General features: G+C 65.0%; 97 protein-coding genes and 1 pseudogene (1 of these 98 cut by a window edge). 55 read left to right on the forward strand and 43 right to left on the reverse strand.

Going from position 1 to position 100,652, the window contains the following annotated elements; translation table 11 throughout:
- The 3 genes from BMW75_RS08270 to BMW75_RS08280 form a co-directional block, all read right to left on the reverse strand.
- A protein-coding gene (locus tag BMW75_RS08270) for a DEAD/DEAH box helicase (protein ID WP_092578452.1) crosses the window boundary here: on the reverse strand, window positions 1-2,888 show its 5' portion. Its footprint begins 610 nt before the window's first position; 2,888 of the gene's 3,498 nt are visible here — the first part of the coding sequence; the start codon lies at window positions 2,886-2,888; its stop codon lies beyond the left edge, outside the window.
- Window positions 2,889-2,949: 61 nt separating this feature from the next.
- Complete coding sequence (locus tag BMW75_RS08275) at window positions 2,950-3,846, reverse strand: methylenetetrahydrofolate reductase (RefSeq protein ID WP_092578453.1); 897 nt, start codon at window positions 3,844-3,846, stop codon at window positions 2,950-2,952.
- Window positions 3,847-3,900: 54 nt separating this feature from the next.
- Window positions 3,901-4,818 carry a LysR family transcriptional regulator gene (locus tag BMW75_RS08280; RefSeq protein WP_076520538.1) on the reverse strand — a complete coding sequence of 306 codons (918 nt, stop codon included), beginning with the start codon at window positions 4,816-4,818 and terminating at the stop codon, window positions 3,901-3,903.
- 216 nt (window positions 4,819-5,034) lie between these two features.
- On the opposite strand from BMW75_RS08280, the gene msuE reads away from it, so the two are divergent.
- From msuE to BMW75_RS08300, 4 genes are all read left to right on the forward strand, one after another.
- Window positions 5,035-5,616, forward strand: a complete 582-nt coding sequence (gene msuE / locus BMW75_RS08285) for an FMN reductase (protein ID WP_092578455.1) — start codon at window positions 5,035-5,037, stop codon at window positions 5,614-5,616.
- Window positions 5,617-5,782: 166 nt separating this feature from the next.
- A complete protein-coding gene (locus BMW75_RS08290; RefSeq protein ID WP_092578457.1) occupies window positions 5,783-6,766 on the forward strand; it encodes a DUF1852 domain-containing protein in 984 nt (327 codons plus the stop codon).
- Between the two features lie 27 nt (window positions 6,767-6,793).
- Window positions 6,794-7,822, forward strand: a complete 1,029-nt coding sequence (locus tag BMW75_RS08295; RefSeq protein ID WP_092578459.1) for a methionine synthase — start codon at window positions 6,794-6,796, stop codon at window positions 7,820-7,822.
- A gap of 268 nt (window positions 7,823-8,090) precedes the next feature.
- Window positions 8,091-8,852 carry a class I SAM-dependent methyltransferase gene (locus BMW75_RS08300; protein ID WP_092578461.1) on the forward strand — a complete coding sequence of 254 codons (762 nt, stop codon included), beginning with the start codon at window positions 8,091-8,093 and terminating at the stop codon, window positions 8,850-8,852.
- Between the two features lie 101 nt (window positions 8,853-8,953).
- Here BMW75_RS08300 and BMW75_RS08305 read toward each other — a convergent pair whose 3' ends face one another.
- From BMW75_RS08305 to guaB, 3 genes are all read right to left on the reverse strand, one after another.
- Entirely contained in the window at window positions 8,954-9,946 is a 993-nt protein-coding gene (locus BMW75_RS08305) for a restriction endonuclease (protein WP_175493126.1), read from the reverse strand.
- A gap of 207 nt (window positions 9,947-10,153) precedes the next feature.
- Window positions 10,154-11,746, reverse strand: a complete 1,593-nt coding sequence (guaA, locus tag BMW75_RS08310; RefSeq protein ID WP_062841038.1) for a glutamine-hydrolyzing GMP synthase — start codon at window positions 11,744-11,746, stop codon at window positions 10,154-10,156.
- Between the two features lie 100 nt (window positions 11,747-11,846).
- A complete protein-coding gene (guaB, locus tag BMW75_RS08315) occupies window positions 11,847-13,307 on the reverse strand; it encodes an IMP dehydrogenase (RefSeq protein ID WP_076520532.1) in 1,461 nt (486 codons plus the stop codon).
- 131 nt (window positions 13,308-13,438) lie between these two features.
- Here guaB and BMW75_RS08320 point away from each other — a divergent pair.
- The 5 genes and pseudogenes from BMW75_RS08320 to BMW75_RS08340 all read left to right on the forward strand — a co-directional run.
- Window positions 13,439-13,621 (forward strand): annotated as a pseudogene (locus BMW75_RS08320) (DUF2239 family protein); the annotation flags it as partial.
- 64 nt (window positions 13,622-13,685) lie between these two features.
- Window positions 13,686-15,059, forward strand: coding sequence for an HdeD family acid-resistance protein (locus BMW75_RS08325; protein WP_092578465.1), 1,374 nt, complete (start codon window positions 13,686-13,688; stop codon window positions 15,057-15,059).
- A gap of 101 nt (window positions 15,060-15,160) precedes the next feature.
- Window positions 15,161-15,370 (forward strand): hypothetical protein, encoded by a 210-nt coding sequence (locus tag BMW75_RS08330; protein ID WP_092578467.1) that lies wholly within the window; start codon window positions 15,161-15,163, stop codon window positions 15,368-15,370.
- A gap of 217 nt (window positions 15,371-15,587) precedes the next feature.
- A complete protein-coding gene (locus tag BMW75_RS08335; RefSeq protein ID WP_092578637.1) occupies window positions 15,588-15,965 on the forward strand; it encodes a DCC1-like thiol-disulfide oxidoreductase family protein in 378 nt (125 codons plus the stop codon).
- Between the two features lie 72 nt (window positions 15,966-16,037).
- Window positions 16,038-16,538, forward strand: a complete 501-nt coding sequence (locus BMW75_RS08340) for a hypothetical protein (RefSeq protein WP_092578469.1) — start codon at window positions 16,038-16,040, stop codon at window positions 16,536-16,538.
- 63 nt (window positions 16,539-16,601) lie between these two features.
- Here BMW75_RS08340 and BMW75_RS08345 read toward each other — a convergent pair whose 3' ends face one another.
- Complete coding sequence (locus tag BMW75_RS08345; protein WP_092578470.1) at window positions 16,602-17,717, reverse strand: extracellular catalytic domain type 1 short-chain-length polyhydroxyalkanoate depolymerase; 1,116 nt, start codon at window positions 17,715-17,717, stop codon at window positions 16,602-16,604.
- Window positions 17,718-17,744: 27 nt separating this feature from the next.
- Window positions 17,745-18,167, reverse strand: coding sequence for a CopG family transcriptional regulator (locus BMW75_RS08350; protein ID WP_076520527.1), 423 nt, complete (start codon window positions 18,165-18,167; stop codon window positions 17,745-17,747).
- Window positions 18,168-18,354: 187 nt separating this feature from the next.
- Between BMW75_RS08350 and BMW75_RS08355 the strand changes: the two genes are divergently transcribed.
- A complete protein-coding gene (locus tag BMW75_RS08355) occupies window positions 18,355-18,738 on the forward strand; it encodes a hypothetical protein (protein ID WP_076520526.1) in 384 nt (127 codons plus the stop codon).
- A 13-nt stretch (window positions 18,739-18,751) separates the two neighbouring features.
- Here BMW75_RS08355 and BMW75_RS08360 read toward each other — a convergent pair whose 3' ends face one another.
- Window positions 18,752-19,663 (reverse strand): LysR family transcriptional regulator, encoded by a 912-nt coding sequence (locus tag BMW75_RS08360; protein WP_076520525.1) that lies wholly within the window; start codon window positions 19,661-19,663, stop codon window positions 18,752-18,754.
- Between the two features lie 173 nt (window positions 19,664-19,836).
- Between BMW75_RS08360 and BMW75_RS08365 the strand changes: the two genes are divergently transcribed.
- Together BMW75_RS08365 and BMW75_RS08370 are read left to right on the forward strand one after the other, a co-directional pair.
- Entirely contained in the window at window positions 19,837-20,832 is a 996-nt protein-coding gene (locus BMW75_RS08365) for a Bug family tripartite tricarboxylate transporter substrate binding protein (RefSeq protein WP_092578472.1), read from the forward strand.
- 55 nt (window positions 20,833-20,887) lie between these two features.
- Window positions 20,888-21,853 carry a 2-hydroxyacid dehydrogenase gene (locus BMW75_RS08370; RefSeq protein WP_092578475.1) on the forward strand — a complete coding sequence of 322 codons (966 nt, stop codon included), beginning with the start codon at window positions 20,888-20,890 and terminating at the stop codon, window positions 21,851-21,853.
- 42 nt (window positions 21,854-21,895) lie between these two features.
- Here the strand turns inward: BMW75_RS08370 and BMW75_RS08375 are convergent, their stop codons facing one another.
- From BMW75_RS08375 to BMW75_RS29680, 5 genes are all read right to left on the reverse strand, one after another.
- On the reverse strand, window positions 21,896-22,387 hold the full coding sequence (locus BMW75_RS08375) for a DoxX family protein (protein WP_092578477.1): 492 nt from the start codon (window positions 22,385-22,387) through the stop codon (window positions 21,896-21,898).
- On the reverse strand, window positions 22,380-23,168 hold the full coding sequence (locus tag BMW75_RS08380) for an HvfC/BufC N-terminal domain-containing protein (protein ID WP_092578481.1): 789 nt from the start codon (window positions 23,166-23,168) through the stop codon (window positions 22,380-22,382). Before BMW75_RS08380 ends, BMW75_RS08375 begins: the two co-directional genes overlap by 8 nt.
- The gene (locus tag BMW75_RS08385) at window positions 23,152-24,045 is read right to left on the reverse strand and encodes an MNIO family bufferin maturase (protein ID WP_092578483.1); all 894 of its coding nucleotides are present in this window, start codon (window positions 24,043-24,045) and stop codon (window positions 23,152-23,154) included. Before BMW75_RS08385 ends, BMW75_RS08380 begins: the two co-directional genes overlap by 17 nt.
- 75 nt (window positions 24,046-24,120) lie before the next feature.
- Window positions 24,121-24,351, reverse strand: coding sequence for a BufA1 family periplasmic bufferin-type metallophore (locus tag BMW75_RS08390; protein ID WP_254791969.1), 231 nt, complete (start codon window positions 24,349-24,351; stop codon window positions 24,121-24,123).
- 341 nt (window positions 24,352-24,692) lie between these two features.
- A complete protein-coding gene (locus tag BMW75_RS29680) occupies window positions 24,693-24,980 on the reverse strand; it encodes a hypothetical protein (protein WP_254791962.1) in 288 nt (95 codons plus the stop codon).
- A gap of 169 nt (window positions 24,981-25,149) precedes the next feature.
- Here BMW75_RS29680 and BMW75_RS08400 point away from each other — a divergent pair, with 169 nt between their 5' ends.
- The 17 genes from BMW75_RS08400 (at window position 25,150) to BMW75_RS08480 (ending at window position 39,780) form a co-directional block, all read left to right on the forward strand.
- The gene (locus BMW75_RS08400; protein WP_092578487.1) at window positions 25,150-25,443 is read left to right on the forward strand and encodes a hypothetical protein; all 294 of its coding nucleotides are present in this window, start codon (window positions 25,150-25,152) and stop codon (window positions 25,441-25,443) included.
- Window positions 25,444-25,668: 225 nt separating this feature from the next.
- The gene (locus BMW75_RS08405; protein WP_092578489.1) at window positions 25,669-25,887 is read left to right on the forward strand and encodes a hypothetical protein; all 219 of its coding nucleotides are present in this window, start codon (window positions 25,669-25,671) and stop codon (window positions 25,885-25,887) included.
- Window positions 25,888-25,968: 81 nt separating this feature from the next.
- Entirely contained in the window at window positions 25,969-26,649 is a 681-nt protein-coding gene (locus BMW75_RS08410; RefSeq protein ID WP_092578491.1) for a class I SAM-dependent methyltransferase, read from the forward strand.
- 168 nt (window positions 26,650-26,817) lie between these two features.
- Complete coding sequence (locus BMW75_RS08415) at window positions 26,818-27,795, forward strand: LysR family transcriptional regulator (protein WP_076520519.1); 978 nt, start codon at window positions 26,818-26,820, stop codon at window positions 27,793-27,795.
- On the forward strand, window positions 27,792-29,261 hold the full coding sequence (locus BMW75_RS08420; RefSeq protein ID WP_092578493.1) for a flavin-containing monooxygenase: 1,470 nt from the start codon (window positions 27,792-27,794) through the stop codon (window positions 29,259-29,261). Before BMW75_RS08415 ends, BMW75_RS08420 begins: the two co-directional genes overlap by 4 nt.
- Window positions 29,258-30,232 (forward strand): ABC transporter permease, encoded by a 975-nt coding sequence (locus BMW75_RS08425; RefSeq protein ID WP_092578495.1) that lies wholly within the window; start codon window positions 29,258-29,260, stop codon window positions 30,230-30,232. Before BMW75_RS08420 ends, BMW75_RS08425 begins: the two co-directional genes overlap by 4 nt.
- On the forward strand, window positions 30,229-31,146 hold the full coding sequence (locus BMW75_RS08430) for an ABC transporter permease (RefSeq protein ID WP_076520516.1): 918 nt from the start codon (window positions 30,229-30,231) through the stop codon (window positions 31,144-31,146). The genes BMW75_RS08425 and BMW75_RS08430 overlap by 4 nt, the downstream gene beginning before the upstream one ends.
- Complete coding sequence (locus BMW75_RS08435; RefSeq protein ID WP_092578497.1) at window positions 31,143-32,156, forward strand: ABC transporter ATP-binding protein; 1,014 nt, start codon at window positions 31,143-31,145, stop codon at window positions 32,154-32,156. The genes BMW75_RS08430 and BMW75_RS08435 overlap by 4 nt, the downstream gene beginning before the upstream one ends.
- On the forward strand, window positions 32,153-33,172 hold the full coding sequence (locus BMW75_RS08440; protein ID WP_092578499.1) for an ABC transporter ATP-binding protein: 1,020 nt from the start codon (window positions 32,153-32,155) through the stop codon (window positions 33,170-33,172). Before BMW75_RS08435 ends, BMW75_RS08440 begins: the two co-directional genes overlap by 4 nt.
- A 75-nt stretch (window positions 33,173-33,247) precedes the next feature.
- Window positions 33,248-34,819: an ABC transporter substrate-binding protein gene (locus BMW75_RS08445; RefSeq protein ID WP_092578501.1), complete on the forward strand. Its 1,572-nt coding sequence runs from the start codon at window positions 33,248-33,250 to the stop codon at window positions 34,817-34,819.
- Window positions 34,820-34,822: 3 nt separating this feature from the next.
- On the forward strand, window positions 34,823-36,139 hold the full coding sequence (locus BMW75_RS08450) for an acyl-CoA thioester hydrolase/BAAT C-terminal domain-containing protein (RefSeq protein WP_092578503.1): 1,317 nt from the start codon (window positions 34,823-34,825) through the stop codon (window positions 36,137-36,139).
- A gap of 20 nt (window positions 36,140-36,159) precedes the next feature.
- Window positions 36,160-37,329: a CMD domain protein gene (locus BMW75_RS08455; protein WP_092578505.1), complete on the forward strand. Its 1,170-nt coding sequence runs from the start codon at window positions 36,160-36,162 to the stop codon at window positions 37,327-37,329.
- An 89-nt stretch (window positions 37,330-37,418) separates the two neighbouring features.
- Window positions 37,419-38,267, forward strand: coding sequence for a class I SAM-dependent methyltransferase (locus BMW75_RS08460; protein WP_076520510.1), 849 nt, complete (start codon window positions 37,419-37,421; stop codon window positions 38,265-38,267).
- A gap of 26 nt (window positions 38,268-38,293) precedes the next feature.
- Window positions 38,294-38,848 (forward strand): SMI1/KNR4 family protein, encoded by a 555-nt coding sequence (locus BMW75_RS08465; protein ID WP_092578507.1) that lies wholly within the window; start codon window positions 38,294-38,296, stop codon window positions 38,846-38,848.
- Between the two features lie 16 nt (window positions 38,849-38,864).
- Window positions 38,865-39,059, forward strand: a complete 195-nt coding sequence (locus BMW75_RS08470) for an RNase A-like domain-containing protein (RefSeq protein WP_092578509.1) — start codon at window positions 38,865-38,867, stop codon at window positions 39,057-39,059.
- Window positions 39,059-39,349 carry a contact-dependent growth inhibition system immunity protein gene (locus tag BMW75_RS08475; protein WP_092578511.1) on the forward strand — a complete coding sequence of 97 codons (291 nt, stop codon included), beginning with the start codon at window positions 39,059-39,061 and terminating at the stop codon, window positions 39,347-39,349. Before BMW75_RS08470 ends, BMW75_RS08475 begins: the two co-directional genes overlap by 1 nt.
- Window positions 39,350-39,456: 107 nt before the next feature.
- Window positions 39,457-39,780, forward strand: a complete 324-nt coding sequence (locus BMW75_RS08480; protein ID WP_092578513.1) for a hypothetical protein — start codon at window positions 39,457-39,459, stop codon at window positions 39,778-39,780.
- Between the two features lie 2 nt (window positions 39,781-39,782).
- On the opposite strand, the gene BMW75_RS08485 is transcribed toward BMW75_RS08480, so the two are convergent.
- Entirely contained in the window at window positions 39,783-40,568 is a 786-nt protein-coding gene (locus BMW75_RS08485) for an IclR family transcriptional regulator (protein ID WP_092578515.1), read from the reverse strand.
- Window positions 40,565-41,197: a flavin reductase family protein gene (locus BMW75_RS08490; protein ID WP_092578517.1), complete on the reverse strand. Its 633-nt coding sequence runs from the start codon at window positions 41,195-41,197 to the stop codon at window positions 40,565-40,567. Before BMW75_RS08490 ends, BMW75_RS08485 begins: the two co-directional genes overlap by 4 nt.
- A gap of 242 nt (window positions 41,198-41,439) precedes the next feature.
- On the opposite strand from BMW75_RS08490, the gene BMW75_RS08495 reads away from it, so the two are divergent.
- The 6 genes from BMW75_RS08495 to BMW75_RS08520 all read left to right on the forward strand — a co-directional run bounded on the left by BMW75_RS08495 (window position 41,440) and on the right by BMW75_RS08520 (window position 46,217).
- On the forward strand, window positions 41,440-42,408 hold the full coding sequence (locus BMW75_RS08495) for a Bug family tripartite tricarboxylate transporter substrate binding protein (RefSeq protein ID WP_076520503.1): 969 nt from the start codon (window positions 41,440-41,442) through the stop codon (window positions 42,406-42,408).
- Between the two features lie 102 nt (window positions 42,409-42,510).
- Window positions 42,511-42,891, forward strand: coding sequence for a RidA family protein (locus BMW75_RS08500; protein ID WP_092578519.1), 381 nt, complete (start codon window positions 42,511-42,513; stop codon window positions 42,889-42,891).
- A gap of 12 nt (window positions 42,892-42,903) precedes the next feature.
- Complete coding sequence (locus tag BMW75_RS08505; protein ID WP_092578521.1) at window positions 42,904-43,776, forward strand: amidohydrolase family protein; 873 nt, start codon at window positions 42,904-42,906, stop codon at window positions 43,774-43,776.
- The gene (locus BMW75_RS08510; RefSeq protein ID WP_092578523.1) at window positions 43,773-44,660 is read left to right on the forward strand and encodes a fumarylacetoacetate hydrolase family protein; all 888 of its coding nucleotides are present in this window, start codon (window positions 43,773-43,775) and stop codon (window positions 44,658-44,660) included. The genes BMW75_RS08505 and BMW75_RS08510 overlap by 4 nt, the downstream gene beginning before the upstream one ends.
- A complete protein-coding gene (gene hpaH, locus BMW75_RS08515; RefSeq protein ID WP_076520499.1) occupies window positions 44,650-45,432 on the forward strand; it encodes a 2-oxo-hept-4-ene-1,7-dioate hydratase in 783 nt (260 codons plus the stop codon). Before BMW75_RS08510 ends, hpaH begins: the two co-directional genes overlap by 11 nt.
- A gap of 8 nt (window positions 45,433-45,440) precedes the next feature.
- Window positions 45,441-46,217 (forward strand): HpcH/HpaI aldolase family protein, encoded by a 777-nt coding sequence (locus tag BMW75_RS08520; protein ID WP_092578525.1) that lies wholly within the window; start codon window positions 45,441-45,443, stop codon window positions 46,215-46,217.
- A 402-nt stretch (window positions 46,218-46,619) separates the two neighbouring features.
- Here the strand turns inward: BMW75_RS08520 and BMW75_RS08530 are convergent, their stop codons facing one another.
- Together BMW75_RS08530 and BMW75_RS08535 are read right to left on the reverse strand one after the other, a co-directional pair.
- Window positions 46,620-47,228: a hypothetical protein gene (locus BMW75_RS08530; RefSeq protein ID WP_092578527.1), complete on the reverse strand. Its 609-nt coding sequence runs from the start codon at window positions 47,226-47,228 to the stop codon at window positions 46,620-46,622.
- 103 nt (window positions 47,229-47,331) lie between these two features.
- Complete coding sequence (locus tag BMW75_RS08535; RefSeq protein ID WP_092578529.1) at window positions 47,332-48,081, reverse strand: SDR family oxidoreductase; 750 nt, start codon at window positions 48,079-48,081, stop codon at window positions 47,332-47,334.
- Between the two features lie 569 nt (window positions 48,082-48,650).
- Between BMW75_RS08535 and BMW75_RS08540 the strand changes: the two genes are divergently transcribed.
- On the forward strand, window positions 48,651-50,219 hold the full coding sequence (locus BMW75_RS08540) for an eCIS core domain-containing protein (RefSeq protein WP_256381717.1): 1,569 nt from the start codon (window positions 48,651-48,653) through the stop codon (window positions 50,217-50,219).
- A gap of 42 nt (window positions 50,220-50,261) precedes the next feature.
- Complete coding sequence (locus BMW75_RS08545) at window positions 50,262-50,684, forward strand: hypothetical protein (RefSeq protein WP_092578533.1); 423 nt, start codon at window positions 50,262-50,264, stop codon at window positions 50,682-50,684.
- Window positions 50,685-50,697: 13 nt separating this feature from the next.
- On the opposite strand, the gene BMW75_RS08550 is transcribed toward BMW75_RS08545, so the two are convergent.
- A complete protein-coding gene (locus tag BMW75_RS08550) occupies window positions 50,698-51,726 on the reverse strand; it encodes an NADP-dependent oxidoreductase (RefSeq protein ID WP_092578535.1) in 1,029 nt (342 codons plus the stop codon).
- Between the two features lie 111 nt (window positions 51,727-51,837).
- Here BMW75_RS08550 and BMW75_RS08555 point away from each other — a divergent pair, with 111 nt between their 5' ends.
- The 3 genes from BMW75_RS08555 (at window position 51,838) to BMW75_RS08565 (ending at window position 54,367) form a co-directional block, all read left to right on the forward strand.
- Window positions 51,838-52,737 (forward strand): LysR family transcriptional regulator, encoded by a 900-nt coding sequence (locus tag BMW75_RS08555; protein WP_092578537.1) that lies wholly within the window; start codon window positions 51,838-51,840, stop codon window positions 52,735-52,737.
- 190 nt (window positions 52,738-52,927) lie between these two features.
- Complete coding sequence (locus BMW75_RS08560; protein WP_092578639.1) at window positions 52,928-53,671, forward strand: DUF899 domain-containing protein; 744 nt, start codon at window positions 52,928-52,930, stop codon at window positions 53,669-53,671.
- 117 nt (window positions 53,672-53,788) lie between these two features.
- Window positions 53,789-54,367 carry a hypothetical protein gene (locus BMW75_RS08565; protein ID WP_139208507.1) on the forward strand — a complete coding sequence of 193 codons (579 nt, stop codon included), beginning with the start codon at window positions 53,789-53,791 and terminating at the stop codon, window positions 54,365-54,367.
- A gap of 3 nt (window positions 54,368-54,370) precedes the next feature.
- On the opposite strand, the gene BMW75_RS08570 is transcribed toward BMW75_RS08565, so the two are convergent.
- Window positions 54,371-55,423 carry a C1 domain-containing protein gene (locus BMW75_RS08570; RefSeq protein WP_254791963.1) on the reverse strand — a complete coding sequence of 351 codons (1,053 nt, stop codon included), beginning with the start codon at window positions 55,421-55,423 and terminating at the stop codon, window positions 54,371-54,373.
- Between the two features lie 171 nt (window positions 55,424-55,594).
- Between BMW75_RS08570 and BMW75_RS08575 the strand changes: the two genes are divergently transcribed.
- From BMW75_RS08575 to BMW75_RS08585, 3 genes are all read left to right on the forward strand, one after another.
- Window positions 55,595-56,098: a nucleoside deaminase gene (locus BMW75_RS08575; protein ID WP_092578541.1), complete on the forward strand. Its 504-nt coding sequence runs from the start codon at window positions 55,595-55,597 to the stop codon at window positions 56,096-56,098.
- A 175-nt stretch (window positions 56,099-56,273) separates the two neighbouring features.
- Window positions 56,274-56,915 (forward strand): hypothetical protein, encoded by a 642-nt coding sequence (locus BMW75_RS08580; protein ID WP_092578543.1) that lies wholly within the window; start codon window positions 56,274-56,276, stop codon window positions 56,913-56,915.
- A 13-nt stretch (window positions 56,916-56,928) separates the two neighbouring features.
- The gene (locus BMW75_RS08585) at window positions 56,929-57,411 is read left to right on the forward strand and encodes a hypothetical protein (RefSeq protein WP_092578545.1); all 483 of its coding nucleotides are present in this window, start codon (window positions 56,929-56,931) and stop codon (window positions 57,409-57,411) included.
- Here the strand turns inward: BMW75_RS08585 and BMW75_RS08590 are convergent.
- A complete protein-coding gene (locus BMW75_RS08590; protein ID WP_254791964.1) occupies window positions 57,362-58,396 on the reverse strand; it encodes a GlxA family transcriptional regulator in 1,035 nt (344 codons plus the stop codon). The genes BMW75_RS08585 and BMW75_RS08590 overlap by 50 nt on opposite strands.
- A gap of 105 nt (window positions 58,397-58,501) precedes the next feature.
- On the opposite strand from BMW75_RS08590, the gene BMW75_RS08595 reads away from it, so the two are divergent.
- A complete protein-coding gene (locus tag BMW75_RS08595) occupies window positions 58,502-59,197 on the forward strand; it encodes a GNAT family N-acetyltransferase (protein ID WP_092578547.1) in 696 nt (231 codons plus the stop codon).
- Window positions 59,198-59,283: 86 nt separating this feature from the next.
- A complete protein-coding gene (locus BMW75_RS08600) occupies window positions 59,284-60,117 on the forward strand; it encodes a TetR/AcrR family transcriptional regulator (RefSeq protein WP_092578549.1) in 834 nt (277 codons plus the stop codon).
- Here the strand turns inward: BMW75_RS08600 and BMW75_RS08605 are convergent.
- From BMW75_RS08605 to BMW75_RS08620, 4 genes are all read right to left on the reverse strand, one after another.
- Window positions 60,061-60,906, reverse strand: a complete 846-nt coding sequence (locus BMW75_RS08605; RefSeq protein ID WP_092578551.1) for an enoyl-CoA hydratase/isomerase family protein — start codon at window positions 60,904-60,906, stop codon at window positions 60,061-60,063. The genes BMW75_RS08600 and BMW75_RS08605 overlap by 57 nt on opposite strands.
- An 88-nt stretch (window positions 60,907-60,994) precedes the next feature.
- Window positions 60,995-61,732 carry an SDR family NAD(P)-dependent oxidoreductase gene (locus BMW75_RS08610; protein ID WP_254791965.1) on the reverse strand — a complete coding sequence of 246 codons (738 nt, stop codon included), beginning with the start codon at window positions 61,730-61,732 and terminating at the stop codon, window positions 60,995-60,997.
- Window positions 61,733-61,755: 23 nt separating this feature from the next.
- Complete coding sequence (locus BMW75_RS08615) at window positions 61,756-63,402, reverse strand: AMP-binding protein (protein WP_092578555.1); 1,647 nt, start codon at window positions 63,400-63,402, stop codon at window positions 61,756-61,758.
- Window positions 63,403-63,465: 63 nt separating this feature from the next.
- On the reverse strand, window positions 63,466-65,124 hold the full coding sequence (locus BMW75_RS08620) for an MFS transporter (RefSeq protein WP_092578556.1): 1,659 nt from the start codon (window positions 65,122-65,124) through the stop codon (window positions 63,466-63,468).
- A gap of 353 nt (window positions 65,125-65,477) precedes the next feature.
- Between BMW75_RS08620 and BMW75_RS08625 the strand changes: the two genes are divergently transcribed.
- Window positions 65,478-66,779, forward strand: a complete 1,302-nt coding sequence (locus tag BMW75_RS08625) for a UDP-N-acetylglucosamine 1-carboxyvinyltransferase (RefSeq protein WP_092578558.1) — start codon at window positions 65,478-65,480, stop codon at window positions 66,777-66,779.
- A gap of 173 nt (window positions 66,780-66,952) precedes the next feature.
- Entirely contained in the window at window positions 66,953-67,546 is a 594-nt protein-coding gene (locus tag BMW75_RS08630) for a YceI family protein (RefSeq protein WP_092578560.1), read from the forward strand.
- A 24-nt stretch (window positions 67,547-67,570) separates the two neighbouring features.
- Here BMW75_RS08630 and BMW75_RS08635 read toward each other — a convergent pair whose 3' ends face one another.
- The 8 genes from BMW75_RS08635 to BMW75_RS08670 all read right to left on the reverse strand — a co-directional run bounded on the left by BMW75_RS08635 (window position 67,571) and on the right by BMW75_RS08670 (window position 77,077).
- Window positions 67,571-68,875 (reverse strand): acyl-CoA thioesterase/bile acid-CoA:amino acid N-acyltransferase family protein, encoded by a 1,305-nt coding sequence (locus BMW75_RS08635; protein ID WP_092578562.1) that lies wholly within the window; start codon window positions 68,873-68,875, stop codon window positions 67,571-67,573.
- Window positions 68,876-68,900: 25 nt separating this feature from the next.
- Window positions 68,901-69,890 carry a Bug family tripartite tricarboxylate transporter substrate binding protein gene (locus BMW75_RS08640; protein WP_076520475.1) on the reverse strand — a complete coding sequence of 330 codons (990 nt, stop codon included), beginning with the start codon at window positions 69,888-69,890 and terminating at the stop codon, window positions 68,901-68,903.
- 230 nt (window positions 69,891-70,120) lie between these two features.
- A complete protein-coding gene (locus BMW75_RS08645; RefSeq protein WP_092578564.1) occupies window positions 70,121-71,782 on the reverse strand; it encodes a TRAP transporter large permease in 1,662 nt (553 codons plus the stop codon).
- A gap of 2 nt (window positions 71,783-71,784) precedes the next feature.
- Complete coding sequence (locus BMW75_RS08650; RefSeq protein ID WP_076522063.1) at window positions 71,785-72,447, reverse strand: TRAP transporter small permease subunit; 663 nt, start codon at window positions 72,445-72,447, stop codon at window positions 71,785-71,787.
- Between the two features lie 121 nt (window positions 72,448-72,568).
- Window positions 72,569-73,663, reverse strand: coding sequence for a TRAP transporter substrate-binding protein (locus tag BMW75_RS08655; RefSeq protein WP_092578566.1), 1,095 nt, complete (start codon window positions 73,661-73,663; stop codon window positions 72,569-72,571).
- Between the two features lie 359 nt (window positions 73,664-74,022).
- Window positions 74,023-74,580, reverse strand: coding sequence for a DUF1415 domain-containing protein (locus tag BMW75_RS08660; RefSeq protein ID WP_076520472.1), 558 nt, complete (start codon window positions 74,578-74,580; stop codon window positions 74,023-74,025).
- Window positions 74,577-76,046: a M20 family metallopeptidase gene (locus tag BMW75_RS08665; protein ID WP_092578568.1), complete on the reverse strand. Its 1,470-nt coding sequence runs from the start codon at window positions 76,044-76,046 to the stop codon at window positions 74,577-74,579. The genes BMW75_RS08660 and BMW75_RS08665 overlap by 4 nt, the downstream gene beginning before the upstream one ends.
- 113 nt (window positions 76,047-76,159) lie before the next feature.
- Complete coding sequence (locus tag BMW75_RS08670; RefSeq protein WP_092578570.1) at window positions 76,160-77,077, reverse strand: LysR family transcriptional regulator; 918 nt, start codon at window positions 77,075-77,077, stop codon at window positions 76,160-76,162.
- Window positions 77,078-77,238: 161 nt separating this feature from the next.
- Here BMW75_RS08670 and BMW75_RS08675 point away from each other — a divergent pair, with 161 nt between their 5' ends.
- On the forward strand, window positions 77,239-78,195 hold the full coding sequence (locus BMW75_RS08675; protein WP_092578572.1) for an alpha/beta hydrolase: 957 nt from the start codon (window positions 77,239-77,241) through the stop codon (window positions 78,193-78,195).
- Between the two features lie 19 nt (window positions 78,196-78,214).
- On the forward strand, window positions 78,215-79,198 hold the full coding sequence (locus tag BMW75_RS08680; RefSeq protein WP_092578574.1) for a Bug family tripartite tricarboxylate transporter substrate binding protein: 984 nt from the start codon (window positions 78,215-78,217) through the stop codon (window positions 79,196-79,198).
- A gap of 117 nt (window positions 79,199-79,315) precedes the next feature.
- Here BMW75_RS08680 and BMW75_RS08685 read toward each other — a convergent pair whose 3' ends face one another.
- From BMW75_RS08685 to BMW75_RS08710, 6 genes are all read right to left on the reverse strand, one after another.
- Entirely contained in the window at window positions 79,316-80,947 is a 1,632-nt protein-coding gene (locus BMW75_RS08685; protein ID WP_092578576.1) for a methyl-accepting chemotaxis protein, read from the reverse strand.
- A 160-nt stretch (window positions 80,948-81,107) separates the two neighbouring features.
- Entirely contained in the window at window positions 81,108-82,058 is a 951-nt protein-coding gene (locus BMW75_RS08690) for an NAD(P)-dependent oxidoreductase (RefSeq protein ID WP_092578578.1), read from the reverse strand.
- A gap of 15 nt (window positions 82,059-82,073) precedes the next feature.
- Complete coding sequence (locus tag BMW75_RS08695; protein ID WP_092578580.1) at window positions 82,074-83,501, reverse strand: aldehyde dehydrogenase family protein; 1,428 nt, start codon at window positions 83,499-83,501, stop codon at window positions 82,074-82,076.
- Window positions 83,502-83,535: 34 nt separating this feature from the next.
- Entirely contained in the window at window positions 83,536-84,132 is a 597-nt protein-coding gene (locus BMW75_RS08700) for a thiamine pyrophosphate-dependent enzyme (RefSeq protein ID WP_076520464.1), read from the reverse strand.
- 15 nt (window positions 84,133-84,147) lie between these two features.
- Window positions 84,148-84,663: a thiamine pyrophosphate-binding protein gene (locus BMW75_RS08705; protein ID WP_092578582.1), complete on the reverse strand. Its 516-nt coding sequence runs from the start codon at window positions 84,661-84,663 to the stop codon at window positions 84,148-84,150.
- A 76-nt stretch (window positions 84,664-84,739) separates the two neighbouring features.
- Complete coding sequence (locus BMW75_RS08710) at window positions 84,740-85,951, reverse strand: ABC transporter substrate-binding protein (RefSeq protein ID WP_371466827.1); 1,212 nt, start codon at window positions 85,949-85,951, stop codon at window positions 84,740-84,742.
- Window positions 85,952-86,122: 171 nt separating this feature from the next.
- Between BMW75_RS08710 and BMW75_RS08715 the strand changes: the two genes are divergently transcribed.
- Window positions 86,123-87,046 (forward strand): LysR family transcriptional regulator, encoded by a 924-nt coding sequence (locus tag BMW75_RS08715; protein WP_092578584.1) that lies wholly within the window; start codon window positions 86,123-86,125, stop codon window positions 87,044-87,046.
- 112 nt (window positions 87,047-87,158) lie between these two features.
- On the opposite strand, the gene purL is transcribed toward BMW75_RS08715, so the two are convergent.
- On the reverse strand, window positions 87,159-91,208 hold the full coding sequence (gene purL, locus BMW75_RS08720; protein ID WP_092578586.1) for a phosphoribosylformylglycinamidine synthase: 4,050 nt from the start codon (window positions 91,206-91,208) through the stop codon (window positions 87,159-87,161).
- 359 nt (window positions 91,209-91,567) lie between these two features.
- Here purL and BMW75_RS08725 point away from each other — a divergent pair, with 359 nt between their 5' ends.
- The 3 genes from BMW75_RS08725 (at window position 91,568) to BMW75_RS08735 (ending at window position 94,514) form a co-directional block, all read left to right on the forward strand.
- Window positions 91,568-92,110 (forward strand): TRAP transporter small permease, encoded by a 543-nt coding sequence (locus tag BMW75_RS08725; RefSeq protein WP_092578588.1) that lies wholly within the window; start codon window positions 91,568-91,570, stop codon window positions 92,108-92,110.
- Window positions 92,107-93,405 carry a TRAP transporter large permease gene (locus BMW75_RS08730; protein ID WP_092578590.1) on the forward strand — a complete coding sequence of 433 codons (1,299 nt, stop codon included), beginning with the start codon at window positions 92,107-92,109 and terminating at the stop codon, window positions 93,403-93,405. Before BMW75_RS08725 ends, BMW75_RS08730 begins: the two co-directional genes overlap by 4 nt.
- An 80-nt stretch (window positions 93,406-93,485) precedes the next feature.
- Window positions 93,486-94,514, forward strand: coding sequence for a DctP family TRAP transporter solute-binding subunit (locus tag BMW75_RS08735; protein ID WP_076520458.1), 1,029 nt, complete (start codon window positions 93,486-93,488; stop codon window positions 94,512-94,514).
- A gap of 129 nt (window positions 94,515-94,643) precedes the next feature.
- On the opposite strand, the gene greB is transcribed toward BMW75_RS08735, so the two are convergent.
- The 3 genes from greB to BMW75_RS08750 form a co-directional block, all read right to left on the reverse strand.
- Window positions 94,644-95,195, reverse strand: coding sequence for a transcription elongation factor GreB (greB, locus tag BMW75_RS08740; RefSeq protein WP_092578592.1), 552 nt, complete (start codon window positions 95,193-95,195; stop codon window positions 94,644-94,646).
- A gap of 68 nt (window positions 95,196-95,263) precedes the next feature.
- Window positions 95,264-96,109 (reverse strand): 3',5'-nucleoside bisphosphate phosphatase, encoded by an 846-nt coding sequence (locus BMW75_RS08745; protein WP_076520456.1) that lies wholly within the window; start codon window positions 96,107-96,109, stop codon window positions 95,264-95,266.
- Between the two features lie 68 nt (window positions 96,110-96,177).
- Window positions 96,178-97,044, reverse strand: a complete 867-nt coding sequence (locus BMW75_RS08750) for an alpha/beta fold hydrolase (protein ID WP_254791971.1) — start codon at window positions 97,042-97,044, stop codon at window positions 96,178-96,180.
- 335 nt (window positions 97,045-97,379) lie between these two features.
- Between BMW75_RS08750 and cfa the strand changes: the two genes are divergently transcribed.
- Together cfa and BMW75_RS08760 are read left to right on the forward strand one after the other, a co-directional pair.
- A complete protein-coding gene (cfa, locus tag BMW75_RS08755; protein WP_083714301.1) occupies window positions 97,380-98,570 on the forward strand; it encodes a cyclopropane fatty acyl phospholipid synthase in 1,191 nt (396 codons plus the stop codon).
- Between the two features lie 390 nt (window positions 98,571-98,960).
- Window positions 98,961-100,652 (forward strand): type VI secretion system Vgr family protein (locus BMW75_RS08760; protein WP_139208508.1); only part of this gene is annotated, 1,692 nt, incomplete at its 3' end.

The following is a 100,652-nucleotide window of genomic DNA, read 5'->3' on the forward strand; positions in this document are numbered from 1 at the left end:
GCGATTTTGAACATGGGATCGGCGCACCGACGATGCACCCGCAACGGGCTACCCACCCACTCGGGTTCCTCTCCAATTCCGGCAATCGAGGCGCCACATGCATTGGCGGCATCAGCCAGTTTCTGCACCGATGCGTTATGGGGCATGATCCGCCTGCCATCCGGCAACGACGACGACTGGGCCAGCGCTTCAATGAGCTTCAGCGGAACGGTGAATACAGGCTCTATTTGCAGTGGGTCGCCAACGACAACGGCACGCCTTGCGCGCCACAATGCGCCAACAGCCGCCTGAGGAACCGCCTGTCCGGCCTCGTCAATAAACAGCCAGCCGAGTGTCCCAGCGCCAAGCTCCTTGAATTGCGAAGCGAAGGACGCAAAAGTGCTGGATACGACAGGCACGATCATGAAAAGGCTCTGCCAAAGCGCCAAGGCATGTTCGGGCTTCGTCAGAGGCATTCCGCTGAGAAGATCACGAATCGCATAGAGATTGGGAGCGAAGCCTACGCCCTTGGCCGTGGCTTCAACCAGCCATGCCTCATGCAAGGTCAAAGCTGCGGCAAACAGCCTCGAGCGCAGGCCGTTCAGTTCATCGTCATGCCAAATTCCCCCTATCTGCCAATGCGGATCTTCGAGCTCGCTTGCTCCGCTTGGCATTGCCGCTTTTGGGAAACGCTGTTGGAGATCAAGGCGTTCTGCCGATTTCAAGCGCCATTCTTCAGTGCGCTCATCGAGCCTTCGCCGAGCGACGTCCACTGCCGCGCGCGCCTGTGCAGCTTCCGTGTCCGCTGCCGCCTTGCGCGAATCGAGGGCAAGTTTCTCCATGAAGCATTCACGCTGCCCCTCATGGTTTGCATATGTGGCGTCGAGATACGCACGATGCTTTTCGCGAAACGGATTTCTCCAGAAAGGCGATGAAGGAATTTTTCCCAACAGCACCGCCCAGCCGGGTGGAGCCGGGGTAAGCCGTTCGACCTCCCGAAGAGTGGCGATCCTTTCCAGACATATGCCCAAGGCCCGGTCCACATCCGCAACGTCCGCCCGCGCCCTTGTCAACGCTGCCTCTGCAGTGGCCAGCGTCTGGGCTTGCTCGAACACATACGTGCTCTCAGTCTGGTCGGCCAGTTCAACGGTTAGCGTGGATAAGCGCGCCAATCGGCTTTGCCTTTGCCGGGCTGCTTCGTCGCAGTTGACGAAAGCGGCTTTCGCCTCGGCAAAGCTGGGGCCGTCATAACCTTCGCGCCATTCCCAGAATGAATGGTGGCGCTGCGAGTCATACCCCTTGGGCTTCGGCGCATCCTTCGCCTGGTCCTTTTTGATGACAGGGTGAAAAAACCGCTGCGCGAACTTGCGCCGATTGCCACGCTTGCCAAGTGCGCAGGAAATCAGGCCCCATGGTGTATCGTCCGGCCCCAGGTCTGTGAAGTCTCCGCGGCCGGTCTGCGCCGCCATCCGGATGGCCACCGATTGGAGATAAGTCTGCCGGGGCTTGCCATCCTTTTCGCGCCACGCACTCCCTGCGGGAGCATCCTGGTCTATCCGCCCCAGAGATTTCGCCTTGGGAAGATCCTCCGAAATATTGTTGACCGCAGCATTGTTCGACGATGCGACGACCATCTCGAATCCGGTCAGTTCCGGCCTCAGCGAAGCAATCAACCAGGACGCGGAGCTTCCCTCGAACTCCACCCGCTGCTTGCGGCCGGTTTGAAACGCCTCTCCCGCCGAGCCGAAACTGGCCAGAATGCGTGCGCGCCTTGTAATGTTTTCGGCAAAAATATCGCGCAGCAGCGTCGTCTTTCCGGTTCCGGGGGGGCCGTTCACAGAAAACACCCCACCGTCCGACAAATTGGAAAAGATATTGTTGATCGCAAACTGCTGCATCAAGCTCATCGCATGCTGCGGCTCGTCAAGCCAGCGCGCCTGCGGCGTATCACTGGGATGCAGGTCGGCAACGATACGCCGATGGCCTTGCGCCGTATACAAATCGGTTTTCTTTTCCAGCGCCAGCGGCGTCAGATACGCGTCAAGCGCCCAGATATTCTGGCCTTGGCGCAACGAAGCGACCGCTCGCTCGATGTCCTTCACATAAAAGCTGTTGAGGATGTCGATGCCGATTTCGTCTGGAGCGCTCCCTTCATCCTCGTCGTTGTCCAACCCCTCGGACGCCTCGGTCTGCACAGCCGCGGTATCGGCGGCTGTCTTTTTGCCGACGACGGCACGAACGACCGCCAATGTCGAATTACTTTCGCCCGTGTCAAACCCAGCCCAGTCACGCAAGATTTCCAGCAATGCCTCGATGTCGGCGCGGCATAAGGGCAGGACCTCTTTGGAAGAATCTGACGCCGAGCCTGTGCCTTTTCTCCGTGCCTGGAAATTTCGCAAATCATCGTTAAGCCGCTTGAGGCTGGCCTGGAATGCATCAAAACTCAAACCATCCATGCCTGCGCGCGAGATGGCGCCCAGCGCCCACGGAACCGTCGACACCGATATCTGATCGAATTGCGGTTCACCCAACGCGTTCAGCCAGATCTTGGCAAAACAGGTTTCCCCTTCGAGTTCCCCCCGTTCTTCCTGGTCGATCTCGAGCGCTTCGCTACTCACCCTGCCGACGAGGCTTTCGGTAACCGTGGTCAGAACGCCTTTATCGAATACACCAAGATAAAGCTCGAAACCGCGTACCGCTTTATCTTCTGGAACCCTGCTCACCCGCCAGAAATCACCGCAGGAATCCGGAGAAATCGCCTGGATTTCGGCCCCGGTGATGTATTTCACGCTCCACTCCGAGCCCTGGGCTTGAAGCACTTGCCTGCGCAAATCAAATGGAATGAAAAACTCGACCTTGTGCCAGAACTCCAGGATCTGGACATGCCGGTTATCGGGTGAAGCATTCAATCTGGTTATCCTCCAATCTGCCGGGGAGAATACCACTCCAAATATGGGAACTTCGCCCCTGTCATAACAGGGCTGCGCTGACGGGGCGCAGCTTCTCGGCGCGAGAGCGGTACTGCTCTATCCATTTCACGGACTGCGCAATGCCGCCGAATGGAAAGAAATGCAGGCTCACGTTTCCATGTGCTTGCGTCAGCCCTGCGGCCAGGCGATCCACAAACACATCGGGCCCCGCCGTGCCAAACAGCTTGCCCAAAGAGATTCCGTACTTAGACCACATCGACGCGCAGGCGCTGACGCCGCACAAGGCCGCATAGCGAGCAAGCACCGCGATCCCTGCGGGGCCGGGCACGCCCACCCGAACGGGATGTTCAATGCCACGCTCGCGCAGGGTTTTCATCCACGTCAGCACGATGTCGGCATCGAAACCAAACTGCGTGACGATCAGGGGCGTCATGCCGCGCATGCCGATGCCATGGCACTTGCGTTCGAGCACGTTCCATCGATCGGTCGCGCTCATGACCGGATGGCCTTCCGGATGTCCGCCTACGCCCACAACCTGGATGCCCGCGCGCTCGAAAACGCCGGTTTCGATCAGCGAGGTGCTGTCTGGAAACGGCCCCAGCGGCGTCGGTGGATCTCCTGCGATCACGAAGCAGCGCTCAACGCCAGCCTCAGCGACCGCGCGCTTGACGAAGGAATCAAGCTCGGCAAGCGACGCGATACGGCGCGCGGAAAGGTGCGGCATCGGCTCCAAGCCCAGCGCCCGCACGGCTCGCGCTGCGGCCAGTCGCGCGTCATTGTCCTGGCCTGGCAGGTAAGGAATGGAAATGGTCGACCCTGGCGGTATCCGCGACGCCGTTGCGGCCAGCGCGGAAATGTCCCTCGCGCTGACTTCCAACGAATAGGCGTCGGTGATGTTGCCGGGGGACTGGTATGTGCTGGGATGAATCAAGGACATGACTGAAGGGCACGCCGAACGGCTCGGCAGGCGGTGGACGTTTGACGGTGGGCCTCATCCATTGGCTTTTTGCGCAATGGCAGGGGCAATTGCCGGCTGGCGAGCCAATTCAATGAAGGCCCGCACATAGTCAATGCCAGTCTCCGCCTCCCGCGCGCCCAGGAAGATCTGCTTGGCAATGCCGCGCACCCCCAGCCTCACGGGCACCACGTCCATCCTGGCCGCGTATTCCTCGACCAGCCACCGCGGCAGCGCTGCCACGCCGCGTCCGCTGGCCACCATCTGCACCATGATGTCGGTGGTCTCGATGGCCTTGTGACGCTTGGGCGTAACGCCGGCCGGCAACAGGAACTGGTTGTAGATGTCCAGGCGCTCGATGTCGACGGGGTAGCTGATGAGCACTTCCTGGGTCAACTGCTGCGGCCTCACGTACGCCACAGACGCCAGCGGATGGCCCTTCGGCACGACCAGCACCTGCTCGTAGTCGAACACGGGCTCGAACTTGAGGCCCGGTTTGAACAGCGGATCGGGCGTGACCAGGAGGTCGATCTCAAAACCGAAGAGCGCGCCGATCCCGCCGAACTGGAACTTCTGCTTGACGTCCACATCCACGTCGGGCCATGCGGCCAGATAAGGGGAAACCACCTTGAGCAGCCACTGGTAGCAAGGGTGGCACTCCATGCCGATGCGCAGCGCGCCGCGCTCGCCCTGCGCGAACTGCCCCAGGCGCTCTTCGGCCAGATCCAGTTGCGGCAGCACGCGATTCGCCACCGCCAATAGATATTGGCCGGCCTGCGTCAGGCGCAGGCTTCGCCCTTCGCGCAGCCAGATGTCGGTGCCCAGCTGCTGTTCCAGCTTCTTCATGCTGTGGCTCAGGGCCGACTGGGTCAGGCTCAGCACGCCAGCGGCGGCCGTCAACGACCCCTGCTTTTCGACCTGCTGAACGATGCTGAGATGGATGCGCTCAAGCATTCAGATGAATTCCGCTCATGGATTTGTGAAATAAAACCATTTTACTTCATCACTCCCGTCCCCTAGTATCCGTTCCCATTGATCGTTCGCATGTTTGCAAGCGGACCTTGCCATTAATCAAGACTTGAATTCACGAGCACCCGCGCCGCTTCCGGCGGCGCACACGCATACGGCATTGCCGCAGCGGCGCGTGGATCCATCTTCATGAAGCCCAGAATGACACGTCCCCTCCGTCTAGTCGCAGTTTCCGGCGGACTACAACGCCCCTCCAAATCCGCAGCCCTGGCGGATCACCTGCTGGACCTGATCGCTGACGAACTCCCGTGCGAACAACGCCTGGTGGAACTGGGCCAGCTTGCGCCGCAACTTGCTGGCGCGGTCTGGCGCTCCCACCTGCCCGAGACCGTGGAGCGGGAGCTTGCGGCGGTCGAGCAGGCCGACGTCCTGGTGGTGACCACCCCGGTTTTTCGCGGCTCTTACACCGGCCTGTTCAAGCACTTCTTCGACTTCATTCATCAGGACGCCTTGGTCGACAAGCCGATCCTGCTGGCTGCCACCGGCGGCAGCGAACGCCATGCCCTGGTGATCGACCACCAACTGCGGCCGCTGTTCAGCTTCTTCCAGGCCCGCACCTTGCCGCTGGGCGTCTACGCGACGGACAAGGATTTCGCCGATTACCGCCTGCAGGACGCAGCCCTGATCGAGCGGGCCAGACTCGCAGTCCACCGCGCAATGCCTTTGATCGAATTGGCGCGCCAATCGGCAACGGCCGACGCCGAGGAAGCGGTCGCAGCCTGAAGCCATCCCGGCCCACGCAGCCCCGCCGGCGGCGGTTGCAGGGTCTTCCAATCCGACTTATGCCCCTGAGCACCCACCGCAGGCGCGCGTCCCGCGTGTCGCGTCCGTTCAGAAAACGGCCTTAACTCTCCGCACACTTTTCGCAAAATCAGCGCAGCAGACCACCATGAGCAACGCGTTCACATTCAATATCAAGAGCATCCGTTTCGACGAGAACTATCAGCCGTCGGACAGCACGCGCATCACGACCAACTTCGCCAATCTGGCCAGGGGAGCAAGTCGCCAAGAGAATCTGCGCAACACCTTGCGGATGATCGACAGGCGCTTCAACAACCTGGCGCATTGGGACAACCCGACCGGGGACCGTTACGCGGTCGAACTCGAGATCATTTCCGTTGAAATGAACATGGGCGCCGAAGGCGGCAACGACGCCTTTCCGCTGATCGAAATACTGCAAACCCATATCGTCGACAAAAAGCACAACGAACGCATCGAGGGCATCGTGGGGAACAATTTCTCCTCTTACGTGCGCGACTACGATTTCAGCGTGCTTCTGCCGGAGCATAACAACGACAAATCCACGTTCAGCACCCCGGACGATTTCGGGGTGTTGCATGGCAAGCTGTTCAAGCATTTTGTGAACTCAAGCGCCTATAAAGAGCGCTTCAGCAAGCCGCCTGTCATCTGCATCAGCGCGTCGAGCAGCAAGACCTACCATCGCACCGAAAACCACCACCCCATCCTGGGCGTCGAGTACCGGCAGGATGAGTTCTCATCGACGGATCAGTACTTCGAAAAAATGGGGTTGCAGGTCCGCTACTTCATGCCCCCGGGCAGCGCCGCCCCCCTCGCCTTTTATTTCCAAGGCGATCTGCTTGGCAGCTACACCAATCTGGAGCTGATCAGCCTGATCAGCACGATGGAAACGTTCCAGAAGATCTACCGCCCCGAAATCTACAACGCCAATTCCGCGGCAGGCAGGCTCTATCGACCGAGCCTGAAGAACCCCGACTACTCCTTGACGCAGATTGTCTATGACCGCGAAGAGCGCAGCCAGCTCGCCGTCAAGCAAGGGAAATTCACGGAAGCGCACTTCATCAAGCCCTACAAGAAAGTGCTCGACAACTGGGCAGCCAACTCCGCTCTCTAAACATTCGACATACACGGAACACTGATCATGAAAAAACTCCTGCCCACTTCGACCGCCGGCAGCTTGCCGAAACCTTCCTGGCTGGCCCAGCCCGAAAAACTCTGGTCGCCCTGGAAACTGCAGGACGAGGAACTGGTCGAGGGCAAACAGGACGCCCTGCGCCTGGCGCTGCAAGAACAGCAACATGCAGGCATCGATATCGTCAGCGACGGCGAACAGACCCGTCAGCACTTCGTCACCACGTTCATCGAGCATTTGAGCGGCGTCGATTTCGAAAAGCGTGAAACCGTCCGGATCCGCGATCGCTATGACGCAAGCGTCCCGACCGTCGTCGGCGCCGTCAGCCGCCAAAAGCCGGTTTTCGTCGAAGACGCCAAGTTCCTGCGCCAGCAGACCAAGCAGCCCATCAAATGGGCGCTGCCCGGCCCCATGACGATGATCGACACGCTGTACGACGCCCACTACAAGAGCCGTGAAAAGCTGGCCTGGGAATTCGCCAAGATCCTGAACCAGGAAGCCCGCGAACTGGAGGCTGCCGGCGTCGACATCATCCAATTCGACGAGCCGGCATTCAATGTCTTCTTCGACGAAGTGAACGACTGGGGCATCGCCACCCTGGAACGCGCAATCGAAGGGCTCAAGTGCGAAACCGCCGTGCATATTTGCTATGGCTACGGTATCAAGGCCAACACCGACTGGAAGAAGACGCTGGGTTCCGAATGGCGCCAGTATGAGGAATCTTTCCCCAAGCTGCAGCAATCCAGCATCGACATCATCTCGCTGGAATGCCACAACTCGCATGTGCCCATTGATCTGATCGAACTGATTCGTGGCAAGAAGGTGATGGTGGGCGCGATTGACGTGGCGACCGATACCATCGAAACGCCGGAGGAAGTGGCCAATACCTTGCGCAAGGCGCTTAAGTTTGTGGATGCCGACAAGCTGTATCCGTGCACGAATTGCGGCATGGCGCCGCTGTCGCGTCGGGTGGCGAATGGGAAGCTGAGCGCATTGAGCGCGGGAGCGGAGATCGTCCGGAAAGAGCTTGCGGGCTGATGCCGATCTGAAAATCTGAAAAGGAAAAGGCGCTGATGCGCCTTTTCTTTTTTTACACAGCGGGCAGGATTGGGCGCAGCCACTACGACGAATCAGGACCACCTCCCGATAATCGCCTGCTCGATCCTTTACGCAGTGACGATCAATAAGTCTGCCTTATTCCATTCCCTCTTTCCCGACCACACCAGCCCCATCGTTGATCGCGGCAGATGCGCGGTATGCCCAAGGCATTTGCGGTAGCATCCCCGACTTGGCATGGAGCGTAAGAATGCAAAACAGGTACGGAAAACTCGCCTCGTGGATCTATCACCTGGATAAGCCCATTGGCCACTCCTTTGGCGATCTCGAGTACTACCAGCAGCGTCTGACCGGTTGTGAAGGTCCCACATTGGAGCCGGCGGTCGGCAATGGCCGCATTTTCATACCCTTGCTTGAAATGGGCTTCGCCATCGAAGGCTTCGACGGCTCACAAGACATGCTTGAATATTGTCAGCAGGAATGCCGGAACCGGGGGCTTCTCAATACCCCTACACTTCAGACATTCGAGCAGTTCAGCTACGACCAACGTTTCGCGGCCATCATCATGCCTGCTGGATCGTTTCAGTTGATCACGGAAACCGCCTCGGCGATGACCGTACTCAGGCGGTTCTGGGATCACCTGCTCCCCGGCGGAAGGCTCATCATGGACATCGACCCCGTCGAAAGCATCATCGCAGAGGCAAATGCTGCACGCAGTTGGAAGGAGGACGGCGACAGTCTGCTCACGTTGACCAGTCACCGAGCCGAGATCGATTACGTCAAACAAACGACGCTCTCCCATCTGCACTATCAACACTGGCAAGGCGGCATTTTGCAGTCCGCAGAGATTGATCTGTTTCGCTTGCGCTGGTGGGGTGTCGATGAGTTGGCATTCGCAATGCGCGAAGCGGGTTTTGTGGATGTGGTGGTATCAGGTGATTATCAGCACGGCCGCCAACCCTGCAAGGGCGACCGGATCATCAGTTTCGAGGCGAGTCGACCAAGCCGGTGAGTTTTGAAGCAACGCTTACGCGACAGGCTGGTCAACTAGGCGATGAATTCATGCGTTGCTGGGCGTCATCCCTAATAGTTGTTGAACAGGCCTCTTTTTAATCAGGCTGGCCAGTACAGCCGTTTCAGGGGCACGATTCGCTTGGTTTCGGCGTCAGTGGAGTCGTAATGTTCGATCAGCGCGCGCACTACATGGTCCAGCGTCCACAACGTCAACGGAATGGAGGCGCGGTCAGCTTCGTACTGAGCATCCTTGGTGAAACCGCCGGTACTGACATACAGCCCACGATCATCTTTGTGACGGCCGCCAAGAAAGCTGCGAATTTCCTGGCTGCCCATCTGGCCCTTGCGATGCTTGACCTCGACGACAATGCGCGGGTGCTCGAAACCAAAGCCGTCAGGCGAAGCAACGATGTCCTTCCCCCGGTCTGAACCAGGTGGAGATACTTGAGTTTTATAGCCCATGGCACGCAAGATGCCGGCGACCAGTTGCTGCATCTCGTCCCAGTCCAATTCGTTGACTCGGTCCTTGATGCGTTCCAATGCCTGCGATTCAATCTCCGCGAGTGGATCGGCGATGACCTCCTCGGCTTCGTCCTCCACTGCGGGCCCCGGTTTCCCCTTCAGCGCTGCCAGCACGTCGGCTGCCGCATTGGATGGCACCTCGAACAACGTGAGCGTCGAACCCAAGCTGTTTTTAGTACTCGTGGCCAAGCTATCGCGTGGGAGTTCCTGCGATTGCCACTGCACCTTGCGCACCAGCGGCATGCCGTGTTCGGCCCATTCCGGGTGATGCTCAGCCGGACCGGTGACCTTGCCGATCGAGTACAAGCGATTGGCGGGCGAATAGGTGATGATCCAATCGCCTTCGTGAATATCGTTGACGAAGCGCCAGACTTGGGATGCGCCCGAGACCAGCGTTCCTTGCTTTATTTGCGGCTCGGCGGACTGGTACACAGCGATCAACTGCTTACGTCCCACGCCGGGCTTGGCATGCGCGGCCAACTGATTCCAGCCCACGGCGGCCACGCCACGCTCACGAAAAGCGTCGTACAAGCTTCCACCGTCGCCACGTACCATCCACATCCGAGCCATTGGGTTCCCTTTTGTGTTCATCGTCGCCAATCCAACTCGACCATGCATTCGGCCACCAATATGGTCGGCCGGAGGTCTCCGTCGGTCATCCATTTTAGGCATGAACCGTATCCCGTCATTTGAGTTCGGGTAAGCGCAGATATCTTTTCGCCGTAAAAAAAGGCGCCGAAGCGCCTTTTCATTACCGCGAACTCAACTGCCGCAGGATCACTCCCACTCAATCGTCGCAGGCGGCTTGCTCGACACGTCGTACACCACCCGGTTAATCCCACGAACCTCATTAATAATCCGCGAAGAAACCCGAGCCAGCAACGGATGCGGCAACGGCGCCCAATCGGCCGTCATGAAGTCAAACGTCTGCACTGCGCGCAGCGCCACGACATACTCATACGTCCGCCCATCACCCATCACCCCCACCGACTTCACCGGCAGGAACACCGCAAATGCCTGCGACGTCAGCTCATACCACGTCAGGCCGCTGGCCTCGTCCTTGGTGTTGCGCAGTTCTTCGATGAAGATCGCATCGGCGCGGCGCAGCAGCTCCGCGTACTCGTGCTTGACTTCACCCAGGATGCGCACGCCCAGACCCGGACCGGGGAACGGGTGGCGGTAGACCATCTGCGGCGGCAGGCCCAGGGCCACGCCCAGTTCGCGGACTTCGTCCTTGAAGAGTTCGCGCAGGGGTTCCAGCAACTGCAGGTTCAGCGTGTCCGGCAGGCCGCCCACGTTGTGGTGCGACTTGATGGACGTAGCCTTGCCCGTCTTGGCGCCGGCGGATTCGATGACGTCGGGGTAGATGGTGCCCTGGGCCAGCCATTTGGCGCTCTTTTGCTTGCCGGCCTGTTCCTGGAACACTTCGACGAATTCGCGGCCGATGATCTTGCGCTTGGCTTCGGGGTCGGCCACGCCGGCCAGCTTGCCCATGAATTGGGCGGTGGCGTCGACGTGAATGATCTTCACGCCCATGTTTTCGGCGAAGGTCTGCATGACCTGCTTGCCTTCGTCCAGGCGCAGGAGGCCGTGGTCGACGAAGACGCAGGTGAGCTGGTCGCCGATGGCCTTGTGGATCAGCGCGGCGGCAACAGACGAGTCCACGCCGCCGGACAGGCCGAGGATGACTTCGTCGGTGCCGACCTGCTCGCGGATGCGGGCGACGGCTTCGGACACGTAGTCGGGCATGTTCCAGTCGCCCGAGCATTCGCAGATTTCGTTCACGAAGCGGGCCAGCATGGCCTTGCCCTGGACGGTGTGCGTGACTTCGGGGTGGAACTGGACGGCGTAGAAGCGGCGGTCTTCGTCGGCCATGCCGGCGATGGGGCAGGACGGCGTGGACGCCATCAGCTTGAAGCCGGGCGGCAGCTCGGTGACCTTGTCGCCGTGGCTCATCCAGACCTTGAGCATGCCGTGGCCTTCGGGCGTGCTGAAGTCTTCCAGGCCTTCGAGCAGCTTGGTGTGGCCGTGGGCGCGGACTTCGGCGTAGCCGAATTCGCGGTGGTCGGAGAAGCTGACCACGCCGCCTAGCTGTTGAGCCATGGACTGCATGCCGTAGCAGATGCCCAGGACGGGGACGCCCAGTTCAAACACGGCGTGCGGCACGCGCATCGAGCCCTCTTCGTAGGCTGAAGCGTGGCTGCCGGACAGGATGATGCCCTTCAGGCCCTGCGCCATCTGTTCGCGCACGAAGGCGTCGTCGACGTCGCCAGGGTGGACTTCAGAATAGACGCCGGCCTCGCGGACGCGGCGGGCGATCAGCTGCGTGACTTGCGAACCGTAGTCGAGGATAAGAATGCGCTGGTGCATGGAAACTCTACCCGTTGGAAATAAAACCGCACCGGCAGACCCGCTGTTCGTTGCGGTTCTGCCGGTGCGCGATGCATGACATTGTAGTTGACTGTGCGGATCAGTCGGCGCGGTAGTTGGGCGCTTCCTTGGTGATCTGCACGTCGTGCACGTGGGACTCGCGCACGCCCGCGGAGGTGATCTCCACGAATTCGGCCTTGGTGCGCATGTCGTCAATGGTGGCGGCGCCGCAGTACCCCATGGAGGCGCGGATGCCGCCGACCAGTTGGTAAATGATGGCGAGTACGCTGCCCTTGTAGGGGACGCGGCCTTCGATGCCTTCGGGCACGAGCTTGTCGGCGTTGTTGGACGGATCCTGGAAGTAGCGGTCGGCCGAGCCGTCCGTCATGGCGCCCAGGCTGCCCATACCACGGTAGGACTTGTACGAGCGGCCCTGGAACAGCACGACTTCACCCGGGGCTTCTTCAGTGCCGGCGAACATGCCGCCCATCATGCACGCGAATGCGCCGGCGGCCAGCGCCTTGGCGACGTCGCCCGAGTAACGGATGCCGCCGTCGGCGATCAGCGGAACGCCCGTGCCTTCCAGCGCCTTGGCGACTTCGGAGATGGCGTGGATCTGCGGCACGCCGACGCCGGCCACGATACGCGTGGTGCAGATGGAGCCGGGGCCGATACCGACCTTGACGCCGTCGGCGCCGTACTCGACAAGCGCGCGCGCGGCAGCCGCGGTGGCGATGTTGCCGCCGATGACTTCAACCTTGGGGTAGTTCTGCTTGACCCAGCGCACGCCTTCCAGCACGCCCTTGGAGTGGCCGTGCGCGGTGTCGACGATGAGGACGTCGACGCCAGCGGCGACCAGCTTTTCCACGCGCTCTTCGGTGTTGCCGCCCACGCCCACCGCCGCGCCAACGCGCAACTGGCCTTGGGCGTCCTTGCTGGCCATCGGGTGTTCGGTGTTCTTGACGATGTCCTTGACGGTGGCCAGGCCACGCAGTTCAAAGCCGTCGTTGACGATCAGCACGCGCTCCAGGCGGTGCTTGTGCATCAGGGCCTGCGCTTCGTCGAGCGTGGCGCCTTCCTTCATGGTGACCAGGCGTTCCTGCGGCGTCATGATGTTGCGCAGGGGCTGATCCAGGTTTTCTTCGAAACGCAGGTCGCGGTTGGTGACGATGCCGACCAGCTTGCGGCCTTCGACGACCGGCAGGCCCGAGATGCCATGCTGGCGCTGCAACGCAATGGCGTCGCGCACTTTCATCTGGGGGGTGACGGTGACCGGATCGATCACGATGCCGAACTCGTGGCGCTTGACGCGAGCCACTTCACGCGCTTGGGCGTCGGCGGAGAGATTCTTGTGGATGATCCCGATGCCACCCTCTTGCGCCATGGCGATGGCCAAACGCGATTCGGTGACGGTGTCCATGGCGGCGGACACGAGGGGGATGTTCAGGCTGATATTGCGGGTAAGGCGCGTGGCCAGGGAGGTGTCGCGCGGCAACACCTCGGAATACGCAGGCACCAACAACACATCGTCGAAGGTGAGCGCTTTTTGAACGAGACGCATGGGTAACTCCGGGCGCAAAGCAAGATTATACGCCGTCAGCCTGATTTGCCTAGGTGTTGACCCTAGGTTTCGGGCTGAAATTTATCGCCCGGGCAGCACCATAATCTGTCCCTAATTAAGCCGGCAAGCGCCCCCCCCCCCCCCGCGGCCGAGGCCGGCCCAAGCTGGGTGTGGTGCTGCGCAAACTGGTGGACCAGGCGCGGCGCGACAACGAGGCGCAGGATGCGAAGCGCCAGCGCCAGGAAGCCGCCTATCGGTTCATGTCCAGCATGGCCGGCGATCTGCCCGGATTCGAAGAAGCCTCGCGCGCATTGACGCATTCCCCCGGCAGCTTTTATTTTTCATGTACACGTTATCGACTTTTGCCGGGGCCGCGCCATGCCGCAATTGGTTCTGCTGTTGTTGGGAGTGACGTACCTGCGCCAGCGCTGGCGCGCACTGGCCATCGCCGGCGCGGTCTTCCTGCTGGCGGGGATCGTCGTGTTCATCGACGCGCTGGACGGCGCGGCCTATTTCCCCCTGAACGCCTTCGCCATCCTTTTCATCATCGAAGGCCTGGGCACGCTGCTGATCGCCTCCAGCGGCGTGGGCGGGCAGCGCGTCCTGCGCTACGCCAAGGGCCTGTTCGTCCTGCTGGCGGGCGGCCTGATCCTGGCCGGTCATCACCACGGCCACTTCGTGCTGTCGATGATCTTCGGCGCGCTGTTCCTGGTGGACGGGCTGCTGCAGTGTATCGCCGGCTACGTGGTGCGCTATGAGCGCTGGCGCTATGCGTTTGCCGGCGGCGTGGCGGAAATCCTGCTGGCCATCTTCTTTTTCCAGCCCTATCCCACCAATTACCTGGGCACCGTGCCGTATTGCCTGGGCCTCTTCCTGGGGATCGCGGGCATGAAGCTCCTGTGGCTGGCGCGCCGCGTGCGGCACCTTTCCTCCAATCCCGCCTTCGCCGCCACGCAGTCGATGGGTTTTGCCCCGACCGCGCCGGAGCAAGCCGCGCCGCGGGTCTGGGACGGCCCGCCGGCCGATTCCGAACGGGCGCTGACGGTGCACGTCTGGACGCCGTCCGGTTCGGCCAAGACGCAGACCCGCAGCTATCCGGTAGTGGACCGCTACATCGCCGCGGTGGACGTCAATGGCGTCATTTCCACGGGCCACGCAGCGCTGGAGTCGCCCGAGGGCATCTACATCAGCCTGTATCCGCAAGAAGAGATCGACCGGTCGCCCGACGATTTCAGCGCCCTGCTTCGCGCCACCGCCGAAAACGACATTCCGGGCGTTTACCAGCCCGACTACGCCACCGAATCCAAAGCCTGGTGCCCGTCGACCGTCCGCGTGCGGATCCGGAACTACGACGCGGAAAAGCTGGCGGCGTTCTGGGAGGAATACCGCAAGAATTCGACCTACAACCTGACGCACCGCAACTGCTCCAGCACGGTGTCGGGCGCGCTGGACGCCGCGCTGGACGGCGTCGTGGGCCGCCTACATGGCGGCGAGGCCGGCTGGCGGGTGCTGATCCGGCTGCTGCTGACGCCGGAGCTGTGGGTGGCCTCCCAGATCCGCAAGCGCGCCCTGACCATGGCCTGGACGCCGGGCCTGACCCTGGACTACGCCCGCGCCATGAGCATGCTGGCCGACCCGCGGCCGTTCGGCTGGTGGAAGATGTCGCAGAGCGCGCTGCGCCGAATCGCAGAACTGCGCGAAAGCTGGCGGGCGCAGGACAAGGAAGCGCCGGCGCGCCGGCCGCGGACCTGAACCGCCCGTCCGGCTGTTGCAATTGATCCCTGGAGAATCCCCAGGACCGGGCGTAACGTGAAAGCGCGGCATATGCCGCGTCGCCTTCGCAGGTACGCATCATGACGCCCAACACTCCCCGCCCCGACTCCCGCCACGCGGCGCCCGCCGCCGCGCCCGACCCCCATGCGCCGCCGCAGGCGGACAAGGCGCGCGCCAAAGCCGAGCATCAGCATGAAGACGCGCGCCGCAAGGCGCTGGTCGGCTCGCAGCACAAGGAAAACACGCGCGCCGTGGCCGCGCCGCGCTATCACGGACACCGGGGCGGATAACCAGCGGCCCGCAGCGCCCGCGCTATGTGCCGTGCGCTTTCTTCGGGCTCGATGCACGCGCGTCGGGCCCGGGACGCACGGCGCCCGCGTATCTCCAGACCTTGGAACTGCCTGAATACCGGATTTCCGGGCCGCGGAATCGCCCCTTTTCCGGACTGCCAAACCGTCAAACCGGATTTATGAGGTATGTTCCTGGAACTACCGACGGATCCCGATGATGCAGTCCGACGACAATTACCTCCTCTACGACGGCGATTGCCCCTTCTGCTCGAACTACGTGCGGATGGTGCAGTTGCGCAAGGCGGCGGGCCCCATCGCCATGCTGAACATGCGCGACCATCCCGACCTGGCCGCACGGTACCGCGCGCAGGGCTATGACCTGAACCAGGGCATGATCCTGCACCTGGACGGCCGCGATTACTGGGGCTCGGAAGCCATACACCGGCTGGCGTTGCTCAGCACGGGCAACGACCTGTTCAACCGCGTGAACGCCGCCATCTTCAGCAACGCCTGTCTGTCCAAGGCGCTCTACCCCTTCATGCGCACGGGCCGCAGCCTGACGCTGACGCTGCTGGGCAAGAAGAAAATGCCCTGATGCGCGCATCGTGCCGGCCGCGCGTCATGCGCGGACAACGCTTCTGTATCCCTTCAATCTGGAATTGACCCGATGCTCTACATCACTGGCGCCGTGCTTCTTGCGCTTACGCTAGGTTCCGTCGTCTATCGCCGCAGGCAGCGCAGGGACGGGGATACGGCCCGCGCCATCGGCCGCGACATGGCCGCCGGCGCCGCCATCTTTGCGTTCGTCGGGCCGCCCGTGGGCATTGCTGTCATTGCCCTGTTCATGGCCGTCGTCGCCTGGAGCTCGGATGGCCTGATGTTCGGGATCTTCGGGCTGCCCTGGGCTTATATCTTCGGCATCGTGCCGGCCATGTTTTGCGGGCTGACCGCGGGCGCCCTCAAGCCGCTCACGCCCTCGTGGCTTGCCATTCTGCGCATGGGCGCGATTGGCGCGGTGTACGCCTTTGCGTTTCTGCTGACCTTCGGCGGACGCGACCTGTCCTGGTCTTCGACGCTGTTTCCCCTGTACATGGGCGCCGTGCCCGCCGCCGTCGCCGGACTGGCGTGCGCCCGGCTGCTCTACGGCAAGCCCGCGCCGGCTCGCTAGCCCGGTTCCGTTGCGGCGAAGGCGCGGCGTGTTTCCGCGCGCCGCGGTGGCGGGGTCAGCGGGTCAGTGCTTTCCGGCAGCGCCGCGCTCGAAGAAGAATCGCAGCATCTGCGCCGTGGCGTCCGGACCGGCGCCGTCCGTATAGGAGCCGTTTGGCGTCCCGCCGGCCCAGGCATGGCCTGCGCCATGGACGTCCCAGCGTTCGGCGACGATGTCGCCCGCCGCATTGCGGTACACGTGCCGCGTGCTGTGGCGCTTGCCGGTTGCGCCCGCCACCCGCTGGGTCTCGGCGCGCGCCCCCGCCCCGGCGCTGGCCGCGATCACGCTTTCGGCGTTGCCCGGATGCACGGTGGCATCGCGGTCGCCGTGGAAGACGATGGTCGGCACGCCGCTGCCCGCTTGCCCGGCGGGCGCCAGGCCCGCGCCCTTCATGGCGGACAGCGCCGACGGAAGATCCGACGCAGCGCCCGCGGCCAGACCCGAATGCACGCCCGCCGCCGCGTAGAGCTCGGGATAGGCGCCGGCCAGGATCGCGGCCATTGCCCCGCCCGCCGACAGGCCGGCAACATACACGCGCGCCGGATCGATGGGATGAGCCGCCATGACCTCGCGCGTCATGCCCGCCAGGATGGATGGTTCGCCACGGCCCTGCTGCTGGTGGTTGTGCTTGAACCAGTTCCAGCATTTCTGGGGATTGGCGTTGCGCGATTGAACCGGATAGAGCACGTAGAAGCCCTGCTCGCGCGCGGCCTCGTTCATGGCGGTGCCCGCCGCGAAATCGTCGGCGTCCTGCGTGCAACCATGCAGCATGACCACCAGCGGACGCGGCGCGCCATCCGGGTTGGGGTTGGGCGGCACGTACAGCTTGTAGGCGCGCTGGCCGGATGAATTGCGGAAGGATCCCGCCGTGAACGTATCGGCCGAGACGGCGGGTCTGGGCGCGGGCCGGGCGGCATCGCCAGGAATGTCCGGCGCCTTATCGGGCGCGCGGGCGGAATCCGGGACCTCCCAGGCTTCGACGTCGATGACGTCGCTGGCGTCCACATCGTCCTGCCTGCGCAGAACGGCAGGGGGACCGCCACGCAGCGCGGCCTGGATCGCGGCGGTGGCTGCCGCCAGATCGCCGGATCGGGTGAGCTGGGTGGCCTGATGCATGAGTTGCTGGAATTCAGGGTGCATGGTGTGTCCTGTTTGCGGCGTGTGGGATCAGCGGATGCGCTGACGCAGGGCGGCTTTGACGGCGGGGCTGGCATGCAGTGCGCCCAATACCGTCAGGGATTCGATGGTGGCAAGCGCAAGCTCGGGCGTGACATCGGACGCGATGGTCGCCAGGCCCAATACGCGGATCTGGAGCATTTCGCCCGCGGCCTGGACCGCAAGCAAATCCTGGGCGGTGTAGTGCTGGATACCCAGCACCAGCGTTTTTCGGCTGACGGCCTGGCGCACCGCGTCGCCGTGGGTGGCAAGTTGGTTGCGGATCGCGGTGCGGATCAGGTCTGTCCGGTTGGCGTAGAACCCTTCCTGGACGAGCAGATCGATCTGGCCCAGGTCGACGTAACCCAGGTTGATCGTGATTTTCTCGTCGGCAGGCTTGGGGACGGAGGCGAGTTGAGAGGTGCGAGGCGGCATAAACGGAGAATAAAACCATCCACTTGGATGGTCTATGGATGTTTCAACTTGATAGATCCGCCTTGATCCCGCGGGCCTGACCGGCCGACAAAGCGGGAAATCTGCGGGGGATCACTCCGCCCGGGTTCACCGATGCACTACAGTCTGTCCAGGCACAACGCCCACCCAAGACCAAAAGGAACACATCATGGAAAATCCATTCGGCGACGCCGACGAGCCGGCTGGCGACCATCGGCAGTATCTGGTCCTGATCGCGGCGTCCAAAGACAATGCCGCGCTGGCGCAGAAAATCCTTGAGAACCTCAAGAGCCACGTGGACGAGCGCGCCGCGCCCTTATGGATAGACGCCAAGGGAATCGGCGTGCTGGTGACGACGGAACTGGTCGCCTCCGAGATCTGGCGCGAGATGTTCCAGAAGGCGCCGGGCCAGGACTACGGCGACACCCGCAACCTGCTCATTCTTGAAATCGGCAAGGACTGGGCCGCCCGCCGGGATGACAAGATCGAACACTGGCTGGCCAGCCACGTTGGCGCGCCGCTGACCCCGCCACACCGCCCGAAGCGCCGCTAGGGCCGGACCGGCATCACGCCGGTCCGCCGATGCGGACAGCGCCCGGCCCGTCCACCTTCACCACGCGCTGCAGGAACGCGTCCAGCGCGGGATTGTCGTGCTGCGCATGCCAGGCCAGATACATGTCCGCGTAGAGATTGCGTTGTCCGATGGGCCGGAACGCCACCCCTTCAAAGCGCAGTTCGCGCGCCGAGTCCGGGACGATGCCCACGCCCAGGCCCGCCCGGACCAGCGCCAGCAGCGTGTGCGTCTGTCCGGCGCGCTGCACGTACTGCGGCTGCACGTCGGCCAGACCGAAAGCGCCGACGATGCGGTCGTAGAAGTACTTCCCTTCCCGGGGCGAATACAGCACGAACGGCTGCCCCTGCAGCAAGCGCAGCGGGACCGTGGCGTGCTCGCACAACGGCGAGTCCGCAGGCAGCGCCAGCACGAGCGGTTCGCGTTCGACCAGCCGGGATTCGATACCCGCCTGCTGCGGCACGCTGCGGGCCAGGATCGCGTCCAGTTCGTGTGCCAGCAGCAGTCGGCTCAGATCCGTGGTCACGGTTTCACGCAGCTGGATCTCCACGCCCCCGAGCAGCTTGCGCGCCTGCATGATGAGAGACGGCATCAGCCGATACGCGGCCACGGCGGTGAAACCCAACGTGATGTGCCCGGCCTCGCCGCCGGACGTGCGGCGCGCGGTGGCGGCGGCCTGCGCCGAAAATTCCAGCAGATGGCGCGCATCGCGCAGAAAGCGCCGGCCCGCGGCGCTGAGCAGGACCTGACGGCTGTTGCGCTCGAAGAGCGTCACGCCCAGGTCCTGCTCCAGCAACTGGATCTGGCGCGACAGCGGCGGCTGCGTCATGCAGAGGCGCTCGGCGGCGCGGCCGAAGTGCAGTTCTTCGGCGACCGCGATGAAGCATTCGAGCTGGCGGAATTCCATCGATCCAATCCTTGAATTGATTGATGCTATTTATAGCTCGAACGGCTATCCATGGACACACCTCCCTATACTCGGCCGCAGGGTCGGAATGCGGCCTGCAACGCCTCAGGAGCCTGCCCCGCAGCACCCACTTTTGCGGCCCCGCCGCCATCAACGCCATAAAGAGAAAATCCATGGAGACAAAGCACACCGCCCGGATCCGCGTCCGGCTCCTCGCCGCGGCGCTGGCCCTGGCCGCCACCGCCGCCCTGCCGCACGCGGCCAGCGCCGCCGGCTATCCGGAGCGCCCGATCAATCTCATCGTGCCCTTCTCGCCGGGCGGAGGCACCGACATATCGGCGCGCCTGCTGGCGGCGGCCCTGGGTGAAAAATTCTCGTCATCGGTGGTGGTGGACAACCGGCCGGGCGCCGGCGGCCAGATCGCCGCCGACCTGGTCGCCCGCTCCCAGCCCGATGGCTACACGCTGCTGTTCGCCAACTCCGGAATGCTGGCGATCAACCCCTGGATCTACAAGCTGCATTCCGACCCGGTCAAGGCGTTCGCGCCCGTATCGCTGTTCTCGGACCTGCCGTTCGTGCTGGTGGTGCCCGCCAGCCTGCCGGCCAAGAACGTTGCGGAACTGGTCTCGCTGACCAAGTCCCAGCCGGGCAAACACACCTTTGCCAGCTCGGGCACCGGCGGCGCGCCGCACCTGTCCGGCGAGATCTTCCAACAGGCCACCGGCGTGGATCTGGTGCACGTGCCTTACAAGGGCGGCGGCCCGGCGATGACCGACCTGATGGCCGGCCGCGTCGACATGCTGTTCGCGTCGGTTCTGGAAACCATGCCCTACGTGACCGCTGGCAAGCTGCGCGCGCTGGCGGTCACGGGCGCCACCCGCTCGCCCGCCATGCCGGACGTCCCCACGATCGACGAAGCGGGCGTCAAGAACGCGCAAAGCGGCTCGTGGACGGCGGTGCTGGCGCCCGCTGGCACGCCGCAAGCGGTGATCGACAAACTTTCCGAGGCGATCCGCGAGGTGGCTGCCGACCCCGCGGTCAAGACCAAGCTTGAATCGCAGGGCGCGGTCGCGCATGGCTCCACGCCAAAGGAATTGCAGGATCTGGCGGCCCGCGAGCGCGAACGCTATGGGCAGATCATCAAGTCCCGTAACATCCAGACCAACTGACCTCGCTGTCCGGCCCGCCTCGGCGGGCCTCCTCTTACCCCTATAAGCCGTATCCATGACCGCATCCCTACCCGCCTCCGCCGCCGACCTGTTGATGGTCGGCCCCTTGCTGCCCGAGCTGACGGCCGACCTGGAATCCCGCTACCGCGTCCACCGGCTCTGGGAAGCCGACGACACCGCGGCGCTGCTGCGCGAACATGGCGCCGCCATCCGCGGCATCGCCACCAGCGGCCGCTTCGGCGCAAAAAAGGAACTGATCGACGCCCTGCCCGCACTGGAAGGCATTTTCAGCTTCGGCGTGGGATACGACACCATCGACATCGCGGCCGCCAAGGCCCGCGATGTCGTGGTCACCAACACCCCGGGCGTGCTGGATGCCTGCGTGGCGGACACCGCGCTGGCGCTGATGCTGGCGGTCTCGCGCCGCATTGCCGAAGCCGACCGCTTCGTGCGCGCCGGCCGCTGGCCCGCCGAGGGATTCGGCCTTGGGTCGCGCATGAGCGGCAAGCGCTGCGGCATCGTCGGCCTGGGCAACATCGGGCTGCAGATCGCCCGGCGCGCACAGGCGTTCGACATGGAAATCCTGTACACCAATCGCAAGCCGCGACCCGATGCGCCCGCGTCCTACCGCTATTGCCCGGACATCGTGGAGCTGGCGTCGCAATGCGATTACCTGGTCCTGGCCGTGCCGGGCGGCGGCGCGACCCGGCACATGGTGAATGCCCAGGTGCTGGACGCGCTGGGCCCCGACGGCCGGCTGATCAATATCGCGCGCGGCACGGTGGTGGACGAAGCGGCGCTGGTGGCCGCGCTGCAGCAAAAGCGCATTGCCGGCGCAGGCCTGGACGTCTTCGAGCATGAACCCGCCACGCCCCCTGAATTGAATGGCATGGACAACGTGGTGATGCTGCCGCACATCGCCAGCGGCACGCACGAAACGCGGCGCGCGATGGCGGACCTGATGCGCGCGAACCTGGACGGGTGGTTCCAGGACGGACGGGTGCATACGCGGGTGGGGTAGGTTTTCGCGATCCGGCGCAAGCGACGCGCAATGCGAGCAGGGTCATCCGAAGCGTCCGCGAATCCAATGGTCAACGGAAAGCGGGCCTGGCCCGATGGCGATCAACGCGATCGCCAAGGTTGCCCACGGCAGGTGAAAGTTTGCCCACCCATCCGGCACGATGAGTTGGATCACCGCCGTCATCCCCAGCAGGCCGAGCGCACTGAAGCGCGTCGCAAGCCCCAGAATCAGCAAAATCGGAAAGACAATTTCGGCCAAGCCGGTGGCAAACGCCAGCACGCCCGGGGCGGGTAAGTCATAGACTTGCCCGAGGATGTGCAGCTTGAATTCCTCCTGGAACAAATAGGTCGCGGACGGCGACAGCACCAGCCACCCGTCCCATTTGGTGAGGCCCGACTTGAAGAAGGGCAATGCCAAAGCCACCCGCAGAAAGAGCGGCGCGACCATGCCCGCGACCTTTGTCATTGTGTCGATCATGCCGTTCGCGGCGCCCCGCAATCCTGACCAACCTTTCGTCGTTTTCGTGTTATTCATGATCGTTCTCCCCGGCCTCCAACTCAAAGCCGACAAAGGCCCCCATCAGGATCAGTTCCCGCAAATTCTCCGCCAGGTCGAAATCGAGGTCGACAGACAGCGCTGATTCCACCGCCTGCGACAGCGTCAGCCCCTGACCGAGCGCGGCCAGGAAGTCATGGCTGGCTGGCTGTACGCAGCGTACGTCCACCACGGCGTCGGGGCGCAGCACCATCGTGTCCTGCGCCTCGGAAAGATCCACCGGCGCCGGTGCGCCATCGGCAATGTTCATCCGCCAGATCGTGAAGGCTGGCAATCGCGAGCGCACGAGGCGGATGGAAGGATGAAGCTTGAACCGCAGCCTAGGCGTCTGCCCAGGCGATATGTTCGCAAGCGCGATCGGCGTTAAGGGGCACGCCTCCCGCTCGTGATAAGCCTCGGTCGCAGCGCGCTCGATGCGGGCCACATCGGCGAGGTACGGCAAGGAGTCAGCGGGAGGAAAAGACGCAATGAAGTTTGGAAAATCGGCGCCGTAATGCAGCAGCACAGGCGTGCTGGGCGGTCGGGCTGCCACGAAGATCCGGGCCATCGCCGTAAAGAACTCGTCCCCCGCCAGCCTGACGACACAGGGGAAAGCAGCGCGCAGCGCCTCGGTCAGCCCCACGAAGATATTGTTTCGGTACACGGCAAACCGACGGACGCACGGCACGCCATCGGGGCCGACCAGGCCCGGCGGCACCGCGCGATCGGCGTTCAGCAGCGCCGAAGCGAATTCCTCTAGCCGATCAGCCAGACTTTCCATGGCTCCGCTCCTGGGCGGTAGACAGCGTCATCTGGGCCTCGGCCATCATTGCTTCCGCCAGCAATTCGGGCCAGGCGGGAATGTTGGCGTCCCGCTCGATAAGCGTGGGCATGGGCCCTGTACGGCGGATGACCAACCTGAAAAGCTCCCAAACTCGCTCGTCCACGCACTGGTCGTGCGAGTCGATCAGCAAGGGACGCCCCCGCTCATCCGTCTGGCGGGTATGACCGGCCAGGTGAATCTGCCGTACGTCGCCGAGGGGAAAATCATTGAGGTAGTCAAGTGCGCTCCATTGCTGGTTCACGCATGCCACGTGGACGTTGTTCACGTCTAGCAACAGCGCACATCCGGTTCGTCGTGCGATCTCCCGGATGAAATCTGTCTCGCGCCAAGTACTTTCCACGAACCAGAGGTACGTCGCCGGGTTCTCAAGCAGCATTTGCCGACCCATTGCGGCCTGGACCTGGTCGATGTGCCTGCAGACGTGGCACAGGGCCTCGGTGGTATAGGGAATCGGCAGGAGATCGTCGAGGTATCCGTTGCCGTGCGAAGACCAGGCCAGGTGTTCGGAGAACAGGACGGGCTCGTAGCGGTCATTCAGCGCTCTGAGGCGTTGCAGATGATCCGTGTCGAGCGGCCTGTCGGCGCCAATAGACAGGCCAACCCCATGCAGCGACAGCGGATATCGTTCCCGGATGGCAGTCAGATAGCGGTGAGGCGGCCCACCGGCACCCATGTAGTTTTCTGCATGGACTTCAAAGAAGCCCACATCCGGCCGCGTCTGGATGATGGCCTGGTAGTGGTCGGCCTTGAGGCCGACTCCTGCGCGAGCATAAAAAGCCGGCCCGACGGTATGCGCGGTCTGGTTAGCGCCCATGGCAAACCTCTGCTTCGCAAACCCGGTGAGCGGGAGGGATGCCGCCGCCGCCCCCCCCCCGGTTGATCGCGTGTCTCAGGACTTGGATGTCAGGCTGCCCTTGCCGGCCGGCGTCGAGATAGTGGTGCATGTTCCCTTTGCGACCAGTTTCCAGGCGTTGCCCTGGTAATCGACGGTGCTGGTGCCCGCGCAACTTGTGCCGGCACCCGCGAAACAGTCGTTTTGTCCCTTGAGGGCGACGCCATAGCACTTTTCAAACTTGCCGGATTTCATCGTTTCCATGCTTTTGGCCTGATTCTCCTGCATTTTTTTCTCCATCTCGGTCTTGCCCATGCTCTGAGATGAGACAGGCGCGGCGGCAGTGCCGAGCGCAGCAGCGAATGCCGTGGCAATGGTGGCGGACAGAATGCGGTTGGACATGGTTGTCTCCTGGGTGAATGAAAGCAGCCGACAGCGGCCGTGCGTCAGGGGCCGGCAATTGCCAGCCTCAACTTCTAGGAGGTGGGAAGCGAGCCGAATGGTTCGGAAGACTCCAAAAAATTTGTCGCGATCAGGTACGAATTTGGCTCTGGGAGATCCGTCATGAAGATCATCCAAACAAGGCAGTGAAAGATGACGTTTGCCGTGAGCGGCAACGACGCGGCCAGTCAGCTACTTGATTTTTTCGCCGTCTCGCAGGCGGCGATTTCAGCGATGGTCAACGCTTCGAAAGCGCGATGGAGGCTATGTTTGTGGGCATAGCGGCGCGGGTCGGCCTGACACACCGCAAGTAGACGGGAAATAGCAGCCTGGTCTTCCGTCTGGGCGGCCAGCATCAAAGTGTCGCAGTCATGTAAATGGGTGGCCATGACATGTCTCCCGGTGCCGGCGACGACAAACTGCAGGGCTTGAAATCGGGCCAAATCGAAATTTTCGGCTGCCGCTTGCGGCAGCATTCCGCCAGAAACACGCAAGTATCGTACTGCGGTTGAATACGCTTCGGTGCATCACCGTCAGATGACCGGATGCCGTACGCAAGCCCCACGCCGCAAGCTGACGAAACCCCTGATGACACGTCACCGTTTTAGACGGACTATACTGTATATATAAACAGTATTTTCCGTCATGCCGTTCAAAGCCCCCCTCTCTCACGCCGACCTGCGCCTCATCCGCGAACGTCAGCCCTGGAACACCGACGTCATCTCCCTGCTCTGGGAGGTCAAGCGGCTGCGGTCGGTGCTGCTGCGCGCCTATCAACTGTCGGGCGACTTCAAGCGCCCGGCGGGAATCACGGGCGAACTCTACGACGAATTCATGAAAGACCTGCGCACCGAGCCCTGCGTGCTTGAACGCGACGACCTGACGGCCTCGCTGATGGAATCACCGGACAAGCTGCGCAAGGGGATGGCGCCGCGCTAGCTTTCCCGTATCCCGGTGGCCCCGCGCGGGCCGGGGCAGATCCCGGCGATGGCCGGGCGGCAAGAACTGGCTTGCGCGCATATCCAGGAGTATCGTCAAGACGCATTCTTGGCCCTTTCTTGGAGGCGCCCCATGCCTGACGTTCCAAACGTAGACCCGGATGTAGACCCAGCGATAGCCCCAGCGATAGCCCCGAACACAGACATCGAGCCCGGCGCGTCCCAGATGGGCAACCTGGTGCAGTTCCTGCTGTGGATCGCGGCGCGGCCTCGCACCTATTCCGAAACCATGGAGGCATGGCGCACCAATTGCCCGCGGCTGTCGGCCTGGGAGGACGCCACCGCCAACGGGCTCATCGACATGACCCAGGAAGAAAGCCCCGTGCGCGGGGAGTCCGTGGTGGTGCTGACCGCCAAAGGCCGCGCGATGCTGATGGGGAAATAGCCCGCCCCCTGGGACAACTCCCATTCCTGGGGTCCCGGCGAGGCTGTAGCATTTTCAGGTCCTCGAAAGGAGCGCCAGGCGATGAGCGGGAAGGTTGATTTCGATGAGCACACCGAAAACTACAACAAGCTTCTGCGCGAAAGCGTCGGCTTCTTTTCGGAAAACGACGCGTACTTCGCGCGATACAAGGTCGAACTGGTCCACAAGGCCATCCCGGCGCCGCCAGCCCGCATCCTGGAATACGGGTGCGGCATCGGCCGCAACATCCCCTTCCTGAAGCAGTATTTTCCGGACGCCGTCATCGAAGGCTCGGACGTGTCGCCCGCCAGCCTGGACATGGCGCGCCAGGAACACCCGGACAACACCTTCTTCCTGGAAGACGGTTCGTACGAAGGCGAAGGCTACGACTTGATCTTCGTTGCCAGCGTCTATCACCACATCCCCCCGTCCGAGCGGCAGGCCACCACCAACAGTCTGGCAAAGCGCCTGAAACCGGGCGGGTCGGTCTACGTCTTCGAGCACAACCCCTACAACCCGGTGACGCGGCGCATCGTGAATAACTGCATCTACGACGCCGACGCCGTCCTGCTCAAGCCCGCCGAGCTTAAGTCCCTGATCCGGAAGGCGGACCTGGACCTGACCGCCTTGGCGTACTGCCTTTTCATTCCACCGAAACTGTCGGCCCTCATCTGGATGGAAAAGCACCTGGGCTGGCTGCCGCTGGGCGGCCAGTACTGGGTCTGCGCCACGCGCCCAGGGTAGCCCGCCCCAGCGCGCCGGCACCCATGGGCCGGCCAGCCGCTTGAAATAACTCGGCGTTATGAAATTCCCTAAGGTAAACCCCATTAGGGAATTTGCTTATGCGCTTTAATTATTTGCAAAGCGCATACTTGACCCGCCAGAATTCGTCCTTGGCATAAATCAACACCCATGGAACTTCGTCAACTCGAGGCCTTTGCGGCCGTCATGTCCACGGGCAGCGTCACCGCCGCGGGACGGCTGCTTGGACGCTCCCAGCCCGCGATCAGCCGTTTGCTGCAAGAGCTGGAGGCCGAGATCGGCTACCCCCTGTTTGCGCGCAGCGGTCCCCGCGTGACGCCCACCGAGCAGGGCTTTCTGTTGTATGACGACGTTGAACGCGCGCTGGCCAGCCTGCAGCAGATCCGCAGCCGCGCGGAAGAAATTGCGCGCGGCCATGCCCAGCCGCTTCTGGTGGCCGCCACCTCCGCCCTGGCCGCGGGACTGGCGCCGGCCGCGCTCAAACGCATCGAAGACCGGGTCGGCGCCGCGCGCATCCAATTGCGCAGCGCATCGCCCGAACGCGTGGTGCACGCCGTGCTGTCAGGCGCCGCCCAACTGGGCGCGACCAGCCTGCCGCTGGAGCATCGCGGCCTGACGGTGCATTGGATCGGGCAGGCGCCCTGCGTGGTCGCCCTGCCCGACGACGATCCGGTCGCGCAACAGTCCGTGGTGCCGGTGTCGGCCCTGGCCGGACGCCGCCTCATCACCATGGCCAACCCCTATCGCCTGCGCCGCCGCCTGGACGCCGCGCTGGCGCAGAACGGGCGGGCCCTGGGCACCATCGAAACCAATTCGTCCATCAACGCCCTGGCCGCGGTACGCGCCGGCCTGGGCGTGTCGGTGCTGGAACCCGTGACCGCCTACGGCTCGCCCATGACGGGCGTGGCGATCCGGCCCATCGACCTGGACATCCCCTTCTTTTTCGGGGTCATCACCCCCCAGTCGCAAACGCTGACGCCGGCCTGCCAGGCCATGGCGGACGCGCTGGCCGACGCCGCCGCCGCGCTGCTGCCGGGCTTCGTGCTGCACGATGCCTCCGAGCATTCGGCGCTGTTGCAGTCGATCTACGGCGATGACGCCCCTGTCATGGAAACACCCGCACTATGAATCTTCCCCTCGCCACCCCGCCGCAAGGCCTGCCCGCCCTGGAGGCGCGCCTTCGGCAAGACCTGTCCTGGCTGGAACTGCCCGCCAAGAACTGGGTGACGCCCCGCCTGGTCGACGGGAATCAGGTGCTGGACGTGGCCATCATCGGCGGCGGCATGGCGGGTCTTGCGGCCGCCGCGTCGCTCAAGCACCTGGGCATCGATGCGCCGATCTTCGACCAGGCGCCCGAAGGTTATGAAGGCCCTTGGGCCACCACCGCCCGCATGGAAACGCTGCGCTCGCCCAAGCAGTTGACCGGCCCCGCGCTGGGTCTGCCCGCGCTGACGTTCCGCGCGTGGTTCGAAGCGCAGTTCGGACTGGACGCCTGGGAAGCGCTGGACAAGATCCCGCGCCTGCAATGGATGGACTACCTGCGCTGGTACCGCCGCGTGCTGGCGCTGGACGTGCGCAACGAACACCGCATCCTGTCGGTGCAGCCGCGCGCCGACAGGCTGGTCGCGCTGGACATCGAATCGCCCGCCGGACGCAGCACCGTGCTGGCCCGCCGCGTCGTGCTGGCCACGGGCCGCGACGGCCTGGGCGGCGCGTACGTGCCCGACTTTGCGAAGAAACTGCCGCGCGACCGCTGGGCGCACTCGTCCGACGTGATGGACTACAACACCCTGGCCGGCAAGCGCGTGGGCGTCGTGGGCGCGGGAGCATCCGCCATGGACAGCGCCGCGACCGCGCTGGAAGCCGGCGCCGCCAGCGTGGACCTCTTGATCCGCCGCAACGACATTCCCCGCATCAACAAAGGCAAGGGCGCCGGCAACCCCGGCCTGACCCACGGCCACCTGACGCTGCCCGACGAATGGAAGTGGAAGATCCGCCATTACATCAACGCCGCGCAAGTCCCGCCGCCGCGCGGCAGCACGCTGCGCGTATCGCGCCATCCGAACGCCTTTTTCAACCTGGGCTGCGGCGTGCAGGACCTGGCGCTGATCGATGACGAGATCCACGTCACCACGCCCAAAGGCGTGTTCGTGCTGGACTTCCTGATCTTCTCCACGGGCTTTCGCATCGACTGGACCGTGCGCCCGGAATTCGCGCCGCTGGCCCCGCACGTGCGCGCCTGGGGCGACCGCTACACCCCGCCCCCCGGCGAGGAAGACCAGGAACTGCATGACTCGCCCGACCTGGGTGCGGTCTTCGAACTGCAGGAAAAGGTCCCCGGCGCCTGCCCCGGCCTGGATCGGGTGCATTGCTTCTCGTACCCCGCCGCGCTGACGCAAGGCACCATTTCGGGCGACATCCCCGCCATCAGCGAAGGCGCCAAGCGCCTGGCGCAAGGCATTGCCGGCCTCTTCTACCGCGAAGACGTCGCCACGCACTACGCCAACATGGAAGCGTTCTCCGAGCCCGAGGTGTTCGGCGACGAGTGGACCCCGGCCCCCGCCCCGGCCGCGCAGGCGGAGACCGCGCAATGACCGCATGGCTGCTACGCCGCGTGGCGCAGGCCGCCGTGGTCGTGTTCCTGATGACGTTGATCGTCTTCGTGGGGCTGCACGCCATCGGCAACCCCGTGGACATCCTGATCGGCCAGGACGTGGACCAGGTGGACCGCGCGCGCATCATCGCCGAACTTGGCCTGGACAAGCCCCTGTGGCAACAGTACCTGGCCTTCCTGAACGGGGCGCTGCACGGCAACCTGGGCAACAGCTTTGTCTACAACATCCCCGCGATCGAGCTGGTGATCCAGCGTCTGCCGGCCACGCTTGAACTGGCCATCACCGCGCTTTCCTTCGCCGTCATCATCGGCCTGCCGCTGGGCCTTTTCGCCGGTCTGTATCCCGACAGCCGCGTGTCCAAGACGATCATGGCGGGCAGCATCGTCGGCTTCTCGCTGCCCACCTTCTGGGTGGCGCTGATGCTGATCATGGCATTCAGCGTGTCGCTGGGCTGGCTGCCGGCCAGCGGCCGCGGCCAGACGGTGGAGTTCCTGGGCTTCCAGTGGTCGTGGCTGACGGCCGACGGCTGGCGCCACCTGATCCTGCCGGCGTTCAACCTGTCGCTCTTCAAGATCTCGCTGGTGATCCGCCTGACCCGCGCCGGCGTGCGCGACGTGATGCCGCTGGACTTCGTGAAATTCGCGCGCGCCAAGGGCCTGTCGCCCTTGCGCGTGGTCTGTGTGCACGTGCTGCGCAACACCATGATCCCGCTGGTGACGGTGCTGGGCCTGGAACTGGGCTCGACCATCGCGTTCGCCGTCATCACCGAAAGCATCTTCGCGTGGCCCGGCGCCGGCAAGCTGATCCTGGACAGCCTGAACGCGCTGGACCGGCCGGTGATCGTGGCCTATCTGATCGTGGTGGTGTGCCTGTTCGTGACGCTGAACCTGATCGTCGACATTCTGTACAAAGTGCTGGACCCCCGGGTGCGGCTGGAGGCCACGGCATGAGTTCCGTATCCCAAACCGCGCAGGCGCCCGTCCTGCGCCGCGAGTCGCCATGGCGCCGCAACCTGGCCGAGTTCCTGTCGTCCAAGACGGCCGTGCTGGGCCTGGTGGTGGCGACGCTGCTGATCCTGGCCGCCGTGCTGGCGCCCTGGATCTCGCCGCAGAACCCCTATGACCTGCTGCAGATCGACGTGCTGGATTCGCGCCTGCCGCCGGGCACCATGAACGGCCTGGAGACCTTCCACTACTGGCTGGGCACCGACGGCCAGGGCCGCGACCTGCTGTCGGGCATCCTGTATGGCCTGCGCATCAGCCTGATGGTGGGCGTGGGCTCGGCGCTGATCGCCGGCGTCATCGGCACGCTGCTGGGCCTCCTGGCGGCCTACGCCGGCGGCAAGGTCGACGCCTTCATCATGCGCCTGGTGGACCTGATCCTGTCGTTCCCGTCGATCCTGGTGGCCATGATGATCCTGGCCTACCTGGGCAAGGGCGTGGGCAACGTGGTGCTGACGCTGGTGATCCTGGAATGGGCCTATTACGCCCGCACCGCGCGCGGCCAGGCCCTGGTCGAGCGCCGCCGCGAATACGTGGAAGCCGCCCGCTGCCTGGACATCCCCAACTGGCGGATCATGCTCAAGCACATCCTGCCCAACTGCCTGCCGCCGCTGATCGTCATCGGCACGCTGCAGATCGCGCGCGCCATCACGCTGGAAGCCACGCTGAGCTTCCTGGGCCTGGGCGTGCCCGTGACCGAACCGTCGCTGGGCCTGCTGATCTCCAACGGCTTCCAATACATGCTGTCCGGCGAATACTGGATCAGCTTTTACCCCGGCATCGCGCTGCTGATCACCATCGTGGCGATCAACCTGGTGGGCGACCGCCTGCGCGACGTGCTGAACCCGAGGACCCACAAATGACCGACCGCTCCGCCCCGGCTGGCGCGCCGGCCACGCTTGAAGTGCGCGACCTGCGCACCCATTTCCATACCCGCGCGGGCGTGCTGCCCGCCGTGGACGGCGTCTCCTTTACGCTGGAACGCGGCAAGATCCTGGGCCTGGTCGGCGAGTCCGGCTCGGGCAAGTCCGTGACGGGCTTTTCCATCATGGGTCTGGTCGACGCGCCGGGCCGCATCGTCGGCGGCGAAGTCCTGTTCAAGGGCCGCGACCTGACCAAGCTGCCCCCGCGCGAACTGCGCCGCCTGCAGGGCAACCGCATCGCCATGATCTTCCAGGATCCGATGATGACGCTGAACCCCGTGCTGCGGGTGGACGTGCAGATGATCGAGACGGTGCGCGCCCACAACAAGATGAGCAAAGAGCAGGCCCGCATCCTGGCGCGCGACACGCTGGGCATGATGGGCATTCCCAGTCCCGAGGAGCGCCTGCGGGCCTATCCGCATCAACTGTCCGGCGGCATGCGTCAGCGCGTGGCCATCGCGATTGCCATGCTGCACCGCCCGGACCTCATCATCGCCGACGAGCCGACCACCGCGCTAGACGTCACCATCCAGGCGCAGATCCTGTCCGAAGTGCAGAAGCTCGCGCAGCAGCACGGCACCAGCCTCATCTGGATCACGCACGACCTGTCCGTCGTCGCCGGCCTGGCTGACGACGTGGCCGTCATGTATGCCGGGCGCATCGTCGAACACGGCAAGGTCGACGACGTGCTGGACCGGCCGCAACACCCGTACACGGTGGGGCTGATCGACAGCCTGCCCAGCAACAACGCGCGCGGCCAGCGCCTGCGCCAGATTCCCGGCATGACGCCGAACCTGCTGCACCTGCCGGCCGGCTGTGCGTTCGCGGCGCGCTGCGCGCGCGCCACCGCCGCCTGCGGCCAGCAACCCGGCATCACCCAAGCCCTACCCGAACACAACGTGCGCTGCTTCCATCCTTCCATCCAGATCCACCGCGAGGTGGCGGCATGAGCGCGACCGCCCACACCCCCACCCCGCTGATCGACCTGCGCCAGGTCAGCAAGCGTTTCGCCGAACGCAAGATCGGCGCCGCCGGCCGCGCCATGCAGTCGCTGGGCCTGTCCAAGCCGCCCGCGATCACGCGCGCGGTGGACCACGTGGACCTCATCGTGAATCCCGGGGAAGTCGTCGGCCTGGTCGGCGAATCCGGCTGCGGCAAGTCCACGCTGGGCCGCATCGCCGCCGGCCTGCTCACGCCGTCGGGCGGCGAGGTCCGCGTCAACGGCGTGCGCCCCGCTGACATGAATGCCGCCGAGGCCCACGCCGCGCGCCTGAAAGTGCAGATGATCTTCCAGGACCCCTACGCCAGCCTCAACCCGCGCCTGCGCGTGGACGAGATCGTGGGCGAAGCGGCCCGCATCCACGGCCTGGTCGGCAACGGCGACTTCGATGACTACGTCAGCGCGCAACTGGAACGCGCCGGCCTGGACCCCGCCCTGCGCCAACGCTACCCGCACCAGTTCAGTGGCGGCCAGCGCCAGCGCATCGGCATCGCCCGCGCGCTGGCCGTGCAGCCGTCCATGCTGGTCTGCGACGAAGCCGTGGCCGCGCTGGATGTGTCGATCCAGGCGCAGATCCTGAACCTGTTCATGGACCTGCGCGAAGAACTCAACCTGACCTATCTCTTCATCAGCCATGACCTGGGCGTCGTCGAACACCTGTCCGACCGCGTCGTCATCATGTACCTGGGCCGCGTCGTGGAGACGGCGACCGTGGAAGAAGTCTTCCGCCGTCCCAACCACCCGTACACGCAGGCGCTGCTGGCCGAGATCCCCACCCTGAAATCGCGCCACAAGACCTTCACCGCGATCAAGGGCGAGATCCCCAGCCCGCTCAACCCGCCCGGCGGCTGCCATTTCCATCCGCGATGTCCGCATGCGATGCCGCGCTGCAAGACCGAAGTTCCCACGCTCAAGGGAATCGCCATCAACCACCTGAGCGCCTGTCACCTGAACGACATGGCCTGACGATCAATGGCTGCGGCCCCACCGCCGCAGCCGCTGGACCCACACCGTTCCCCCCTATACCAAGGACCCCGGACAATGAAACGCCTGATTCTCTCGACCCTGACCGCCGCCATCCTGGGCGCCTCGGCCGCCGCCTCCGCCGACAACCTGTCGATCGGCTTCGCCGACCCGCTGTCGTCGCTGGACCCGCAGTTGAACAACCACGCCGGCGACCGCTCGGTGGCCCTGCACTTCTGGGACCTGCTGATCGAAAACAAGTGGAACAAGCTGCAGCCTGGCCTGGCCGTGAGCTGGAAGCCGCTGGACAACACCACCTGGGAATTCAAGCTGCGTGAAGGCGTCAAGTGGCAGGACGGCACCCCGTTCACCGCCGACGACCTGATCTATTCCTACACCCGCGCCCGCGCCGTGCCGGGCAGCGTCGCCACCTACGCCGGCTACCTGCGCACCATCGACACGATGACCGCCAAGGACCCGCTGACCCTCATCGTCAAAACCAAGGCGCCCAACCCCGACCTGCCCCTGAACCTGGCGTCCGTCCACGTCGTCAGCAAGCACGTCGGCGAAAAGTCCTCGACCGAAGACTACAACTCGGGCAAGGCGATGGTCGGCACCGGCCCCTACAAGTTCGTCTCCTACACCCCCGGCGACCGCGTCCTGATGGAACGCAACGACGCCTACTGGGGCGACAAGCAGATCTGGGACAAGGTCAACTACCGCTACATCAACAACGCCGCCGCCCGCACCGCCGCGCTCCTGGCCGGCGACGTGGACGTGATCGACAAGGTCTCGGTGTCCGACCTGGCCAAGCTGCAAAAGGCCTCCAACATCTCGGTCTACCCGTACGACGGCCTGCGCGTCATGCTGCTGCAACCCAGCTTCAACCCCGCGCCCAACCAGTACATCACCGACAACAACGGCAAGCCGCTGGACAAGAACCCGCTCCTGGACGTGCGCGTGCGCCAGGCCCTGAACCTGGCCATCAACCGCAAGGCCATCGCCGACCGCATCCTGCAAGGCGCCGCCACCGAAGCCAACCAGTGGATGCCCAAGGGCACCTTCGGCTACAACCCCGACGTCAAGGACATCCCCAACGACGTCGCGCAAGCCAAGAAGCTGCTGGCCGAAGCGGGCTTTCCCGACGGCTTCAAGCTCACCATGCACGTGCCCAACGACCGCTACCCGCAAGGCCCGGAAACGGCCCAGGCGGTCGCGCAGTTCTGGACCCGCGTGGGCGTGAAGACGCAAGTGGAAGTCGTGCCGTGGGCCGTGTATTCGGGCCGCGCCAACAAGAACGAATTCGCCGTCAGCATGCTGGCGTGGGGCAACGGCACGGGTGAAGGCAGCTACGCGCTGGTCAACATCCTGGCCACCGCCGACGCCAAGAAGGGCCTGGGCGCTTCCAACTGGGGCCGCTACAGCAACCCCAAGGTCGACACCGCGCTGGAGCAATCCACCTCGGAATTCGACGTCGCCAAGCGTGAAGCCATCCTGCGCGACTCCGTCAAGATCGTGTCCGACGACGTCGGCATCATCCCGCTGTTCCACTACAAGAACATCTGGGCGACCAAGAAGGGCCTGAAGGTCACCCCGATGACCAGCGACCGCACGGCCGCCATGATGGTCACCAAGGTCTCGGACAAGTAAGCCATGGCGCCGACCCTGACCATCGCCCCCGCGGACGCCCTGATCGACGTCCCGCGCCAGATCCGCGTCGAACACGTCGCGCCCGGCGCGACCGTCGACATCACCGCCCTCACCCGCCGCAACGGTGTGCTCTGGCAAGCCCAGGCCACCTACACGGCAGGCGAAGACGGCGTCGTCGACCTGACCCGCGACGCGCCCGTCTCGGGCGACTACGCCGGCCTGTCCCCGATGGGCCTGGTCTGGTCGCAATCTCCCGAGGACGGCAAGAGCCGCGAATACTTCAACCAGCCGGTGACCGACGCCCTGGTCACCGACGTGGTGGCGCGCGTGGCGGGCGCCGAGGCGCGCGCCCGCTTCACACAGCGCCTGGCGGCTGAAGGCGTCACGCGCGTGGAAGTCCGCGAGGATGGCCTGGTCGGCACCCTGTACCTGCCCGCCGGCAGCGCCCCGGGATCGCATCCCGCCGTCATGATCCTCAACGGCTCTGGCGGCGGCATCAACGAACCGCGCGCCGCCCTGTACGCCTCGCGCGGCTACGCCGCCTTTGCGCTGGCGTACTTCAAGGCACCGGGCCTGTCCGACTACATCTCCAACACCCCGCTGGAGTACTTCCAGACCGGCCTGCGCTGGCTGCGCAAGAAGGTCCAGCCCAAACACGACTTCGTCGCCATCAGCGGCCAGTCGCGCGGCGGCGAACTGGTGCTGCTGCTGGGCGCCACCTTCCCCAAGGAAGTGTCGGCCGTCGTCGCCTACGTGCCCGGCGCCGTCGTCCACAGCGGCCAGAACGCCTGCGACCCCAAGATCGGCCGCGAAGGCCCCACGTGGCTGCTGGGCGGCAAGCCCATCCCCCACGTCTGGGAAAACAACCGCACGGCCACCTGGGCCCCGTTCGATGAAGGCCCCGCGCCCCATCGCCACGAAAGGGCCATCCTGACCGCCCTGCAAGACCCCGACGCCGTCGCCCGCGCCCGCATCCGCGTGGAAGACATCGAAGGCCCGGTCATGCTGCTGTCCGGCACCGACGACGGCTCGTGGCCGTCCAGCCTGTACTCGAAGATGGTGCAGGACAAGCTGGTTCAGGTGCAGCACCCGTATCCGGTGCAGTGGTTGGATTACGAGAACGGCGGACACTCCATCCTGTTCCCCTACGTGCCCACCACGCAGCTCGTCTACGCCCATCCGGTGTCCGGCAAGATCAGCACCAGCGGCGGCAATCCCAAGGACAACGCCCGCGCCGACCAGGAATCCTGGGAAGGCGTGAAGACGTTCCTGGACGCCGCGGTAAAGGCCAAGGGCGCGGCGGCAGCGCCCGCCAAATGACATTCAAGGAGACCTCCTCAATGGCACAACAACCCATCGTCTACGACATCAGCAAGGACGTCGTCGACCAGCTCGTGGGCCTTGCGCCCGGCAACCCCACTTTCGACGTGCGCCACAAGCGCGACAAGGTCGCCGCCGCCACGCAAGGCAGCTACGACGCCCTGTTTGATCCGGCCCTGCCCGGCCTTTCGCTGGCCGACCGCCTGCTGGTTGCGCTGTATGCCACGCGCATCACGCCGTCGCCGCTGCTGGCGGCTCACTACCGCGCCCGCGCGGTGGAAGCGGGAGTTGCGGCGGCGGACATCGCCGTCGCGGAATCGGGCAAGCCGACTGACGCCGCCAACCCGCAACTGGCCGCCGTGCTGGAATACACGCGCAAGCTGATCGAAAAGCCGGTCGAAGGCGACGAAGCCGCGCTGAAAACCCTGCCCGCCGCCGGCGTCTCCACGCCTGCCGTGGTCACCCTGTCGCAACTGATCGCCTTCCTGTCGTACCAGACGCGCCTGGTGGCGGGGCTGGTCGCGATGAAGGCTGCTGAAGGACAGCGTTCCGGTGCCGCCGCCGACGACGCAACCGCCGTGATCAACCCCGGCAACACCGAGCCCGGCGCCGTCATCAAGGCCCACGGCTTCACCAACGAAGTCCTGGAATGGAAGGCCTGGCTGGATGTGGTGAACGTCGACACCGCCACGCCCGAACAGATCGCCGTCCTGGAAGAAAGCCACCCCAAGGCCAAGGTCTCGGACTACTACCTGTTCCTGGTCCACCAGCCGGAAATCCTGCGCCAGCGCTCCACGGCCTTCAACGCCATCATGTACGCCCCGGGCGGCATGTCGCGCGCCGAACGCGAACTGGGCGCCACCGTCGTGTCGCGCGTGAACGGCTGCGTGTACTGCGCATCGGTGCATGCGCAGCGGTTCGAGCAACTGGCCAAGCGCAATGACGTGATAGGGCAGGTGTTTGAGGATCCGGCCACGGCGGGCACCACGAAGCGTGAGCAGGCCATCGGCAAGTTCTCGATCCAGATCACCGAGGCGCAGGCCGACGTGAACGCGGACAGCATCCAGGCCCTGAAGGATGTGGGCCTGAACGACGGCGAGATCCTGGATCTGCTGCATTCGGACGCGATCTTTGCGTGGGCGAACCGCTTGATGCTGAATCTTGGCGAACCGGTCCTCGTGACGGTCTGACGCGCCCTGGTGTCTGACACGCGGAGGGGTAAAATGCCCCTTCCCGCACCTCTACGCGCCCCGCCCCAGCGGGGCGCTTGCCTTTCCCCATGTCCGAAAAAACCCACGACATCCGCCCCGGCCAGTCGATCGAACTCCTCAAGGCCCTGCACATCCTGACCCGCGACGGCAAGATGAACCAGGACAGCCGCCGGAAACTCAAGCAGGTCTACCACCTGTTCCAGTTCATCGAACCGCTGCTCAAGGACGTCCAACAACAACGCGGCGCCGTCACCCTGGCCGACCACGGCGCGGGGAAGTCGTATCTGGGGTTCATCCTGTACGACCTGTTCTTCAAGGAACAGCCCGAGGCGCTGAAGAACGGCTCCCACATCTACGGCATCGAAACCCGGGAAGAACTGGTGAAGTCGTCAGAGGAACTGGCCAAGCGGCTGGGCTTCGGGGGGATGTCGTTCTTGAACCTGTCGGTTGCGGAGTCGATTACGTCGGACAAACTGCCCGCGTCCATCGACGTCGTCACCGCCTTGCACGCCTGCAATACCGCCACCGACGACGCGATTCATTTTGCGCTGGAGAAGAAGGCGAAATACATCGTGGTCGTGCCTTGCTGCCAAGCTGAGGTGGCTTCGGTGCTAAGGAAGAACAAGGCGAAGGCCTTGGCGGATCCATTGGCGGAAATTTGGCGGCATCCGCTGCATACGCGGGAGTTTGGTAGCCAGATCACCAACGTACTGCGCTGTCTGCAACTGGAAGCCCACGGGTATCAGGTCAGCGTGACCGAGCTCGTCGGGTGGGAGCATTCGATGAAGAATGAGCTGATCATTGCGCAGTACAAGAATCTACCGACCAGGAAGCCTGCGGAGCGGCTGACGGAGATGCTGGAGCGGATTGGCTTGCAGGAATTGAAGGACCGGTTTTTCCTGCCCCAAGCTGCATAGATCTGACAAAAGGACCGCAGGCGTCAATGAATTTCTCCAACTACCTGGACCGTGTCCATACGGTCTACGACACGCATGCATCCGCGCTACAGCTCAACCCGGGCGCGACAAAAGCGGCGGTGGAAGCGGTAGAGGCACAACTCGGCTTCCCTATTTCTGCGGACATCACGCAGGCTTGGCTCCTGGCCGATGGGGGCGAAAGCGATGTGCCGGTGTTCATGCGGCCGGGTTATCTGACCGGCTACGATTTTCTGTCGTTGGAAGAAGCGATTGCCGAACGGGCGCGCATGTCCGATCGCGCGCCGCGATATGCCGGCTACGATGAACCGGCGTCGGCCGATCCGCGCATCAGGGAAGGCTGGTTTCATCAGGGCTGGCTGCCCTTCGCCAGCTTTGGCGCGGGAACGCTGCTGCTGATGGTCGACCACTCGCCGGGGGATGGGGGCACGATGGGACAGATCATCGCGTTTACGCATGATCCGGATCAAATCACTTGGGTGGCGCCGAGCTTTGCGGCGCTGCTAATGGGGTCGATTGTCGAGATTGAAAATGATCCGGAGGAGTTTCTGGGGGAGTATTAGGGCCTGGGTTAAGCGCGTGGGCAATTGGGCCAAATTTGCGTCCAATGGCGAACGGCTGCCGCTAAGAAGAACCTTCGTTGAGGACTTGGGCGTTGTATTGGCTCACGGCGCGACTGAAGTCGTCGCGGGCACAAAGATTGTTGTGACCCTCAAGATGCAGACCTACAACGCCATGCCGTATTTCGTATTGACTGCGTATCTGGATTTCTGATGACTGAGCAAGAAAAATATCCCGAGCTCGAAGTCCTGATCGCAGGATGGTTCCATCAGGACTGGGCGGCCTTTGGCGATACCGTTGAGGACGTGGTCCAAGATTATGAAAATGTGGTCAATGACCAGCGGGTAGATCAGGTCTGCTTGGAGATGAACCAATTCATCGCTGAATACGGTCCTGAGATTGAAACCGCGTTCAAACAACGATGGGGTTGGCTCCGACCCGCAGGGTTGGGATACACGACCCCTGAGTTCTTTGAGGAACTGAAGAGAATTCTGACCGGCTGAACAGCATCTATTAACAAGACCGTTTCCGCTTCCAGCCGCGTTGCGCAGTCGGAGGCGATACTGCATCGAGTTTCCGGGAGTTATAAGGCCTAGGCCAAGCGTATCCCATGATGATGGTTCTTTTCTTCCCCCTTGTATTCCTTGGCGTCCTGGCGTTCTGGCTTGCTTACGTCTGGAAGAATCGCTCGGTAAAGTCGGTTCCATCCGCGATCACCACGGCGCTCCTGGCCTTGGTTTTTTGCTATGCCTTGAGTCTCATACTGATCTCCATGGACCCTTGGTACGACGACAACGGCGCGCCAGAATTCATCTCCTGGCAATATCGTTGGGCATGGGCCGCGTGGCTGGCGGGCTGGCTCGCGATGCTTGTCCTGCCCGTCGTCTTCGGACTGCGGGCATTCGTCCTCTCCCGCGCCAGCAGTCGCTCATAAATTCACCCCCGGCTCGACACCTGCCCCCACCTCCCCGCAATCCCCCCCGCCGCCGCCCTCATCCTCTCCACCACCCCCTCAAACCGCTCCACCCCCAACCGCTCCGCCATCGCCGTCACCGTAATCGCCCCCAACGCCTCCCCTCGAGCCGACATAATCGGCACCGCCACCGCACTCGTCCCCGGCATTAACCCCGCCGGCGCATGCGCCAGCCCATCCCTTCGTGCCACTTCAACCCGCGCAATCACATCCTCCACCCGCTCCCCCTCCAACCGCGCCGCATTACTCCGCACTAGGCGCACACTCTCCTCCGCATCCAAACTCGCCAACAACGCCACCCCGGACACCCCCACCCCAAGCGGCCGACGAACACCAACCTCAATCGACAACACCTGTATCGGATGCCGCCCGGTCCGCCGCCCGATGCAAATCGAATCATGCCCATGCCGGATACTGAGAAACACCGTATCCCCCACCTGATCCGCCAGCTCCGCCATATACGGATCCGCCAGCGTCAGTAACGGAAAGCGCCGCGTGCGCGCCAATCCGAGTAGCGTGATTTCCTGCCCGATCAGATACCGGCGCGTTTCCGGATCCTGTTCGACCGCTTCTTCCTGCACCAAGGTTTTCAGCAATCGATGCACGGTTGGCCGGTTCAGGCCAGACATGCGTTCCAGGTCCACCAGGCGCACGCCACGCTCCTGACCGCAGGCAATCAGGCGCAGCAACGCCAATGCTCGCCGAACGGTTTGCGCGCCGGACGCGCTTTTATCTTCGGGATCGCTCATGCGACCTCCGGTTTCATGACGGATTTCGGTGTCTGCGCGATGCCGCGCTTGGTGATGATTTCGCCCAGCGACGCATAGTTGGGCCCGCCGATGCGGCAGATGGGGCGCAGCCTTCCGGTGTCGATCTTGCCGTCTTGCATCAGGCCGTCGCGGATGTGGAACATGACAACTTCGCCTACAAAAAACTCCGCACCGGTATTTCCGAAAGGCGTGACGCTATGGAGCCGGCATTCCAGGCTGATGGGCGCTGCGGCCAGGCGGGGGGTGGCGATTACCTCGCCCGCCAGCACCTCCAGGCCAAGCAATTCGGCCTCGCTGATTTCGGGCGGATGTTCCTGGGCGCTTTCATGCAAGGGATCCAGCAGCGTCTCGTCGGCGATGTTCACGACGAAGTGGCCGTTTTCGATGATGTTGCGTCCGGTGTCCTTGCGCTCGCCGGCTTTTCTGCCGATGTTGATGCCGACCATGGGCGGCTGGTTGGACACGAAGGTGTAGCAACTGAAGGGCGCCAGGTTGACGACGCCGTTGGCGTTGATGGTGCTGATCCAGGCGATGGGGCGCGGCACGATGATGCCGCTCATCAAGCGGTAGGTCTGTTCGGGGTTCAGGTCGCTTGCGGGGAAGTGCATGGTTGTCTCGCTCGGTAGTCCGGATATTGAACATCAGATTGGGGGCACATCAATGCGGACATAGTGCGCCAAGCCTGATTTTCCGGCCTAGCGAGGCCAATCCGAAAGTGGCACCTAAATCGACAGGCCTAAAGAGTCCAATATCCGGAACTTTTCGCGAAATTGCCGTTGTTCCAAACCACGCAAATTCCTAGAGTGTCATCAAACAAACAAAACGCGATGACACGCACAGGAGACTAAACATGAACCGCACCGCGCTCCGCGCCTGCGCCACTGTGGCGCTGACTGTCCTTACCTCGATGGCGCACGCCGCCTGGCCCGAGAAGCCCGTGAAGATCGTTGTGCCCTACCCGCCCGGCGGGAATGTGGATGTGGCGGCGCGGCTGATCGCGCCGGGGTTGCAGGCGGCGTTGGGGCAGCCGTTCATCGTGGAGAACAAGCCGGGCGCGGGCGGGATGATTGCCGGCGAGCAGGTGGCGCGGTCCGAGCCGGATGGCTACACATTGTTCATGGCGGCGAATGGCCCGCTGCTTTTCTCTCCGCTGATCTTCAAGCGCGACGCCTACAAGTGGGACCGGGACTTCGCGCCGATCAGTTCGGTGTCCTATACGCCGCTCGTGTTGCAGGTGCGTCCTGAGCTGCCGGCGAAGACCCTGGCCGAGCTGCTGGCGCTGGCAAAGAAGGAGCCGGGCAAGCTCAACATGGCCTCGCCCGGCGCGGGCACGACGAATCATCTGGTGAGCGAGTTGCTGCAGTCGCTGACGGGCGCGCGCTGGACGACGGCGCAATACAAGGGCAACGCGCCGGCGACGACGGATCTGCTGGGCGGCCAGGTGGATTTCAATTTCGACCAGATTTCGGTGGCGCTGCCTTATGTGAAGGAAGGCCGGCTGCGGGCGCTGGCGGTGACGACGGCCAAGCGCGTGCCGTCGATGCCGGATGTGCCGACGTTTGCGGAAGCCGGGGTGCAGGGCATGGAGGCGGCGACGTTTACCGGCCTGCTGGCGCCCAAGGGCACGCCGCAGGAGGTGTTGGACAAGCTGAGCGCGGCGCTGACCAAGATCCTGGCGGAGCCGACGATCATCCAGCGCTTCGACGACCTGGGCGCGCAGGCGCGCGGCAGTTCGCCCGAGGAATTCACGCGCTACCTGGCCGCCGAGGACGCGCGCTGGACGCCGATCATCAAGCGCGCCGGCATCACGGCCAACTGAATAGCCACGAGATCTGCCACAACAGCGGCCAGCCAAATCCCCGGAGCGCGGCAACACGACGCGCCCCCTCCCCCGACACATCGACCCCACACGGAAGACCCCATGAGCAGACGCAGCATCTATGCCGAAGGCTTCAGCCACAAGAACCCCATCCCCGCCGCCTGCCGGATCGGCCCGATGCTGTATTCCGGCAGCATCCAGGGCACTGACCCGGCGACAGGCGCCTACGGCGAGTCCCTTGAACGCCAGTGCGAACTGATGTTCGACCACGTGCGCCGCATCGTGCAAGCGGGCGGCGGCTCGCTGGATCACATCGCGAAGATGACGGTGTGGATGCGCGACCGCAGCCAGCGCGCGGCGCTGAATGCGGTGTGGCTGCGCGCGTTTCCGGATGCGCAGAACCGTCCGGCGCGCCACACCATGCAGGCGGACCTGGATGGCGACAAGCTCATCGAGTGCGATTTCGTGGCCGTGATCGGCTAAAGGAGCCTGACGATGGCGCAATACCAACCCTTCAATCCCAATCCGACCGCGCCGGGCTATCGCCTGCCGCCGCGCTCGTGCGACAGCCAGTTTCATGTGTTCGGCCCCGCGGACCGCTATCCGGTGCGCCCGGGCGCGGCCTATGAGATGCCCAGCGCGACCATCGAGACGGCGCTGGGCCTGCACCGGCTGCTGGGCATCGAGCGCGGCGTGATCGTGCAGGCCACGACGTACGGCGCGGATCACCAGGTGGTGCTGGACGGCCTGGCGGCCGCCGGGCCGTCGTATCGCGGTTGCGCCAACGCCGTGGTGCTGGCCGAGCGCGACGACGCCTACATCCAGAAGCTGCACGACGCGGGCGTGCGCGGCGCGCGCTTCACGCGCCAGGGGCTGGGCATCAGCATGGCGCCCGACGTGTTCGACCGCGCCATCGCCCGCATCCGCGAGCTGGGCTGGTACGCCAAGTTCCAACCCGAGCCCGACGGGATGATGGCGCAGGCGGCGCAGTTCGAGAACCTGGATATTCCGGTGCTGCTGGATCACATGGGCCGCGCCGATCCGACGGCGGGCGCCGCCGATCCGACGCGCCGCAAGCTGGAGTCGCTGCTCAAGCGCGGCAATTTCTGGGTGATGTTGTCGCTGACGGAAAAGATCTCGCGCGCGGGCGAGCCTTGGGACGATGTGATCCCGCTGGCCCAGGCGCTGATCGCCGCGAACCCGGACCGCGTGGTGTGGGGCAGCGACTGGCCCCATCCGGTGTCGGTGAAAGCCACGCCCAACGAGGGCCGCCTGCTGGACCAGTTGGCGCGCTATGCGGGCGACGAGGCCACGCTCAAGAAGATCCTGGTCGACAACCCTACCCGCCTTTTTGGATTCGACGAATGAAACTGCTCAGCTTCACCCATGAAGGACGCGCGCGGTTTGGCGCGCTGCGCGGCCAGGACCAGATCGTTGCACTGGACGGCCAGGGCCACGACAGCCTGCGTGCCGCGCTGGAAGCGGGCGACCTGCCCGCGCTGGCGCGTCTGGCCGAGACGCTGCCCGTCACGCACAAGCTGGACCAGGTGCGCCTGCTGCCGCCCATCCCCGCCCCTGAAAAAATCATCTGCGTGGGCGTGAACTACGGCAAGCGCAACGAGGAATACCAGGACGGCAGCGCGCCGCCCGCCTATCCCAGCGTGTTTCCGCGCTTTCCGGGGTCTTTCGTGGGGCATGGCGAACCCTTGCTCCGCCCGCCGGAATCGGAACAACTGGATTACGAAGGTGAAATCGCCATCGTGATCGGCAAGGCCGGCCGCCGCATCGCCGCGCAAGACGCCTGGAGCCACATCGCGGGCCTGACCTGCCTGAACGAAGGCACGGTGCGCGATTGGCTCAAACACGGCAAATTCAATGTGACGCAAGGCAAGAACTTCGACGCCAGCGGGTCGATGGGACCGTGGCTGGTGACGGCTGACGAGTTCGACCCGGCCGCGCCGCTCACCGTCAGCACGCGGGTGAACGGCGAACTGCGCCAGCAGGACACCACCGACAACCTGATGTTCCCGTTCGCCGAACTGATCCGCTACATCTCCATCTGGACCACGCTCAAGCCGGGCGACGTGATCTCGACCGGCACGCCGATAGGCGCCGGCGTGCGCTTCACGCCGCCACGCTTCCTGAAACCGGGCGACGTGGTCGAGGTGGAAGTCGCCGGCATCGGCGTCCTGTCCAACTCCGTGGCCGATGAAACGGCCGCACCCGCACAAGGAACCCGCCATGCTCAATGAAGCCGATCGCGACCGCGCCGCCGGCCTGCTGCTGGAAGCAGAACGCAGCGGCGTGCCCACCACGCAGCTCGACCAGGCCTTTCCCGGCATCGAGATTGCCGACGCCTACGCGATCCAGAAGCGCATCATCGACCAGAAGCTCGCCGCGGGCGCCAAGCTGCGCGGCCACAAGATCGGCCTGACGTCCAAAGCCATGCAAAGCACGGTCGGCATCGACGAGCCGGACTACGGGCATCTGCTGGACACGATGTTTTATCAGGATGGCGAGACCATTCCGACTGACAAACTGATTGTGCCGCGCGTGGAAGTGGAACTGGCCTTCGTGCTGGGCAAGCCGCTGCGGGGTCCCGACGTGAGCCTGTTCGACGTGCTGGACGCGACCGACTATGTGGTGCCCGCGCTGGAACTGATCGACGGGCGCAGCAAGTATCCGCGCCGCATCGTGGACAACATCGCCGACAACGCCGCGTGCGCGGGCATCGTGCTGGGCGGCCGGCCGGTGCGGCCGCTGGACATCGATCTGCGCTGGGTGGGCGCGCTGCTGCTGAAGAACGGCGTGATCGAGGAATCGGGCGTGTCGGCCGCGGTGCTGGGGCATCCGGCGCTGGGCATTGCCTGGCTGGCCAACAAGCTGGCGCAGCACGATACGGGCCTGGCCGCCGGGCAGATCGTGCTGGCCGGGTCGTTCACCCGCACCGTCGCGGTCAAGCGCGGCGACACGCTGCATGCCGACTACGGCAAGCTCGGCAGCATTTCGGTGCACTTTTCCTAGGACGCCGCATGGAACTTCCCATCAATACGTTCAAGCGCGCGCTGCGCGAACAGCGTCACCAGACGGGGCTGTGGGTCACGCTGGGCCATCCGAACAGCACGGAACTGGTCGCGGCCAGCGGCTTTGACTGGCTGCTGCTGGACACCGAGCACACGCCCGTGCTGCTGCCCACCGTGATGGCGCAGCTGCAGGCGGCGGCCGCGTACGGCAGCCATCCTGTCGTGCGGCCGTCCTGGAATGACAAGGTGCAGATCAAGCAGTATCTGGACATCGGCGCGCAGACGCTGCTGCTGCCTTACGTGCAGAACGCCGTTGAAGCCGAAAGCGCCGTAGCAGGCATGCGCTACGCGCCGCGCGGCGTGCGGGGCGTGAGCGGCACCATGCGCGCCACGCGCTACGGCCGGGTGCCCGACTACATGCGCCGTTGCGAAGAAGAACTGTGCCTGCTGGTGCAGGCCGAGACCGGCGAGGCGCTGGAGAACCTGGACGCCATCATCGCGGTGGACGGCGTGGATGGCGTCTTCATCGGGCCGGCGGACCTGGCGGCCAGCCTGGGCTATCCCGGCGAGCCGCAGCATCCGAAGGTCGTGGCCGAAGTGGAACAGGCCATCCGCCGCGTGCGCGCCGCGGGCAAGGCGCCGGGCGTGCTGACGCCGGACGAGACACTGGCGCGGCGGTACATGGCGGCGGGAAGCGTGTACACGGCGGTGGGCGTCGACGCGGCGATCCTGGCGCGGCACTGCGATCAGCTGGCGGCGCGCTTTGCGGGCGCAGCCAAGGCGTAGGCATACAACATCTTGCACAAGAAACGGCGTGCCGGGCGCACGCCGTCTCCTGCGAATCAATTGCCCGAACTGCGGCGCAACCGATCCGACGACTCTTGATTCAAGCGCTTCGCTTCGTCTTCGGCGTAGTCTTCCTCGCCCGATTCGTACTGCCCTTCATACATGCAACTGCTGCGAAGCCATCCGCATTCACCGGCTACCGTTGAGCAACCTGCGCTCAGCGCAGCAAGGAACAGCATGACACCGCATCGGCCTAACATTTGAATCGACATATCGCTCCTTCGTGATCGGTCTCGTGTCGGGATTTTTTCCAGGATGGTCCAAGATGACAGCTTGCGCCCCACGCGGCGTGTCAAATTGTCTCTGGCTGTAGGGCGGCGGCGCTCGCGCCGATGCACGCCGTCACAAGTGCCGATGGCTGCATCGCATGACCTGCCCCGCCAGCTCGCCGATCAATGACGCAAGGCCTTCTGCGCTCTCTCGATCCAGCCCCTCGCATCGCACCATCCGAAACCCCATCGCCAGGCTGTAGTGCCAATCCAGCTCAAGGATCCGGTAATACTGCCCGTTCCGTTCGCAATGCCATTGCACCGCCGGGTTTTCGTAGGCTTGGCCGATGAGGTCCACGTAGGCCTCGGACGCCATCGGACGCGCGAGCTCGTCCGATCCCGGGACTTGGGGCTCGCAGAGATTTTCGCCAACCATGACGCGCGGATGAGGACCGTCGTAAGCCAGCAATTGCAGGGGAAAGTTTCTGGGATCGGCGTCATAGTCCGCTCTGACGTGCTCGCTCAGATACGGCCTGGCCGCGGGACCAAGGCAGTATTGCGGGCTGTGCCAGAATGCGTCGTCCGCGTCGGCGCTATCGCCCCGGATGGCGCTGTAGGGGATGTTTTCGCCTTGCGGGGCCAGCACATAGCCGCCTTCCAATAGCCGAGCTTGCAGGGCCGGCCAGTCCGGCGGCGGCAAATGGAAGTCGCGGGGAAAGATGAATTGGTGGTGTTCAGACATGACCGGTCTATCCGAAGGCCGATAATCCGGCGACGCGGCGTCACGCGATGACGGACGCGCCGCCTGGCGGCGAAGCCCGCAGTATTGCAGAAACGGCCAGCCGTCACTTCACCGCGGAATTCCCCCCGTCGGCAAACAAGGCGGACCCGCTGACGAAGCTTGCCATCGGGCTTGCCAGAAACAAGGCGGCGCTGGCGATCTCGTCCGGTCGCGCGATCCGCTTCATCGCATGCAGACCTGCCGCCCATTCCTTCTGTGCGCTATCGCCCGCCATGGCTGTGTCCACGCCGCCCGGCATGAGCGCGTTGGCGCGGATGCCCCGGTGGCCATAATCCGCCGTGATTCCCTTGACCAGCCCCATCAATCCGGCCTTGGCGGCGCCATAGGCCGCCATCCCGGGAAGCCCCACGCTCGTGCCGACAAAACTGGAGGTAAAGAGGATCGCGCCGCCCCCGCGCGCCAGCATGGCGGGAATCTGGTGCGCGCTGCCAAGGAATGCCGCATGCAAGTTCACGGCGATCGTCTCCTGCCAATCGGCGAAGCTGAGGTCCGCCAGCGGTGCGATGGGTCCCGTCGCCCCGGCGTTGTTGAATGCGATATCCAGGCCGCCGAATGCCCCCACCGCTTCTGCAATCAGGCGCTCGTGCGTGGCGGGCTGGCGGGCGTCGCCCGCAACGGTGCGTACCTTTCCACCCCGGCCGCGAATGCTGGCGGCCACGTCTTCCAAAGCGGATTCGCCCCTGGCATTCAGCACGACGGCGGCCCCTTCGGCGCTGAACAACAGCGCGGCGGCGCGGCCGATTCCCGACGACGCCCCCGTGATGATGGCAATTTTTCCCTGCAGCAGGCCCATGTTGGCTCTCCGGTGTGCGTAGTGAGCCGCCATTCTCTGCGGGGGCTGCCCGCCCAGCCATCCGGTTCTTGCGGTCTGATTCCGGTGTCGCCGTCGGTTTGGGCCGTCAGCCTGCCGGCTCGTGGACGCCTTGCCGGGGTGAAAGATGGGCGTTGGAATTCACCCGCCCCGATAGGCGGGTCATCCATTAAGATGGACAATATCCCGGCATCAGACGTGTGAACGAACGGAGCGAAACCATGCGCACTTTCGTACAGCAGTCGAAGGCAGCTTCCCCCCGCGCAACGGCCGTGCGCGGCGGACGAGGCAGCGCGGCCAGCCGGGCGGCATGGAGTACGCCTGATGGCGCGGCCTCGGAGGATCGCAAAGCGATCACCGCGCCGCCCACGGCCGCGCCCCCTGTGCACGCGCTGGAGCGGATATCCGTGCATCCCCCGAGCGAGCCCCTCTCGATCAGCCAAGCGAGCGACCCGTCCGAGAAGCAAGCGCACCGGCTCTCCATGCAGGTTATGCAAGCCCCCGATCCGCGGCCGGACATGCCGCGCGGCGACCCGGCGCCGCGTCGTGCGATGCGCTCCCTTCGACCGGTTGACGTGGCCGGCGCGGCAAGGGAGAGCGGATCGCCCCTTCTGGGCGAGGTCCTGGCGTCGCCCGGACATCCCCTTGACGCCTACACGCGGTCGTTCATGGAACCGCGATTCGGCACGGATTTCAGCGGCGTGCGCCTGCATTCGGACAAGCGGGCCATCGCGTCGGCGGACGCCGTGCAAGCCCGCGCATTCACCATCGGCCATCACATCGTCCTGGGCGCCCACGAATATGCGCCCGGCACGCCTGCGGGCCTGGCCCTGCTTGCGCACGAACTGGTGCACGTCATCCAGCAGTCCTCCTTGCCGGCCGGCGGCGCGATGCTGCTGCAGCGCGAGCCGCGCGGCCCAACCTACGGCAATCTGCCCAGGGACGCGCCCGCGTTCGGATCTTCGCGCGATGTGATCCGGCTCAAGAACGTCAATGGCACATGGAAAGAGGTCGGCGGCCGGTATGGCAGGACGGCGCGCGGCAACTATGACTTTGTCGTGAAGGATGGCGAGATATTTGCGGTCAAGGCCAAGAACAGGATGGGCGCGATCGGCCACACCGAGGCCGCCCGGGGCGAACGCGTCAACTGGGCGGGACAGGTCGAGTTCGAGGGGGGCAAGGTCAAGTCCTGGAACGACGGCTCCGGACATTACCGATCCCTGTCCAGCATGCGGCAACCGGCCGTGCAGGCCGGGCTTCCCGACGAAAAGTTTGTCCAGCATCCCGAGACCGCCGGGCGCCCGCGCCCGAAGACTTCCCTGCCCCAGCTCCCGGTCGAACAGCCGGCCACCAAGCCGCGCGTCCCTGGCGAGCCGCCGAAGGTAGGCGCCGGCCCCCCGCGCATGGCGGAATTCGAGCAGCGCTATGGGAAGACGCCGGCGACCGTGCCCGCCACCGCCGCCAGCACCGTGGTGGCCGAGGAAGCGACATCGGTCCTGAAGGTCTCGGGCCGCACCGCCTCGGCGCTGGGCAAGATCGGCAGCGCCGCGGGCTGGGTGGCGGACTTCCTGATGCCCGGGCCGCAGGACGCGATCATGTTGATGGTCCAGTTCGCCATGACCTATGCCGAGGCGCAGGAGGCCGCGCGCGCGGAAGGCATGCGTTCGGGGTTTGGCCAGGGGCTGTGCGCGGGGCTGCTGCGGCTGAGCCGCGGCTGGATTCGCGACAATCTGGCGCCCAAGGTCATCAGCCGCAGCGTCGCCAGCCAGGTGGCCGCCACGACGGGGTATCGCGAGAAGGGCTTTATCCAGGGCCTCGTGGCGGGCATTTCGTTCGCGGAGCGTCTTTCCGCCGATCAGCGCAAGGCCATGATCAAGGAGGCGACGCGCGCGATGCGGGCCAAGGGCGACGACATGACGTTGCGCGCGCGCTGGGAGCGCGGCTACACGGCAAACGACATTATCGATATGGCAGTCGCCCTGGCGCCTCGCGTCTCGGAGATCCTGGAGGAAGCGCAGAAAAACGAGGAACTGCGGCAGGCGGCGGAGAACTGGCGCAAGTTCAAGCAATACGGTCCTCTCATGCCGCTGGCGCCGCTGTTCGAGGGCACTGGGCAATAGCCGCCCGCCCGTGCCGGCTGGCCGTTGGCTACACTGCCTTTTATGCGCAACAGGTCCGATCCCTTCGCCCCGCCCAGCAAGCAGCGCGCCGCGCGCCTGAATTCGCTGGTGTGGATACTTGAGCCCCTGGAGCGGGACGCAGGCTACATGCACCGCAAGATGTTCGGCGCCGATGCCGCCTACCTCGATGGCCTGCTGTACCTGATCGTCGCGGACCGCGACGATCCCTGGAATGGCGTGATGGTCTGCACGTCGCAGGAACGGCATGCGGCCTTGATGGCCGACATGCCGTCCCTGGTGCCGCATCCTGTGCTGGGCAAATGGCTTTACCTGCCGCAGACCGACGACGCGTTCGAAGCGACCGCGGCCGCGCTGGCCGGATTGGCGGTGGCCCGGGACCCGCGCCTGGGCGTGGCGCCCAAGCCGAAGGCGCGGCGCAGCAAGGCGCGCACCGTCGGCCAGTAAGGCGCCCCGGGCGTCAGTCGCCCACCCGCACCACCAGCTTCCCGAAGTTCTTCCCTTCCAGCAAACCGATCAGCGCTTCGGGCGCACGCTCCAGCCCGTTGACCACGTCCTCGCGCCAGCGCAGCTTGCCTTCGCGGATCCACTGCCCGGCCACGCGCAGGAACTCGTCTTCCTGCTCTTTCGGGAAGTCAAACACGATGAAGCCTTGCATGGTGATGCGGCGGGAAAGGATCTCGCGCATGGTCGCGGGCAGGCGGTCCGGACCGTTTCGGTCGGCCGGGCCGTCGTTGTAGTTGGCGATCGTTCCGCACACGGGCACGCGGGCAAAGTCGTTCAAGAGCGGCAGCACGGCGTCCCACACATGGCCGCTGACGTTCTCGAAATACACGTCGATGCCGTCGGGGCAGGCCTCGGCCAGCTTTTGCGCGAAATCGGGAGCGCGGTGATCCACCACCACGTCAAAGCCCAGCGCTTCCTTGACGAAGGCGCACTTCTCCGGCCCGCCGGCAATGCCCACCACGCGAGCGCCCTGGATGCGCGCGATCTGGCCGACGACCGAACCCACCGCGCCGCTGGCGGCCGCGACGACGACGGTTTCGCCCGGCTTGGGCCGGCCGATGTTCAGCAATCCCACGTAGGCCGTGAGGCCGGGCATGCCCAGCACGCCCAGCGCGGTGGACGGCGGCGCAATGGCCGGATCAAGGCGGCGCAGATCGCTGCCGTCGGACAGCGCGTAACGTTGCCAACCGGCGGCGGACAGCACGATGTCGCCCTCGCGCCAATCAGGGTGGCGGGACGTTTTGACCCGGGCGACCGTGCCGCCGACCATGACGTCACCGATTGCCATGGGCGCGGCATAGGACTTCTCTTCGCTGACGCGCCAGCGCATGTAGGGGTCCAGCGACAGGGTCTGGACTTCCAGCAGCACCTGGCCTTCGGCCGGTTCGGGAATGGGTGCGTGCTCGACGCGGAAATCACTGGCTTTGGGGCGGCCAACGGGGCGGGACGCGAGGACGACGCGCTGATTTTGGGGTTGTGTCATGGGGATGGCTCCTTGAATTGAGTCGGACATTTCGCGACAAGGGTCATCCTAGGCACGCCGGAGAGTTACAACTAGACTGATACCTCGTAAACCAGATTTCATGGATTGATAATGTCAGCCGACTTCGACCCTGCCCTGCTCCGCACCTTTGTCGCCGTCTGCCGCTACGGCAGCCTCAGCCGCGCCGCGGACCAGGCCGGCCGTGCGCAATCGGCGCTCAGTACCCAGATCCGCCGCCTGGAGGAAATGGTCGGCAAGCGGCTGCTGCATCGCACCGGCCGGGGCATGGCGCCCACGACCGAGGGGGAATTGCTGCTGAGCTACGCCAACCGCATCCTCGCGCTGGGCGAGGCCGCCGCCGCGCGGCTGCGCGAGCGCGCGGTGGCGGGCAGCGTGCGCATCGGACTGTCCGAAGACGTGGCGGTGGCGGCGTTGCCGGCCGCGCTGGGGCGGCTGCGGCGTTCGTGTCCCAATCTGCATCTGGAGGTCGTGATCGACGACGGCGAGCGCCTGGCCGCACGCTGGCAGGACGGCACGCTGGATGTGGCCGTGGGCGCCTGCGTGGGGTTCGTCGATGAACCCATCGAAACGTGGACCGTGGACCTGCACTGGGCATGCGGCATCGACGAGACCGTGGCCCCGGACCAGCCGCTGGACGTGATCGTGTACGCCGAACCCTGCTCCTGGCGCCGGCTGGCGTTCGATGCGCTGACGGCGTCGGGACGTGATTTCCGGGTCTCGCTGACCAGCCACAACGTGGGCGCCACGATCGCCGCCGTCGAAAACGGCCTGGGTGTCGCCCTGCTGACGACCGAGTGCCTGCGCCCCGACACCATGCGCGTGATTTCGATCGGCGACGAGGGCGCCCTGCCTTTGAGCGCGCAGTTTGGGCTGTACGCGGCGCATCGGCTGACCGAGAGCGGCCAGGCCGCCGTCGCGCTGCTGCGCGAAAGCCTGCGAGGGTGGACCGCGCAGGCGACCCCGCGCGAGGCCGCGCCGATACCCGCCTGACGGGGCTGACGCACGTGACGCACGTGACGCCTTTACACGCCAGATTTGTTACTCCTGGCTGTGCCCCTCCCGGTGCCACACTGTTCCCACTCCCCGCGCCGCATCGCTGCGCCCTCGGGATCGAAGCCATCAAGAGGATCAAGCCATGACCACGCCCCCCGCATCCGCCGGCAATGGCGCCCGGCCCGCCATGCAAACGCCCCCGGTCGTATCCGCTGAAGACTGGGAAGCCGCCCGCCAACAACTGCTGATCAAGGAAAAAGCCCTTACCCGCGCGCGCGACGCCCTGGCCGCGGAACGCCGCCGCATGCCGTGGACGGCGGTGGACAAGGAATATGTCTTTGAAGGTCCGGCCGGCAGAGTCACCCTGCGCGATCTGTTCGACGGCCGCCGCCAGCTCATCGTCTACCGGGCGTTCCACGAACCGGGCGTGTTCGGCTGGCCGGATCACGCGTGCCGCGGCTGCTCGATGGTGGCCGACCAGGTCGCGCATCTGGCGCATCTGAATGCGCGCGACACGACACTGGTCTTTGTCTCGCGCGCGCCGCAGGCGGACATCGAACGCGTGAAGGCCCGCATGGGCTGGACGATGCCTTGGTTCACGATCACCGACCGTTTCGACGCCGACTTCGGGGTGGACGAATGGCACGGCACGAATGTGTTCTTTCGCGACGGCGACCGCGTGTTCCGCACGTATTTCCTGAACAACCGCGGCGACGAGCAGATGGGCGGCACGTGGAACTACCTGGACATCACGCCGCTTGGCCGGCAGGAGCTTTGGGAGGATTCTCCGGAAGGCTATCCGCAGACGCCCACCTACAAATGGTGGAACTGGCACGACAGCTATGAGCCGGATGCGCCGCCGGACCAGAAGTGGGTAGAGGTGTCAGACGCGGGCGAAAAGGCGTTCCGGAACCACTGCGATCCCACGTAGGCGGATACGGCGGCAAGGCGCATGTCTTAAGATACGCGCTCGCAAATTCTGCAGCGCGCGTCATGAAAATCGACCAAGGCCCACGCAACCGCCCGCAACGTACCCGAGTCAGCCCGCATGAGTAGCGAACTGGCTGACTGGAAGCGCGCCTTCCGGCCTTGCCGCCTTCCTGCGTTGGGTGCGCTCGTCCTCATCGGCATCGCCATCTTCTGCTTCAACGCGGCAAGCGACATCCGCCTGCCCTATGACCCCGCGAAGCTGCACACGATTCAATTGCGGGTGGACAAGGTGGCAAGCTGCGACGCCCAGGCTCGGATACGCGGACGGTGGCAATCCTACAGCGTGCCTTGCGTGTATTCGGGCAACTATCCCTACATGGTGTTCAAGTTCTTCGACGCGACCTACAACGTCCGGTACACCGAGGGCGAGCACGTGGAATTCATGGTGCTCGAAGACGAGGCGCAGCTTACCGACGGCAAGATCGCGCTTCAGTACAACATGGCCATACCCGTCCGGGTCTATGGGGTGCGCAGGAACGGTGAAACGTTGGTCGACGCCAAGCAGGTCCATGACTGGAACCATTCTCGCAAGGTAAAGCACAACATGACCGGCTGGATCGCGTTGATCCTGGCGGCCTGGCTGGCGGTGATCACTTTCAAGCGAGCCCGGAAAATCCTGCACGAAGAAATGTGGTGAGCCTCACGCGCGCGGCGGGGCTGCGTCGAACACCCGGTTCCAGGCCTGCGTCAATGTCAGCGCGTCGTCATCGGACACGTACTGCGGCGCGGCCCGCGCCATCGCGGCAAACAGCAGCGCATCGCAGGCGCCTTGCCACAGCGGATTGAGCGTCTGTTCGGTCTCGCCGTCTTCCTCGACCAGGATGAAAGCGCCGTCGCCCTCCACGCGCGCGGCGCGCTGCCGCAACTGGCTGTGGATCAGCAGGAAACCGGAATGGATCGGCGAGCGGGCCTTGTCGCCGCGCCGGCTGGCGGCCAGCACGCCGCGCCATTCGTCGGCGTCGCCGGCGCCCGGCTCGCCCGCTTCGTTTTGCCGCGACCACCGCATCCAGGCCCGGCTGTAGGCCATCCAGGCGTCGCGCGGCACGTTGTCGGCCAGCGCCTGCGCCTGGGCGCGCGTCAGCGTGTCGATCTTCTGGATGATGTCCAGCACGGCCTCGCCTTGCGGCCCGAACAGGACGGACAAGGGCAACTCGTCCAGCAATTCCACCGTCACGGCGCGCCAGTAGCCGGGGTCGGCGACCAGGCCCGACATGTCGCCCAGCTTGACGACCCGCACGCGCCAGAGCTGCCCGGGCCAACGGCTGCCGATCACGATGGAATCCAGCGCTTGATCCACCACCAGCCAGGGCGGCTGTGCTTGCGCCCGGGCCACGCGGCCCGCGGTCCGCTTCAGTTCGACCGACGGGTTCAGGTCGTCGAACCAGTAGCCCTCGCGTACAACCGCAGGATCGGCCTGGCTCAACGCCTGCGTCACGTCGCCGCCACAGTGCCGGCACACGCGCGCCTCGCGCAGGATCCGCCCGCCGCACAAGGGGCAATCGATGTGCGAGGCCGGGATGGGTTGGCTCGCATGCGGTGACCGGTTGGCAATCGACATGAGGAACACGCCCGCCACCGGCGGGCTGATCAGGCCGGCCAGCACGGTCCAGCCGACTCCATTGCGGCCGCGCCCCTTGGCCATGACGCCGACCACGATGGCCAGCGCGATCCAGAGAAAGAGGATGAATAGCATCGCGCGATGTTAAACCGTGCGGGGCGGCCTATATTTGACGACGCCCTCGCCAGCCGCTGCCCGGTTGCGCCAAGCTGGGGGAATCGCCTGCCGCTGCGGTTGTCGTGTTGTAGTCCAATAAGCAGGTCGGGGCCGGTGGGCGCCGGCCCATTCTTTACAAGGAGATCGCGTGTGATTACCGAAACGGACAAGCAGCATCTGGCCCGATGCGTCGAGCTGGCCAGGCAGGCGCTCGACGCCGGAGACCAGCCTTTTGGATCGGTGTTGGTGTCCGGCGACGGCCGGGTGCTGTTCGAGGACCACAACCACGTTTCCTCCGGCGACCGCACGCGGCACCCGGAGTTCGAGATCGCGCGCTGGGCCGCGGCCCATGTGCCCGAGGCCGAACGCGCGGCGTGCACCGTCTATACCTCGGGCGAGCACTGCGCCATGTGCTCGGCGGCGCATGGCTGGGTGGGCCTGGGCCGGATCGTCTACGCCGTGTCGTCGGCCCAATACGCGGCGTGGATGCGGGGCTGGGGCGTGCCGCCCTCGCCGGTGCGGTCCTTGCCCATTGCCGAGGTCGTCGAAGGCATCGAGACCGTGGGGCCGGTGCCGGAGTTTGTCGAACAGGTGCGCCTGCTGCATGAAGAGAACGTCCGCAAAAAGGGGTGGGGACGCGGCGCCGGCGTTTGAAGCAATCTGTCTTTCGTTTCACGAATCGATACACCTGTGCGAAAGACGGCAATTATTTGCGCGCGGGCCCATGCTAAGTTGGCGCCCGTGCCGTAAATCGGGGTCAGGGCCAATCGGCCCGGTCCCATCAAGATCGAAAGACGGCGCATCCCCTTTCCCCTTCTTGATACAGACCATGCAAACCAACGTTGATCGCGGCGCAGCCGGCGTCTCGGGTATCAAACGCCAGTCCGGAAATCTGATTCTCGCGCTGGGCCTGGCCTTTGCCGCCGCCGCGCCCGCCCTGGCGGCCAAGGATCCTGGCGCGGCCATCCTGCCTCCGCGCGCGGGTTCAAACAACCCGGCGCCGGTTCAACAGGCGCCCGTCCAGCAAGCGCCCGCTCAGCAAGCGCCCGCCCAACCGACCGCGGCCCAGCAGTCCCCCGCCGGCGCGCTCGCGCCCGTGCAAAAGACCCGCATCAACGACCAGGTCGCTTACGAGCGCCTTCTGAACAACAGCGGCGTGACGCTGCAATGGCTGTGGTCCGCCAAGCGCGGCAAGATGAACGCGATCGACGACAACGACGTGGTGCGCCTGGAGGGCACGCAGGCCAACCACGAAGGCACGCTGAAGGTCAAAGGCGAGGTCGTCTCGATCGACCGCGACCGCTTCGTGCTGCGCGGCACGATCCTGATCCTGGATGCGCCGGACAAGGGCCGCCGCTGCGAGCGCACCGGCGATTACGAGTTCAAGGCCACTGGCAAGCGCAAGTACTGGCGTCTTCAGCAGATGGAAGCCTGCGGCGGCCTGACGGACTACGTCGACATCTACTACTGATCTCCCGCGACCCATGCCCCCTACCGCGCTCAAGTGGCTTGCCAGCATTGTGTTCGGGCTGCTCATCGGCAGCGCGAGCTTCGGCATCACCAACCCGTTGCTGCAGGTCGTCTTCGGGCTGAACCCACCCGCCAGCGAGCCGTACGTCCCCTTGGACCCCATCGCGCTGGAACGCATGCAGATCGCGGGCGCGGTCCTGTATGGCGTGATCGCGGTCGTGGCGGCCGTTGTGCTGGCGCGGATTTCCAACCTGCGGCGGCTGATGGGCTGGGGCTGCGCGGTGCTGGGCGTGATCTTGCTGTTGACCGTGCCGGTCGCCCTGCTGCAGATGGACCCCGCCCTCCACACGGGCGGCGGCGCGGACGCGCGCGATGCCAACACCGCGCTGTTCTTCTTCCTGCTTATCTTCGGGCTGCCTTACCTGGGCGGCGGCCTGCTGCTGACGATCATCGGGGCGGTGCTGGTTCGGAAGAATCGGGACAAGCCGGCGGCCTGAGCGCGGCAGGTCCGGATCGGACTGCCCCCCTCCGCAATTCCCTCACCCCCTTGCCCAGCCGGCGGCGCAGCAAGGTTCGCAGCGTTGCGCCGTCCTCGTAGCCCACCTGCGCGGCGATGGCGTCGATGCTCAGATGGCTGGTGCGCAGCAGATGCACCGCGCGCTCCACCCGCAGATCCTGGAAGTACGACAGCGGCGACTTGCCCAGCACCGCCTCAATGCGGCGTTGCAGGGTGCGCGTGCTGGTGGCCAGCGCATCCGCGGCGGCGTCCAGCGAGAAGCCCTGCGCGAGGCGCTCGCGCGCCCAACGTTCAAAGCGCTCGACCAGCGGGTCGGCGCGCGCCAGGTGGTCGGGGATCATGTACGGCGCCTGCGATGGGCGCGCATCCACCAGCAGGTATCGCACGACCACGGCCGCGAGCGCGGGGCTCGCCTGGCCCAGCAGCCACAATGCAAGGTCCAGGTGCCCCATTGCCGCGCCAGCGGTGGTGAAGTCGCCGGACGGCACCATCATCCGCGCGCTGTCCAGCTGGATTTGCGGATAGCGCTGGCGAAACAGCGGCGCCAGCCACCACGACGTCGTCGCCTCGTGGCCGTCGAGCAAGCCGGACTCCGCCAGCACGAAGGTGCCGATGCAGGCCGCCGCGATCCGGGCGCCGCCAGCGTGCGCGTCGCGCAGCAGGGCCAGCGCATCCTTGACGTCGCGGCGTTCCAGCGCCGGCAGCAACTGCTCCGGCATCTTGGTGGCGATGGCCGGCAGCACCACCCAGTCGGGGTTGCCCATCGCGCTCGCCGGCTTGACCGGCACGCGCATGCCCAGTCCCGTGCGCACCTCGCGCCGCACGCCGATGACGCTGATGTCAAAACGCGGTCCGGCGCCGGGCTGCTGCATTTCGGCCAGCTCGTTGGCGGTGGTAAAGGCGTCCAGGATGGCCGACAGCCCCGTATCGAAGCATCCGTCCAGGGCCAGCACGGAGAGTTTCATGGCGGAAATGACTCCAAAAATGTCACTCGCGACAATAGAGCCCGCGTGAGTTCCTGTCTACATTGGCCTCACGCGCAACATGGCGCGGATCAAACTGGAACCGGCATGGATCAACAAGCACACAGTCTGGACAACCCGATCTGGACAGCACTGACGACCCACCACGCCCATCTGAGCGTAGGCGGGCCGCTTGCCCGCCGCTACTGTCCCGACGTGGCGCCGTTTGCCGCGATGGCGTCCGACGACTCGCCCGACGCCTGGCTGGCACTGGCCCAGCTGCTGTCTGCGGGCGACCAGGTGGCGCTCCTGTCCTGCAGCCCCCTCAAGCCACCTGCCCGGCTACGCGCGCAGCCGGTCGGCAGGATCCATCAGATGGTTGCGACAAAGAGGGATACCTGCCTTGCAGACCACGCCGACATCGTGACGCTTGGCGCGGCCGATGCGGCCGAAATGCTGGAACTGGCCTCTATGACCAAGCCTGGGCCCTTCTGCAAGCGGACGCACGAAATGGGCCGGTATATCGGCATCCGGTCAGAGGGGCGGTTGATCGCGATGGCCGGCGAACGGATGCATCCAGGCGGACACGTTGAGATCAGCGCCGTCTGTGTGGACGCGGCGTGGCGCGGCAAGGGCCTGGCGGGACGCTTGGTGCAGGGACTGGAAGCGCAGATCTGGAAACGCGGTGAATCGCCGTTCCTGCATGTCTTGAGCAGTAACGCCGGCGCGATCGCGTTGTATGAGCGGCTGGGATTTCGCCTACGGCAGCAGTTTCACATGACGCGGGTTGAGCCGGCGGATTGACAGGCGCGCCAGCGCCCCCTGCCGACACACAAATTGTGCAAAAATTGGAGCCGGGTTTTATCTTTTACACAGGGAGCGCTAACCCCATGGCTGATGAACGGCATTCTGCTGTCGGAGGTCGGATCAGCATCTATCGCCGGCCGAACAGCAGATTCTGGCAATGCCAAGGCACCTTCGACGGCAAGAGCCAGCGTGTCAGCACCAAGACTGACGATCTGACCCAGGCGCGGCACTTTGCGGAAAACTGGTATCTGGCCAAGACAGATGCCCCGTCGGTCGCTTTGGGGCAACCCTCGGGACAGAGGAGCGGCCCGCGAGCGGAGCGGCCCACCTATAACCTGCCTCAGCACGACAAGCGCGCGCGATTTCTGGCGGCCGCCATCGATCTTGTCGCATCCGTGGGATTTCGCGAAACACAGGTCAATGCCATTGCCGAGCACGCGGGGATGTCGCCGGCGACGCTGTACCGATACTTCAAGTCGCGCGAAAGCCTGTTGGTGGAGGTTGTCGCCCATGTTTCGCAACACGAAGTGAATGTCGTGGCCGGCGTTGCAATGGGCGACGGTACGCCCGCCGATCTGCTGAAAGAATGCGCTTACACCTTCGGCAGCCGCGCCATCCGCGCCAAACAGCTTGGCTATGCCTTGGTCGCGGAACCCGTCGATTCGGCAATCGAGATCGAGCGGCTCAAGTACCGGAGCAAGCTGATGCGCGTGTTCCAGACCATCATCGAGCGCGGCATCCGCGGCGGCGACTTTGCCGATCAGAACCCGGAAGTCTCGTCGGCGTGCATCGTCGGATCCCTCTTTGAAGCGCTCGTGGGACCGCTTGCTCGAAACAACGACATCGGCGAGCGCCAGCGACTAGACCGCGTCCGGGACATTGCCGAGTTTTGCGTCCGAGGCGTTGCGCGGCGTTGACGCGTGCCGGCGGCCGATGAACTGAGCCAGTCCCGCCTGCATGGCCGGGGTACTGGCATGCGCTTCCAGTGTCCTGATCTCGTTTTCCAGCGCGTCCGCCCTGCCTAGCGTAAAAGACGCGACGAGCAACGACTTCGCCCTTGCAAGCGTGTCCCGATGGGCGACCGACATCTCGCCCGCAAGCGCGATGGCGGCTTGCTTCAAGCGGTTTGCGGGCACGGCGGAATGCAGGATTCCCCAATCCACCGCCTGCGCCGCCGTGATGGATTGGCCGGACAGGATCATCCATTTGGCTCTTTGCATTCCGATGCATCGCGGCAACCGGACACTGCTGCCGCCGCCGGGGAGCAGTTCGCGCAGCGCATGCGCGTCTCCAATCGTGGCGTCGTCGGACGCGATCGCCGCATCGCAACACAGCAGCAATTCCAAGCCACCCGCGCGCACCGCGCCCTGAACCATGGCCACGACAGGCAATACAGACGCCTCGAATCGGCGGCCCACCTCACGAAACCGGTCCAGCAAGGCCCGAACAGCCGTTCGTCCGCCTTCCAGCAGTTCGCCGAGATCCGCGCCCGCACAGAAATTTCGCCCAGCGCCAGAGAATACGATTGCCTTCACATCTGACGCAGACTCTGCCGCGTCCAGCGCCTCGAGCACGTCATCCAGCAGATCGGAACTCACCGCGTTCGCCTTCTCCGGCCGGTTCAGCGTGATCCAGGCTATACCGGCGTCCACGATGCAAATAGGCGTCAGCCGATGCCCGTTCCCATTCAATCCTGCGTTGTCCATCACATCACCTCACTCGTCATCGGCATTTACGTTGCAGCGCCCCATCGCGCCGCACCCACATTTCTTATCGCGCCTGCATAGGGCCCCGTCACGGGGCGAACCGCGTGCCGCCATCCAGCCGATAGCACGTCCCGTTGATGTAGGAATTGGCCAGGATGGTCTGCACCATTGCGGCAAATTCCGCGGGAAGGCCGCTGCGCTTCGGACAAAGAAAGCCCTTTTCCATGGCCTCCATGCCCTTTTGCGGCACATTCATCGTGAGTTCCGTCTCAAAGACCCCCGGCGCGATTGCCATGCAGCGGATGCCGTATTCGGCCAGGTCGCGTGCAATCGGCAGCGTCATGCCGGCGATCGCGGCCTTGCTTGCGCTGTATGCGGCCTGTCCTTTCAGTCCGTCAAACGCGGCGATCGAACTTGTGTTCACGATCACGCCGCGCTCGCCTTGCGCGTCGACGGGGTTATGGATCATTTTTTCGGCCGCGAGGCGCAACACGTTGAAGGATCCCGTCAGGTTGATGGCAACGATGCGGTTCCATAGCTCCAGGTCGTGGGCCACTCCCCGCGAGACCGTCTTGGCAGCCGACGGCACGCCGGCGCAATTGACGACGAAACGCAACTCGCCGAACGCGGCCGCGCCAGCTTGCACCGCTGCCTTCACTTCCTCCGGATTGCATATGTCGGTTTGAAGGGCCAGGTGATTGCCGGGCAGGTCCGATCTGGCGCGCTCCAGCCCCTGTCCATTCATGTCCAGCAGGACCAGCCTGGCGCCCTGCTCCGCCAGCAACTCTGCGGTAGCGCGCCCCAGCCCGGACGCCGCGCCCGTCACGATTCCAGCCGCACCTGCAATGATCATGCCTTGACCTCCGCGCAGTCGCGCAGCTCTCTGCGCAATACGAAACGTTGGGTTTTTCCGGACGGTGTCTTGGGCAGTTCCTCCCGGTAGTGAATGCGACGCGGATAGGCATGCGCCGCGTAATCCTTACGCACTTTCTGTTTGAGCGCCTCGGACAGTTCCTCAGTGGGGGCATAGCCCTGGTTCAAGACGACGACCGCTTCGAGCACTTCGCCTCGGATCTGGTCGGGCACGGCAACGACCGCCACGTCGCGCACTGCGGGATGCGACGCGATGACCGACTCCACGTCGAAGGGCCCGATGCGATAACCCGCCATGATGATCACGTCATCATCACGCGACGAAAAGCGGAAATATCCCTCGGGGTCATACGAAGCAAGATCTCCCGTCAGATACCACCGCCCGCAGGGCGTCAGCCGGTCACCGTTCTTTTCGGGAGAATGGGCATATCCCTCAAACCATGCCAACGGACTGTCAGACAGGCGGGCTGCGAGCAATCCGGGTTGATCCGGGCCCAGTTCTTCATGCGTCGCCGGGTCGATGACGGTCATGTCCCAGCCCGGCAGCGCGCGCCCCATCGACCCCGGCTTGATTGGCATTGAGAGGTCGGGGTGGTGATGATTGTTGAGCAGCATCCCCGCTTCCGTCTGGCCGAAGTGGTCGTGAACCTGCGCGCCCAGACTGGCCGGCGCCCATTGGTTCACGTCCGGGGTGAGCGGTTCTCCCGCGCTGGATGCGCACCGCAAGGCGACATAACCATCAGGGACGCCGTGCGCCTTCAGGCTGCGGTAAACGGTGGGAGCCGCGGTAAAGTTGGTCACGCCTTCGCGCTTGAGCACGGCCAGCGTGCCGTCAGGCGTGAATTTCTCGACATGCATAATGGATTCGACCCCCGTCGACAGCGAAACCAGCACGCCAAAATAGAGGCCATATGCCCAACCGGGGTCAGCGGCATTCCAGAAAATGTCGCTCGGGACGAGGCCAAGACCGAATTCGCCATATGCCTGGAAGCCCGCGACCGCTCGCAGCGGCACGACGACTCCCTTGGGCTTTCCGGTGGTGCCGGACGTGTACACCTCGATCACGGCGCCGTCGCCCGAAGTACGGTGAGCTCGAAATTCGCTGTCTCCGCTCATCTCGATGTCGGCCAATGTGAGGTCGCTTCCGCCCCCGGCGCCCGCGATTGCCAGCGCCAGCCCGGGAAGCGCACCGACCAGCCCATCGAGCTTCGGCCTCTGGGCCTCGTCGCAGACTACGAGCTTCGCACCGCTGCTGGCCAGCCGCATTTCAATGGCTGGCTTCGCAAACGCGGTGAAAAGCGGTACGTACACGGCGCCCAGCCGCCAGATGGCAAGCAGCGTGACGAGGTAATCCTCGCCCTTGGACATCAGCGACGCGATGCGGTCTCCCACGCCGTAGCCCCGGCTTCTCAGGCCTGCGGCCAGTCTTTCGGAGCGCTCACGCAGCCGGCCATAGGTGACGGCGGCGGCCTCCCCATCGCTTGTCACGATGCGATAGGCGACTGTCTGCGGGTCGTGGCGGTCGCACAGCAGGTAACTCGCGCACGCATCGTCTGCCCGGTAGGCGTTGATGAGGTCCGCAAGCCGACTTCTTATCAGCGGGCTGTATTCCCGTGTTTTCATGGTTGTCTCCTTCTCTATGTCTCGTCCTGGGTAAGCCTGCAATCCGGCATTCGGCCGTTGCCTTCACCCTCGGGAGATGTCCGTCCCTTTGGTTTCGCGCGCGAACACCAGGCTCAGCACCGTGCAGGCCACCGCAATGCCCACCGGGTAGTACAAGCCCGCGTAGATGTTTCCCGTGGCCGCCACGATCGCGAAGGCCGTCGCAGGCAGAAATCCGCCGAACCAGGCCGCGCTCAGGTGGTACGGAAAAGACATTGCGGTGTAACGGATGCGCGACGGGAACATTTCCAGCAGCGATGTCGTGGACGGGGCAAATGTGATGGTTCCGAAACTGAGCAGCACCATCAGCAGCACAACGATGACGGGGGCATTGACGTCCTGGGGATTGGCGGTGCCAAGCGGGTAGCCTTTATCGACAAGCGCGGCGCGCAACTCGGCATCGAACCGTTGCTTTTCCTGCGCCGCATTCGAGGCGTCTCCCCGATAAGACACGATCGCCTTGTCACCTACCCGGATTTCGGCAAGGTTCGTGTTCGTGTTTGGCGTGCTCGTATAGTTCAGCCCCAGCGTCGTCATGGCATTGGTTGCAACGTCGCATGACGACGTGAATTTCCTCGTTCCCAGCAAGTTGAACTGGACTGAGCAATCAGCCGGATTTGCCGCGATCACGATAGGCGCGGCCTGCTGGGCGCGTTCCAGCGCGGGGTTGGCAAAATGCGTCAGCCCCTGGAAAACCGGAATCGTCAGCAACGCCGCGAGCACGTAACCGCCGATGTAGACGGGACGTCTGCCGATGCGGTCTGAAAGATTGGCAAAGACAATGTAGAGCGGCGCGGTAAGCAGCGTCGCGACGATCAACATGAAGTTCGCCGTCAGCGTTTCGACCTTGAGCACCTTGGTCAGGAAAAACAGCGAGTAGAACTGGCCCGTATACCAGAGCACCGCCTGCGCTGGCAGGATGCACAGCGCGCCGATCAGGATGAGGCGTACGTTCTTCCAGGTGCCGAAGGTCTCGGCAAGCGGAGACTTCGACGCGCGGCCTTCCGCCTTCATTTTCTTGAACTCGGGAGACTCGTCCAGCTTCAGGCGGATCCACAGCGAGATGAGTAGCAGCAAGATGGAGATGATGAACGGAATGCGCCAGCCCCATGCGGCGAATGTCTCTTGTCCCATGGTGAGCCGAAGCGGGATGATGACGGCCACTGCCAACAGGAAACCGACCGCGGCCGTCAGGATCACCCACGCCGTCCAGGTTGCGCGCTTGTTCGTCGGGGCATGCTCGGCGACGTAGATCATGGCTCCGCCGAATTCCCCGCCCAGCGCCAGGCCCTGGACCATGCGCATCACGACGAAACCGATTGGCGCGATGAGGCCGGCCGACTCGTAGGAGGGCAGCACGCCGATCAAGAACGTGGAGCCGCCCATCAGCACAATGGTGACGAGAAACGTGTACTTGCGCCCCACCAGGTCGCCCAGTCGGCCAAAGACGATGGCGCCGAACGGGCGAAGCATGAAACCCGCCGCAAACCCGAGCAGCGTGAAGATGAATCCCGCCGTCGGATTCACCCCCGAGAAAAACACGCGAGCGATCTCGGCGGCAAGAAGCCCGATCAGAAAGAAATCGTAGAACTCGAACACCGTGCCAAGGGACGCAGCGACGATGACGCGCTTGTCCCTTTTTGACATCGATGAAGAACGTGGTGCAGTTGCGGTAGCTTCCATTTCCCCTCCTCCTGTGTGAAGGCCTTCGTCTGGTAATGCTGAGGTTTCACCCGTACGGCCCAGCGGATCGCAGCGTCGGAACGCCTTCCGCTTTATGTGCAAGAATCATATTTATAATTATCGTATTTGTCCATATATGTGAAAACCCGAATACCGTGTCCCCGTTGGCCGCAGCGACGACGCGACCCTGACGATCGCTGGCCAATGCCGCGCGGCGACATCCGCGGACGCCCGGGTGCCGCGGGCGCTTTCAGATTGAAATGTCTTGGGGTGTTTGGTGGGGAATGACGCCCGGGAGACCCCAGTACAATCGCGGCGCTCTCCCCTATTTCTTTCCTGGCGCGTCCATCCCCATGTCCAACCTCATCGTCCACGGCGGCACGCCCCTGCGCGGCCGCGTCGTCCCCTCGGCCAACAAGAACGCGGTGCTGCCGATCCTGTGCGCCACGCTGTTGACCGATCAGCCGCTGAAACTGCATGGGGTGCCGGACATCACCGATGTGCGCAAGATCCTGGACATCTTCCGCACGCTGGGCAGCGACGTCCGGCTGGACGACGCGACGCGCACGCTGGAACTGCATCACAAGAACACGGTGTTCGACGCGGCCCAGCACCGGCTGCCCGAGGAGATGCGGTCGTCGATCATGCTGGTGCCGCCGCTATTGGCGCGCTTTGGCGTGGCGCGGCTGGAGGACAACGTCAAGGGTTGCACGCTGGGCGTGCGCGAGATCGATCCGCACGTGGACATCTTCCGCTCGTTTGGCGGCGAGGTGGAACGCGCCAGCGGGTCGCTGCTGGTTCGCGCGGGCGGCCCGCTCAAGCCCACGCACCATTGGCTGGACTATGCGTCCGTGACGACGACCGAGAATTTCGTGCTGTGCGCGGCCGCGGCCGAGGGCGAGTCCACGTTGACCAATGCGGCCTCGGAGCCGCACGTGCAGGAATTCTGCCGCTTCATGGCGATGATGGGCGCCGAGATCGACGGCATCGGCACGTCGCGCCTGGCGGTGCGGGGCGGCAAGCAACTAGGCGGCGGCGAATTCACCTTCGAGGAAGACTTCCACGAGATCACGACCTTTCTTGCACTGGGCGCGATCACGGGCGGAGACGTGGTGGTGCGCAACAGCACGCCGGGCAACTTCCCCCTGATCGACCGCACGTTCGCCAAGTTCGGCGTGACGATCGAGCACAAGGACGGGTGGTCGCGCGCGCTGCGCTCGGGGCCGCTGAAGGTGCAGACGCCCTTCACCAGCAACGTGCTGACCAAGGTCGAGGCGGCGCCCTGGCCGTATTTCCCAGTGGACCTGCTGCCGATCTTCATTGCGCTGGGCGTGTGCGCCGAAGGCAATGCGATGTTCTGGAACAAGGTCTACGACGGCGCGCTGGGCTGGACGGGCGAGCTCTCGAAGTTCGGCGCGCATGTGTTCTCGTCGGACCCGCACCGCGTGGTGACCTTCGGCGGCAATCCGCTGACGCCCGCGGTGGTGGAAAGCCCCTACATCATCCGCGTGGCGATCGCGCTCTTCATGGTGGCCAGCAGCATCAAAGGCCGCTCCGAAATCCGCAACGCCACCCCGATCCGCCGCGCCCATCCGCAATTTGTCGAGAACCTGCGCAGCCTCGGCGTGCAGGTCGAATGGGCGAACGACGAGTAGGCAACCTGGCTGGGCAAGGCGGATCGATACGAGGGAACGGGGTACGCGAGCTCCCCCTGGCTTTTTGATTTAGGCCGGGTTCCTGACAATGCACTGAATGTTATTGTCGTGCTTTCGCTGCACGCTGGCGGCCTGCCCCAGCGTGGCTTGAACGCCATCCACAAGGAGCCGCAATGAAGTTGATCCCGTCCCTGCTGCTGGGCGCCGGCGCGCTGGCGCTGACCGCCGCCGTGACCGCCGCAACCGCCGCGCCGGTCACCTATGACCTGGATCCCTCGCACACCTACCCCAGCTTCGAGGCCGACCACTTCGGCGGCCTGTCGACCTGGCGCGGCAAGTTCAACCAATCGAGCGGCGTCGTCGTGCTGGACCGCCAGGCGCGCACGGGCACGTTGGAGGTCACCGTGGATATCGGCTCGGTGGACTTCGGCCATGACGAGATGAACAAGCATGCGGTCGCCCCCGACATCTTCAACGCGGCCAAATACCCCACCGCCACCTTCAAGGGCAAGTTCACCAAATTCGACGGCGACAAGCCCGAAGAAGCCACAGGCGATCTGACGCTGCGCGGCGTCACGCGCCCGGTGAAACTGGAGATCGACGACTTCAAGTGCATCGACCACCCGATGGTCAAGCGCGAGGTCTGCGGCGCCGATGCCTCCACGGAATTCAGCCGCAAGGATTTCGGCCTGGACTTCGGGCTGGACAAGGGCTTCAAGCCCGAAGTGAAGCTGAAGATCCAGGTCGAGGCGGTGCGCCGGAACTGATCGGCGCGCGCCGCCGCGCCGGCGCTATTCGACCGCGCCCTGCCTCTGGCGCGCCTGCGCCAGAAAGTCCAGCGCCGCCCGGTACGACCCCTCATTGCCCGCCGCATTCGCCGACGGCGTGCCGCCCGCATCCAGCAGCAGGCCCGACATGGCGTGCGGTTTGTTGATCAGCGTGGCGGGCAGGCACGGATAGTGGACGTGGTGGCCGGCCCCTGCACACACGTAGTGGAACGTCGGCAGCCCGTGCGCCTGGCGCTGGCGCACCACCATTTCCGAATAGGCGGTGCTGGGCCAGAAGCCGTCATCCGACGCGCTGACCAGCATGACCGGACCGGGATAGTTTTCGACCGGGATGCGCGCCCGCTCGAATGCCGAGGCATCGCGCGTGGCGCTCAGGAACGCCAGGGTCTGCCGATACGGCGGCTCGGACGCATACGCGGCGTTCCAGTCTGCCGTGGCGTTGTCCTGCCACAGGTGCGGAAGCGGTTCGCCATGGCGGGTCCAGACCTGGGCGTCGCGCCCCGTTCCGGGCGAACCGGCGCTGACCACGCCATGCATGACGGGCGACGGCACATAGGCGACGACGGCGCTCACCAGGTCGGGAAAATGCGAGGCGACAAGCAGGGAGGTCTCGCCGCCCCGGCTGATCCCCGACACCGCCACGAAGCCATCGCGCGGCTGCAGGGATTTGCGGATCCATTTCAGCGCCGACTCGAAGTATTCAAGCGGCATGTCGTTCAGGTATTTCGGCCGCCCTTCGTAGTTGAAGATCGCCAGCGCCAGGCACTGGTAACCGCGGGCGGCAAAGAGCGCGGCGCGCGGCGCATTGACGCCGCCCGACGAACCGTTCATGTAGATGACGGCCGGATGCGGGCCGGGACCGACCGGGACGTAGAGCTCGCCGGACAGCATCATGCCGTCCACCTCTTCACGCACGGACCGGTGGGTGACGCCGGCCGCCAGAAACTCCTGGATCAACGTGGCGTCGGCCGACAATGCCCCGTTCGTCGCGTGCAGGTGCACGGTGAGCGCGTCGGTGCTGTCGGGCGGAAACACCACCTGGTCCATGTCCTGGCACACCATCGACCAGACGATGCCCATCGCGGCGGGCTCGGCATAAGAGCCCGACACCGGGCAGTCGCGGCGCAGGTCCAGGCGGCCGTCGTGCCCGGCCACGAAGACGGCCTCCGAGCGCCACGACGCGCCGCACATGCGCATGCTGGCCGTGACGGTAATGAAGGCGTAGGCGGGAAAACCTTCGATGCGGATGTCGCGCTCGACGTCGATCAGCGCGCGTTCGGGTGTTACGGTGATGCGGGGCTGGGTCACAGTCGTCTCCTTGGCCGCCGCGGCCTCAAGCCTTCAGGTCCGTCTTGGGCACGTTGTTGGCCTTGATGACCTGGGCCCACATGGCCGATTCGTCGGCGATGACCTTGTCAAGGTCCGCCGACGAGGTGAACTCGACGGCCACGCCCTGCTCCGCGAACTGCTGCACCAGGCTGGGGTCGCGCGTGCCCTCGCGCACGGCGTGCTCCAGCGTCCTGGCCACGTCGGCGGGCATCGCCGCCGGACCCGAGATCATCATGCGGGTGTAAAGCTCGAAGTCGTCGACGCCCGCTTCTTTCATGGTGGGCACGTCAGGCAGGCTGGACAGCCGCTTGTCCGAGGTGACGGCCAGCACCTTGACCTTGCCCGCCTTGATGTGGGGCAGCGCCGACGTGGGGAAGTCGAACGTGCTTTGCACGGTGCCCGCCATCAGGTCCAGCAGCGCGGGACCGCTGCCCTTGTAGGGCACGTCCTGGAACTGCGTGCCGGTCTTGGACTGGAAGTGCAGCAGCGCCAGATGGTTGATCACGCCGCGGCCGGCATGCGCGCAGGTGATGTCGTTGGGCTTTTTGCGGGCCAGCGCGACGAATTCCTGCACGCTGTTCACGCCCAGTTCGGGATGCACGATCAGCAGCATGGGGGATTTGCCCATCGATCCGAGCTGCTTGAAGTCCGAGGGCTGGTACGGCAGGTTGTTGTAGAGCAAGGGGTTGAGGATCATGCCGTTGGTGCCGGCAAAGCCGAGGGTGTAGCCGTCCGGTTCGGCCCGCGCGACGGCCACGGTGGCGATGATGGCCTGCCCGCCCGGCCGGTTCTCGACGACGACGTTCTGCTTGAGCGTCTTGCCCATGCGCTCGGCCAGCGCGCGGGCGGCGATGTCGGTCAGGCCGCCGGGCGCAAAGCCCACCAGCAGCCGCACCGGGCGCGTGGGAAAGGCGTTCTGCTGGGCCCAGGCGGGGCGGGAAATCAGCGGCAAGGCGGCGAGCGCGCCCAGGGCGCGGCGGCGGGACATACGCATTCGATTCTCCGAACAAGGCAACGGGCACACAGGCCACCTGACACCTGACGGGCGGATGCCGTCACGGTGACGGTATTCTGTATGCGATACAACGCGGGTGCCATTTAGGGATATCCCCAAATGAAAATGCCGGCATCGCTGCCGGCATTCCCTGTGGTGCGCACCTGACGTGCACACCCGTCTTCCGCTCCTATCGGGCATGCCTGTGCTGCATGCCCGCGGATCGCCCGCTATTTGAAGCCGGCTCCCGGATCGTCGTTGCCATAGGTGCTGGTCCCGTAAGACGTGTCCACCTCGATTTTCACCTTGGTCGCATCGACCTTGACCTCATCGCTCTTGTAGTGCATGACCAGTCCGGGGAACGCCATCACCGCGACGACCATCGCCAGCTGGATGACGATGAACGGAATGGACCCGCGATAGATCTGCCCCGTCGTCACGGGTTCGATCATCCTGCCCGTGACCTTGTCCTTGTACCGGTCCTTGGGCGCGACGGACCGCAGATAGAACAGCGCAAAGCCAAAGGGCGGATGCATGAACGAGGTTTGCATGTTCACCGCGAGCAGGACGCCGAACCAGATCAGGTCGATGCCCAGCTTGTCGGCGACGGGCCCCAGCAGGGGCACGATGATGAAGGCCAGTTCGAAGAAGTCCAGGAAGAACGCCAGCACGAACGTCAGCACGCTGACGGCGATGAGAAAGCCCAGCTCGCCGCCCGGCAGGCTGACCAGCAGGTGCTCGACCCACAGATCGCCGTTGACGCCGCGGAAGGTCAGGCCGAAGACCGTGGAGCCCACCAGGATGAACACCACGAAGGTCGACAGCTTGGTCGTGGTGTCCATCGCCTGCTTGAGCAGGTTAAGGGTCAGGCGGCCACGGACCAGGGCCATGATGATGGCGCCCACCGCGCCCATCGCGCCCCCTTCGGTGGGCGTCGCCACCCCGATGAAGATCGTGCCCAGCACCAGGAAGATCAGGAACAGCGGCGGGATCATCACGAAGGTCACGCGCTCGGCCAGGGCCGAGAGCATGCCGATCTTGAACACCTTGTTGACGCCGGCGATGATGAAGGCGGTCAGGCCCCAGATCAGGAGCGACAGCACGATCTGCTCGTCCACGGGCGCCGTGTCGGTTTCGATGTACTGGCCGACGAAGTACGCCGACAGCGCCGAAATCACCATCAGCACCAGCAGGGACCGGCCGCCGCGCGTGCCGTTGTCTTCACGGAACGAGCGCGCCTCCTCGGGAAGCGCCGGCGCCGAGCCCGGCCGGATGTACGACATGATGACGACGAACAGCACATACGTGCCCGCCAGCATGAAACCCGGCACGATGGCGCCGCGGTACATGTCGCCGATGGAACGGCCCAACTGGTCGGCCAGGATGATCAGCACCAGCGACGGCGGAATGATCTGGGACAGCGTGCCGGAGGCGGCGATGATGCCGCTTGCCAGCCTGCGGTCGTAGCCGTAGCGCAGCATGATGGGCAGGGAGATCAGGCCCATCGAGATCACCGACGCCGACACGACGCCCGTGGTGGCCGCCAGCATCGCGCCCACGAAGACCACGGCGATCGCCAGCCCTCCCCGCACGGTGCCGAACAACTGGCCGATGGTCTCCAGCAGGTCCTCGGCCATGCCTGACCGTTCCAGCACCAGCCCCATGAGGGTAAAGAATGGCACGGCCAGCAAGGTGTCGTTGGCGATGATGCCGAAAATGCGTTGCGGCAATGCCTGGAACAAGGCGACGTTCAGCAGGCCGAGTTCGATGCCCACCAGCGCAAAGAGAATGCCATTGGCCGCCAGCGCGAACGCCACCGGAAAGCCCAGCAGCAGGAACGCCACAAGCGTGGCGAACATGATGGGGGCCATGTTTGCAGTCAGAAATTCCATAGTCAGCGTCCGTCCTGTCCGTTCTTGTCGCGGCTGCCGCCGGGCCCTTCCGCGCGGTGCGCGCCCAGGGCGCGTTCTTCACGCTGGCGCGCTTCTTCCGCGATCTCCAGGGCCAGGGCCTCCTCGGCCGACATCTCGGTGGGACGGGCGCCGGGGTCCGGGCACTTGCCCATCAGGAAACCGATGCACTTGATCAGGTGCGACAGCCCCGCCAGCACCAGCAGGCCGAAGCCAACCGGGATCAGCAGCTTCACCGGCCAGCGCACCAGCCCGCCGGTGTTCGACGACTGCTCGTTGGTCAGGAAGGAGTCCATGAACACCGGCCAGGACAGATACGTGATCAGCAGGCAGGCCGGCATGAGAAAGAAGATGACGCCGAAGATGTCGATGTAGATCTGCTTGCGGCGCGACAGCCGCGAAGACAGCACATCCACGCGCACGTGTTCGTTGCGCAGGAGCGTGTAGCCGGCGGCGAGCAGGAAGATCGCGCCGAACAGATACCACTGCAATTCGAGCCAGGCGTTCGAACTGGTCTGGAATGTCTTGCGGATGATGGCATTGCCTGCGCTGACCACGACGACGACCAGCGTCAGCCACGTCACGCACCGGCCGACCACCGTGTTGATCGCATCGATCAACCGGGATAGGGCTAGAAGGGCATTCATGTTGGATTCCGGGACCGCGCGGCGCATGGCGCGCGGTCAATATGCAACTCGGGAGAGGAGAGAACCGACAAGCGCGCGCGGATGCGGCACATCCGCGCGCGCCGGCAAGACCAGTGGCCGCTTACTTGCCGCGGTTGATCGTGCCCATGTAGCTGTCATAGCTGCCTTCGGCGACGCGGAACCAGGGAAGCTGGTCGTCGCGGAACTTCTTCATGCTTTCGTAGACCTTCTTGAAGGCAGGGTTCTTGGCGCCCATTTCTTCGTACAGCTTGACCGCTTCGGCGTAGCACGCGTCCATCACCGGCTTGGGGAACGATTGCAGCTTGGCGCCCTGCGCGATCAGGCGGCGCAGCGCGGCCGGGTTCTCGGCGTCGTACTTGGCGATCATGTCGTTGGTCGCCGCGGCCGAGGCCTGTGCCAGGATGGCCTGGTACTGCTTGGGCAGCTTGTTGTACGCGTCCTGGTTGACGTAGAGCGACACCTGCAGCGTGCCTTCCCACCAGCCCGGGTAGTAGTAGTGCGGGGCAACCTTGTTGAAGCCCAGCTTTTCGTCATCGTAGGGGCCGATCCATTCGGCCGCGTCGATGGTGCCCTTTTCCAGCGCCGGGTAGATGTCGCCGCCGGCGATCTGCTGCGGCACCACGCCCAGGCGCGAAAGCACGGCGCCAGCAAAGGCGCTGACGCGGAACTTCAGGCCCTTCAGATCGTCGACGGTCTTGATTTCCTTGCGGAACCAGCCGCCCATCTGCGTGCCGGTGTAGCCGCAGGGGAAGTTGACGATGTTGTAGGCCTTGAAGACTTCGCGCATCAGCGTCAGGCCGTCGCCGTGACGCATCCACGAATTCATCTGGCGCGTGTTCAGGCCGAACGGAACAGCCGCGTCAAAGCTCAGGACGGGGTCCTTGCCGTAGTAGTAGTACGACGCGCTGTGGCCGCATTCGATCGTGCCGTTCTGGACGCCGTCCAGCACTTGCAGGGCCGGAACGATTTCGCCTGCGGGAAACACGCGGATGGAAAATTTTCCGCCCGTGGCTTCCGACACGTACTTGGCGACGCTTTCGCCACCGGAAAAGATGGCATCCGCGCTACGCGGAAAACTGGACGCCAGGCGCCAGTTCAGGGTGGGGGCCTCCTGGGCAATGGCGGGCGCCGCCAGGGTCGCGCCGCCGGCGGCAGCGCCCAGGGTGGCTTTTTTCAGAAAGGAACGGCGTTGCATCTAGTCTCTCCAACTTTGGGTAAAGTTCTCTCGATTCCGGGACGGATTGGTGGAGCCCCGACGCGCGATCCTGCGGGTAACAAACTGTCGCGCTTATTGATTTTCGGGGGGGATGCTAGCGGCAAACAGGGTGGGGACGTAGGGGGAAAACCCTTGCCGTAAGTTTCGTGAAATTTTTCTGCGCCGTATGGCTGGTATGACCAGCAGGGCCTCGGCGCACCATTATTCCCCTCAGAATGACGCTGCGCAGGCGCACGGCAGCGCCCGGCACCGGTATAAAAAATCCGTACCTATATAACCAGAAAATATTTAGGGAACGTGTCCGGAAACCGCCCGCGGGCCGGCGCGGGCGGGGCCGGTCAGGAACGGGTCATCAGCTTTTTCCAGCCATCCAGGCCGAGCTTGTTCATCGTGCCGATGTTCTTCTCGTAGATCTCGGCCGCGTCCGGAAAGGACTCCACGGCGCGGTCGATGCTGTCCTCGCGCAACAGGTGCAGGATCGGATACGGCGAGCGGTTGGTGTAGTTCTCGATGTCGTCCGGCTGCGTGTCGGCGAACTGGAATTGCGGATGGAACGTGGCCACCTGCAGCTCGCCCACCAGGCGCATGCGCTTGAGCAGGCGGTCGGACAGATCTTCGAAGTCGTTGAACTCCAGGAAGTCGTCCAGCGCGTCGGGGATGATGAGCAGCGTGGTGTCGATCTTTTCGGGATCGGTTTCGGCCAGCAACGCCAGTTCGTCCTGCAGGTCGGTCAGCACGCCCTCGGCATCGGTGGCGTCGCTGACCGCAAAGCGGATCTGGTCCTTGACCTGAACCGCTTTGGCGAAGGGACAAAGATTCAGGCCGATCACCGCCTGGTTGAGCCAGTGGCGGGTTTCCTCGACCACATTGGCGTAGGCATCAGAGGTGGAAATCATGCCGGCATCGCCGCCATGGTCTGGGCCACCGCTGCCGTCAGCTTCTTGCCATAGGGCACGTGCAGGAACTCGTTGGGGCCGTGCGCGTTGGACTTGGGACCCAGCACGCCGCAGACCATGAACTGCGCCTGCGGGAAGCCCTTTTGCAGGATGCTCATCAGCGGGATGGTGCCGCCCTGCCCGATGTAGCCGCACGGCGCGCCATAGTATTGCTGCGAGGCGGCGTCCAGGGCCTGCGTCAGCCAGGGCACGGTGGCCGGGGCGTTCCAGCCGGTGGCGGCGCCTTCGTTGGCCTTGAAGATGACCTTGGCGTTGTAGGGCGCGTCGGCTTCCAGCAGTTCCTTGATTTCCTGCGAGGCGGCCACGGCGTCCACCAGCGGCGGCAGGCGCAGCGACAGCTTGAACGCCGTGCGCGGGCGCAGCACGTTGCCGGCGCTGGACAGCGGCGGCAGGCCTTCCGCGCCGGTCACCGACAGGGTCGGACGCCAGGTGCGGTTCAGGAGCGCCTGTTCGGGTTCGGTGGTCATGGGCAGCACAAAGCCGCCGTCGGCGCCGCAGCTCCAGGGGAACCGGCGCCAGACTTCGTCGCCCAGGATGCGGGCGGTGGCGGACACCTGCTCGATGCGTTCGGCGGGGATCTCGCAATGCAGGCTTTGCGGCAGCAGGCGGCCGGTGGCGCTGTCTTCCAGGCGGTCCAGCAGATGGCGCAGGATGCGGAACGACGACGGCACCACGCCGCTGGAGTCGCCCGAGTGCACGCCCTCATCCAGCACCTGGACTTCCAGCGTGCCCGACACCATGCCGCGCAGCGACGTGGTCATCCAGAGCTGGTCGTAGTTGCCGGCGCCGGAATCCAGGCAGACCACCAGGGCCACGTTGCCCAGACGGTCGCGCAGCGCGTCCACATAGGGCAGCAGGTCGTAGCTGCCCGACTCTTCACAGGTTTCGACGATGCCCACGCAACGCGGACGGGGAATGCCCTGCTTGTCCAGCGCCATGATGGCGGTCAGGGAGGCGTACACGGCATAGCCGTCGTCGGCGCCGCCACGGCCGTAGAGCTTGCCGTCTTCGTACTTGGGCGTCCACGGGCCCAGGCCCGCGCGCCAGCCCGAGAACTCGGGCTGCTTGTCCAGGTGACCGTAGAGCAGCACGGTGTCGCCGTTGTCGCTGCGGGTGGCGGGCGCGTCAAAGAAGATGACGGGCGTGCGGCCCGGCAGGCGCACCACTTCGAGCTTCAGGCCGGACACCTTCTGCGCTTCGACCCATTGCGCCGCATCGCGCACCACGCGCTCGATGAACGCATTCTTTTCCCAGTCGGCGTCAAAGGCCGGGCTCTTGGCGGGAATGGCGATGTAGTCGGTCAGCGCGGGGATGATCTCGTTGTCCCATTTGTCGTCCACAAAGTCCTGCAGGGCTTTCGGATCGAGGGTGGGCGGCAATGCGTCTTCGGGGATGCGTGCGTTCATGGCGCTGGCTTCCTGTGTGTGCGGGAAAGGGGCAAACAGCTATTTTATGCCTGCGCGGGGCGGCTGGCATCTTTTGTCCCCATGAAGGACCGGCCCCGGCCAAACCGGTGCCGCTACCGCGCCGCGTAGGCCTCGACGCGGCTCCAGACCTCGCGCGCCAGCGGCTTGGCGTTGCCCACCGACTGGTACAGCCGGATCTCCATATGGATGTCGTTGCGCGCGCCGTCGGCGCGCACCAGCGTGCCATCGCGCAGGTCCGGATCGACCAGCGTGTGCGGCAGCCACGCCAGGCCGAAGCCCTGACGCGCCATCGCATGCAGCGCGTCGGCCAGGTCCGATTCGTACATGGTCTGCAGCAGCGGCACCTCGCAGAGTCCGCGCAGCTTGTCGTGCAGGATGCGGCCGAGCGACATGCTGTCGGCATAGGCCAGGAATGGCACCGGCGGGTCCGAGGCCAGCTTGGGCACGGCATACCGGGGATGGTGGCCGCCAGGCGCGACCGGGGCGCTGACCGCCACCAGCTTGTCGGCGCCCACGCGCCGGCACCGATAGTTCGGATTGTCGATCTTGGCGTACAGCGGCTCGTGCGCATGGCACAGCAGAAAATCGACCTCGCCGTCCTGCAGCATGTCGACGCCGTAGTTGAGCGTGGTGGTGATCACCTTCAACTGGAACGCCGGCAGGCCCCGCTGCACACCGGCCATCAGGCCCGGCAGCACCGAATGCGCCAGCGTCTTGCCTGACGCGATGACGATCTTGCGGGCGCGTTCCTGCTCGGGCTTTTGCAGCGCTTCGCGCGTTTCGCGCAGGATGTCCAGCACGTCGATGGCGGCGGCCAGCAGGCTGCGCCCGGCCGCATTCAACGTCGACACCTGGTGGCCGCGCTCGACCAGCGGCACCCCGGCCCATTCCTCCAGCGCCTTGATGCGGCGCCCGAAGGCCGGGTGCGTCACGCTGCGCGCCTCCGCGGCCTGGAACAGGTTGCGCGACTTCGACAGCGCGACGAAGTCCTCCAGCCATTTGATGTCCACGTGTCTTCCTCCACCTCGGATCCGCCACCTGTCTGCCGGGGCTGGATCCCTGTTTATCGTCGGCTCATCGTCTGTGCGCATTCAGCACAGAGATTGCGCATTTTGCACAAGGTGGAAACACCTTGCAACTAAGATCCCCGTGTCCACCTCTGGAAAACCCTATGCCAGACGCTCCCGTCCTGCTCAAGTCCATCCGCAGCCATTACCTGGGCGGCGCCGAGTTCGTGGCCGGCGAATTGCCGATGCAGCAGCAGAAGGTGGTCGGCAACGCGATGCCGCGCCTCATCGACATGAACGGCGGCTACAGCGCCGGCCAGTTGTATGTGCAGGAGTACCGGCTGGCCCAGCCTACCCGCCCCTACCCCGTCCTGCTGTGGCACGGCGGCGGCATGACGGGCGCCCAATGGGAAAGCACCCCCGACGGCCGCGACGGCTGGCTGTGGCGGCTGCTGCAGGCAGGCTATGACGTGTTCGTGTCCGACGCGCCGGAGCGCGGCCGCGCCTCGTGGGCGATGTACCCGCAGGTCTACGACTCGGCGCCCATCTTCCGCTCCAAGGAGGAGGCCTGGCGCCTGTTCCGCATCGGGCCGGCTTCCGGCTATGCGCCGGCGGGCGAACCGCGCCGCGCGTATCCGGGACAGCAATTCCCGGTCGATGCCTTCGACACCTTTTCCAAGCAATTCGTCCCGCGCTGGCTGACGCACGGCGACATGGCGCTGGACGCCTACCGCGCGCTGCTCGACCTCGTGGGGCCTTGCATCCTGATCGGGCACAGCCAGGGCGGCGGCTTTGCCACCCAGCTCGCCCAGGAATACGCCGCCACCGTGCGCGCCGTCGTGGCGGTGGAACCCACCGGCACGCCGGCTCAGGCCTCGTGGCAGTTGCCGCCGCAACTGCTGGTCTGGGGTGACCACTTCGACGCGGACGACACCTGGCAGCGCTATCGCGCCCAGACCGATGCGTACTGGAATGCCCTGCGCGCGGCCGGCCAACGCGCCGACGTGCTGGACCTGCCCGCAGCCGGCATCGCCGGCAACTCGCACTTCTGCATGCTGGATCGCAACAGCGACCACATTGCCGGATTGATCGTCGATTGGCTGGACCGCAGCCTCGACTAACCTTCTCGTGGAGATAGAGATGACCCTGAAGAAAACCACCATCGCGCTGGCGTTGCTGACCGGCGCCACGCTGGCGGCCGGCGCATCGGCCCAGCAGTCCGACTACCCGAGCAAGCCGATCCGCATGATCGTGCCGTTCGCCCCGGGCGGCACCGCCGACATCATCGGGCGCGTCTTCGCCGCGCAGCTCGGCACCGAACTGGGCGTCACGGTGGTGGTCGAGAACAAGGCCGGCGCCGGCGGCTCCATCGGCACGCGCTACGTCGCCGATGCCGCCCCCGACGGCTACACCATCCTGCTGGCCTCCTCCAGCACCCACGGCACCAACCCGGCCGTCTACAAGACCCTGACCTACGACGCGTCCCAGGACTTCACCCCCATCACGCAACTGGTGACCGTGCCCGGCGTGCTGAGCGTGACCAAGGACTTCCCCGCCGCCGACCTGAACGCCCTGATCGCGGAGTCGAAGGCGCACCCGGACAAGTACACCTATGCGTCCTCCGGCGCGGGCGGCCTGGGCAACCTGGCGATGGAACTGATGAAGTCGATGACGGGCGCCAAGCTCATGCACATCGCCTACCGCGGCGCAGGCCCGGCGTTCACGGACGTGATCAGCGGCCAGGTGTCGATGATCTGGGAACCGGTGCCGGCCTCCCTGCCCTACATCAAGAGCGGGCAGATCCGCCCCATCGCGATCGCCGCCGACGCGCGCTCGCCGGAACTGCCGGACACGCCGACCTTCAAGGAAGCCGGCCTGGCGCGCTACGAAGCCAATGCCTGGAACGGCCTGCTGGCGCCCAAGGGCCTGCCCGAAAACGTGAAGACGAAGCTGCACGACGCCTCGGTCAAGGCGCTGAATGCGCCTGACGTGAAGGCCAAGATGGCCAGCCTGGGCGGCACGGTGGTGGCCGGCTCGTCGGACGCCTTCCAGCAAGTCATCGCCAGCGACGTGAAGAAGTGGAAGCACGTCGCCAGCGACGCCAAGATCCAGCTCGACCAGTAATCCAAAGGCAAAAGACCTCGGCGTGCTGCGCAGCGGGGTCTTTGCCGGGGCTCCCGGAACACCGGGATCCCGGGATGTGCAAGCCGGCCTTCATGGCCGGCTTTTTCATGGAAAGGATCAGGCGCCGATGAGCGCCGGTTCGCCAGCCCGGCTTTCCAGCGCGGGCGCGTCCGCGTCGATCACGCGGCCCGATTGCACCTTGAAGACCGCCACCGCCTCGCGCAGGCGCTGCGCCTGGGTTTCCAGCGATGCGGCCGACGCCGCGGCCTCCTCGACCAGCGCCGCGTTCTGCTGCGTGACGCTGTCCATCTGCGACACCGCCTGGTTCACCTGCTCGATGCCCTGCGACTGCTCCTCGGAGGCGCTGGAAATCTCGTTGATGATGTCGGTCACGCGGCGCACCGACGCCACGATTTCCTGCATGGTGGCGCCCGCGGCTTCCACCTGGTCCGATCCCACCGAGACCTTCTGCACGGAATCGTCGATCAGCGTCTTGATCTCCTTGGCGGCGGCGGCGCTGCGCTGCGCCAGCGCGCGCACTTCGCTCGCGACCACCGCGAAGCCCTTGCCCTGCTCGCCCGCCCGGGCCGCTTCCACGGCGGCGTTCAGCGCCAGGATGTTGGTCTGGAAGGCGATCCCGTCGATCACGCCGACGATGTCCGAAATGCGGTGGGAGCTGTCGGCGATGCCGCGCATCGTGCCGACCACGTCGCCCACGGCCTGGCCGCCGCGCGTGGCCACTTCCGATGCCGCCATCGCCAGTTGCGCCGCGCTGCGCGAGCTTTCGGCATTGTTCTTCACGGTGGACGACAGTTCGTCCATGCTTGCGGCGGTTTCTTCCAGCGAGGCCGCCTGCTGCTCGGTGCGGGAGGACAGGTCGATGTTGCCCGCGGCGATCTCGCGCGAACCGGTATGGATTTCTTCGACGCCCAGGCGCACGGCCGAGACGGTGCGCGCCAGGCTGTCCTGCATGCGCTTGACGGCCGCGTACAGCACGCCGATTTCGTTATTGCCGCGCTGTTCGATGCGGTTGGTCAGGTCGCCGCTGGCGATACGGTCGAACAGGCGTCCGGCTTCCTGCAGCGGACGGAAGACCGCGCGACCAAAGACCACGTACAGGCCCACGACCAGCGCCGCCACCACCGCCAGCAGACAGATCAGGACCACGATCGCGACGTTGATGCGGGCGGAGGATTCGCGGGCCACACGCTGGCCGATCTCGTCGGCGAAGTCGACATACTTCTGGATGGCCTGGGTGAACTGGGTGCCCAGCGGGCTGACCTTTTCCTGGTTGATGCGGCCGGCCTCCTTGGCGTTGCCGGCGCGGATGGCGCCGATCAAGGGGACGATGGCTTCGCGCGTGTAGACGTCGTAGGCGGCCAGCGCTCCCTCGAACAGGGGCTTGCCCTGCGGCGACGTTTCCGGCAGCTTGCGCGCGGCGTCGATCTGGCTGGCGGCTTTGGCGACGTAGCTGTCCATGCGCTGCATGTTGCTGGCCGTGGTGTCCAGGCTCTTGCCTTCCAGCAGCGCGCTGTGCGCCGCCAGCAGCACCACGCGGGCGCGCAGCAGGTCCGACGCCGCGTCGTCCAGCGCGTTGGCGCGGACCAGGTTGGTGTCCAGCATCACCTCGATGGAGGTGCGGTTGGAGGTGAGTTGCTGGTAGACCGCGATGCCGGTCACCAGAAAGAGTGCGAAGAAGACGCCCAGGGCGGTCGTCAGGATTGCGCGGATACTTAAATTCTTGAACATTGGAGCCACTCCGGGGGTTGCGTAACGCTATCCCTTTAACGGCCCGATGAAATGAAAAGTTAAATATCTCATTGGGTTACAAACGCGTCCGGCGTCCAAACGTCCGCACGCGGCTGCCCGGGCAACCGCGTGCGCAAGTGCGGCCAGGACCTGATGAAATTCAACCGGGCTTCCAGCCGTCCGGCACTCGCGGCTTTTCGATCTGCGCGAAATGGCAGATGGCGTCCGCAATGCCCGAAAAGTCTATTCCACCAAACTGGCCTGCCCGTGCCAGGCTAAAGGACTCGTGCACGGCAGCAGCCACCGGCATCGGCACCTTGGCGGCGTGCGCGGCTGCGACAATCAGCGACATGTCCTTGTGCGCCAGGTCGATGGTGAAACCCGGCGCCGTGTCGCCCACCAACACCTTGTTGGGAAAGTTCATTCGCAATTGCCCGTTCGAGGCGGACGTGCCGTACAGCACCTGCAGCGTCTTGGTGATGTCCAGCCCGAAGCGCTGCGACAACGCAAGCGCCTCCGCGTTCACTTGGCACAGGGTGACCGCCACGTAGTTGTTCACCAGCTTGGTGCGCCCGCCCGCCCCCACCGGGCCGCAATGATAAGTGGTGGTACCCATGGCATCGAGCAGCGGCCGGACCCTGGCGAAGTCGCTTTCGCTTGCCCCCACCATGAACAGCGATTCTCCCCGGTCGGCGTGCTCGGCAAGGCGACCCACCGGCGCGTCCACCACGGTCAAGCCGAGGGCCAGCGCCTGTTCCTGAAGACGATCGGTCGCCAGCGGGTCAATGGTGCTCATATCCATCAGCAGGCTGCCCTTGGCGGCGTTAGCGAAAATTCCGTCGCTGCCAAGCGCCACCTGCTCGACTTCCTTGGACGAGGGCAGCATCGTCACGATGATCCCGCATTGCCGCGCCACGTCGGCCACGCTGGCGCCTGCCGCCGCGCCGGCCGTGACCAGTTCGTCCACTGCCTTCTGGTTGATGTCCAGCACCACCAGCTCGAAACCCGCACGGCGCAGATTCAGCGCCATGGGTTTGCCCATGCGCCCCAAGCCGATAAAGCCGATCTTTTCCATACCTGTCTCCTGCCGGCGTCTGTCGCGCCGGATCATCCTGCGGTTGATGGATCAATAGCCGATATAAGCGGTCTTGGTGGACGTGTAGAAGTCCACCGCATAACGCCCCTGTTCACGCGGGCCGAAGCTGGAGGCCTTCACGCCGCCAAAGGGAACGTGATAGTCCAGGCCGGCGGTGGGCAGGTTCACCATCGTCAACCCGCTGCGCACATTGAGCCGGAAATGGTTCGCATGCTTGTGCGACGTGGTGCAAATGCCCGACGACAGACCAAATGGCGTGTCGTTGGCGACCTGCAGGGCCTCGTCGTAACCGGATACCCGGATCACGGCGGCGACCGGGCCGAAGATTTCTTCCCGGTTGATGCGCATCGCGTTGCTGCTGCCCGTGAACAGGGTCGGCCTGAGGAAGTGGCCGGCCGTGGGCGCGTCGGCCCGCTTTCCGCCCTCAACCACGGTAGCGCCTTCGCTGCGCCCCAGTTCGATGTATCCCAGGATCTTTTCCAGTTGCGGCGCGTTGATGACCGGCCCGATCTGGGTCGCGGGATCCCGTGGGTCGCCTACCACCAGCTTGCGCATGCGTCCCGCCAGCGCTTCCACGAAGCGATCGTGTATGCCGTCGGCGACGATCAGGCGGCTGCTCGCGGTGCATCGCTGACCCGCCGAATAGAAAGCGCCGTTCAGGGCGCACTCCACAGCCACGTCCAGATCGGCGTCGTCGAGCACCACCAGCGGATTCTTGCCACCCATCTCAAGCTGTACCCGTATCATGCGCTCGGATGCCACGGCGGCTATCTTGCGGCCGGTGGCCACGCTGCCCGTGAAACTGACGGCGTCCACGCCGTCAAGCAAGGCGCGGCCAGCCGCCGCGCCCTCGCCATTGACGAGATTGGCGACGCCGGGGGGCAAGCCCGCGCGCTCGAGGATATTGAACAGTTCCCAGGCGGCGCCCGGGGTGTGCTCGGAGGGCTTGAGCACCAGCGTGTTGCCGAAGGCCAGCGCGGGCGCGATCTTCCAGGCCGGAATCGCGATCGGGAAGTTCCATGGCGTGATCATGGACACCACGCCGACGGGATGCCTGCTGATCTGCACGCCGATGTCAGGGCGCACCGACGGCAGGTTCTCGCCGCCATAGCGCACCGCCTCCCCCGCGAAAAACTGGAATATCTGCCCGGCGCGCACGACTTCGCCCTGCCCTTCGGCTTGCGTCTTGCCGGCTTCGCGGGAAACCAGGGCGCCCAGCTCTTCCTTGCGCGCCAGGATCTCGTTCGCGGCGCGGAACAGGATATCGCTGCGCGCCTGCGTGGTGCTGCGTTCCCAGGCGGGCGCAGCCGCCCGGGCGGCCTCCAGCGCCTGCCGCATCTGCGCCTCGCTCGCGCAGGCGTAATGGCCGATGACATCCTGCGGGTCCGCGGGATTCAGGTTCGCCAGCGTGGTGTCGCCGTCCACCCATGCGCCATCGATGAAATTCGCTTTCTGCATCACTGTCCGCTCCTCGTCATGAATCGTGGTTGGATCATGCATGGCCTCCTTTTCCTTTGCCCAGCACCGCCTCGCGAAACCGCGAGCGCAGGTAGGGACCATCGCGCGGCGGCAGGCTGCTGGGCTCGGGCGCCGCCGCCACCTTCAGCACCAGGCATTGCAGGCCCGGCTGGTACAGGCCAGGGATTCGCTCCTGGAGTTCGCGCTCGCTGCGCAGCGTGGCGCAATCGGCGATGCCGCATGCCCGGGCGATGCCTGCGATGTCCACGCCGCGTCCCGAATGGGCGGGCTGCATGCCCGTTTCACCGTAGTGCTCGTTGTCGATGATGATGATCTTCAGGTTCGACGGCGCGCGTACGCCTATGGTGGCGAAGGATCCCATACCCATCAGCATCTCGCCATCGCCCGCAAAGACCAGTACCTGGCGCCGCGGCTGCGCCAACGCCAACCCCAGGCCCACCATGCAGGCGCCTCCCATCGCGCCCCACACATAGAAATTCCGGTCGTCGTCGCCGGCGGCCGAGGTGTCATAGGTGGGATTGCCCAGGCTTGCCACCACCAGGGCATCGCCGCGTTGTTCGAGTATCCGGGCCACCGCCGCCCGCCGGTTCATTGTCGCGCTAGCGTTCATATCGGTTGCCTCGTCCTACTTGTTGAAGTTCTTGATGCCCAGGATGCTTTGGGAGATCACCACGGCCACGGCGCGGTTCGAGTTGAACGCCAGCAGGCTCGCCGCGCGCACCGCTTCCGGCACATCGCTGCCGTGTGCCACCCGCTGCACGAACACGCCGGCCCCACGCAGAGCTTCTTCGGTCGACTGGCCCATGGGACATTGCCAAGGATTGAATTCGCCCCATTCACCGCGCATGGTGATCAGGCACAGGAACGGCATGCGGCATTCCTGGACCAGGGCCAGCATGTTGACGCAGTTGCCGACCCCGCTGGATTGCAGCAGCAGCACGCCCTTGGCGCCGCCTAGCCAGGCGCCACCCAGCATCGCCACGCCCTCTTCTTCCGTGGTGAGGGAAATCGCTTCCACGTCCGGGTCCGCCTCGAACAGCTTGATCAATTGGCTATGCCCCGCATCCGGCACATACGCCATCTGCGTGATGCCGGCCTCCTTCAGGTTTTGATAGACCATTTCGGGCCAACTCTCTGCCATGATTCGCTTCCTCTGGTGTGGGGATGAAGACTGCTTGGGGCGCAAGCCGGTAGCGGCCGGCTGGTGCCGCGTCGGATCAGATGCGTGCGTTGAGCTTGCAGATGCCGGGCTTGGTGGGCGCGTAGGCGTGCTCGCCGGGAATCGTTGCCACCTTTTGGTAGTAATCCCATTCGCCCTTGGATGTCGCGGCCGACTTGACTTGCATGAGGTACATGTCATGCACCATGGCGCCGTCGGCCCGGATGTAGCCCTTGGTGAACATGTCGTCGATCGGCATGGACTTGAGTGCGTTCATGACGGCGTCCGAATCCGTCGTGCCGGCGCGCTCCACGGCCTTCAGGTAGGTCGTGACGGCGGAGTAGTCGCCCGCCTGGAACGTGGTGGGCATCTTCTTGTTGCGTTCATAGAAGCGCTTGCTGAATTCGCGCGAGCGGTCGTCCAGGTCCCAGTACCAGCCGTCGGTCAGGTACATGCCTGCGGTCGTGTCCAGGCCCAGGCTGTGGATGTCCGTGATGAAGACCATCAGGCCGGCCAGGCGCATTTTGTCGCTGACGCCGAATTCCTTGGCGGTCTTGATCGAGTTGATCAGGTCTCCGCCGCCATTGGCCAGGCCCAGCACCTGTGCCTTGGATGCCTGCGCCTTCATCAGGTAGGACGAGAAGTCGGACGTATTGAGCGGATGCCGGGTCGAGCCCGCGACGGAGCCGCCGTTAGCCTGCACGACATCCATGCTGGCCTTTTCCAGCGAGTAACCGAACGCATAGTCGGCGGTCAGCATGAACCAGCTCTTGCCGCCCTGCTCGACCATGGCGGCCGCCGTGCCGCGCGCCTGCGCGGAGGTGGAATAGGTGTAGCGCACCGTGTAGGGCGTGCAGGCCTCTTCGGTAAGACTGTCGGCGCCCGCACCGGCGCTGATGAAGACCTTTTTCTTTTCGGCGGCGATCGTGCTGATCGCCAGCGAGGCCGACGAATTCGAGCCGCCGATCACCAGGTCCACCTTGTCCTGGTCCCACCATTGGCGCGCGCGGTTCGACGCGATATCGGCCCGGTTCTGATGGTCGGACGAGAGAATCTCGATCGGCTTGCCCAGCACTTTGCCGCCGAAGTCCGCGACCGCCATGCGGATCGCGTCCAGCCCGCCCACCCCGTCAAAGTCCGAATACGGCCCACTCATGTCAGTGACGAAGGCGATCTTCACCTTGTCGCTTTGGGCGCTTGCGCCCCCTGCCCCACATATGCCGACGACCGCCAACGCGACGGCACCTAACACTTTCGTACTGGTTTCCACGTCTTGTCTCCTCGCTATGTCGGCCTTGCCGCAGGATCGCCAAAGCCATCTCTTTTTTTAATAATATATCTGCCTACAATCTATTATCTGCATATCGTTAACCCGTAGGACAGGATCCGGCCGCATGTCCGCCTCCCTATAATCCGCTTTTCCCATCCCACGCCACACACCATGGATTTGCGCCAGATCGAGTGCTTTCTTTGCCTGTACCGCAACGGCGGCATGACGCGCGCAGCAGCCGAATTGGGCATCGTCCAATCGGCCCTGAGCACGCAACTGGCCAAGCTGGAAAAGACGCTGAAAGTCCAGCTTTTCGAGCGCTCCAGCCGGGGGGTCACGCCTACCGCGGCGGGCGTCGACCTCTACAAGATGCTGTTGCCCCTGTCCAAGGAGGTCGAGAGCGTGCGCCAGCGGATGCTGGACCTGAGCGGTGGCACGTCGGGCCTCATCCGTGTGGGCACCGTGCCTTCGCTGGGCGCCAGCATCGTGCCGCGCGCCCTCTCCCTTTACTCCGCCGAAAACAAGGAAGTCACCATCCGTTTGACCGAGGCCTACAGCGCCGGGCTGGTGGAACGGCTGGATGCCGGCGAGCTCGATGTCGCCATCGTCAACTTGATCCAGCCGGTGCGCAGCCTGGAGACCACGCCGCTCGTCAGCGAAGAACTGGTGCTGGTCACGGCGTCCGACAGCGCGCTTCGCAACGTCGAATTCGGCGACCTGCCCATCGACGCGCTGATCGTGCCGTCATTGGGCCAGGGCCTGCGCGCGATCATCGACCCGGTCTTGAAGAAACGCAGCCCCGGCTCGCGTCCCCGCCTGGAAATGGATGCACTGACCCCGACCCTGGAACTCGTTAAGTCGGGCGCTTGGGCCACCATCCTGCCCATCAGCGCCATCGCGCACGAGCTGGACGCGGGCGCCCTGTCAGTGCGACGCATCCACGCCGACATGCAGCGCCAGCTGGTGGTGGTCAATCATCCACGCCGCCCCCTGAGCCTGGCCGCGCAGCGTTTTGTCGCCGCGCTTGCGGCTGAAGCGCACGACGCCGTGTCGCGCGCACAGCGCTTCATGAAGTCGCTCAAGACCCGGAAATAGGCTCGGGGCGCGACGGCGCCCCAATGAAAACACCCCACCGTCCAGGCGCGATGCCCAGGCGGCGGGGTGTATATGGCGAGTCCTCCAGGGAGAACCCGCAGCGGCTACGGTATTACTTCAACCAGGCGCGCGCATTGCGGAAGATGCGCATCCACGGGCTGTACGCGCCGCCCGTGTCCGCATTGCCCCATTTCTCGGGCGCCCACGACATCATGACGTTGCGCGTCACGCGTTCCGGGTGCGGCATCATGACCGTGAAGCGGCCGTCGGCGGTGGTGACCGAGGTCAGGCCGCCCGGGCTGCCGTTCGGGTTGAACGGGTAGGCTTCGGTGGCTAGGCCGTTGTTGTCGATGAAGCGCGCGGCGACCAGCACGCGGCTGGCGTCGCCCTGCTGGGAGAAGTCGGCATAGCCTTCGCCATGCGCCACGGCGACCGGCACGCGGGCGCCTTCCATGCCGGCAAAGAAAATCGAGGGCGACTTGGGCAGTTCCACCATGGACAGGCGCGCCTCGTACTTTTCCGACTGGTTGCGCGTGAAGCGAGGCCAGAATTCGGCGCCCGGGATCATCGGGGCCAGCGCGGCCATCATCTGGCAGCCGTTGCACACGCCCAGCGCGAAGGTGTCGGGACGCGCGAAATACGCGGCGAACTGGTCGGACAGCTTGCTGTTGAAGCGGATGGTGCGCGCCCAGCCTTCGCCGGCGCCCAGCACGTCGCCATAGCTGAAACCGCCGACGGCGACCAGGCCCTGCATCTGCGCCAGGTCCACGCGGCCGGACAGCAGATCGGTCATGTGGACGTCGATGGCTTCGAAGCCCGAGGTGTCGAAGGCCCAGGCCATTTCGACCTGGCTGTTGCAGCCCTGCTCGCGCAGGATCGCCACGCGCGGGCGCTTGCCGGTGTTGATGAACGGCGCGGCCACGTCTTCCTGCGGATCGAAGGACACGTTGGGGCTCATGCCCGGATCCTTGGTGTCGTTCCAGACGTCGAGTTCAGCCTGGGCGCACGCGGGATTGTCGCGGCGAGACATGATGCGGTAGGACACTTCGGACCAGGCGCGGCCCAGGTCGGCGCGCGGCTGGCTCCAGACCTTCTTGCCGTCGCGGTAGAACTCGACCTCGTCGGCGCCGTTCAGGCCGCCGATGACGTGCGAGTGGGCCGACAGGCCGGCGCCGCGCAGCACTTGCATGACGGCGTCGCGCTGCGAGGCCGGCACCTGGATCACGGCGCCCGCCTCTTCCGAGAACAGGGCCTTGAGGGTGAGTTCGTCGCGCTGCACGGCGACTTGTTCCGGACGGATCTTGTAGTCGCCCCAATCCGCCGATTGCGGATCGAAGGTCAGCATGTCCAGGTTCACCGAGATGCCGGTGCGGCCGGCGAAGGCCATTTCGACCAGCGTGGCGAACAGGCCGCCGTCGGAGCGGTCGTGGTAGGACAGGATGGTGCCGGCTTCGGCCAGCGTGCGGATGGTGACGAAGAAGGCGCGCAGGTCTTGCGGCGCATCGATGTCCGGCACGGTCTGGCCGACCTGGTTGTAGGTCTGCGCCAGGATCGACCCGCCCATGCGGTGGCGGCCACGGCCCAGGTCAATCAGGATCAGGACACTGTCGCCGGCGTCGGTGCGCAGTTGCGGGGTCAGGCTGGCGCGCACGTCGGCCACCGGCGCGAACGCCGTGATGACCAGCGACACCGGCGCCACGACCTGGCGCTGTTCGCCGTCCTGTTCCCAGGACGTCTTCATGGACAGGGAGTCCTTGCCCACCGGAATGGACAGGCCGGTGGCCTGGCAGAGTTCGCTGACGGCGGACACGGTGTCGTACAGCGCGGCATCCTGCCCGGCGACGCCGCAGGCGGCCATCCAGTTGGCGGACAGCTTGATGTCTTCAAGGCGCGCCACGTCGGCGGCGGCCAGGTTGGTCAGGGCTTCGGCCACGGCCATGCGGCCCGAGGCCGGGGCATCCAGCATGGCGATGGGCGTGCGTTCGCCCATCGACATGGCTTCGCCACGGAAGCCTTCGTAGTCGGCCAGCGTGACGGCGCAGTCGGCCACCGGCACCTGCCACGGACCGACCATCTGGTCGCGGCTGGACAGGCCACCGACAGTGCGGTCGCCGATGGTGATGAGGAAGGACTTGTTGGCGACCGTGGGGTGGCGCAGCACGCGGTAGGCGGCTTCGGTGAGATCGATGCCGGCCAGGTCCAGGGGCTCGGACACGCCGGGCAGGCGGGTGACGTCGCGCGTCATGCGCGGCGGCTTGCCCAGGATGACGTCGATCGGCACGTCCACGGGACGCACTTCGGCGTCGCCTTGCGGGCGGATCGTGTCCAGGCCGGGCAGGCCTTCGCCGTCGACCACGCGCAGTTGGCGCTCTTCCGTGGCCACGCCCACCACCGCGTACGGGCAGCGTTCGCGGCGGGCGATGGCGTCAAAGCGTTCCAGGTCCTTCGGCAGGATCGACAGAACGTAGCGTTCCTGGGATTCGTTGCTCCAGATCTCGGCGGGCGACAGGCCCGACTCTTCGAGCGGCACGCGCTTCAGATCAAAGATGGCGCCGCGGCCGGCGTCGTTGACCAGTTCCGGGAAGGCATTGGACAGGCCGCCCGCGCCCACGTCGTGGATCGCGATGATGGGGTTGTTCTCGGCCTGCTGCCAGCAGCGGTCGATGACTTCCTGGGCGCGGCGTTCGATTTCGGGGTTGCCGCGCTGGACGGAGTCGAAGTCCAGTTCGGCCGAGTTGCTGCCCATGCTGATGCTGGACGCGGCGCCGCCGCCCATGCCGATGCGGAAACCCGGACCGCCCAACTGGATCAGCAGCGCGCCCGGCGGAATGACGTCCTTGTGGGTCAAGCCCGCGTCGATGCTGCCCAGGCCACCCGCGATCATGATGGGCTTGTGATAGCCCCAGCGCGTGCCGCCTGCGGTCTGCTCGAACGAACGGAAGTAGCCCAGCAGGTTGGGACGGCCGAATTCGTTGTTGAACGCGGCGCCGCCGATGGGGCCGTCGATCATGATGGACAGCGGCGAGGCGATGCGCTCGGGCAGGCCGTGGTGGTCGGCCTCCCAGGGCTGCATTGCGTCGTCGAAGCGCAGGTGCGACACGGTAAAGCCCGTGAGGCCCGCCTTGGGCTTGGAGCCGCGGCCGGTGGCGCCTTCGTCGCGGATTTCGCCGCCGTTGCCGGTGGACGCGCCGGGGAACGGGGCGATGGCGGTCGGGTGGTTGTGGGTTTCCACCTTCATCAACGTGTGGACGGTGGTGTCGCGGCGGATGTACTTGGCGCCGTCGGCGCCCTCGCCCGTCACGCCCGGCACGCCGGCCTGGAAGCGCTGCGCGGGGCCGCCCTCCATGATGGCGGCGTTGTCCGAATAGGCGACCACGGTGCCCTGGGGCTGCGCCTTGTGCGTGGCGCGGATCATGCCGAACAGCGTGTTGGGCTGTTCCTGGCCGTCGATCACCCACTGGGCGTTGAAGATCTTGTGGCGGCAGTGTTCGCTGTTGGCCTGCGCGAACATCATCAGTTCGACGTCGGTGGGGTCGCGACCCAGGTCGGTGAAGGACTTGGCCAGGTATTCGATTTCGTCGTCGGACAGCGCCAGGCCGAGCGCGGTATTGGCTTCGACCAGGGCCTGGGCGCCGCGCGCCTGCACGTCGACCGTGCGCATCGGCTTGCCGGCCAGCGGCTGGAACAGCGCCTGGCCGTCGAAGCTGGCGTCCACCACGGTTTCGGTCATGCGGTCATGCAGGCAGTCGGCCGCGCGCGCCAGCATGGCGTCGTCGAGGGACTTGGCGCCCAGCAGGCCGCGTTCTGGCGTGATGACATAGCGCACGCCGCGTTCGATGCGATGCACCGAGGACAGGCCGCAGTTGTGGGCGATATCGGTGGCCTTGCTGGCCCACGGGGAGATCGTGCCCAGGCGCGGAATCACCAGCAGGGACACGCTCTTGGCGGGCGCCTCGGAGGTGCTGGGCGTGCCGTAGTCCAGCAGTTGGGTGAGTTGCTGCTGCTGTTCGGCCGTCAGGGCGGCGTCGGTGCTGACGAAGTGCTCGTAGCGGGCGGATATGTCGGCCACCGGCAGGCCGGCTTCCTTCAATTGCGCCAGGAGGCGATCACGTCGAAAGGAGGACAGGACGGAGGAACCAGGCAGATGCTGAACTAGGGACACGATGCGGGCGCCGTATAAAGAGGGGTGCAAAGATGGGATTTTACCCGTTTAAGGGGTTTTCCCGGAGCCGAGTTTCATCGGCCGCCCCGCCGGCTCGATCTGGCCATTGTTACAAAAGAATTCCGGGACGTTTGCACCCTCATGGTGCAAAGCAATATCGGGGCGTAGGCGCCAAGTTCGTCCCTTCCCGCCTCATGGCGGCCGTGGTTCATGGACGACGGCTTGATGCAATGCAGCATGTTGCAGCGGCCCCGCATTGCGGGAAAACACGAAGACCGGCCCCGGCGACGCGACGGTAGGATGCAGCGACCCTATCCAACAAAAGAAAAGCGCCCTACGCGCGCTGGCCGTTGCCTCACATGTCCCGCTCAGAAGCCCCCGCCGAGCCCGTCGAACCGATCATCCCCGCAGAAACAGAACCCGCCGTGAAGGTGCCGCTGGCCATCGAGGACTGGCTGGCCGTCATCCTGCTGGCGACGCTGGCGATCATTACCTTCCTGAATGTGCTGGTGCGCTACTTCACCGACCAGTCCTTCGCCTGGACCGAAGAGATTTCGGTGTTCCTGCTGATTGTGCTGACCATGGCCGGCGGCAGCGTGGCGTTCGTGCGCAATCACCACATCCGGATCGAGATCGTGGCCGACTCGGGTTCGCCGCGCCGCCAGCGCATCCTGGCGATGATCTCCAATGGCTGCGTGCTGGCTTTCTTCGTGCTGCTGACCGTCCTGTCCGTGAAACTGGTGCTGGACGAGTACATCTACGAGGAAACCTCGCCGGCCATCGGCGTGCCCACCTGGTGGTATTCGATCTGGCTGCCGGTCATGGCCGCGGCGATCTCGCTGCGCACGATCGGCACGTTGCGCCGCCTTGCTCGCGGCGCGCGCCAGGAAGCCCAGCGATGATCGCCGTCATCCTCTTTGCCGTCTTCATCGTCCTGATGGTGATCGGCGTGCCCGTCGGCGTGGCGCTGGGCATCGGCGGCACGGTCGCGATCGTCCTGACCAACCTGGACACGCCCTGGTATGGCCTTCTGACCGTGCCGCAGAATTTCTATGCCGGCCTGGCCAAGTACCCGCTGCTGGCGATTCCCATGTTCGTGCTGGTGGGCTCCATCTTCGACCGCTCGGGCGTGGCCAAGCGGCTGGTGGACTTTGCCATCGCCATCGTCGGGCGCGGCCCGGGCATGCTGCCGCTGGTGTCCATCGCGGTGGCGATGTTCCTGGGCGGCATCTCGGGCTCGGGTCCGGCGTGCGCCGCCGCGGTCGGCGCGGTGATGATCGCCGCCATGTCGCGCGCCGGCTACCCGGGCTCGTTCTCGGCCTCGGTGGTGGCCGCCGGCGCCGCCACCGACATCCTGATCCCGCCGTCGGTGGCCTTCATCATCTATTCCGTGCTGGTGCCGGGCGCCTCCGTGCCAGCCCTTTTCGCCGCCGGCATGGTGCCCGGCATCCTGGCGGGCTTCGCCCTGATCATTCCGGCCGTGTGGCTGTCGCGCAAGTACAAGATGGGCGCGCTGGAAGCGCACCTGCCCCGCCCGCCCTTCTGGAAGAGCCTGCGCGACGCGTCCTGGGGCCTGGCCGCGCCGGTGCTGATCCTGGGCGGCATGCGGCTGGGCTGGTTCACGCCCACCGAGGCCGCGGTCGTCGCGGTGTTCTATGGCCTATTCGTCGGCGGTTTCATCCACCGCACGATCAAGCTGCGCGACCTGTACACCATCCTGCGCGAAGCCGCCGAACTGTCCGCCGTGATCATGCTGGTGGTGACGCTGGCCGGGATCTTCGCGTGGGCGCTGTCCACGCTCAGCGTGATCGACCCGATCACCCACGCCATCGTCAATTCCGGCCTGGGCGAGTGGGGCGTGCTGGCGCTGCTGATCCTGCTGCTCATGACCGTGGGGATGTTCCTGGACGGCATCTCGATCTTCCTGATCTTCGTGCCGCTGCTCATGCCCATCGCCAATGCCTACGGCTGGGACCCGGTGTGGTTCGGCGTGATCCTGACCTTGAAGGTGGCGCTGGGCCAGTTCACCCCGCCGCTGGCCGTGAACCTGATGGTGTCGTGCCGCATCGCGCGCGTGCCGATGGAGTCGACCGTGCGCTGGGTGGTATGGCTGCTGGGCGCGATGTTCCTGGTGCTGGTGGCGGTGCTGGCATTTCCTGAATTGGCGCTGTGGCTGCCGCGCAAGCTGGGTTATTGAGAGAGGCTGGACGGGGCCGGCCCGCAAGGGACGACCGGCCATGGATGACAACAACAGAAAGCATAGAGAGGAGACGCAACATGAAATTCCGCAACCTGATCGGCGCCGCGCTGTGCGCCGCCGCCGTGGTGGGCATGGCGCCCGCGCACGCGCAGAACTACAAGCCCGAGTACAAGCTCTCCATCGTCGTGGGCACCACTTTCCCGTGGGGCCAGGGTGCGGTGATCTGGTCGGATCTGGTGCGCGAGCGCACCGAGGGCCGCATCAACATCAAGGTCTACCCGGGCACCTCGCTGGTCCAGGGCGACCAGACGCGCGAGTTCACGGCGATCCGCCAGGGCGTGATCGACATGGCCGTGGGATCGACCATCAACTGGTCGCCGCAGGTCAAGCAGCTCAACCTGTTCTCCCTGCCCTTCCTGATGCCCGATTACGCGGCGATCGACGCCCTGGTGCAGGGCGACGTCGGCAAAGACATGTTCAAGCTCATTGAAAAGGCGGGCGTGGTGCCGCTGGCCTGGGGCGAAAACGGCTACCGCCAGGTCAGCAACTCCAAGCGGGAGATCAAGCAGCCTGACGACATGAAGGGCATGAAGCTGCGCGTGGTGGGCTCGCCGCTGTATATCGACACCTTCACCGCCCTGGGCGCCAATCCCACGCAGATGAGCTGGGCGGACGCGCAGCCCGCGCTGGCGAGCGGCGCGGTGGACGGCCAGGAGAACCCGCTGTCGATCTATACCGGGTCCAAGCTCTACACCGTGGGCCAGAAATACCTGACGCTGTGGAACTACGTGGCCGATCCGCTGATCTTCGTGGTCAACCGCGAAGTCTGGAATTCATGGTCGGAAAAGGACCGCGACATCGTGCGCCAGGCCGCGCTGGACGCCGGCAAGCAGCAGATCGTGATCGCGCGCAAGGGCGTCACGCCTGAAGATCCGTCGCTGCTCAAGGAAATCGCCGGCCACGGCGTCACCGTGACCACGCTGTCGCAGGCGGACCACGACGCGTTCGTGAAGGCCACCAAGCCCGTCTACGAAAAGTGGAAAAAGCAGATCGGCGAAGACCTGGTCAACAAGGCCGAAAAGTCCATCGCCGAACGCAAGAAGTAAACCCGCGCAAGATTCGCAGCAAGCCCCAGGGGAACCGGCGGCGCAAGCCGCCAACCGAGGCAGGGACGCCAGAATCCCGCCCACCGCACGGGCGCCGGCCACAAACCGGCGCCCGTTATTTTTTGCCCCCTACTCCGGATACCTGACTTCCAGGATATCCAGTTCGTCGATCCCCGCAGGCGTGCGCAGCACCACCGTGTCGCCTTCGCGCGCCTTGATCAGCGCGCGCGCCACCGGCGAAATCCAGCTGATCTTGCCAGCCAGGGGTTCGGCTTCGTCCACGCCCACGATGGTGACGGTGTGCTCCTCGCCCGCCTTGTCCACATAGACGACGGTTGCGCCGAAGAAGGCCTGGTCGCGATTGGGCTGGGCCTTGGGATCGACGACCTCGGCGATGTCCAGCCGCTTGGTCAAAAAGCGCATGCGCCGGTCGATCTCGCGCAGGCGCTTCTTGCCGTAGAGGTAATCGCCGTTTTCCGAGCGGTCGCCGTTGGACGCGGCCCACGACACCACCTGCACGACAGCCGGACGCTCCACGTTCATGAGCTGCGTCAATTCAGCGCGCAGGCGTTCGTAGCCCTCGGGCGTCATGTAGTTCTTGGTGCCGGCCGGCAGCGCCTGGGCCTGCGGCAGATCGTCGTCGTCCTCGTGGTCGGACTCTTTAACAAATGCTTTGTTCATGGCGGTTGCGTCGCGATGGCGCGATCACTGTCGATGGCTTGCAGGATGGGCGGCCAGGGCCGCCCGCGTCAGAACCAGTCGTGCCAGACCGGTTTCAGGTCGGATGGCAGGGGCGGCAGGCAGCCCAGGTCCATCCGGCTTTCCTTGGGACTGTGGAAGTCCGACCCGCGCGAGGCCAGGAACCCGTAGCGGCGCGCCACGTCGGCGTACTGGCGGGCCTCTTCGACGGTATGGCTGCCCGTGTTGACCTCGATGCCCACGCCGCCCAACTGCAGGAATTCGTCGAACAGCGCGGCGAACTGCAGCGGCGTGTACTTGTAGCGGCCGGGATGCGCAATGACGGCCTGCCCGCCCGCGCCGCGTATCCAGCCGACGGCATCGGCCAGCGTGGCCCACTGCATGGGCACATGGCCGGGGCAATCGTCGCCCAGGTGTTTGTTGAAAACGGTCTGCACGTCGGGGCAATAGCCGGCTTGCACCAGGTAGCGCGCAAAATGGGTGCGGCTGATCAGTTCGGGATTGCCGGCGAAGGGCAGCGCGCCTTCGTAGGCGCCCGGCATGCCCATGTCCGCCAGGCGTTCGCCGATGCGTCGGGCACGCTCGGCGCGGCCGGAGCGCGTCTTGCGCAGGCCTTCGATGAGCGTCGCGTTGTCGGGATCGAAGCGCAGGCCCACGATATGCACGGTCAGGCCGGCCCAGGTGACGGAGATCTCGACCCCCGTGGCAAAGCGCATGCCCAGTTCCTGGGCCGCGGCGGCGGCCTCGGCGATGCCGCCGACTTCGTCATGGTCGGTCAACGCCCAGACATCGACGCCATTGGCGAACGCCCGCTGCGCCACGTCCCGGGGCGCGAGCGCGCCGTCCGAGACGGTGGAATGGCAATGCAGGTCTATGTTCAAGGTGGGCGATTTCATGCGGCTATTGTAGAGAAGGCCCGGCGGCACGCCTAGCTCCGTGCCGTCCCCACATTGCCGCGCGCCGGTCAGCCCAGCAGGAAATCCGCCACCGGCTCCACCTGCTCGTGCGCGATCAGCGTCGGCGCGTGGCCCACGCCGGCCACCTCGTGCGCCCGCGAGCGCGGGTTGCGCTTGAGCATTTCGTCGACGGTGGCGCGCGTCAGCAGATCGGAAAGTTCGCCGCGCACGACCAGGATCGGGCAATCCAGGGCATCATAGGACCGCCACAAGAGCTGCTCGCCCGCGGCCAGTTCTTCCGGCGTCTGCGCCGCCAGGACCTGGGCGATCGCCAGATCGTAATGCTTGACCCACTTTCCCCCCTGTTCCGGGTACAGGTGCCTGGCCAGTTCAGCCCACTGGGCGTCGGTGTGCGGACCGAAGGTTTCGGAGTTGGCGCGCATCGTGGCCACCGCCTCTTCGAACGTGGCGAACTCCCCCGGCGCGCCCACGTATTGGCCAATCCGCGACAGCGCGCCGTTCTCCAGGCGCGGCCCCACGTCGTTGAGCACCATCTTGTCCAGCCGCAGGCCCTGGGCGGGCGGCAACATCCCGGCATGCGGGCGCATCGCCAGCATGGCCTTGGCAAAGGCGGCGGCGCCCGACAGCGCCATGCCGATCAGTCCGCCCATCGACGTGCCCACCCAGGACAGGTTGGCGGGCCGCAGGCGCGCGATGAGGGTCACCATGTCCGCCACGTACTGCGGCACGGTGTAGAACGCCGGATTGACCAGCCAGTCCGACCGGCCGCGTCCCACCACGTCGGGGCAGACCACGCGGTAATGGCCAGCCAGCCGGCGCGCCAGCGCATCGAAATCGCGCCCGCTGCGGGTCAGGCCATGCACGCAGAGCAGCACGCGGTCGTTGGCGGGATCGCCCCACTCCCAATAGGCCATGCGATGCAGGCCGGCCGGGCTGGCGCAGTTGACGAAATCCAAACGGGGTTCCAGGCGGGCTTCCACTTCTATCGACTCCACGGATCTGCGCACGGCGGCGCGCTCTGGCCGCTATGTTATAGGAGCCCGGTACGGACTGCTCTGGACTATCGCGCCGGTCGTGGCTACGATCCTTGCAACCGCACCGCGCCCGGCTGGCCCCAGCGCGCCGGACATTGCCCTGGGCTATGGGCGCGATGCAATCATTAAATTGGAGTTGCACACCCTTCAGGGCGCACAGTAAAAAGCTTCAGGCATTGCCAGATCAGTCATCCCAAAATTGATATGGAGTCCGTATGCAGCAAAGCAGTCCCCTTTCTCCGCTGACCGACCAGCCTGCCGGTCAACCCAGCACCGCCTCCCCTCCCCCCGCCCCCCCCAAGGTCCTGCAGGACCTGATGGCGCGCGCCGACGTGCAGATCAACGGCTCGCGGCCGTGGGATATGCAGGTTCATGACAAGCACATGTACGAGCGGGTGTTCGCCAGCTGGTCATTGGGACTGGGCGAATCCTACATGGATGGCGAATGGGACTGCGACGCGCTGGACGAACTGTTCACGCGCCTGCTGCGCGCCGACATGGGATCGGCGGCCCTGGGCGTGGCGCGCATCAAGCTGATTGCCGAACACCTGCGCCACAAGCTGTTCAACCTGCAGTCCAAGCACCGGGCGTTCGAAGTCGGCGAACAGCACTACGACGCGGGCAACGACGTGTTCGAAGCCATGCTGGACAGCCGGATGATCTACTCCTGCGCCTACTGGGAACATGCCCAGACGCTGGAAGAGGCGCAGGTCGCCAAGCTGGACATGATCTGCCGAAAGCTGCAACTGAAAGAAGGCGAGACGCTGCTGGACATTGGCTGCGGCTGGGGGGGACTGGCCAAGTTCGCGGCCGAGCGCTATGGCGTCAAGGTCACGGGCGTCACGGTGTCCAAGGAGCAGCTTGCCCTGGCGCAGGAACGCGTGAAGGGCCTGCCGGTGGAACTGCTGCTGCAGGACTACCGGGACCTGCAGGGCCGCTTCGACAAGGTGGTCTCGGTGGGCATGTTCGAACACGTCGGCCCGAAGAACTACGACACCTACTTCACCCATGTGCAGCGGCTGATGGCGCCGGAAGGCGTATTCCTGCTGCACACGATCGGCATCGCCGCCACCAGCCAGAGCACCGATCCGTGGATCGACCGCTACGTCTTCCCGAACGGCAAGCTGCCGTCGGCGCGCGAGATCACGACCGCCGTGGAAAACCGCTTCATCATCGAAGACTGGCACAACTTCGGCGCCGACTATGACCGCACGCTGATGGCCTGGTGGGAGCGCTTCGAGCGCGCCTGGCCCGCACTGGAACCGCGCTACGGCACCCGGTTCTACCGGATGTGGAAGTACTACCTGATGTGTTGCGCCGGGTTCTTCCGGTCGCGCGAGGGCCAGCTCTGGCAGGTGGTGCTGACGCATCCGCAGCGGCAGGAGACGTATCGGTCGTTGCGCTGACGCGAGTGGCTGGCGCCTCGATCCGCCTGCAGGAGTGCGGCACGGGAATGCGTTGATGGCAAGTTTCCAGACTCGTTCCGTGAACCCAGGCGGGCCAGATTTGACCCGCCTGGGCCAAATCTGGCCCGATATGTTTTCTTATTTATCAATAACTTATCGATGATCGGGTCAAATTTGGCCCGATTTTTCGTTCAGATCGCGGCTTTTCACGGGCCGCAATGCCGCAAGGCAGGCTGATTCGTGCCGGATTCAGCCCTAAGCCCCTGATTTCTCATTGGTTTTCCACGCGCCACGCAACCTGGCACGGATTTCGCATATGTCGCCGCATTCCCTCAACCGGAATGCCTTGGGCCTCGTCTTCGGGCCTTGGCGTCGACACCGGACTCCGTCATGCGAAACCTGCGCGGCACCCACGCCCATCACGCTCCCCGATCATCGGATCTGCGGTTCACGCTTTCTCCGTCCGCCGCCGGCGTGGAATTCGATGTCATCGAGTTCACGCTGGACGAAGCCTTGTGCGAGACCTTTCTCTTGCGCGTGGAGTTGTCCAGCTTCGATGCGGCCGTGGAATTTGGCGTGCTGCTGGACCAGCCCGCGCTCTTCACGATCTGGCGCGGGGCTGCGCCTGTGCGCCACGTTCACGGCATCGTCACGGGGTTTGAACAGGGCGACACGGGCTTTCGCCGCACCCGCTACCGGGCCGTCGTCGAACCTGCGCTGGCGCGCGCGTCGCTGTGCTCCGACTGGCGCATCTTCCAGCAGCAGTCGGTGCCGGAGATCGTGGATCAGGTCATCAAGTCCCACGGCATCACGGACTATGAACAGGTCACGACCCACGAATACCTCCCACGCGAATACTGTGTCCAAGCCGGCGACACGGACCTGCGGTTCCTAGACCGGCTCGCGGCCGAAGAGGGATTCTTCTACCGCTTCGAACACACCGACAAGGGCCACCGCCTGATCCACGGTGATCGCATCTACGTCCATGGCGCGATCGATGGGGGACCGGTCACCTACAACCCCACACCCGGCGGCGATCAACCCGAGCCCGCACTGCGCCGATTCACGTACGCCGAACACGTGCGCACCGCGCGCCAGACGCAACGCGACTACACCTACACCCACCCACAGTACGACCAAGAGCATTCGGCGTTAGCGCGCGAACTGGATCACCAGGATTCCCGCTACGAACGCTACGACTACCCCGGCCGCTACAAGCGGGACGAAGCCGGCAAGCCCTTCACCCACAGCCGCCTCCTCGGTCTACGGCGCGACGCCCGCATGGCCCGTGTCGAAGGCGACGACGCGCGCCTCGTACCCGGCGTGGCGTTCGACCTGACCGGCCACCCGCGCGAAGACTGGAACCACGGCTGGCGCCCGGTGCGCATGCAGCACCACGGCATCCAGCACACCAGCCAGCAGGAAGAAGGCGCCGACGCCGCGCAAGGCACCCAATACCGCTACACCGCCGACATCGTGCCGGACAAGGTGGACTGGAAGCCGGAACCGGCCCCCAAACCCCGCATCGACGGCCCGCAGATCGCCTCGGTCGTCGGGCCCGCCAACGAAGAGATCTACTGCGATGCATACGGCCGCGTGAAGGTCCAGTTCCCCTGGGACCGATTGGGCCGCAATGACGAACACAGCTCCTGCTGGATCCGCGTCTCGCAGAACTGGGCCGGTGCGGCCTGGGGCCATATGGCCATCCCGCGCATCGGCCAGGAAGTGATCGTGGACTTCCTGGATGGGGATTGCGACCAGCCCATCATCACGGGCAGGACGTATCGGGCGACCAACCTGCCGCCGTACGCGCTGCCCCGCCACAACATCCTGAACACCGTCAAGACCAAGGAGCACAAGGGCAGCCGGGCCAACGAGCTGCGCCTGGACGACACCTCGGGCCAGATCAGCGCCGCGCTGATGAGCGAACACGCGGCCACGGCGCTCAACCTTGGCTATCTCACCCACCCCAGGCCATCGGGCGGCGTGCCGCGCGGCCAAGGCTTCGAATTGCGCACGGACGCGCATGGCGTGTTGCGCGCAGGCGGCGGCCTGCTGCTCACCACCGAGATGCGCGCCAAT

Origin of the sequence: Achromobacter sp. NFACC18-2 (genome assembly GCF_900108985.1) — a bacterium.
Lineage (GTDB): Bacteria > Pseudomonadota > Gammaproteobacteria > Burkholderiales > Burkholderiaceae_B > Achromobacter.

Excerpts from the sequence above, each read along its gene's own strand:
- BMW75_RS08275 (WP_092578453.1), bottom strand. The coding sequence starts at position 3,846 with ATGTCCTTGATTCATCCCAGCACATACCAGTCCCCCGGCAACATCACC.
- BMW75_RS08280 (WP_076520538.1), bottom strand. The coding sequence starts at position 4,818 with ATGCTTGAGCGCATCCATCTCAGCATCGTTCAGCAGGTCGAAAAGCAG.
- msuE (WP_092578455.1), top strand. The coding sequence starts at position 5,035 with ATGACACGTCCCCTCCGTCTAGTCGCAGTTTCCGGCGGACTACAACGC.
- BMW75_RS08290 (WP_092578457.1), top strand. The coding sequence starts at position 5,783 with ATGAGCAACGCGTTCACATTCAATATCAAGAGCATCCGTTTCGACGAG.
- BMW75_RS08295 (WP_092578459.1), top strand. The coding sequence starts at position 6,794 with ATGAAAAAACTCCTGCCCACTTCGACCGCCGGCAGCTTGCCGAAACCT.
- BMW75_RS08300 (WP_092578461.1), top strand. The coding sequence starts at position 8,091 with ATGCAAAACAGGTACGGAAAACTCGCCTCGTGGATCTATCACCTGGAT.
- BMW75_RS08305 (WP_175493126.1), bottom strand. The coding sequence starts at position 9,946 with ATGGCTCGGATGTGGATGGTACGTGGCGACGGTGGAAGCTTGTACGAC.
- guaA (WP_062841038.1), bottom strand. The coding sequence starts at position 11,746 with ATGCACCAGCGCATTCTTATCCTCGACTACGGTTCGCAAGTCACGCAG.
- guaB (WP_076520532.1), bottom strand. The coding sequence starts at position 13,307 with ATGCGTCTCGTTCAAAAAGCGCTCACCTTCGACGATGTGTTGTTGGTG.
- BMW75_RS08325 (WP_092578465.1), top strand. The coding sequence starts at position 13,686 with ATGCCGCAATTGGTTCTGCTGTTGTTGGGAGTGACGTACCTGCGCCAG.
- BMW75_RS08330 (WP_092578467.1), top strand. The coding sequence starts at position 15,161 with ATGACGCCCAACACTCCCCGCCCCGACTCCCGCCACGCGGCGCCCGCC.
- BMW75_RS08335 (WP_092578637.1), top strand. The coding sequence starts at position 15,588 with ATGCAGTCCGACGACAATTACCTCCTCTACGACGGCGATTGCCCCTTC.
- BMW75_RS08340 (WP_092578469.1), top strand. The coding sequence starts at position 16,038 with ATGCTCTACATCACTGGCGCCGTGCTTCTTGCGCTTACGCTAGGTTCC.
- BMW75_RS08345 (WP_092578470.1), bottom strand. The coding sequence starts at position 17,717 with ATGCACCCTGAATTCCAGCAACTCATGCATCAGGCCACCCAGCTCACC.
- BMW75_RS08350 (WP_076520527.1), bottom strand. The coding sequence starts at position 18,167 with ATGCCGCCTCGCACCTCTCAACTCGCCTCCGTCCCCAAGCCTGCCGAC.
- BMW75_RS08355 (WP_076520526.1), top strand. The coding sequence starts at position 18,355 with ATGGAAAATCCATTCGGCGACGCCGACGAGCCGGCTGGCGACCATCGG.
- BMW75_RS08360 (WP_076520525.1), bottom strand. The coding sequence starts at position 19,663 with ATGGAATTCCGCCAGCTCGAATGCTTCATCGCGGTCGCCGAAGAACTG.
- BMW75_RS08365 (WP_092578472.1), top strand. The coding sequence starts at position 19,837 with ATGGAGACAAAGCACACCGCCCGGATCCGCGTCCGGCTCCTCGCCGCG.
- BMW75_RS08370 (WP_092578475.1), top strand. The coding sequence starts at position 20,888 with ATGACCGCATCCCTACCCGCCTCCGCCGCCGACCTGTTGATGGTCGGC.
- BMW75_RS08375 (WP_092578477.1), bottom strand. The coding sequence starts at position 22,387 with ATGAATAACACGAAAACGACGAAAGGTTGGTCAGGATTGCGGGGCGCC.
- BMW75_RS08380 (WP_092578481.1), bottom strand. The coding sequence starts at position 23,168 with ATGGAAAGTCTGGCTGATCGGCTAGAGGAATTCGCTTCGGCGCTGCTG.
- BMW75_RS08385 (WP_092578483.1), bottom strand. The coding sequence starts at position 24,045 with ATGGGCGCTAACCAGACCGCGCATACCGTCGGGCCGGCTTTTTATGCT.
- BMW75_RS08390 (WP_254791969.1), bottom strand. The coding sequence starts at position 24,351 with ATGCAGGAGAATCAGGCCAAAAGCATGGAAACGATGAAATCCGGCAAG.
- BMW75_RS29680 (WP_254791962.1), bottom strand. The coding sequence starts at position 24,980 with ATGCTGCCGCAAGCGGCAGCCGAAAATTTCGATTTGGCCCGATTTCAA.
- BMW75_RS08400 (WP_092578487.1), top strand. The coding sequence starts at position 25,150 with ATGCCGTTCAAAGCCCCCCTCTCTCACGCCGACCTGCGCCTCATCCGC.
- BMW75_RS08405 (WP_092578489.1), top strand. The coding sequence starts at position 25,669 with ATGGGCAACCTGGTGCAGTTCCTGCTGTGGATCGCGGCGCGGCCTCGC.
- BMW75_RS08410 (WP_092578491.1), top strand. The coding sequence starts at position 25,969 with ATGAGCGGGAAGGTTGATTTCGATGAGCACACCGAAAACTACAACAAG.
- BMW75_RS08415 (WP_076520519.1), top strand. The coding sequence starts at position 26,818 with ATGGAACTTCGTCAACTCGAGGCCTTTGCGGCCGTCATGTCCACGGGC.
- BMW75_RS08420 (WP_092578493.1), top strand. The coding sequence starts at position 27,792 with ATGAATCTTCCCCTCGCCACCCCGCCGCAAGGCCTGCCCGCCCTGGAG.
- BMW75_RS08425 (WP_092578495.1), top strand. The coding sequence starts at position 29,258 with ATGACCGCATGGCTGCTACGCCGCGTGGCGCAGGCCGCCGTGGTCGTG.
- BMW75_RS08430 (WP_076520516.1), top strand. The coding sequence starts at position 30,229 with ATGAGTTCCGTATCCCAAACCGCGCAGGCGCCCGTCCTGCGCCGCGAG.
- BMW75_RS08435 (WP_092578497.1), top strand. The coding sequence starts at position 31,143 with ATGACCGACCGCTCCGCCCCGGCTGGCGCGCCGGCCACGCTTGAAGTG.
- BMW75_RS08440 (WP_092578499.1), top strand. The coding sequence starts at position 32,153 with ATGAGCGCGACCGCCCACACCCCCACCCCGCTGATCGACCTGCGCCAG.
- BMW75_RS08445 (WP_092578501.1), top strand. The coding sequence starts at position 33,248 with ATGAAACGCCTGATTCTCTCGACCCTGACCGCCGCCATCCTGGGCGCC.
- BMW75_RS08450 (WP_092578503.1), top strand. The coding sequence starts at position 34,823 with ATGGCGCCGACCCTGACCATCGCCCCCGCGGACGCCCTGATCGACGTC.
- BMW75_RS08455 (WP_092578505.1), top strand. The coding sequence starts at position 36,160 with ATGGCACAACAACCCATCGTCTACGACATCAGCAAGGACGTCGTCGAC.
- BMW75_RS08460 (WP_076520510.1), top strand. The coding sequence starts at position 37,419 with ATGTCCGAAAAAACCCACGACATCCGCCCCGGCCAGTCGATCGAACTC.
- BMW75_RS08465 (WP_092578507.1), top strand. The coding sequence starts at position 38,294 with ATGAATTTCTCCAACTACCTGGACCGTGTCCATACGGTCTACGACACG.
- BMW75_RS08475 (WP_092578511.1), top strand. The coding sequence starts at position 39,059 with ATGACTGAGCAAGAAAAATATCCCGAGCTCGAAGTCCTGATCGCAGGA.
- BMW75_RS08480 (WP_092578513.1), top strand. The coding sequence starts at position 39,457 with ATGATGATGGTTCTTTTCTTCCCCCTTGTATTCCTTGGCGTCCTGGCG.
- BMW75_RS08485 (WP_092578515.1), bottom strand. The coding sequence starts at position 40,568 with ATGAGCGATCCCGAAGATAAAAGCGCGTCCGGCGCGCAAACCGTTCGG.
- BMW75_RS08490 (WP_092578517.1), bottom strand. The coding sequence starts at position 41,197 with ATGCACTTCCCCGCAAGCGACCTGAACCCCGAACAGACCTACCGCTTG.
- BMW75_RS08495 (WP_076520503.1), top strand. The coding sequence starts at position 41,440 with ATGAACCGCACCGCGCTCCGCGCCTGCGCCACTGTGGCGCTGACTGTC.
- BMW75_RS08500 (WP_092578519.1), top strand. The coding sequence starts at position 42,511 with ATGAGCAGACGCAGCATCTATGCCGAAGGCTTCAGCCACAAGAACCCC.
- BMW75_RS08505 (WP_092578521.1), top strand. The coding sequence starts at position 42,904 with ATGGCGCAATACCAACCCTTCAATCCCAATCCGACCGCGCCGGGCTAT.
- BMW75_RS08510 (WP_092578523.1), top strand. The coding sequence starts at position 43,773 with ATGAAACTGCTCAGCTTCACCCATGAAGGACGCGCGCGGTTTGGCGCG.
- hpaH (WP_076520499.1), top strand. The coding sequence starts at position 44,650 with ATGCTCAATGAAGCCGATCGCGACCGCGCCGCCGGCCTGCTGCTGGAA.
- BMW75_RS08520 (WP_092578525.1), top strand. The coding sequence starts at position 45,441 with ATGGAACTTCCCATCAATACGTTCAAGCGCGCGCTGCGCGAACAGCGT.
- BMW75_RS08530 (WP_092578527.1), bottom strand. The coding sequence starts at position 47,228 with ATGTCTGAACACCACCAATTCATCTTTCCCCGCGACTTCCATTTGCCG.
- BMW75_RS08535 (WP_092578529.1), bottom strand. The coding sequence starts at position 48,081 with ATGGGCCTGCTGCAGGGAAAAATTGCCATCATCACGGGGGCGTCGTCG.
- BMW75_RS08540 (WP_256381717.1), top strand. The coding sequence starts at position 48,651 with ATGCGCTCCCTTCGACCGGTTGACGTGGCCGGCGCGGCAAGGGAGAGC.
- BMW75_RS08545 (WP_092578533.1), top strand. The coding sequence starts at position 50,262 with ATGCGCAACAGGTCCGATCCCTTCGCCCCGCCCAGCAAGCAGCGCGCC.
- BMW75_RS08550 (WP_092578535.1), bottom strand. The coding sequence starts at position 51,726 with ATGACACAACCCCAAAATCAGCGCGTCGTCCTCGCGTCCCGCCCCGTT.
- BMW75_RS08555 (WP_092578537.1), top strand. The coding sequence starts at position 51,838 with ATGTCAGCCGACTTCGACCCTGCCCTGCTCCGCACCTTTGTCGCCGTC.
- BMW75_RS08560 (WP_092578639.1), top strand. The coding sequence starts at position 52,928 with ATGCAAACGCCCCCGGTCGTATCCGCTGAAGACTGGGAAGCCGCCCGC.
- BMW75_RS08565 (WP_139208507.1), top strand. The coding sequence starts at position 53,789 with ATGAGTAGCGAACTGGCTGACTGGAAGCGCGCCTTCCGGCCTTGCCGC.
- BMW75_RS08570 (WP_254791963.1), bottom strand. The coding sequence starts at position 55,423 with ATGCTATTCATCCTCTTTCTCTGGATCGCGCTGGCCATCGTGGTCGGC.
- BMW75_RS08580 (WP_092578543.1), top strand. The coding sequence starts at position 56,274 with ATGCAAACCAACGTTGATCGCGGCGCAGCCGGCGTCTCGGGTATCAAA.
- BMW75_RS08585 (WP_092578545.1), top strand. The coding sequence starts at position 56,929 with ATGCCCCCTACCGCGCTCAAGTGGCTTGCCAGCATTGTGTTCGGGCTG.
- BMW75_RS08590 (WP_254791964.1), bottom strand. The coding sequence starts at position 58,396 with ATGAAACTCTCCGTGCTGGCCCTGGACGGATGCTTCGATACGGGGCTG.
- BMW75_RS08595 (WP_092578547.1), top strand. The coding sequence starts at position 58,502 with ATGGATCAACAAGCACACAGTCTGGACAACCCGATCTGGACAGCACTG.
- BMW75_RS08600 (WP_092578549.1), top strand. The coding sequence starts at position 59,284 with ATGGCTGATGAACGGCATTCTGCTGTCGGAGGTCGGATCAGCATCTAT.
- BMW75_RS08605 (WP_092578551.1), bottom strand. The coding sequence starts at position 60,906 with ATGGACAACGCAGGATTGAATGGGAACGGGCATCGGCTGACGCCTATT.
- BMW75_RS08615 (WP_092578555.1), bottom strand. The coding sequence starts at position 63,402 with ATGAAAACACGGGAATACAGCCCGCTGATAAGAAGTCGGCTTGCGGAC.
- BMW75_RS08620 (WP_092578556.1), bottom strand. The coding sequence starts at position 65,124 with ATGGAAGCTACCGCAACTGCACCACGTTCTTCATCGATGTCAAAAAGG.
- BMW75_RS08625 (WP_092578558.1), top strand. The coding sequence starts at position 65,478 with ATGTCCAACCTCATCGTCCACGGCGGCACGCCCCTGCGCGGCCGCGTC.
- BMW75_RS08630 (WP_092578560.1), top strand. The coding sequence starts at position 66,953 with ATGAAGTTGATCCCGTCCCTGCTGCTGGGCGCCGGCGCGCTGGCGCTG.
- BMW75_RS08640 (WP_076520475.1), bottom strand. The coding sequence starts at position 69,890 with ATGCGTATGTCCCGCCGCCGCGCCCTGGGCGCGCTCGCCGCCTTGCCG.
- BMW75_RS08645 (WP_092578564.1), bottom strand. The coding sequence starts at position 71,782 with ATGGAATTTCTGACTGCAAACATGGCCCCCATCATGTTCGCCACGCTT.
- BMW75_RS08650 (WP_076522063.1), bottom strand. The coding sequence starts at position 72,447 with ATGAATGCCCTTCTAGCCCTATCCCGGTTGATCGATGCGATCAACACG.
- BMW75_RS08655 (WP_092578566.1), bottom strand. The coding sequence starts at position 73,663 with ATGCAACGCCGTTCCTTTCTGAAAAAAGCCACCCTGGGCGCTGCCGCC.
- BMW75_RS08660 (WP_076520472.1), bottom strand. The coding sequence starts at position 74,580 with ATGATTTCCACCTCTGATGCCTACGCCAATGTGGTCGAGGAAACCCGC.
- BMW75_RS08665 (WP_092578568.1), bottom strand. The coding sequence starts at position 76,046 with ATGAACGCACGCATCCCCGAAGACGCATTGCCGCCCACCCTCGATCCG.
- BMW75_RS08675 (WP_092578572.1), top strand. The coding sequence starts at position 77,239 with ATGCCAGACGCTCCCGTCCTGCTCAAGTCCATCCGCAGCCATTACCTG.
- BMW75_RS08680 (WP_092578574.1), top strand. The coding sequence starts at position 78,215 with ATGACCCTGAAGAAAACCACCATCGCGCTGGCGTTGCTGACCGGCGCC.
- BMW75_RS08685 (WP_092578576.1), bottom strand. The coding sequence starts at position 80,947 with ATGTTCAAGAATTTAAGTATCCGCGCAATCCTGACGACCGCCCTGGGC.
- BMW75_RS08690 (WP_092578578.1), bottom strand. The coding sequence starts at position 82,058 with ATGATCCGGCGCGACAGACGCCGGCAGGAGACAGGTATGGAAAAGATC.
- BMW75_RS08695 (WP_092578580.1), bottom strand. The coding sequence starts at position 83,501 with ATGCAGAAAGCGAATTTCATCGATGGCGCATGGGTGGACGGCGACACC.
- BMW75_RS08700 (WP_076520464.1), bottom strand. The coding sequence starts at position 84,132 with ATGAACGCTAGCGCGACAATGAACCGGCGGGCGGCGGTGGCCCGGATA.
- BMW75_RS08705 (WP_092578582.1), bottom strand. The coding sequence starts at position 84,663 with ATGGCAGAGAGTTGGCCCGAAATGGTCTATCAAAACCTGAAGGAGGCC.
- BMW75_RS08715 (WP_092578584.1), top strand. The coding sequence starts at position 86,123 with ATGGATTTGCGCCAGATCGAGTGCTTTCTTTGCCTGTACCGCAACGGC.
- BMW75_RS08725 (WP_092578588.1), top strand. The coding sequence starts at position 91,568 with ATGTCCCGCTCAGAAGCCCCCGCCGAGCCCGTCGAACCGATCATCCCC.
- BMW75_RS08730 (WP_092578590.1), top strand. The coding sequence starts at position 92,107 with ATGATCGCCGTCATCCTCTTTGCCGTCTTCATCGTCCTGATGGTGATC.
- BMW75_RS08735 (WP_076520458.1), top strand. The coding sequence starts at position 93,486 with ATGAAATTCCGCAACCTGATCGGCGCCGCGCTGTGCGCCGCCGCCGTG.
- greB (WP_092578592.1), bottom strand. The coding sequence starts at position 95,195 with ATGAACAAAGCATTTGTTAAAGAGTCCGACCACGAGGACGACGACGAT.
- BMW75_RS08745 (WP_076520456.1), bottom strand. The coding sequence starts at position 96,109 with ATGAAATCGCCCACCTTGAACATAGACCTGCATTGCCATTCCACCGTC.
- BMW75_RS08750 (WP_254791971.1), bottom strand. The coding sequence starts at position 97,044 with ATGGCCTATTGGGAGTGGGGCGATCCCGCCAACGACCGCGTGCTGCTC.
- cfa (WP_083714301.1), top strand. The coding sequence starts at position 97,380 with ATGCAGCAAAGCAGTCCCCTTTCTCCGCTGACCGACCAGCCTGCCGGT.